General features: G+C 59.3%; 125 protein-coding genes, 1 tRNA gene and 1 pseudogene (2 of these 127 running past the window's edge). 54 read left to right on the top strand and 73 right to left on the bottom strand.

Annotated features, from left to right (window positions below):
* The 3 genes from ACQY8Q_RS26850 to ACQY8Q_RS26840 form a co-directional block, all read left to right on the top strand.
* Positions 1-144 carry the 3' end of a helix-turn-helix domain-containing protein gene (locus ACQY8Q_RS26850; protein ID WP_428429598.1) on the top strand. It extends 570 nt beyond the left edge of the window, so the window shows 144 of its 714 coding nt (coding positions 571-714); its start codon lies beyond the left edge, outside the window; the stop codon is at positions 142-144.
* Positions 145-210: 66 nt separating this feature from the next.
* Positions 211-972 (top strand): sulfite exporter TauE/SafE family protein, encoded by a 762-nt coding sequence (locus ACQY8Q_RS26845; protein ID WP_428429597.1) that lies wholly within the window; start codon positions 211-213, stop codon positions 970-972.
* A gap of 90 nt (positions 973-1,062) precedes the next feature.
* A complete protein-coding gene (locus ACQY8Q_RS26840) occupies positions 1,063-1,446 on the top strand; it encodes a VOC family protein (RefSeq protein ID WP_428429596.1) in 384 nt (127 codons plus the stop codon).
* A 62-nt stretch (positions 1,447-1,508) separates the two neighbouring features.
* On the opposite strand, the gene carA is transcribed toward ACQY8Q_RS26840, so the two are convergent.
* Complete coding sequence (gene carA, locus ACQY8Q_RS26835; protein WP_428429595.1) at positions 1,509-2,714, bottom strand: glutamine-hydrolyzing carbamoyl-phosphate synthase small subunit; 1,206 nt, start codon at positions 2,712-2,714, stop codon at positions 1,509-1,511.
* A 281-nt stretch (positions 2,715-2,995) separates the two neighbouring features.
* Here carA and ACQY8Q_RS26830 point away from each other — a divergent pair, with 281 nt between their 5' ends.
* Positions 2,996-3,454: a GatB/YqeY domain-containing protein gene (locus ACQY8Q_RS26830; protein WP_428429887.1), complete on the top strand. Its 459-nt coding sequence runs from the start codon at positions 2,996-2,998 to the stop codon at positions 3,452-3,454.
* Here ACQY8Q_RS26830 and ACQY8Q_RS26825 read toward each other — a convergent pair.
* A complete protein-coding gene (locus ACQY8Q_RS26825) occupies positions 3,429-4,316 on the bottom strand; it encodes a hypothetical protein (RefSeq protein WP_428429594.1) in 888 nt (295 codons plus the stop codon). The genes ACQY8Q_RS26830 and ACQY8Q_RS26825 overlap by 26 nt on opposite strands.
* A 223-nt stretch (positions 4,317-4,539) precedes the next feature.
* On the opposite strand from ACQY8Q_RS26825, the gene dnaG reads away from it, so the two are divergent.
* The 6 genes from dnaG to ACQY8Q_RS26795 all read left to right on the top strand — a co-directional run bounded on the left by dnaG (position 4,540) and on the right by ACQY8Q_RS26795 (position 13,419).
* Complete coding sequence (gene dnaG / locus ACQY8Q_RS26820; RefSeq protein ID WP_428429593.1) at positions 4,540-6,540, top strand: DNA primase; 2,001 nt, start codon at positions 4,540-4,542, stop codon at positions 6,538-6,540.
* Positions 6,541-6,696: 156 nt separating this feature from the next.
* Complete coding sequence (locus tag ACQY8Q_RS26815) at positions 6,697-7,332, top strand: LysE family translocator (RefSeq protein WP_428429592.1); 636 nt, start codon at positions 6,697-6,699, stop codon at positions 7,330-7,332.
* Between the two features lie 97 nt (positions 7,333-7,429).
* Positions 7,430-9,025, top strand: coding sequence for an EAL domain-containing protein (locus ACQY8Q_RS26810; RefSeq protein ID WP_428429591.1), 1,596 nt, complete (start codon positions 7,430-7,432; stop codon positions 9,023-9,025).
* Positions 9,026-9,217: 192 nt separating this feature from the next.
* Positions 9,218-10,615 (top strand): MATE family efflux transporter, encoded by a 1,398-nt coding sequence (locus ACQY8Q_RS26805; protein WP_428429589.1) that lies wholly within the window; start codon positions 9,218-9,220, stop codon positions 10,613-10,615.
* A gap of 188 nt (positions 10,616-10,803) precedes the next feature.
* Positions 10,804-12,660: a DNA helicase RecQ gene (gene recQ, locus ACQY8Q_RS26800; protein ID WP_428429588.1), complete on the top strand. Its 1,857-nt coding sequence runs from the start codon at positions 10,804-10,806 to the stop codon at positions 12,658-12,660.
* Between the two features lie 51 nt (positions 12,661-12,711).
* Positions 12,712-13,419 carry an alpha/beta fold hydrolase gene (locus ACQY8Q_RS26795; protein ID WP_428429587.1) on the top strand — a complete coding sequence of 236 codons (708 nt, stop codon included), beginning with the start codon at positions 12,712-12,714 and terminating at the stop codon, positions 13,417-13,419.
* Positions 13,420-13,454: 35 nt separating this feature from the next.
* Here ACQY8Q_RS26795 and ACQY8Q_RS26790 read toward each other — a convergent pair whose 3' ends face one another.
* The gene (locus ACQY8Q_RS26790; RefSeq protein ID WP_428429585.1) at positions 13,455-13,778 is read right to left on the bottom strand and encodes a barstar family protein; all 324 of its coding nucleotides are present in this window, start codon (positions 13,776-13,778) and stop codon (positions 13,455-13,457) included.
* 189 nt (positions 13,779-13,967) lie between these two features.
* On the opposite strand from ACQY8Q_RS26790, the gene ACQY8Q_RS26785 reads away from it, so the two are divergent.
* A complete protein-coding gene (locus tag ACQY8Q_RS26785; RefSeq protein ID WP_428429583.1) occupies positions 13,968-14,621 on the top strand; it encodes an outer membrane protein in 654 nt (217 codons plus the stop codon).
* Between the two features lie 79 nt (positions 14,622-14,700).
* Here ACQY8Q_RS26785 and ACQY8Q_RS26780 read toward each other — a convergent pair whose 3' ends face one another.
* Positions 14,701-15,471, bottom strand: coding sequence for an SDR family oxidoreductase (locus ACQY8Q_RS26780; protein ID WP_428429582.1), 771 nt, complete (start codon positions 15,469-15,471; stop codon positions 14,701-14,703).
* Between the two features lie 115 nt (positions 15,472-15,586).
* On the bottom strand, positions 15,587-15,994 hold the full coding sequence (locus ACQY8Q_RS26775) for a lysozyme inhibitor LprI family protein (protein ID WP_428429581.1): 408 nt from the start codon (positions 15,992-15,994) through the stop codon (positions 15,587-15,589).
* A gap of 284 nt (positions 15,995-16,278) precedes the next feature.
* On the opposite strand from ACQY8Q_RS26775, the gene ACQY8Q_RS26770 reads away from it, so the two are divergent.
* Both ACQY8Q_RS26770 and tdh read left to right on the top strand, forming a co-directional pair.
* Positions 16,279-17,466, top strand: a complete 1,188-nt coding sequence (locus ACQY8Q_RS26770; protein WP_428429579.1) for a glycine C-acetyltransferase — start codon at positions 16,279-16,281, stop codon at positions 17,464-17,466.
* Between the two features lie 252 nt (positions 17,467-17,718).
* Positions 17,719-18,753 carry an L-threonine 3-dehydrogenase gene (gene tdh, locus ACQY8Q_RS26765; protein ID WP_428429578.1) on the top strand — a complete coding sequence of 345 codons (1,035 nt, stop codon included), beginning with the start codon at positions 17,719-17,721 and terminating at the stop codon, positions 18,751-18,753.
* Positions 18,754-18,791: 38 nt separating this feature from the next.
* Here the strand turns inward: tdh and ACQY8Q_RS26760 are convergent, their stop codons facing one another.
* Positions 18,792-19,343, bottom strand: coding sequence for an SH3 domain-containing protein (locus ACQY8Q_RS26760; protein WP_428429577.1), 552 nt, complete (start codon positions 19,341-19,343; stop codon positions 18,792-18,794).
* A 46-nt stretch (positions 19,344-19,389) separates the two neighbouring features.
* Positions 19,390-19,884, bottom strand: a complete 495-nt coding sequence (locus tag ACQY8Q_RS26755; protein ID WP_428429576.1) for an invasion associated locus B family protein — start codon at positions 19,882-19,884, stop codon at positions 19,390-19,392.
* Between the two features lie 283 nt (positions 19,885-20,167).
* Here ACQY8Q_RS26755 and ACQY8Q_RS26750 point away from each other — a divergent pair, with 283 nt between their 5' ends.
* The 9 genes from ACQY8Q_RS26750 (at position 20,168) to ACQY8Q_RS26710 (ending at position 27,579) form a co-directional block, all read left to right on the top strand.
* Positions 20,168-20,872 (top strand): L,D-transpeptidase, encoded by a 705-nt coding sequence (locus tag ACQY8Q_RS26750; protein WP_428429575.1) that lies wholly within the window; start codon positions 20,168-20,170, stop codon positions 20,870-20,872.
* 102 nt (positions 20,873-20,974) lie between these two features.
* Positions 20,975-21,319, top strand: coding sequence for a GFA family protein (locus ACQY8Q_RS26745; RefSeq protein ID WP_428429574.1), 345 nt, complete (start codon positions 20,975-20,977; stop codon positions 21,317-21,319).
* A 450-nt stretch (positions 21,320-21,769) separates the two neighbouring features.
* Entirely contained in the window at positions 21,770-23,821 is a 2,052-nt protein-coding gene (gene rpoD, locus ACQY8Q_RS26740; protein WP_113245633.1) for an RNA polymerase sigma factor RpoD, read from the top strand.
* Between the two features lie 198 nt (positions 23,822-24,019).
* Positions 24,020-24,334 carry an ArsR/SmtB family transcription factor gene (locus ACQY8Q_RS26735; RefSeq protein ID WP_428429573.1) on the top strand — a complete coding sequence of 105 codons (315 nt, stop codon included), beginning with the start codon at positions 24,020-24,022 and terminating at the stop codon, positions 24,332-24,334.
* A complete protein-coding gene (locus ACQY8Q_RS26730) occupies positions 24,331-24,690 on the top strand; it encodes an SRPBCC family protein (protein WP_428429572.1) in 360 nt (119 codons plus the stop codon). Before ACQY8Q_RS26735 ends, ACQY8Q_RS26730 begins: the two co-directional genes overlap by 4 nt.
* A gap of 45 nt (positions 24,691-24,735) precedes the next feature.
* Positions 24,736-25,359: an ATP-dependent Clp protease proteolytic subunit gene (locus tag ACQY8Q_RS26725; RefSeq protein ID WP_428429571.1), complete on the top strand. Its 624-nt coding sequence runs from the start codon at positions 24,736-24,738 to the stop codon at positions 25,357-25,359.
* Positions 25,360-25,494: 135 nt separating this feature from the next.
* Positions 25,495-25,788 (top strand): GYD domain-containing protein, encoded by a 294-nt coding sequence (locus ACQY8Q_RS26720; protein WP_113245632.1) that lies wholly within the window; start codon positions 25,495-25,497, stop codon positions 25,786-25,788.
* A 45-nt stretch (positions 25,789-25,833) separates the two neighbouring features.
* Positions 25,834-26,205 (top strand): DUF427 domain-containing protein, encoded by a 372-nt coding sequence (locus ACQY8Q_RS26715; protein WP_428429570.1) that lies wholly within the window; start codon positions 25,834-25,836, stop codon positions 26,203-26,205.
* 135 nt (positions 26,206-26,340) lie between these two features.
* Positions 26,341-27,579 carry a DUF930 domain-containing protein gene (locus ACQY8Q_RS26710; RefSeq protein ID WP_428429569.1) on the top strand — a complete coding sequence of 413 codons (1,239 nt, stop codon included), beginning with the start codon at positions 26,341-26,343 and terminating at the stop codon, positions 27,577-27,579.
* Positions 27,580-27,606: 27 nt separating this feature from the next.
* Here ACQY8Q_RS26710 and ACQY8Q_RS26705 read toward each other — a convergent pair whose 3' ends face one another.
* Positions 27,607-28,068, bottom strand: coding sequence for an SRPBCC family protein (locus ACQY8Q_RS26705; protein WP_428429567.1), 462 nt, complete (start codon positions 28,066-28,068; stop codon positions 27,607-27,609).
* A gap of 55 nt (positions 28,069-28,123) precedes the next feature.
* Here ACQY8Q_RS26705 and ACQY8Q_RS26700 point away from each other — a divergent pair, with 55 nt between their 5' ends.
* Positions 28,124-28,447: an ArsR/SmtB family transcription factor gene (locus tag ACQY8Q_RS26700; protein ID WP_428429566.1), complete on the top strand. Its 324-nt coding sequence runs from the start codon at positions 28,124-28,126 to the stop codon at positions 28,445-28,447.
* Positions 28,448-28,452: 5 nt separating this feature from the next.
* Here ACQY8Q_RS26700 and ACQY8Q_RS26695 read toward each other — a convergent pair whose 3' ends face one another.
* Positions 28,453-28,905, bottom strand: a complete 453-nt coding sequence (locus ACQY8Q_RS26695) for a VOC family protein (protein ID WP_428429564.1) — start codon at positions 28,903-28,905, stop codon at positions 28,453-28,455.
* A 233-nt stretch (positions 28,906-29,138) separates the two neighbouring features.
* Here ACQY8Q_RS26695 and ACQY8Q_RS26690 point away from each other — a divergent pair, with 233 nt between their 5' ends.
* The 3 genes from ACQY8Q_RS26690 (at position 29,139) to metG (ending at position 32,495) form a co-directional block, all read left to right on the top strand.
* The gene (locus ACQY8Q_RS26690; protein ID WP_428429563.1) at positions 29,139-29,777 is read left to right on the top strand and encodes a PadR family transcriptional regulator; all 639 of its coding nucleotides are present in this window, start codon (positions 29,139-29,141) and stop codon (positions 29,775-29,777) included.
* A gap of 25 nt (positions 29,778-29,802) precedes the next feature.
* The gene (locus ACQY8Q_RS26685) at positions 29,803-30,615 is read left to right on the top strand and encodes a siderophore-interacting protein (protein WP_428429562.1); all 813 of its coding nucleotides are present in this window, start codon (positions 29,803-29,805) and stop codon (positions 30,613-30,615) included.
* A gap of 296 nt (positions 30,616-30,911) precedes the next feature.
* Entirely contained in the window at positions 30,912-32,495 is a 1,584-nt protein-coding gene (metG, locus tag ACQY8Q_RS26680) for a methionine--tRNA ligase (protein WP_428429561.1), read from the top strand.
* Positions 32,496-32,524: 29 nt separating this feature from the next.
* Here metG and ACQY8Q_RS26675 read toward each other — a convergent pair whose 3' ends face one another.
* Positions 32,525-33,421 carry a DMT family transporter gene (locus tag ACQY8Q_RS26675; protein WP_428429560.1) on the bottom strand — a complete coding sequence of 299 codons (897 nt, stop codon included), beginning with the start codon at positions 33,419-33,421 and terminating at the stop codon, positions 32,525-32,527.
* A gap of 175 nt (positions 33,422-33,596) precedes the next feature.
* On the opposite strand from ACQY8Q_RS26675, the gene ACQY8Q_RS26670 reads away from it, so the two are divergent.
* On the top strand, positions 33,597-34,487 hold the full coding sequence (locus tag ACQY8Q_RS26670) for a LysR family transcriptional regulator (RefSeq protein WP_428429559.1): 891 nt from the start codon (positions 33,597-33,599) through the stop codon (positions 34,485-34,487).
* Positions 34,488-34,961: 474 nt separating this feature from the next.
* A complete protein-coding gene (locus ACQY8Q_RS26665; protein ID WP_428429558.1) occupies positions 34,962-35,579 on the top strand; it encodes an HAD family hydrolase in 618 nt (205 codons plus the stop codon).
* 311 nt (positions 35,580-35,890) lie between these two features.
* Here the strand turns inward: ACQY8Q_RS26665 and ACQY8Q_RS26660 are convergent, their stop codons facing one another.
* Positions 35,891-36,505 carry a hypothetical protein gene (locus ACQY8Q_RS26660; protein WP_428429557.1) on the bottom strand — a complete coding sequence of 205 codons (615 nt, stop codon included), beginning with the start codon at positions 36,503-36,505 and terminating at the stop codon, positions 35,891-35,893.
* Positions 36,506-36,552: 47 nt separating this feature from the next.
* Positions 36,553-37,323 carry an Abi-alpha family protein gene (locus tag ACQY8Q_RS26655; RefSeq protein WP_428429556.1) on the bottom strand — a complete coding sequence of 257 codons (771 nt, stop codon included), beginning with the start codon at positions 37,321-37,323 and terminating at the stop codon, positions 36,553-36,555.
* Positions 37,324-37,529: 206 nt separating this feature from the next.
* Here ACQY8Q_RS26655 and ACQY8Q_RS26650 point away from each other — a divergent pair, with 206 nt between their 5' ends.
* Positions 37,530-38,579 carry a hypothetical protein gene (locus tag ACQY8Q_RS26650; RefSeq protein ID WP_428429555.1) on the top strand — a complete coding sequence of 350 codons (1,050 nt, stop codon included), beginning with the start codon at positions 37,530-37,532 and terminating at the stop codon, positions 38,577-38,579.
* Positions 38,580-38,712: 133 nt separating this feature from the next.
* Here the strand turns inward: ACQY8Q_RS26650 and ACQY8Q_RS26645 are convergent, their stop codons facing one another.
* The 36 genes from ACQY8Q_RS26645 to ACQY8Q_RS26470 all read right to left on the bottom strand — a co-directional run bounded on the left by ACQY8Q_RS26645 (position 38,713) and on the right by ACQY8Q_RS26470 (position 67,542).
* Positions 38,713-39,474, bottom strand: coding sequence for a hypothetical protein (locus ACQY8Q_RS26645; protein ID WP_428429554.1), 762 nt, complete (start codon positions 39,472-39,474; stop codon positions 38,713-38,715).
* Between the two features lie 14 nt (positions 39,475-39,488).
* Positions 39,489-41,219: an SGNH/GDSL hydrolase family protein gene (locus ACQY8Q_RS26640; protein ID WP_428429553.1), complete on the bottom strand. Its 1,731-nt coding sequence runs from the start codon at positions 41,217-41,219 to the stop codon at positions 39,489-39,491.
* 8 nt (positions 41,220-41,227) lie between these two features.
* Positions 41,228-44,566 carry a host specificity protein J gene (locus ACQY8Q_RS26635; RefSeq protein ID WP_428429552.1) on the bottom strand — a complete coding sequence of 1,113 codons (3,339 nt, stop codon included), beginning with the start codon at positions 44,564-44,566 and terminating at the stop codon, positions 41,228-41,230.
* Positions 44,563-44,994 (bottom strand): NlpC/P60 family protein, encoded by a 432-nt coding sequence (locus ACQY8Q_RS26630; RefSeq protein WP_428429550.1) that lies wholly within the window; start codon positions 44,992-44,994, stop codon positions 44,563-44,565. The genes ACQY8Q_RS26635 and ACQY8Q_RS26630 overlap by 4 nt, the downstream gene beginning before the upstream one ends.
* On the bottom strand, positions 44,991-45,515 hold the full coding sequence (locus ACQY8Q_RS26625) for a hypothetical protein (protein WP_428429549.1): 525 nt from the start codon (positions 45,513-45,515) through the stop codon (positions 44,991-44,993). Before ACQY8Q_RS26625 ends, ACQY8Q_RS26630 begins: the two co-directional genes overlap by 4 nt.
* Complete coding sequence (locus ACQY8Q_RS26620) at positions 45,512-45,931, bottom strand: hypothetical protein (protein WP_428429547.1); 420 nt, start codon at positions 45,929-45,931, stop codon at positions 45,512-45,514. Before ACQY8Q_RS26620 ends, ACQY8Q_RS26625 begins: the two co-directional genes overlap by 4 nt.
* Entirely contained in the window at positions 45,928-50,223 is a 4,296-nt protein-coding gene (locus ACQY8Q_RS26615; protein WP_428429546.1) for a phage tail length tape measure family protein, read from the bottom strand. The genes ACQY8Q_RS26620 and ACQY8Q_RS26615 overlap by 4 nt, the downstream gene beginning before the upstream one ends.
* The gene (locus ACQY8Q_RS26610) at positions 50,220-50,504 is read right to left on the bottom strand and encodes a DUF1799 domain-containing protein (protein ID WP_428429545.1); all 285 of its coding nucleotides are present in this window, start codon (positions 50,502-50,504) and stop codon (positions 50,220-50,222) included. Before ACQY8Q_RS26610 ends, ACQY8Q_RS26615 begins: the two co-directional genes overlap by 4 nt.
* 89 nt (positions 50,505-50,593) lie before the next feature.
* Entirely contained in the window at positions 50,594-50,968 is a 375-nt protein-coding gene (locus ACQY8Q_RS26605; RefSeq protein ID WP_428429543.1) for a hypothetical protein, read from the bottom strand.
* 173 nt (positions 50,969-51,141) lie between these two features.
* Positions 51,142-52,077, bottom strand: a complete 936-nt coding sequence (locus tag ACQY8Q_RS26600; protein ID WP_428429542.1) for a phage tail tube protein — start codon at positions 52,075-52,077, stop codon at positions 51,142-51,144.
* Positions 52,078-52,263 (bottom strand): hypothetical protein, encoded by a 186-nt coding sequence (locus ACQY8Q_RS26595; RefSeq protein WP_428429541.1) that lies wholly within the window; start codon positions 52,261-52,263, stop codon positions 52,078-52,080.
* Positions 52,264-52,267: 4 nt separating this feature from the next.
* Complete coding sequence (locus tag ACQY8Q_RS26590) at positions 52,268-52,684, bottom strand: phage tail terminator protein (RefSeq protein ID WP_428429539.1); 417 nt, start codon at positions 52,682-52,684, stop codon at positions 52,268-52,270.
* Positions 52,681-53,274 carry a phage virion morphogenesis protein gene (locus ACQY8Q_RS26585; protein ID WP_428429538.1) on the bottom strand — a complete coding sequence of 198 codons (594 nt, stop codon included), beginning with the start codon at positions 53,272-53,274 and terminating at the stop codon, positions 52,681-52,683. Before ACQY8Q_RS26585 ends, ACQY8Q_RS26590 begins: the two co-directional genes overlap by 4 nt.
* Positions 53,274-53,705, bottom strand: coding sequence for a gp436 family protein (locus ACQY8Q_RS26580; RefSeq protein ID WP_428429536.1), 432 nt, complete (start codon positions 53,703-53,705; stop codon positions 53,274-53,276). Before ACQY8Q_RS26580 ends, ACQY8Q_RS26585 begins: the two co-directional genes overlap by 1 nt.
* The gene (locus ACQY8Q_RS26575; protein WP_428429534.1) at positions 53,705-54,406 is read right to left on the bottom strand and encodes a hypothetical protein; all 702 of its coding nucleotides are present in this window, start codon (positions 54,404-54,406) and stop codon (positions 53,705-53,707) included. The genes ACQY8Q_RS26580 and ACQY8Q_RS26575 overlap by 1 nt, the downstream gene beginning before the upstream one ends.
* A 100-nt stretch (positions 54,407-54,506) precedes the next feature.
* Positions 54,507-55,400 (bottom strand): Mu-like prophage major head subunit gpT family protein, encoded by an 894-nt coding sequence (locus ACQY8Q_RS26570; protein ID WP_428429533.1) that lies wholly within the window; start codon positions 55,398-55,400, stop codon positions 54,507-54,509.
* 9 nt (positions 55,401-55,409) lie between these two features.
* Complete coding sequence (locus tag ACQY8Q_RS26565) at positions 55,410-55,823, bottom strand: hypothetical protein (protein ID WP_428429531.1); 414 nt, start codon at positions 55,821-55,823, stop codon at positions 55,410-55,412.
* The gene (locus ACQY8Q_RS26560) at positions 55,823-56,983 is read right to left on the bottom strand and encodes a phage protease (RefSeq protein WP_428429529.1); all 1,161 of its coding nucleotides are present in this window, start codon (positions 56,981-56,983) and stop codon (positions 55,823-55,825) included. The genes ACQY8Q_RS26565 and ACQY8Q_RS26560 overlap by 1 nt, the downstream gene beginning before the upstream one ends.
* A gap of 370 nt (positions 56,984-57,353) precedes the next feature.
* The gene (locus ACQY8Q_RS26555; protein ID WP_428429528.1) at positions 57,354-58,655 is read right to left on the bottom strand and encodes a phage minor head protein; all 1,302 of its coding nucleotides are present in this window, start codon (positions 58,653-58,655) and stop codon (positions 57,354-57,356) included.
* Positions 58,656-58,657: 2 nt separating this feature from the next.
* Positions 58,658-60,235 carry a DUF935 domain-containing protein gene (locus tag ACQY8Q_RS26550; protein ID WP_428429527.1) on the bottom strand — a complete coding sequence of 526 codons (1,578 nt, stop codon included), beginning with the start codon at positions 60,233-60,235 and terminating at the stop codon, positions 58,658-58,660.
* Complete coding sequence (locus ACQY8Q_RS26545; protein ID WP_428429526.1) at positions 60,232-61,902, bottom strand: terminase large subunit domain-containing protein; 1,671 nt, start codon at positions 61,900-61,902, stop codon at positions 60,232-60,234. The genes ACQY8Q_RS26550 and ACQY8Q_RS26545 overlap by 4 nt, the downstream gene beginning before the upstream one ends.
* Positions 61,899-62,222, bottom strand: a complete 324-nt coding sequence (locus ACQY8Q_RS26540; RefSeq protein WP_428429525.1) for a hypothetical protein — start codon at positions 62,220-62,222, stop codon at positions 61,899-61,901. Before ACQY8Q_RS26540 ends, ACQY8Q_RS26545 begins: the two co-directional genes overlap by 4 nt.
* Entirely contained in the window at positions 62,219-62,800 is a 582-nt protein-coding gene (locus tag ACQY8Q_RS26535; protein WP_428429523.1) for a DUF3486 family protein, read from the bottom strand. Before ACQY8Q_RS26535 ends, ACQY8Q_RS26540 begins: the two co-directional genes overlap by 4 nt.
* A 2-nt stretch (positions 62,801-62,802) precedes the next feature.
* On the bottom strand, positions 62,803-63,117 hold the full coding sequence (locus ACQY8Q_RS26530; protein ID WP_428429522.1) for a hypothetical protein: 315 nt from the start codon (positions 63,115-63,117) through the stop codon (positions 62,803-62,805).
* Positions 63,114-63,491, bottom strand: coding sequence for a DUF2730 family protein (locus ACQY8Q_RS26525; protein ID WP_428429521.1), 378 nt, complete (start codon positions 63,489-63,491; stop codon positions 63,114-63,116). Before ACQY8Q_RS26525 ends, ACQY8Q_RS26530 begins: the two co-directional genes overlap by 4 nt.
* Entirely contained in the window at positions 63,452-63,673 is a 222-nt protein-coding gene (locus ACQY8Q_RS26520; RefSeq protein WP_428429520.1) for a TraR/DksA C4-type zinc finger protein, read from the bottom strand. Before ACQY8Q_RS26520 ends, ACQY8Q_RS26525 begins: the two co-directional genes overlap by 40 nt.
* The gene (locus ACQY8Q_RS26515; protein ID WP_428429519.1) at positions 63,673-64,071 is read right to left on the bottom strand and encodes a hypothetical protein; all 399 of its coding nucleotides are present in this window, start codon (positions 64,069-64,071) and stop codon (positions 63,673-63,675) included. Before ACQY8Q_RS26515 ends, ACQY8Q_RS26520 begins: the two co-directional genes overlap by 1 nt.
* 7 nt (positions 64,072-64,078) lie before the next feature.
* A complete protein-coding gene (locus ACQY8Q_RS26510; RefSeq protein WP_428429518.1) occupies positions 64,079-64,801 on the bottom strand; it encodes a TIGR02594 family protein in 723 nt (240 codons plus the stop codon).
* Positions 64,802-64,900: 99 nt separating this feature from the next.
* The gene (locus tag ACQY8Q_RS26505) at positions 64,901-65,305 is read right to left on the bottom strand and encodes a helix-turn-helix domain-containing protein (protein WP_428429516.1); all 405 of its coding nucleotides are present in this window, start codon (positions 65,303-65,305) and stop codon (positions 64,901-64,903) included.
* Positions 65,298-65,567 (bottom strand): hypothetical protein, encoded by a 270-nt coding sequence (locus ACQY8Q_RS26500; protein WP_428429515.1) that lies wholly within the window; start codon positions 65,565-65,567, stop codon positions 65,298-65,300. The genes ACQY8Q_RS26505 and ACQY8Q_RS26500 overlap by 8 nt, the downstream gene beginning before the upstream one ends.
* Positions 65,568-66,215 carry a phage protein GemA/Gp16 family protein gene (locus tag ACQY8Q_RS26495; protein WP_428429514.1) on the bottom strand — a complete coding sequence of 216 codons (648 nt, stop codon included), beginning with the start codon at positions 66,213-66,215 and terminating at the stop codon, positions 65,568-65,570.
* Positions 66,212-66,406, bottom strand: coding sequence for a hypothetical protein (locus ACQY8Q_RS26490; protein WP_428429512.1), 195 nt, complete (start codon positions 66,404-66,406; stop codon positions 66,212-66,214). Before ACQY8Q_RS26490 ends, ACQY8Q_RS26495 begins: the two co-directional genes overlap by 4 nt.
* Positions 66,403-66,657, bottom strand: coding sequence for a hypothetical protein (locus ACQY8Q_RS26485; RefSeq protein WP_428429511.1), 255 nt, complete (start codon positions 66,655-66,657; stop codon positions 66,403-66,405). Before ACQY8Q_RS26485 ends, ACQY8Q_RS26490 begins: the two co-directional genes overlap by 4 nt.
* Positions 66,657-66,989 (bottom strand): hypothetical protein, encoded by a 333-nt coding sequence (locus ACQY8Q_RS26480; protein WP_428429510.1) that lies wholly within the window; start codon positions 66,987-66,989, stop codon positions 66,657-66,659. The genes ACQY8Q_RS26485 and ACQY8Q_RS26480 overlap by 1 nt, the downstream gene beginning before the upstream one ends.
* Positions 66,989-67,249, bottom strand: coding sequence for a hypothetical protein (locus tag ACQY8Q_RS26475; protein ID WP_428429508.1), 261 nt, complete (start codon positions 67,247-67,249; stop codon positions 66,989-66,991). The genes ACQY8Q_RS26480 and ACQY8Q_RS26475 overlap by 1 nt, the downstream gene beginning before the upstream one ends.
* A complete protein-coding gene (locus ACQY8Q_RS26470; RefSeq protein ID WP_428429507.1) occupies positions 67,249-67,542 on the bottom strand; it encodes a hypothetical protein in 294 nt (97 codons plus the stop codon). Before ACQY8Q_RS26470 ends, ACQY8Q_RS26475 begins: the two co-directional genes overlap by 1 nt.
* A gap of 77 nt (positions 67,543-67,619) precedes the next feature.
* Here ACQY8Q_RS26470 and ACQY8Q_RS26465 point away from each other — a divergent pair, with 77 nt between their 5' ends.
* The gene (locus tag ACQY8Q_RS26465; RefSeq protein WP_428429505.1) at positions 67,620-68,402 is read left to right on the top strand and encodes a hypothetical protein; all 783 of its coding nucleotides are present in this window, start codon (positions 67,620-67,622) and stop codon (positions 68,400-68,402) included.
* A gap of 13 nt (positions 68,403-68,415) precedes the next feature.
* Here ACQY8Q_RS26465 and ACQY8Q_RS26460 read toward each other — a convergent pair whose 3' ends face one another.
* The 11 genes from ACQY8Q_RS26460 to ACQY8Q_RS26410 all read right to left on the bottom strand — a co-directional run bounded on the left by ACQY8Q_RS26460 (position 68,416) and on the right by ACQY8Q_RS26410 (position 76,235).
* Entirely contained in the window at positions 68,416-69,027 is a 612-nt protein-coding gene (locus ACQY8Q_RS26460; RefSeq protein WP_428429886.1) for a DUF3164 family protein, read from the bottom strand.
* A 182-nt stretch (positions 69,028-69,209) separates the two neighbouring features.
* Positions 69,210-69,521 carry a hypothetical protein gene (locus tag ACQY8Q_RS26455; RefSeq protein WP_428429504.1) on the bottom strand — a complete coding sequence of 104 codons (312 nt, stop codon included), beginning with the start codon at positions 69,519-69,521 and terminating at the stop codon, positions 69,210-69,212.
* A complete protein-coding gene (locus tag ACQY8Q_RS26450; protein ID WP_428429503.1) occupies positions 69,518-69,931 on the bottom strand; it encodes a transcriptional regulator in 414 nt (137 codons plus the stop codon). The genes ACQY8Q_RS26455 and ACQY8Q_RS26450 overlap by 4 nt, the downstream gene beginning before the upstream one ends.
* On the bottom strand, positions 69,928-70,557 hold the full coding sequence (locus tag ACQY8Q_RS26445; protein WP_428429501.1) for a hypothetical protein: 630 nt from the start codon (positions 70,555-70,557) through the stop codon (positions 69,928-69,930). The genes ACQY8Q_RS26450 and ACQY8Q_RS26445 overlap by 4 nt, the downstream gene beginning before the upstream one ends.
* Positions 70,558-70,559: 2 nt before the next feature.
* Positions 70,560-71,309 carry an AAA family ATPase gene (locus ACQY8Q_RS26440; RefSeq protein ID WP_428429500.1) on the bottom strand — a complete coding sequence of 250 codons (750 nt, stop codon included), beginning with the start codon at positions 71,307-71,309 and terminating at the stop codon, positions 70,560-70,562.
* 60 nt (positions 71,310-71,369) lie between these two features.
* Positions 71,370-73,583, bottom strand: a complete 2,214-nt coding sequence (locus ACQY8Q_RS26435; RefSeq protein ID WP_428429499.1) for a DDE-type integrase/transposase/recombinase — start codon at positions 73,581-73,583, stop codon at positions 71,370-71,372.
* Between the two features lie 121 nt (positions 73,584-73,704).
* On the bottom strand, positions 73,705-73,899 hold the full coding sequence (locus tag ACQY8Q_RS26430) for a hypothetical protein (protein ID WP_428429498.1): 195 nt from the start codon (positions 73,897-73,899) through the stop codon (positions 73,705-73,707).
* Positions 73,892-74,527, bottom strand: a complete 636-nt coding sequence (locus tag ACQY8Q_RS26425; RefSeq protein WP_428429496.1) for a hypothetical protein — start codon at positions 74,525-74,527, stop codon at positions 73,892-73,894. The genes ACQY8Q_RS26430 and ACQY8Q_RS26425 overlap by 8 nt, the downstream gene beginning before the upstream one ends.
* Before the next feature lies 1 nt (position 74,528).
* Positions 74,529-74,993, bottom strand: a complete 465-nt coding sequence (locus ACQY8Q_RS26420) for a hypothetical protein (protein ID WP_428429494.1) — start codon at positions 74,991-74,993, stop codon at positions 74,529-74,531.
* Positions 74,990-75,865 carry a ParB/RepB/Spo0J family partition protein gene (locus ACQY8Q_RS26415; RefSeq protein ID WP_428429493.1) on the bottom strand — a complete coding sequence of 292 codons (876 nt, stop codon included), beginning with the start codon at positions 75,863-75,865 and terminating at the stop codon, positions 74,990-74,992. Before ACQY8Q_RS26415 ends, ACQY8Q_RS26420 begins: the two co-directional genes overlap by 4 nt.
* A gap of 64 nt (positions 75,866-75,929) precedes the next feature.
* Positions 75,930-76,235, bottom strand: a complete 306-nt coding sequence (locus ACQY8Q_RS26410; RefSeq protein WP_428429491.1) for a helix-turn-helix domain-containing protein — start codon at positions 76,233-76,235, stop codon at positions 75,930-75,932.
* 249 nt (positions 76,236-76,484) lie between these two features.
* On the opposite strand from ACQY8Q_RS26410, the gene ACQY8Q_RS26405 reads away from it, so the two are divergent.
* The 7 genes from ACQY8Q_RS26405 to ACQY8Q_RS26375 all read left to right on the top strand — a co-directional run bounded on the left by ACQY8Q_RS26405 (position 76,485) and on the right by ACQY8Q_RS26375 (position 80,811).
* A complete protein-coding gene (locus ACQY8Q_RS26405) occupies positions 76,485-77,183 on the top strand; it encodes a LexA family transcriptional regulator (RefSeq protein ID WP_428429490.1) in 699 nt (232 codons plus the stop codon).
* A gap of 7 nt (positions 77,184-77,190) precedes the next feature.
* Positions 77,191-77,715 carry a hypothetical protein gene (locus tag ACQY8Q_RS26400; protein ID WP_428429489.1) on the top strand — a complete coding sequence of 175 codons (525 nt, stop codon included), beginning with the start codon at positions 77,191-77,193 and terminating at the stop codon, positions 77,713-77,715.
* A gap of 496 nt (positions 77,716-78,211) precedes the next feature.
* Positions 78,212-78,616 (top strand): hypothetical protein, encoded by a 405-nt coding sequence (locus tag ACQY8Q_RS26395; RefSeq protein WP_428429488.1) that lies wholly within the window; start codon positions 78,212-78,214, stop codon positions 78,614-78,616.
* Positions 78,617-78,706: 90 nt separating this feature from the next.
* Positions 78,707-79,060 (top strand): DUF1428 domain-containing protein, encoded by a 354-nt coding sequence (locus ACQY8Q_RS26390; protein WP_428429486.1) that lies wholly within the window; start codon positions 78,707-78,709, stop codon positions 79,058-79,060.
* Between the two features lie 39 nt (positions 79,061-79,099).
* A complete protein-coding gene (locus ACQY8Q_RS26385) occupies positions 79,100-79,522 on the top strand; it encodes a secondary thiamine-phosphate synthase enzyme YjbQ (RefSeq protein ID WP_428429485.1) in 423 nt (140 codons plus the stop codon).
* A gap of 318 nt (positions 79,523-79,840) precedes the next feature.
* Positions 79,841-80,245: a nuclear transport factor 2 family protein gene (locus ACQY8Q_RS26380; RefSeq protein WP_428429484.1), complete on the top strand. Its 405-nt coding sequence runs from the start codon at positions 79,841-79,843 to the stop codon at positions 80,243-80,245.
* 173 nt (positions 80,246-80,418) lie between these two features.
* Positions 80,419-80,811 (top strand): hypothetical protein, encoded by a 393-nt coding sequence (locus ACQY8Q_RS26375; protein ID WP_428429483.1) that lies wholly within the window; start codon positions 80,419-80,421, stop codon positions 80,809-80,811.
* 213 nt (positions 80,812-81,024) lie between these two features.
* Here the strand turns inward: ACQY8Q_RS26375 and ACQY8Q_RS26370 are convergent, their stop codons facing one another.
* Positions 81,025-81,768: an SIMPL domain-containing protein gene (locus tag ACQY8Q_RS26370; RefSeq protein ID WP_428429481.1), complete on the bottom strand. Its 744-nt coding sequence runs from the start codon at positions 81,766-81,768 to the stop codon at positions 81,025-81,027.
* A 158-nt stretch (positions 81,769-81,926) separates the two neighbouring features.
* On the opposite strand from ACQY8Q_RS26370, the gene ACQY8Q_RS26365 reads away from it, so the two are divergent.
* Positions 81,927-82,002: transfer RNA gene (locus ACQY8Q_RS26365), tRNA-Ile, on the top strand.
* A 200-nt stretch (positions 82,003-82,202) separates the two neighbouring features.
* On the opposite strand, the pseudogene ACQY8Q_RS26360 reads toward ACQY8Q_RS26365, so the two are convergent.
* The 3 genes and pseudogenes from ACQY8Q_RS26360 to ACQY8Q_RS26350 form a co-directional block, all read right to left on the bottom strand.
* Positions 82,203-82,418 (bottom strand): annotated as a pseudogene (locus tag ACQY8Q_RS26360) (integrase); the annotation flags it as partial.
* Positions 82,408-83,181 (bottom strand): site-specific integrase, encoded by a 774-nt coding sequence (locus ACQY8Q_RS26355; RefSeq protein WP_428429480.1) that lies wholly within the window; start codon positions 83,179-83,181, stop codon positions 82,408-82,410. The pseudogene ACQY8Q_RS26360 and the gene ACQY8Q_RS26355, both read right to left, overlap by 11 nt.
* A 493-nt stretch (positions 83,182-83,674) precedes the next feature.
* The gene (locus ACQY8Q_RS26350) at positions 83,675-83,941 is read right to left on the bottom strand and encodes a helix-turn-helix domain-containing protein (protein WP_428429478.1); all 267 of its coding nucleotides are present in this window, start codon (positions 83,939-83,941) and stop codon (positions 83,675-83,677) included.
* A gap of 116 nt (positions 83,942-84,057) precedes the next feature.
* On the opposite strand from ACQY8Q_RS26350, the gene ACQY8Q_RS26345 reads away from it, so the two are divergent.
* Positions 84,058-84,978, top strand: coding sequence for a LysR family transcriptional regulator (locus tag ACQY8Q_RS26345; protein ID WP_428429476.1), 921 nt, complete (start codon positions 84,058-84,060; stop codon positions 84,976-84,978).
* A 514-nt stretch (positions 84,979-85,492) separates the two neighbouring features.
* Positions 85,493-85,798 (top strand): hypothetical protein, encoded by a 306-nt coding sequence (locus ACQY8Q_RS26340; RefSeq protein WP_428429474.1) that lies wholly within the window; start codon positions 85,493-85,495, stop codon positions 85,796-85,798.
* Here ACQY8Q_RS26340 and ACQY8Q_RS26335 read toward each other — a convergent pair.
* The 3 genes from ACQY8Q_RS26335 to ACQY8Q_RS26325 are packed head-to-tail and all read right to left on the bottom strand — an operon-like array spanning position 85,769 to position 87,983.
* Positions 85,769-86,116, bottom strand: coding sequence for a hypothetical protein (locus tag ACQY8Q_RS26335; RefSeq protein ID WP_428429473.1), 348 nt, complete (start codon positions 86,114-86,116; stop codon positions 85,769-85,771). The two genes, ACQY8Q_RS26340 and ACQY8Q_RS26335, sit on opposite strands and share 30 nt — an antisense overlap.
* Entirely contained in the window at positions 86,113-87,687 is a 1,575-nt protein-coding gene (locus tag ACQY8Q_RS26330; RefSeq protein ID WP_428429472.1) for a type IV secretory system conjugative DNA transfer family protein, read from the bottom strand. The genes ACQY8Q_RS26335 and ACQY8Q_RS26330 overlap by 4 nt, the downstream gene beginning before the upstream one ends.
* Entirely contained in the window at positions 87,684-87,983 is a 300-nt protein-coding gene (locus ACQY8Q_RS26325) for a mobilization protein (protein ID WP_428429470.1), read from the bottom strand. The genes ACQY8Q_RS26330 and ACQY8Q_RS26325 overlap by 4 nt, the downstream gene beginning before the upstream one ends.
* 293 nt (positions 87,984-88,276) lie before the next feature.
* Between ACQY8Q_RS26325 and traA the strand changes: the two genes are divergently transcribed.
* The 4 genes from traA to istB all read left to right on the top strand — a co-directional run bounded on the left by traA (position 88,277) and on the right by istB (position 95,105).
* Positions 88,277-91,591 (top strand): Ti-type conjugative transfer relaxase TraA, encoded by a 3,315-nt coding sequence (gene traA / locus ACQY8Q_RS26320; protein WP_428429469.1) that lies wholly within the window; start codon positions 88,277-88,279, stop codon positions 91,589-91,591.
* Between the two features lie 121 nt (positions 91,592-91,712).
* Complete coding sequence (locus ACQY8Q_RS26315) at positions 91,713-92,528, top strand: DUF3800 domain-containing protein (protein WP_428429467.1); 816 nt, start codon at positions 91,713-91,715, stop codon at positions 92,526-92,528.
* 272 nt (positions 92,529-92,800) lie between these two features.
* Positions 92,801-94,321, top strand: a complete 1,521-nt coding sequence (istA, locus tag ACQY8Q_RS26310) for an IS21 family transposase (RefSeq protein ID WP_428423463.1) — start codon at positions 92,801-92,803, stop codon at positions 94,319-94,321.
* Positions 94,311-95,105, top strand: coding sequence for an IS21-like element helper ATPase IstB (gene istB / locus ACQY8Q_RS26305; protein ID WP_428423465.1), 795 nt, complete (start codon positions 94,311-94,313; stop codon positions 95,103-95,105). The genes istA and istB overlap by 11 nt, the downstream gene beginning before the upstream one ends.
* A gap of 14 nt (positions 95,106-95,119) precedes the next feature.
* Here istB and ACQY8Q_RS26300 read toward each other — a convergent pair whose 3' ends face one another.
* The 5 genes from ACQY8Q_RS26300 to ACQY8Q_RS26280 are packed head-to-tail and all read right to left on the bottom strand — an operon-like array spanning position 95,120 to position 97,251.
* Complete coding sequence (locus ACQY8Q_RS26300; protein WP_428429466.1) at positions 95,120-95,401, bottom strand: hypothetical protein; 282 nt, start codon at positions 95,399-95,401, stop codon at positions 95,120-95,122.
* Positions 95,398-96,294, bottom strand: coding sequence for a ParB N-terminal domain-containing protein (locus tag ACQY8Q_RS26295; protein ID WP_428429465.1), 897 nt, complete (start codon positions 96,292-96,294; stop codon positions 95,398-95,400). The genes ACQY8Q_RS26300 and ACQY8Q_RS26295 overlap by 4 nt, the downstream gene beginning before the upstream one ends.
* Positions 96,294-96,644 (bottom strand): hypothetical protein, encoded by a 351-nt coding sequence (locus tag ACQY8Q_RS26290; RefSeq protein ID WP_428429464.1) that lies wholly within the window; start codon positions 96,642-96,644, stop codon positions 96,294-96,296. The genes ACQY8Q_RS26295 and ACQY8Q_RS26290 overlap by 1 nt, the downstream gene beginning before the upstream one ends.
* A complete protein-coding gene (locus ACQY8Q_RS26285) occupies positions 96,641-96,973 on the bottom strand; it encodes a hypothetical protein (RefSeq protein WP_428429463.1) in 333 nt (110 codons plus the stop codon). The genes ACQY8Q_RS26290 and ACQY8Q_RS26285 overlap by 4 nt, the downstream gene beginning before the upstream one ends.
* Positions 96,973-97,251, bottom strand: coding sequence for a helix-turn-helix domain-containing protein (locus ACQY8Q_RS26280; RefSeq protein WP_428429461.1), 279 nt, complete (start codon positions 97,249-97,251; stop codon positions 96,973-96,975). The genes ACQY8Q_RS26285 and ACQY8Q_RS26280 overlap by 1 nt, the downstream gene beginning before the upstream one ends.
* Before the next feature lie 153 nt (positions 97,252-97,404).
* On the opposite strand from ACQY8Q_RS26280, the gene ACQY8Q_RS26275 reads away from it, so the two are divergent.
* The 6 genes from ACQY8Q_RS26275 to ACQY8Q_RS26250 all read left to right on the top strand — a co-directional run bounded on the left by ACQY8Q_RS26275 (position 97,405) and on the right by ACQY8Q_RS26250 (position 102,779).
* The gene (locus ACQY8Q_RS26275) at positions 97,405-97,935 is read left to right on the top strand and encodes a helix-turn-helix domain-containing protein (RefSeq protein ID WP_428429460.1); all 531 of its coding nucleotides are present in this window, start codon (positions 97,405-97,407) and stop codon (positions 97,933-97,935) included.
* 166 nt (positions 97,936-98,101) lie between these two features.
* Positions 98,102-99,223: a TIR domain-containing protein gene (locus ACQY8Q_RS26270; RefSeq protein WP_428429459.1), complete on the top strand. Its 1,122-nt coding sequence runs from the start codon at positions 98,102-98,104 to the stop codon at positions 99,221-99,223.
* A gap of 50 nt (positions 99,224-99,273) precedes the next feature.
* Positions 99,274-100,038 (top strand): MltR family transcriptional regulator, encoded by a 765-nt coding sequence (locus tag ACQY8Q_RS26265; protein WP_428429458.1) that lies wholly within the window; start codon positions 99,274-99,276, stop codon positions 100,036-100,038.
* Positions 100,039-101,228: 1,190 nt separating this feature from the next.
* Positions 101,229-101,438, top strand: coding sequence for a cold-shock protein (locus ACQY8Q_RS26260; protein ID WP_428429457.1), 210 nt, complete (start codon positions 101,229-101,231; stop codon positions 101,436-101,438).
* A 115-nt stretch (positions 101,439-101,553) separates the two neighbouring features.
* On the top strand, positions 101,554-101,772 hold the full coding sequence (locus ACQY8Q_RS26255) for a hypothetical protein (RefSeq protein WP_428429456.1): 219 nt from the start codon (positions 101,554-101,556) through the stop codon (positions 101,770-101,772).
* A gap of 2 nt (positions 101,773-101,774) precedes the next feature.
* Positions 101,775-102,779, top strand: coding sequence for a sensor histidine kinase (locus ACQY8Q_RS26250; protein WP_428429455.1), 1,005 nt, complete (start codon positions 101,775-101,777; stop codon positions 102,777-102,779).
* A gap of 132 nt (positions 102,780-102,911) precedes the next feature.
* Here the strand turns inward: ACQY8Q_RS26250 and uxuA are convergent, their stop codons facing one another.
* The gene (gene uxuA, locus ACQY8Q_RS26245) at positions 102,912-104,099 is read right to left on the bottom strand and encodes a mannonate dehydratase (protein ID WP_428429453.1); all 1,188 of its coding nucleotides are present in this window, start codon (positions 104,097-104,099) and stop codon (positions 102,912-102,914) included.
* 49 nt (positions 104,100-104,148) lie between these two features.
* The gene (locus tag ACQY8Q_RS26240) at positions 104,149-104,871 is read right to left on the bottom strand and encodes a GntR family transcriptional regulator (protein WP_428429451.1); all 723 of its coding nucleotides are present in this window, start codon (positions 104,869-104,871) and stop codon (positions 104,149-104,151) included.
* Between the two features lie 90 nt (positions 104,872-104,961).
* On the opposite strand from ACQY8Q_RS26240, the gene uxaC reads away from it, so the two are divergent.
* The 4 genes from uxaC to ACQY8Q_RS26220 all read left to right on the top strand — a co-directional run.
* Positions 104,962-106,362: a glucuronate isomerase gene (gene uxaC, locus ACQY8Q_RS26235; protein ID WP_428429450.1), complete on the top strand. Its 1,401-nt coding sequence runs from the start codon at positions 104,962-104,964 to the stop codon at positions 106,360-106,362.
* 58 nt (positions 106,363-106,420) lie between these two features.
* Positions 106,421-107,596 carry an ABC transporter substrate-binding protein gene (locus ACQY8Q_RS26230; protein ID WP_428429449.1) on the top strand — a complete coding sequence of 392 codons (1,176 nt, stop codon included), beginning with the start codon at positions 106,421-106,423 and terminating at the stop codon, positions 107,594-107,596.
* A gap of 72 nt (positions 107,597-107,668) precedes the next feature.
* Complete coding sequence (locus ACQY8Q_RS26225) at positions 107,669-108,769, top strand: ABC transporter ATP-binding protein (RefSeq protein WP_428429447.1); 1,101 nt, start codon at positions 107,669-107,671, stop codon at positions 108,767-108,769.
* Positions 108,766-108,985, top strand: partial view of an ABC transporter permease gene (locus ACQY8Q_RS26220; protein ID WP_428429446.1) — the beginning only. The gene runs 659 nt beyond the window's last position; 220 of the gene's 879 nt are visible here — the first part of the coding sequence; the start codon lies at positions 108,766-108,768; the stop codon falls past the right edge of the window. Before ACQY8Q_RS26225 ends, ACQY8Q_RS26220 begins: the two co-directional genes overlap by 4 nt.

Here is a 108,985-nt window from a genome sequence, read left to right as displayed (position 1 = left end):
GAAGCCCGCCGGCGCCTGCGCGGCGATGTCTCGATCGCAGAGCTGGCGGCAGAGCTCGGCTTTGCCGATCAAAGCCATTTCGGCCGCCATTTCCGCCGCGTCTTCGGCATCAGCCCGGATGCCTATCGCCGGGGAATGCGATAACGCCTTGTCGTCGGAACGATCACAAACGTTCCAGACAGCTTTGCCCCCAGGCGCTATCTGTGCCGGATGGATATCAGCATCATCTGTCTTCTCGTCACGACTGGCCTGGTGGGCGGCATCATCAACGCCATTGCCGGCGGCGCCACGTTAATCACCTTCCCGGTGATGCTGATGGCCGGCCTGCCGCCGGTCGCAGCCAATGCCTCGAACGCGGTTGCCATCCTGCCCGGCCACCTGCTCGCTGCGATCGCCGACCGCGAAAAGATGCCGCCGCTGGATCGCGGATTTTGTCTGTCTCTCCTCGTGTCTGTCTCTGGCGGAATCATTGGTGCGCTGCTGCTCCTGGCGCTGCCGGACCGCGTTTTCATCCTGCCGGTTCCTGCCTTGATCGGATTTGCCACCCTGTTGTTTGCCTTTGCGCCGCAATTACAGAGATGGACGGCCCAGCGGCGCGCGGGCAGGCCGCCATCGCCGGTTGGCGGCGCCAGCGTTCTTGCCATTGCCTCGATCTATGGCGGCTTCTTTGGCGCGGGGCTGGGGATTATCCTTTCGGCAATCCTGTCCGTTGCTGATCCCGGCGATATCCGGCGGGTCAAGGTCTTGAAGAACCTGCTCGCAACCAGTGTCAGCTTGGCTGCCGTGACGATCTTCATTGTTCAGGGCAGGGTGCATTGGCCACAAACGACCGTGATGCTGCTTGGCGCTCTCGCAGGAGGGTATATCGGCGGAATGCTCGTACGCATCCTCCCCGCCCAAACTGTCCGCATCGTCGTCATCGCTGCAGGCACTCTGATGACGATCGTCTATGCGCAGCGCTACTGGTTCTAACCAGGCAAAAGGCAATTCTAAATCGATATTTTGTTCTTTATTTGTTCTGTTTTTCAGCTTAGTTTAGTGGGCGATCAAATGGAGGATGAAATGACCGCTTATGCGACTGTTGGAACATTGGATCATGCCGTATCGGTGCGCTTCTATGATGCCGTGCTTGCGACCATCGGCTGGAGCGCGCATGCCAAATATCCGGGCTGGTACGGTTATACTCTGGGCGGGACGGGCGAAGGTTTCCTGCTCTGGGTCTGCGAACCGTTCAACAAGGAACCGGCGACACCCGGAAATGGCACTATGGTCGGCTTTATCGTGACGTCGCATGGCGATGTCGAGGTTTTCCACCGCGCGGCGCTGGCCAATGGCGGCACCGACGAAGGTGCTCCGGGCGCCCGTCCGCAATATGGGCCGGACTGGTATTCGGCCTATATGCGCGACCCAGCCGGCAACAAGCTTTCCGTGGTGTTCAACGGCTGAATGCAAAAGCCCCGGTACTCGTTTGAGAACCGGGGCTTTTGAGCATTCTATGACGTTAGATATCAGCGTTCGGCCAGCGCCGGTTCGCCCTTCTTCTCGCGCACCAGATTGATGAAGCGGCGGAAGAGGTAGTGGCTGTCCTGCGGGCCGGGCGACGCTTCCGGGTGATGCTGGACCGAGAACACCGGCTTGCCGGTGAGGCGCAGGCCGCAATTGGTGCCGTCGAACAGCGAAATGTGAGTCTCTTCAACGCCTTCGGGCAAGGACTTCGAATCCACCGCGAAGCCGTGGTTCATCGAGACGATCTCGACCTTGCCCGTCGTGTGATCCTTGACCGGATGGTTGGCGCCGTGATGACCCTGGTGCATCTTCTCGGTCGTGGCGCCGAGCGCCAGGCCGAGCATCTGATGGCCAAGGCAGATGCCGAACAGCGGGATATCGCTCTTGATCAACTCCTGGATCACCGGAACGGCATATTCGCCGGTTGCCGCCGGGTCGCCCGGGCCGTTCGACAGGAAGATCCCGTCCGGCTTCTGTGCCAGCACGTCTTCGGCCGATGTCGTTGCCGGCATCACGGTGACCTTGCAGCCGAGCCCGGTGAACAGGCGCAGGATGTTGCGCTTGACGCCGTAATCGAGTGCCACGACATGATACGTCGTGTCGGCGTCCGCCAGTTCGTCATAACCTTCGTTCCACACCCAGGGCTTTTCGCTCCAGCGCGAGGTCTGGCCGGAGGAGGCGACCTTGGCGAGGTCGAGGCCTTCAAGCCCGCTCCAGGCCTTCGCTTCCGCCTTCAGGGTATTGATATCGAAAACGCCGTTCGGATCATGGGCGATCACCGCGTTCGGCGCGCCGTTTTCGCGGATCCAGGCGGTCAGCGCGCGGGTGTCGATGCCGCACATGCCGATGATGCCGCGTGCCTTCAGCCAGGCGTCGAGATGTTTTACGGCGCGGTAGCTGGATGGGTCGGTAATGTCGGCCTTGAAGATGACGCCGACCGCGCCGTGGCGTGCTGCCGGCGTCAAGTCTTCGATGTCTTCGTCATTGGCACCGATATTGCCGATATGCGGGAAGGTGAAGGTGACGATCTGGCCGAGATAGGACGGATCGGTCATGATCTCCTGGTAACCGGTGAGGGCCGTGTTGAAGACCACTTCGGCCTGCACCTTGCCGGTGGCGCCGATGCCCTTGCCTTCGATGACGGTGCCGTCGGCCAGAACGAGCAGGGCGGTTGGTTTTGCGGTGGTCCAGGGGGCTGTCGCGGTCATTGTCTTCATCCCGTTCAGGCGGCGCGTCGCGGACGTTCCAAGGGAACGCCGGCCGGCCGTTATGGTTTGCAGGCGGGCAGATGCGGGCGATGGGCGCGCGCTGTCAGGCCTGGTCACGATGTTGGTGCAGGTGACGGTCAATAACTGCAGCGCCCGGCAAGGTCAATCTTGAAGACGCTGGGATCGGTCTTTTCCTGCGGCTTTTACCGCTGATTCACGCATTTCGTTTGCTCCGGTCTGTCCGGCTGGTTTATGAAACGCCATCAAACAGGAGTAAGACAATCATGCGCGATGAACTCGCTGCCGCCCTCAAGGATGCGATGAAAGCCAAGGATGCGCCGCGGCTTTCCACCGTCCGTCTCGTTCAGGCCGAGATCAAGACCCGCGATATCGCCAATCGCGGCACCGGCAAGGGTGACGCCACCGACGACGAAATCCTGCAGATCATGGCCAAGATGGTCAAGCAGCGCGAGGAATCGGCAAAGATCTACGAAGACAATGCCCGCCCGGAACTTGCCGCCAAGGAACGCGCCGAGATCGTCGTCATTCAGGATTTCATGCCCAAGCAGCTGAGCGAAGCCGACGTGCGCGCCAACGTCGCTGCGGCAATCGCGGAAGCCGGCGCCAGCGGCGTAAAGGACATGGGCAAGGTCATGGCGGTGCTGAAGGAGCGTTATGCCGGCCAGATGGATTTCGCCAAGGCGTCGTCCGTTCTCAAGGAACTGCTGACAGCTGGCTGACCCCGGCAACCGGCGCGGCGACCGCATGGAACGCCGCGTCGATGATGGCGAATTTTTCCGCCTGGTATGCCCAGTATTCCCGCACGAACTGTTGCGAAAGCCAGAGCATGTTTGCACCGGCAATCGTCTCGTGGCCAAGACTGCCCATCTCGGCCGCCTTGGCCATCAGGCGCTTCAGGTGAGTCTTGGAAATCAGGTAGCGCTGGCAGATATCAGCGGATGAGACGGCGCCGACAATGGCTTTCGGTGCGCCCGGGTCAAACGTATCGATCAAACCGATGAAACAATCCATCACCAGTCCGCCGGAATTGGCCCAGGTAAACAGGTTGAACGTCTCGCCTGGATTGCGCACCGCGTGGTTTTCCAGAATTCCCTGCGCGATGGCCGGCTGCAGCCTTGCAAACAGGGCCGGATTTTCCGCCAGCGTCACAGCCCTGTTGCCGCCATCCAGCATGTCGAGAATGGTCAGATGCGCATAGAGCCATTTGACGACCGACTGCACCGCCACATCGGTCGGTTCCAGCGGCCGCCGGCGCCGGTCGGGCGGATTGTCGGCAGGCCGTGCAAAACGATAGGCCAGCATTTCCTGGACGAAGGCGCTGGCAGTGTTGCGGCTGGCAATGCCATAGTCCACCGCCGTTGCGACGAAACGCCCGACATAGAGGCCCTTGGAGGGATCGTTTGGATCACGCCTATAGTGCAGCGACAGGCCGAGCTGGGCCATCAGCCAGCGCTGCTGCGAGGCAAAGATCGAATTCAGCCTCGGGTTTTCCGCAAACAGCGCCGTCATCTGCCGCGCATACGTCTGCATCGCCGCAAAAAACACTGGGTTGCATACAAGATCATTTGCGGCGAGCGGCATTTTGCGGTTCCGGAAGATGGGCAACAAATCATTGCCCGTCTTCCGTTTGGTATCAACTGTTTATTCCCGGCATATGACATATTGATTCACAGGAAATACCGGTGCGGCGTCGTGCTTTTCCCGCCGCTTCGCCTCTCCACCCTGTGAATTGCGGGTATGATGCATCCCCTCTGTAGCGCGGGCGCGGTTTGCCGCCTATATGAAAGCCAGCCCAGAGGTATTCATGCGATTTTCCAACTCCTTCCTTGACGAGATCCGCGACCGCGTTCCCATTTCGGACGTGATCGGCAAACGCGTCACCTGGGATCGCAAGAAGACCAATGCCTCGCGCGGCGATTACTGGGCCTGCTGCCCGTTCCATGGTGAGAAGTCGCCGAGCTTTCACTGCGAAGACCGCAAGGGCCGTTATCACTGCTTCGGTTGCGGTGTCTCCGGCGATCATTTCCGTTTCCTCACCGATCTCGACGGCATGGCTTTTCCCGAGGCCGTGCAGCAGATCGCCGATCTCGCCGGTGTCGCCATGCCGCAGCCGGATGTCGAGGCGGAAAAGCGGGACCGCCAGCGCATCGGCCTGCAGGACGTCATGGAAGTGGCGACGCAGTTTTTCCAGGACCAGTTGCAGACGGCCAATGGTGCCAAGGCGCGCGCCTATCTGCGCGACCGGGGCCTCACCGGCCGCACCATCGAGACATTCCGCCTTGGCTACGCGCCGGAAAGCCGCAATGCGCTGAAGGAATTTTTGGCCGGCAAGGGCATTCCGAAGGACCAGATCGAGGCCTGCGGCCTCGTCGTTCATGGCCCTGATATTCCCGTCTCCTACGATCGGTTCCGCGATCGCATCATGTTCCCGATCCTGTCGTCGCGCGAAAAGGTCATCGCTTTTGGCGGCCGCGCCATGTCGCCGGATGCGCCGGCCAAGTATCTCAATTCCAACGAGACCGAGCTGTTCCACAAGGGCAACGTCCTCTACAATTTTTCGCGCGCCCGCAAGGCGATGGGTGGAGCTGACGGCGCAGGGACGATCATTGCCGTTGAAGGCTATATGGACGTCATCGCGCTGCATCAGGCCGGCATCGAGAATGCAGTGGCGCCGCTTGGTACCGCGCTCACCGAAAACCAGATGGCATTGCTGTGGAAGCTGACGCAGCAGCCGGTGCTCTGCTTTGATGGCGATGGCGCCGGCATTCGCGCCGCCAACCGCGCCGTTGATCTGGCGCTGCCGCATCTGAAGCCCGGTTTTTCCGTCCGTTTCGCCATGCTGCCGGATGGCAAGGACCCGGACGACCTCGTCCGTAACGAGGGCCGGGCACCGTTCGACAAGGTCATGGCGTCGGCCCGTTCGCTGTCGGAAATGGTCTGGCTGCGGGAAGCCCAGGCCGGTGGCTTCGATACGCCGGAAAGCCGCGCCCAGCTGGAAGCGACCTTGAAACAGGTGGTTTCGGTGATATCAGACGAAAATGTCCGCCGCCACTATGGCCAGGATGTGCGCGACCGGCTGAACCAGTTTTTTCAGGGCGCTTCGCGTCAGCAGAACGGCCAGCGCGGTTTCGACCGCAACCCGCGCCAGGGCACCAACCGCAGTGGCGGCCAAGGGCAGGGCCGTGGGGGCCAGCCCGGTGGACGCATGTCGGAGCGCTCGGGCATTTCCGATAGGCTTGCCCGCTCGTCGCTGGTCAGCGGCCATCAGGCGCTGCCGCCGTTGCGCGAAAGCGTGCTGGCGCTGACCATCGTCAACCACCCACAGCTGCTGTTTGAGGAATATGACGAGATTTCCGCGATCGAGTACGACAATCGCGACCTGCAGCGCTTCTGGTCGTCGGTTCTCAACGCCGCCGCCGCCAAGGGCCCGCGCCTGTCGCGCGAAATTCTCGTCGAGTTGCTGGAAGCCGAAGGGTTCGACGTCCTGTTGAAATCGCTCGACCAGCAGATCCGCTTTGCCCGCCTGTGGACCGCAACAACGGCCGCTGCACCTGAAGATGCCCGCGAAGGCTACCTGCAGGCACTCGCCCTGCATCAGCGCACCAAGGCCCTGCTGTGGCAGCGCCGCGAACTGGAAAGCGAACTCGCCTACGCAACGGAAGAAGGCGACGACGACACCGTCAGCCAGATCCTGCGCAATCTGCAAGAAGTCCAGTTGGAGGTGACGCGGCTGGAAAACCAGGAAGCGATCATCGACGGTTTTGGCGTGTTGTCGGGGCGCGTGAAGGGACCGGCGGGCAAGTAGGGGAGCTGGAGCCGGTATCCAGAGTTTTCGTCCTGAGCAGCCATGCGGCGTCGGTTGCCGGGGGAGTGCGCGAGCCCCTTGCCATCGCGCCCTGCACTTGCAAAAGTCTGGTCTTGTCGATGGGCCTGTAGCCCGCCCATCCGCAGGAGGGGAACCATGACTGAAATCACCTTGCTGGCTTTTGCACTCGTCTCGTTCATCGGTATCGCCACGCCCGGTCCGACCGTACTTTTGGCGTTGACCAACGGTTCCCGCTTTGGCATGCGCCGGGCGCTGATCGGCATGACCGGCGCGGTCCTGTCCGATTTCGTCCTGATCGGCGCCGTGGCGCTCGGTCTTGGTGCGCTGCTGGGGGCGTCCGAATTCTGGTTCTCGGTCGTCAAGTGGATCGGTGCCGGCTATCTCGCCTTTCTCGGGATCATGCTGTTGCGTTCGAAGGGCACGCTCAACGAAACGCTGCACGCAACAGCGGAGAACGGCTCGGGTTCGGCGCGGGCGATCTTCCTGAAGAGCTTTCTCGTCGCGGTCACCAATCCCAAGGGATACCTGTTCTTCTCGGCCTTCCTGCCGCAGTTCATCGTGTCATCAGAGCCGCAGATCCCGCAATATGCGCTTCTGGCGTTGGTCTTCGCCTCGATCGATTTCCTGGTCATGGCCGGTTATGCGGCGCTTGGTTCACAGGCCGTCAAGGTGTTGAAACAATCCGGCGCGCTCTGGCTCGACCGGATCTGCGGCGGCGCTTTGCTGGCGCTCGCCGGATCGCTGGCGTTTTACCGGCGCGCGAGCGCCTGATCACCCGGCAGTTGCTACAATGCTGCAGAAAGCTGACAGAGAATCTTAATGCAACCTTGGCATGACTGGCCTGCTATGCATCGCGGGGGTTGTGGAAATGAATGGGCGTCGTTCCCGCGTTATCGCGGTTGCGGTCATTTTGGGTCTTCTCGGCGCGGTGATCCCGATCGTCGCGATGGCCTATATGTCATGGGTCATCGCGGTTGAGAGGAAACAGGATCGTCTGGCGCTGTTCTCCCGCGTGACACTTTTGCGGGCGACGAACACGTTTGCCGATGCAAAAGGCGCGCTTGATGCGATTTCCACGACGTCCGATATACCCTGTTCGGAAGCCCATATTGCGCGCATGCGTGCGTTAACCGTCAACACCCGCTCCATCGAAGACATTGGCTATTTTGAAGACGGCCTGCTCAAATGCACCGCCTGGGGCAGGACCGCCGGCGAAATCGCCCAGTCGGGTGTCGATTATGTCACGCCGGATGGCATCGGTGTGACGATAAAGATGCAGCCTCTCATCAGCGGCGGCAAGCCGATGATGGCCCTGCATTCAGGTCGCTACAATGTTCTCGTGGCGCCGTCGCGCCTTGTCGATGTTCTGATCGATGACGGCATGTCCATTGCCTTGGCGACCGGGCAGGGTGCGATCATCAATACGCTGAACGCGCCGGACATCGGCCTTGTCCGCTCGCTTGTCCCTGCGCCCCGCACGGGAATGACGGACAGCGACCTGTTTGCTGCCGCGCATGGTGGTGGCCTTCTTGTGGTCGCCACCGAGCCGAAATCGACGATCGGGGCAAGCCTCAGAACCGAGCAGATGCTCCTCCTGCCCTTAGGCGTGTTCATCGCGGCCTTTATCGTCGGCATCGTCATATGGTTTTCGCGCAAGCGCCTCTCGCCGCTGGCTGAACTGGAGATCGCGGTGCGCAACCGCGAATTCATCGTGCACTACCAGCCGCTCGTCGAGCTGAAAACCGGCATCTGTATCGGTGCCGAAGCGCTGGTGCGCTGGCGCAGGCCGGACGGTTCCCTCGTCAGGCCCGATCTGTTCATCCCGCTTGCCGAGGAGAGCGGCCTGATCATGCCGATCACCGATCAGGTCATCGAGGCGGTGATCGGCGATCTGAACGGCATCCTTGTCGAGGACCGCACCCTGCATATCGCCGTCAATCTGTGTGCCGCCGATATCAAGTCCGGCCGCATTCTCGACGTTCTGGAGGCGAGGCTTGGCCACACCGGCATTCGTCCCGAACAAATTTGGCTGGAGGCGACCGAGCGCGGCTTCATGGATATAGACGCGGCGCGGGTGACGCTGACAAAAGCCCGTGAACGCGGCCATTCCGTCGCCATCGACGATTTCGGCACCGGCTATTCCAGCCTGCAATATCTGCAGGGTCTGCCGATGGACGCGCTGAAGATCGATAAATCCTTCATCGATACGATCGGCAAGGACACCGCCACCAGTTCCGTCACGTCGCACATCATCGACATGGCACAGTCGCTCGGGCTTTACATTGTCGCCGAAGGCATCGAGGTGGAGGAACAGGCCGATTACCTGAAAGCCCATGGAGTCGATTTTGGGCAAGGGTGGCTTTATTCCAAGGCACTACCGGCCGCCGCGTTCATTGCCTATCACCGGCGGACGAAGGAAAAGTATGGCGCGGCACCGGAGGTTATTCAGGTGGGGACGGAGTGAGGGGCTTAAGGCTTACCTTGACCGTGCCCGCGTTTGACGCTATTGCCGGAGACAGGTTCAGGCTACCTGCCGCTCGCAGACTTCCGGTGAAATCCTGACATTGACAATCTTCTCGCCCTCGAAGCATTTCGTGTGGTGGGCAATGCGAGCTCCCCTCCTTCTGTTCGAAATGCAACAATTGAGGAGAGTGAGATGTCTGTAGACACCTCCGGTAACAATGCGTTTCTGACTGCCCCTCTTGGTGCTGTTTTTGCCAGGACGGCGCTTCCCATCATCTTCGTCATGAGCATGAACGGGCTCCTGACCATCGTCGACGCGATGATGCTCGGTCTTTATGTCGGCCCCGAGGCCGTCGGTGCCGTCGCCTCTGTGTTTCCGGTCTTCATGCTGCTTGTGGCGCTCTCGACACTGGTCGGCAGTGGCATGGCAAGTCTTCTGGCCCGCTTAATCGGAGCCGGGGATGTCGCCAATGCGCGCGCTGTGTTTGGCAGCGCCCATGCTCTGGCGCTGACGATCGGTGCTGCGTTCGTGGCGCTGTTTCTGCTGGTCGGCAAGGTTTTGGTTCTGGCCGTGGCAAACGGTTCGGCACCGCTGGCTGATATGGCCTATACCTACATTGCCATCATCGCCTTGTTCTGCCCGCTGCAATTGCTGCTGTCGGTCAATGCGGATGCCTTGCGCTGTGAAGGGCGGGTGGGATTGATGGCGCTGCTCAGCCTTTTCATCTCGCTGGCAAATCTCGGCCTGAACTATGTCCTCATCGCATCGCTGGGGCTTGGCGTCGCCGGATCGGCCTATGCGACGGTGCTGGCGCAAGGACTGGCGCTTGGGCTTCTCGTCCTCTTCCGTCTCTCCGGGAAAACCACGTTGCCGCTTGCGGCAGTGCTGCGAAGCAATCCGTTTTCCGCATGGGGAAGGATCGTTGCCCTTGGCGCGCCGCAAAGTCTCGGCTTTATCGGCATGGCTCTGGTCTCGGCCACCATCATCGTCACCTTGCAGAGCGTCGCAGCCCAGACCTATGACACGGTGATCTCGGCGTATGCCATCGTCACCCGCATCATGACCTTCGCATTCCTGCCGCTGTTGGGCATGGGGCAGGCCATGCAGGCGATCGTCGGCAACAACAGGGGAGCGGGTCTCTGGCAACGCTCGGACAAGACGCTGCGTCTCGCCGTCATCGTTTCGTTCCTCTATTGCCTCATCGTCGAAATACTGCTGACTTTTTTCGCCCGTCCGATCGGCTCGTTCTTCGTCAGCGACGGAACCATTATTGGGGATGTTGCCCGCATCATGCCACTGATGGTCATGGCCTATTTTCTCTCCGGACCACTGATGATGGCCGGGAGTTATTTTCAGGCCATTGGCGATGCCAGGCGCGCTGCGATCCTGGGGTTGGCGAAGCCCTATCTGTTCACCATGCCACTGGTCATTGTGCTTGCAACCGCCTTCGGTGAAAGGGGTATCTGGTTTGCAGCACCTGCCGCAGAGGTCCTTCTGCTTGCCGTGACAGCCGTTATTCTCTGGCAGGTAGCAAGGCGGAAAAGTTTTCGGTCGGGGCGGCTTTCGGGACAAGCAGGGAGCGAGCTGTAAGCGCCGTTCCCTCGGCCAAGCGGACTATGGGTCGCTCAACCCATTATCGTCTGTTTCCAGTTTGCTGCGGCAAATCAATGTGTACGATGTAGTAAAGCCAAACCGCCTTTGACGAGGGCTGAGCACTCAGCCCTCGCACCCGCCACCGTTCCTGTGCCATAGTCCGCTTTCCCCACGAAGGCGATTCCATGCTGCAGACCAAAGACCGTATCGATCCCCTGTTTGACACTGATGGTGCCAAAAATCCGCTGTCCGTGCTGAAAAGGGTCTACGGCTATCCCGCCTTTCGCGGCAAGCAGGCTCCTGTGATCGAGCGAGTGGTATCGGGCGGCGATGCTGTGGTGCTGTTTCCGACCGGTGCCGGCAAGTCGCTCTGCTTCCAGATACCAGCCCTTTGCCGCGATGGTGTCGGCATCGTCGTGTCGCCGCTGATCGCCTTGATGCGCGATCAGGTGGAGGCGCTGAAGCAGCTTGGGGTCAGGGCCGCAGCGCTGAATTCCTCGCTGTCGCGCGAAGAATTCGTCGATGTCCGCCGGGCAATCGCCAATGGCGAACTTGAACTTCTCTATGTCACGCCGGAACGTATCGTCACGCCGGGCTTCAAGGAGATGATCGGCAACGCGAAGATTTCGCTGTTTGCCATTGATGAAGCCCATTGCGTCTCACAATGGGGCCATGATTTTCGCCCGGAATACCGGGAGTTGGGCCAGCTCGCCGCACAGTATCCCGGCGTGCCGCGCATGGCGCTGACGGCAACGGCCGATCCACACACCCGCGAAGACATTATCGACAAACTGGGCTTACGCTCCGCCGAAGTCTTTACCACCTCGTTCGACCGGCCCAACATCGCCTATGAAATCGTCGAGCGCGACCAGCCGCGCCAGCAACTGTTGCGTTTCCTGTCGCGCCACAAGGGGTCCAGCGGCATCGTTTATTGCCTGTCGCGTGCCAAGGTCGAGGACACCGCCGAATGGCTGAACGGGCAAGGTATCCGGTCGCTTGCCTATCATGCAGGTATGGACCGGGCCGTGCGCGATGCCAATCAGGATGCCTTCCTCAAGGAAGAAGACCTTTGTCTGGTGGCGACCGTCGCCTTCGGCATGGGCATCGACAAGCCGAACGTCCGCTATGTAGCCCATCTCGATCTGCCGGGTTCGGTCGAGGCCTATTACCAGGAAACCGGCCGTGCCGGGCGCGACGGCCTGCCGTCGGACGTCTGGATGGCCTATGGCATGGCCGATGTCATCCAGCGCGGCCGGATGATCGACGGCGGCACCTCGGGCGATGATATCAAGCGGGTCGAGCGCGCCAAGCTGAATGCGCTTTTGGCCATCTGCGAAACCCCCGGCTGCCGGCGGCAATCGATTCTTGCCCATTTCGGCGAGGCGCATGGTGGTCAGTGCGGCAATTGCGATACCTGCATCAATCCGGTCGAAACCTGGGATGGAACAGATGCTGCGATCAAGGCGCTGGCGGCGATCTACCGCACCGGCGAACGCTTTGGCACCGGTCACCTCATCGATGTGCTCTTGGGCACTGAAAACGAAAAGACCGAGCGTTTTGGCCATAGCAAAATGCCGGTCTTTGGAGCCGGCAAGGACATCCCGTCGAAAACCTGGCAATCGGTCTATCGCCAGTTGCTCGCCGCCGGCCTGATCAGCGTCGATCATGAGGCATTCGGAGCCCTGAAGCTGGAGGAGGGCGCCCGCACTGTCTTCAAGCGCGAGCGCGAGGTCCGGTTCCGCAAGGACCGGCCGGTCACCGGCAAGGGCAAGAACGCCCGGCAATCGGCCGCATCCGGCGCCAAGTCGGCTTTGTCCGGCTCGGATGCGGAGCTGTTTGAGGCCTTGCGCCGGGCCCGTTCCGGCATTGCCAAGGAACTCGGCGTTCCCCCTTACGTCGTCTTCCCGGATACGACCCTGATCGCCTTTGCCACCGCCCGCCCGCATGATCACGATGCGCTGCTTGGCATTTCCGGCGTCGGCCAGTCGAAGCTGGAACGCTATGGCGATGCGTTTCTCGATGTTATTCGCGGATTTGACTGACGGGCTCGCTGTTCGCACCAGACCAAAATCGGAAATTTGCACAATCGAGAGATGACACGAAAACCGAAACTGGGATTGCTATTTTTACATGCACTTCCACTCGATGGTTCGATGTGGGCCGGGCAAAGTAACCTGCTGCCAAATTCGACCTACATGCCCACACTCTATCGCCTTGGCAATTCCATTGAAGCATGGGCGGCGGCAGCTTTGACCTATGCAAGGGAGGAGCGCCTTGTCGTCGTGGGCTGTTCGGTCGGAGGTTCCTGCGCGCTGGAAATAGCGGCGGCTCATCCAGAAAGGGTAGCAGCCTTGGTGTTGATCGGAACGAAGGCCAATCGCCGGCCCGATCCGCAACTGCATGCATCTGTGCTCGAAACGATTGAGAAGCAGGGATTGGAGGCGGCCTGGAAAACCTTTTGGGAACCATTGTTTGCAAAGAGCGCCAGGACGTCAGTGACGAATGCTGCGAGGGATATATTTCTTCGTCAATCTGCGCATGACGTAGCCAACGGAATTACGGTCTTTCACACACGGCCAAGCTACGGCCAAACGCTTTCTACCTTTTCAGGGCCTGTTACCATTGTGTCCGGTGGAGAGGATATCGCACCGGGTCTTAAAGTGAGTGCGGAGCAAGCAAACTGCGCCCGCGAAGGAACGTTGATAACCGTTCCGGATTGCGGCCATTACGTGCCGCTGGAAAAGCCTGAGCGTTTGAACGAAATCCTGCGGGATGTCATATCCGCTCAGTATGGTTTTTAACTCCACATTATTCGCGGATTGGACTGACGGGCTGGCTAAGTCAGTTCGATGTCGATCCGGGTGGCCTCGTCTGCGATCTGCTGCAGCTTTTCCAGAAACGAGCCGCCGTTCAATATCCGCAGCGAATTCATCTGGCCTGTATTGGTGAAGACCAGCCTGACAGGACCGGGCCAGCCTGGCCCGCCGCCTTCGACGGTATCCCAGAAGGCGTCGAGATTGCGGCCGAACAGGCCGGCATCCGCCGGCTGAGCCGCATCGAGATAGCGTTGCCAGAATTCGCCGGCCTCTTTCACTCCGGCACAGTCGATGACAATGGTTTTGACGCTGCCGCCCAAGATATCGTCCTGACCTGTGGTCATCCTGCGGTCTCCTCATCTTCCAGATGCCAGATCCGGAGCGTTATATCACCATCCGGCGGCAGCGCATGCGCATTGAAAGGCGATGCCACATTTCGCGACATTGCTTTCCTTTGCCTTTCGTCTATCAATCTCGGGTGGTGGTTCGGCAGGGGAGAATCGCCATTGGTTGAATTTTATGGGGGAATTTTCATGCGCAGGTTTGCGATCGCCTTGGGTTTTGTGCTTGCCAGCGGAGCTGCGCCCGCTTTGGCCGATGATGCCGCTTTCGATTGGTCGGGCGGATTTATCGGTGCGCAGGCCGGCTATGCCGGGGGCAAGGGACATTTCTCCAGCAGCACCGGCGATACCGCCCATCCCGAGCCGGATGGCTTCATCGGCGGTTTGTACACCGGCGCGAACTACCAGTTCAGCAACGATATCGTCGTTGGCGTCGATGCAGACATCGACTGGAGCCGCGCCAGGGACAGTGTGCTTGTGTATGATGCAGCTGGCTTCCCCTGGCCTGCGGACTATCCCGTCGTCCAGGAAATCAACTGGACGGGCGCCGTGCGGGCACGTTTGGGCTATGCCGTTGGCCGGTGGCTGCCGTATGTCGCCGGTGGTGTCGCATTTGCGGACGTTTCGCAAAGGCTCGTCGGAGCGATCGGAAATTTCGACGAGAATTATACCGGGTGGACGGTCGGCGCCGGGGCGGAATATGCTGTCACCGACAGGGTCATTTTCCGGGCCGATTACCGGTACTCCGATTTTGGCTCAAAGTCATTTGAGATCCCGGGTGCTCCGCCCCTGAATATCTCGCTGAAAACCCACAGCGCCCGCCTCGGCATTGCCTTCAAGTTCTGACCCGTAGCGCTTTGCCTGCCGCCTCTTCACGACGCTTGTGAATAAGCCCCTTTAGCGGCGATGGCGCCCGTCGTGGCGCTCACATCCTCACCGTCATGCCGCCATCCACTGTCAGCACGTGACCGTTGACGAACGACGCCGCGTCGCTGGCGAGGAACAGCGCCGCACCGGCGATCTCGTCCGGGCGTCCCCAGCGTTGCGCCGGGATGCGCTGACGCACAAACGGCATCAGGTCCTCATCGGCGGCCATGGCGGCGTTGGTTTCGGTGGCAAACCAGCCGGGCGCAATCGCATTGCTGGTGATGCCATGCGGGCCGAATTCGACTGCCATCGAGCGCATCAGCCCGGTCAGCCCCTGCTTGGCGACCGGATAGATGCCGTCGCCCGGCATCGCCACCTGGCCGTTGATCGAGGTGATCGAGATCAGCCGCCCGTGGGCGTTCCGCTTCATGATCGCGGCTGCATCGCGTGACAGGGTGAGGGCAGCGATCAGGTCGGTCTGGATCAGGTCGATCATGGCATCGTCGTCGAATGCGGCCAGCGGCCGCCGGTCACGGGCACCGACATTGTTGACGAGAATATCCAGCCGTCCATGGCGCTTTTCGATGCCCGCAAGCGTGTCGCGCTGGGCCTGCCGGTCGGCAATGTCGAAGGCCGCCGCCTCGGCGCTGCCGCCAGCCTTGCTGATCGCAGTCACGGCATCATCAAGCGTCGCCACCGTGCGGCCATTGATGACGACATGCGCTCCGGCCTCGGCCAGCGCCCGGGCGATCTCAAGCCCAAGCCCACGGCCGCCACCGGTGACGAGCGCCACCCGACCTTTCAGGGAAAATCTGTCGAATATGGTCATGGTTTCCTCGCCGCACAGAAGACACGGCCTATCGACACCAAAATGATTGACTCAGTCAACTATTTTTTCCGCCTATGTATATTTTGCGCCAAGACCGATGGCCCGTTACAGGCGATCAATTCGCCGCCGGGACAGGGCAGCTCATGTCGCCTTCCTCACAGGCGAGATAGGTCTGCAGGTCCTTCACCCGCGTCTGCGTCAGTCCGTCAAGGCAGAGCGAATAGATCATCGGATAGACGCTCCCTCCCGATACCCCGGATGCTGAGAAGCTGCATTCGGCATCGCGAAAGGCGACCCAGGCGCGTTGTGCCGCGACCAGAAGCTTGGTCTTGTCGGTATCGTCTTTCAATCGGGTGCCGATCTCTTTGTAGAGTCCGTTCAATTGCTTGTCGGACTTTTTGAATGCGTCGCTGGCGCAAACGTCCATTGTCGTCTGATCCTGCGCATTGGCGCAATCGTCGGCGGCGCGCGCGGTGCCTGTTGCAAGCATGGCCAGAGCAGCGAGCAAAAGTGTGCGTGTCATCGGTAGCCTCCGTTCACGGGTGCGGTCCTGCCGCTCACGGCAATCTAGGCCTGCGCGGCAGGACGCCGCAATAGAAAATACCCGGCGGCCTCCTGAGCTGTCTCTCGCGCTGGCAAAGTTTTTAAAACAATGCATGTCGCGAATGGATCGGGTCGCCAAGCCGTCCTGTCCTGCGAACGCCGCACGCTGGCGCTGTCTTTCGCTGTCATGCTTATCGGAATATGATAGGTTTTGATCGCAAGCCAAACCCGATACTGGCCAAGGCTAATTTGGAAGGCGCCTCCATGACGTCAGCTTTCATAGCCCACCTTTCCACCGAGCTTTCGGGTCTGAAGTCTGCCGGGCTTTACAAGTCGGAGCGGGTGATTGTGTCGAAGCAGGCTGGCGAGATCGAGGTTGCGTCGGGTGCGAAGGTGTTGAACTTCTGCGCCAACAATTATCTCGGCCTTGCCGACAATGCCGAATTGATCGAGGCCGGCAAACGGGCGCTCGATCGTTATGGTTATGGCATGGCCTCGGTGCGTTTCATCTGCGGCACGCAAGAGGAGCACAAGCAGCTCGAGGCGCGGATTTCGTCGTTTCTCGGGCTGGAAGACACGATCCTCTATTCTTCCTGCTTCGATGCCAATGGCGGCCTGTTCGAGACGCTGTTGAACGAGGAAGACGCGATCATCTCCGATGCGCTCAACCACGCCTCGATCATCGACGGCGTACGCCTCTCCAAGGCCAAGCGCTTCCGTTATGCCAACAACGACATGGCGGCGCTGGAGGAGGAACTGAAGAAGGCTGAGGGTTCGCGCTTCAAGCTGATCGCCACCGACGGCGTCTTCTCGATGGACGGTATCATCGCCAATCTGCAAGGGGTCTGCGATCTCGCCGATAAATACGGTGCCATGGTGATGGTCGATGACAGCCATGCCGTCGGGTTCGTCGGTAAACATGGCCGCGGCTCGGCCGAGTATTGCGGCGTCGAGGGCCGGGTGGATATCATCACCGGCACGCTCGGCAAGGCGCTGGGCGGCGCGTCCGGCGGTTATACGTCGGCGAAAAAGGAAGTGGTTGAGTGGCTGCGCCAGCGCTCGCGCCCCTATCTGTTCTCCAACACGCTGGCCCCGGTGATCGCGGCTGCGTCGCTAAAGGTGTTCGATTTGGTCGACAATGGCGACGCCCTGCGCACACGCCTTGAGGCCAACGCGACGCTGTTCCGTACCGAAATGAGCAAGCTCGGCTTTACGCTGGCGGGCGAGGGCCATCCGATCATCCCGGTGATGCTCGGCGATGCCTCGCTGGCGCAGGCGTTTGCGGCAAGGATGCTGGAAAAAGGCGTCTATGTGGTCGGCTTTTCCTTCCCCGTGGTGCCCAAGGGCCAGGCCCGCATCCGCACCCAGATGTCGGCCGCCCACAGCGAGGCGGATGTCCGCCGGGCGATTGCGGTGTTTGAAGAGGTCGGCAAAGAGCTGGGTGTGATTTGAACGGCCGATAAGGACCCCTCACCAAGCGCGTCCAGCGATCGGCCTTGCCTCTCGCGGACTTGCTATCCTCTCCCGCAAGGGGAGAGGGAGGGTGCCACGATTACCGTCCCTTCCATGAGGCAAGGCGGTGCTGCAGGTTTACCTCTCCCCTTGCGGGAGAGGATACGAAGGCCGCGAGAGGCAAAGCCGATCGCTTGGCCGAAGTTGGTGAGGGGGAACCGCAGCTGCGGCAAACCAATGAGGACATAAGACATGACAAACATGATGAAGGCGCTCGTCAAATCCAAAGCTGAAATCGGCCTGTGGATGGAGCATGTGCCGGTGCCGGAGCCCGGCCCCAATGACGTGCTGATCAAGGTGAAGAAATCCGCCATCTGCGGCACCGACGTGCACATCTGGAACTGGGACCAGTGGGCGCAAAAGACCATTCCGGTGCCGATGGTGGTCGGCCACGAGTTTGTTGGCGTCATTGCGCAGGTCGGCTCGGCCGTCACCCGGTATCATGTCGGCGAACGGGTGTCGGGCGAGGGCCATATCGTTTGCGGAAAATGCCGCAACTGCCGGGCGGGCCGGGGGCATCTGTGCCGCAACACGCTCGGCGTCGGCGTGCATCGTCCGGGCTCGTTTGCCGAATATGTCTGCATTCCGGAATACAATGTTGTCTCTATCCCCGACGAGGTTCCGGACGAGGTCGCCGCCATCTTCGATCCGTTCGGCAATGCCGTGCACACAGCCCTCTCCTTCGATGTCGTCGGCGAGGATGTGCTGGTCACCGGCGCCGGCCCGATCGGCATCATGGGGGCGATGGTTGCCAAACGCTCCGGTGCCAGAAAAGTTGTCATCACCGATATCAATCCGGTGCGGTTGGCCTTGGCCGAGAAGATGGGCATCGATTATGTCGTCGATGCGTCGAAGGAAAACCTCGCCGATGTGATGAAGCGCATCGGCATGACCGAGGGGTTTGATGTCGGGCTGGAAATGTCGGGTGCTGCTCCTGCCTTCCGCGACATGATCGACAAGATGAACAATGGCGGCAAGATCGCCATTCTCGGCATTGCGCCGACCGGCTTTGAGATCGACTGGAACAAGGTGGTCTTCAAGATGCTCAACCTCAAGGGCATCTATGGCCGGGAGATGTTCGAGACCTGGTACAAGATGATCGCCTTCGTGCAGGGCGGCCTCGACCTCTCCCCGATCATCACCCACCGCATCGGCATCGACGACTTCCGCGACGGCTTCGAGGCCATGCGCTCCGGAAACTCCGGAAAGGTCGTCATGGACTGGTAGGGCTTTGCCCGCACCGTGGTGACGCGGTGCGGGGCACTCTATTCGATCACTTCCCTGGGATAGACGCCCCAGAGCTTTGCTTGGGTGACGTAGCCGCTGAGCCGTGGCCGCGGGATGGCAACGTGACACCACGAGCCGCTACAGTCGCTGATCTTCACAATGACGCCCGGCTGCAGGAGGGCCGTGATCCCCGCGTTCTGGGCCGGGCTGCGCTGCAGGCTGGCGCCCTGTTTCAGCCATGGCGCGATCATCGCGGTGCGCTGGCCCGACAAAAGCGCCGCGTGCATCCAGCCGGACGATCCGTCGTGATCACGCACCAGCCGCCAGTTGCCCCATTCGTCGATCAGTTCCATCGGCAGGCCTGCGGCCATGTAGACGAACCGTACCGCATAATCAGTCGACGGACCGACGCGCATGCGGGCCGTCTCGCTCTTCAGCGAAACAAAACGCGGCAGTTTCAGCCCCGTCACCCGTCCGGTCGTGCGGTTGGAGATCGCGATGGTGTCACCCGCCGTCATCTGCGCGGGTGCAGCCATCGCCGGATGCGCCATCGTCGCGCAGGCGGCGAGAAAGACGATGGCTGTCTTCATCCGTTCTGTCTCCGGCCACAGGCCGTGCCTGCCATCAGCGGCCCGCTCATTGGCACGCGCTTGCCCTTTGCAGCGCCGCCGTGATGCCATTCAGCGAGAAAGCATACTGCGTGTTCGTGCCGCGGCTGGAGATCGCTTCAAGCGTCAGCGTACTGCCGGACTTCATCGCCGCGACCAGCGCATTGTCGCGATTTTCGCGGCTCGACCATGCGACGTTTCCGCGCGGGGTCATGGCAAAAGCCTCGCCGCCGACCTTCGCCGTGACCTCGGATCCAGCCTTCAGGCCGTAGCCCATCTGCGCTTGCGGCATGTAGCCACCGGTGCCCTTCGGCGCGACCAGCAGGAAGTTGTTGCCATGGTTGACTTCGGCTGGCTGTGCCTCGCGCGGCATGGTCAAAGCGTAACAGACGGTCGTGCCGTTGTTGTCGTAGGAATAGACACCCCAATGACCGAAAGTCTTGATCATCACCGGCTGCGCCTGGGCTGGCAGGATGGTGCTGGCAAGAGCCAGGGCGGCGAGGATATGTCGGTTGAGGGACATCTGATCTCCGTCGTTAAGGGGGAATGAGCCTGCCGGGCAGGCGGGAAAGCGTCCTTAGTGAACCGTCGGAAGGTTATCAGAAGGTAAAGATTGCCCCTGCGAGAATTTGGGTGCGGCAGGTGAGCGCAGGCCCGTGCACTGCCGTTCAGCACCGCCCAAGGCGCCTCTGGCGGGCGCCCGGCCACCTGCTCACATGCCGTTCACGTTTGCGTTAGGTGGCTTCCCATGTCGGCCCGCGCATGCGAAGCGGAAGATCTTCGACAAGCAGATGAGGTTTCCCCGATTGATTGATTTGAATGTGTCCCGCCGAGCCCTCCTTCAGGCGGGCGGCGCCTTTGCAGCGCTCGGTCTTGCCGGCTGCGCCACCACTGCTCAGCCCGTCGTCGCCCCGGTTAAAGCCGAACCCATCGTGCTGCCCAGCGCTGAAAGCGAGATGTATGGCGCACGGCCAGAAGAGCAGTTCCCGCTGCCAGCCGTCCCTTACCAGAAGGTTCCAGCACGATTCCGCCGCCAATGGGTCGATAACACCACCGGCGAGCGCCCCGGCACGCTGGTCGTCGATACCGCCAATCATTTCCTCTACCTGACCTATGAGAATGGCAAGGCGATGCGCTACGGCGTCGGGCTTGGCCGTGCGGGCTTTGAGTGGTCGGGCCGCGGCGTCATCCAGTACAAGCGCAAATGGCCGCGCTGGACGCCGCCCGACGAGATGGTGGCGCGCCGCCCTGATCTTAAACCTTACAGCATTGCCAATGGCGGCATGGATCCGGGCCTGAAAAACCCGCTCGGTGCCCGCGCGCTCTATATCTTCAAGGACGGCGTCGATACGATCTACCGCATCCATGGTTCGCCGGAATGGTGGACGATCGGCAAATCGGTGTCGTCCGGCTGTGTGCGCATGCTCAATCAGGATGTGATCGATCTCCACGACCGGGTGCCGAACCGCACCGAAATCCTGGTGATCGGTGCGACAATGGCCGAGCCGTAGGCGGCTTTGGAATTTGTGCCTTTTTGGGTGGCGATGCCGTCAAGACCTTGACATCGCCACCCGACGCATCATCTCTCAAGCCACCGGACTTGGGAGGGTTTGATGATCTATTCGGGAAGCTGTCATTGCGGGGCCATCGCCTTTGAGGTCGAGGCCGATATTACGCAGGCGATGGATTGCAATTGTTCGATGTGCCGCCGGCGTGGTGGTCTTCCGGCCTTCGTGCCGCGAGAAAATCTGATGCTCAAGACCCCCGCTGCAGCCGTATCGACCTATCAGTTCAACAAGCACGTCATCCAGCATCATTTCTGTGCCAACTGTGGAATTGCGCCCTATGCTGACGGCGAGGGCAAGACCGGGCCGATGGCGGCGGTCAATGTTCGCTGCCTGCCGGATGTCGATCTGGATAGCTTGACGATCACCAAGGTCGATGGACGAAGTTTTTGATGTGGGAGGAATGTGTTGACGGTTGAAGCCGGGCCGCATCTGCAAGCAGAGATTCCGCTGGCCCTTGTCTTTCCATCAACAGTTCCTACATTTCGGCCATGGACCTGAATCTTTGAAGCCCCTAGCTAGATTCAGTCTTTTTTGCCGATTTGAACGGTTTTTCACCGGAAATGCTTGACGGGACCGAAAATTGTGGGAATCACCATTTCTGATACAGTGAGTGAAATGGGTACGGCGGACAGATCCATTATGCGAGTGATGTCAAAACGGCGCTGCTGTCGCAGTCTGCCGGTTTAACTGCGGTGACTGTCGTGGTTAATCAGGAATTAAAGATCATCCCGTTACGTCAGGGGTAATGATTCGCGGTGGGAGCGCTTGACGCGCCCGAGCCTCGAAAGAGTTTTGCACCGCGCACGCGTTGAGTGCTGTCCAAGGAAAGCGACGATATAAATGGCAACCAAAGTCAAAGAGAACGAAGAAGCAGAAGCCGAACGCGAAGGCGCACCCGACGGCCCGCTTCTCGATCTCTCGGATGACGCGGTCAAAAAGATGATCAAGGCCGCCAAGAAGCGCGGCTATGTGACCATGGACGAGCTGAACGAGGTTCTGCCGTCCGATCAGGTTGACCCTGACCGTATCGAAGACATCATGGCGATGCTCAGCGAAATGGGTATCAATGTCGTCGAGGACGAGGAAGCCGACGAAGGCCCAGCCGCGTCCGAGGAAGAGGACAACGATGCCGATGGCGAGAGCGAAGGCGGCGAACTCGCCCCTTCGAGCGGCACGGCACTGGCGACCGCCAAGAAGAAAGAGCCGACCGACCGCACCGATGACCCGGTGCGCATGTACCTGCGCGAAATGGGCTCGGTGGAGCTTCTGTCGCGCGAGGGCGAAATCGCCATTGCCAAGCGCATCGAGGCTGGCCGCGAAACGATGATCGCCGGTCTCTGTGAGAGCCCGTTGACGTTCCAGGCCATCATCATCTGGCGTGACGAACTCAACGAAGGCAACACACTGCTGCGCGAGATCATCGATCTCGAAACCACCTATTCCGGTCCGGAAGCCAAGGCTGCGCCGCAGTTCCAAAGTCCCGAGAAGATCGAGGCCGACCGCAAGGCAGCCGAGGAAAAGGAAAAGAACCGCAAGCCGCGTGTTGGCGACGACGACGTGACCAATGTCGGCGGCGAAGGTCAGCCGCACGAGGAAGAGGAAGAGGACGACGACGAATCGAACCTCTCGCTCGCCGCGATGGAAGCGGAACTGCGTCCGCAGGTCATGGAAACGCTCGACATCATCGCCGAGACCTACAAGAAGCTGCGCAAGCTGCAGGACCAGCAGGTCGAGGCCCGTCTGGCTGCGACCGGCACGCTGTCGCCCGCTCAGGAGCGCCGCTACAAGGAACTGAAGGACGAGCTGATCACGGCTGTGAAGTCGCTGTCGCTCAACCAGAACCGCGTCGATAGCCTTGTCGAGCAGCTCTACGATATTTCCAAGCGTCTGATGCAGAATGAAGGCCGCCTGCTGCGCCTGGCCGAATCCTATGGCGTCAAGCGCGATAGCTTCCTGGAACAGTATGCCGGTGCCGAACTTGATCCGAACTGGATGAAGTCGATCGCCAATCTGGCCGCCAAGGGCTGGAAGGAATTCGCCAAGAACGAAGGCACGATGATCCGCAACATTCGCGGCGAGATTCAGAATCTGGCCACGGAAACCGGTATTTCGATCTTCGAATTCCGCCGCATCGTCTCGATGGTGCAGAAGGGCGAACGCGAAGCCCGCATCGCCAAGAAGGAAATGGTCGAGGCAAACCTTCGCCTCGTCATCTCGATCGCCAAGAAGTACACCAACCGTGGCCTGCAGTTCCTCGATCTCATCCAGGAAGGCAACATTGGTCTCATGAAGGCGGTCGACAAGTTCGAATACCGCCGTGGTTACAAGTTCTCGACCTATGCGACCTGGTGGATCAGGCAGGCGATCACCCGCTCGATCGCCGACCAGGCCCGTACGATCCGTATTCCGGTGCACATGATCGAGACGATCAACAAGATCGTGCGCACATCGCGCCAGATGCTGCACGAGATCGGCCGCGAGCCGACCCCGGAAGAACTGGCCGAAAAGCTGGCCATGCCGCTCGAAAAGGTCCGCAAGGTCCTGAAGATCGCCAAGGAGCCGATTTCGCTCGAAACCCCGGTGGGCGACGAAGAGGATTCGCATCTCGGCGATTTCATCGAGGACAAGAATGCGCTTCTGCCGATCGATGCCGCCATCCAGGCGAACCTGCGCGAGACGACGACCCGTGTTCTCGCATCGCTCACCCCGCGCGAAGAGCGCGTGCTGCGTATGCGCTTCGGCATCGGCATGAACACCGACCATACGCTGGAAGAAGTCGGCCAGCAGTTCTCGGTTACCCGCGAACGTATCCGTCAGATCGAAGCCAAGGCACTGCGCAAGCTCAAGCACCCGAGCCGCTCGCGCAAGCTGCGCTCGTTCCTCGACAGCTGATCCGGCAAAAGCAGATTTGAATACCACGAGCGGCCCCGCGCGGCCGCTCGTTGCATTTTAGAATACTTTCCATTTCTTTCGGCCGCTTTGATTTGTCGCGAAACCTGAGTTTTGCGACGGCGAACCCGCATGATCCTTCCCGACCGATTATAAAATATTGCGCTTGCGAATCGCATAAGTGCGTGCTTATGTGTCGGTATGATTGAGAACGATATTTTCAAGGCTCTGGCCGATCCGACCCGCTGTGCGATCTTCGAGAAGCTGGCATCCGGCAGCATGAATGCCAGTGCCTTGCGACAGGGCATGGAGATCAGCCAGCCGGCCATGTCCCAGCATCTTTCGGTTCTGCGCAATGCAAAACTGGTGCGGGAAGAGCGGCAGGGCCGTTTCGTAAACTACGAGGTCGATCCAGATGGCCTGGCGCTGATGGCCGGATGGCTGGCGAAGTATCGCGCCTACTGGCCCGCCCGTATCGACGATCTGAAAGTCTTGCTGAGGGATATGGACCAATGAACGGTATCGAGGTTGAAGAACCGCCGAAGGACATGGTGCTCGAATACGAACTCGAGGCATCACTCGAAAAAGTCTGGCGAGCGATCAGCATCCCGGCGTTTCGCGAGAAATGGCTGCCGAAACGGCAACTGGCCGAAGCCGAGCCGGTCTCTTCGGCACCAGGCGAGGAAATTCGCTACAGAATGCGGGACGACGAGCCACCCTTCCTCGAAAGCATCGTGACGTTTCAGCTCAGGCCCAATGCCGTTGGTGGCACCAGTCTTAAAATCATACATGAGCTGGCGGATGCGCGACTGGAGCGGCCTCCGCGAAGGGCTGCGAACACCAACCGGTTCTGCCTGATGCGCGCCGCCTGACGGCTCGGTTCTCCCAAAAAAAATCTGGAAAGAAGGAATTCGCCGATGCGCGAAGCGATGCAACTCGTCCCTATGGTGATAGAGCAATCAAGCAGGGGGGAGCGGTCTTTCGACATCTACTCCCGCCTTTTGCGAGAGAGGATCATCTTCCTCAACGGCGAGGTGAACGACGCCGTCGCGTCGCTCGTCTGCGCGCAACTTCTGTTTCTGGAAGCGGAAAATCCCAAAAAGCCGATCAGCCTTTATATCAACTCTCCCGGCGGTGTCGTGACAAGCGGACTGGCGATGTATGACACGATGCGCTTCATCCGTGCGCCGGTGCATACGCTGTGCATGGGAACGGCCCGTTCGATGGGATCGTTCCTATTGATGGCAGGCCATTCAGGCGAGCGGACTGCCTTGCCCAATGCCAGCATCCATATCCACCAGCCCTTGGGCGGCTTTCAGGGGCAGGCATCGGACATGCTCATCCATGCCGAGGAAATGAAGCGGACCAAGCACCGTATGACGCGGCTCTATGCTGCGCATTGCGGTCGCAGCTATGACGAGTTCGAGCGCGCCATGGATCGCGACCGTTTCATGACGGCAGAGGAAGCCGTGGAATGGGGGCTCATCGACCGCATTCTGCAGGTTCGTGAAGAAGACCGACTTGAAGCCGCAGAGATATAGCGATTGTTGGCATCTGGGTGCGGTCGGGCCGCCTCCGTTTTGACTGTTTGCAGGTCGTGTGCATCAGGCGTAAAATCTCCCCAAATGCGGAGATGAGGCGATGCTTTGCGAGATGGCGTCGCATGGGAGGTTGCAATGACCACGTATGTGATGCTGATCGACTGGACGGAGCAGGGGGCAAAGAGCGTCCGCGATTCCGCCAAGCGCCTCGATGCGTCCAAGAAATTGCTCAAGGATATGGGCGGATCGTTCAAGGATTTTTACCTGACCATGGGCGAACACGACATGGTGGCGATCTGCGAGGCGCCGGATGATGCGGTGATGGCGCGGTTTGCCCTATCGCTCGGCATGGGCGGCAACGTGCGCACCCGCACCCTGAAAGCCTTTCCGGAGGCTGCCTACCGCGAGCTTGTCAGTTCGCTCGGATAGGCGATACTGCAGCCGCGATAACAAGCCCCGTGCGAGGAACGTTGCATGTCTGAAAAGCCGGTGAAAATTCCAGGGCCCGACCATCCGATCACCATCACACCCAATCCCGGCCGCGTCGTCGTTCGGTATGGTGGAAAGATTATCGCCGACAGCCGCCGTGCCCTGACATTGCGCGAGGCCGCCTATCCGGCGGTGCAATACATCCCCCGTGCCGATATCGATATGGCGCAGCTTCAGCGGAGCGATCACGCCACCTATTGTCCCTACAAGGGGGATGCGTCCTATTTCAGAGTGCCCGCCGGTGGTGCCGGGCTTGAGAATGCCATCTGGTCCTACGAGGCGCCGTACGATGCGGTTGCCGTGATCAAGGACCATCTGGCTTTTTATCCCGATCGTTTCGAGATCACAGAGGCTTGAGTTGGTGTCTGCCGTGCTAGGAACGGCGTTGCCCGCGTGTTAGGAAGAGCCGTCAACCGTTCAGGCTGGCGATCTCCACTGTCTCATTGTCCGCCGGTCACGATCCGGTCAGTATCCGGCTCTATCGACCATCCTATGCAGCAGAATTCGGAAAAACGGCGGGGTACATTCGGAGCGGGGCTGTTTGCGTCCGTGGCCGTGCATGTGGCCGTTGCAGCATTTCTGCTTTTCCAGCTGCCGGTAGCGCCACCAAAACCTGCAGAGGAAGAGGTGGTCAAGGTCGAGATGGTTCCGGAGCCGGAAAAGAAACCGGAGCCCGAGAAGGCGCCGGAACCCGAAAAAAAGCCAGAGCCAGAGAAGAAGCCCGAGCCGGAGAAGAAGCCCGAACCCGAAAAAAAACCGGAAACCAAGCCTGAACCGGAAACAAAGCCGCAGGAAGACGCCAGGCCGATCGAGACGCCGATCAAGGAACCGGCGGAGAAGGCGGAAGAACAGCCTGAGCAGAAGCCTGCGGATAAACCGGAGGCTGGGCAGGCCGACGACCAGAAAGCCGCAGCCGAGAAGGCTGAAACTGAAAAAAGCGAAACCGCAAATATCCCGCCGCTTCAGCCGCAGGCGCTTGAATCTGCAGCCGAGGAGGGCGGCAAGGACGCGGGCGGAGACCGTCCTTCTGAGCCGGAAAAGCAGGCCGAACCGGAGCCGCGCGCTGAACGCGCCGCTCCATTGGCGAGCGAGCAGGCACCGGAAGAGGTCGATCCGCGATTGCCCAACCCGCTGGATAAACCGGCCGAGACCCCGGCTGCTGCCAAGCTGCCCGAGCTTAATCTTCCCCAGTCGACCAATGCCAATCCCGTGCTCAACGAAGGTGAGGCACTGATCGAAACGGTGCCGATCCCGCGAGCCAAGCCATTGGACCGGCCGGTGGATGTTGCGGTGTCCGATCCGCAAAAGGTTGCGTCTGCGGATGGCTCCGACACCAGACCCAGCCGTCCGCCATCTGAGTTGAAGAAGGCAAGCGAGCTCTATTCCGCCGATACGCTGTCCGATCCACGCGTCCGCCAGGCGCTCGGCAAGCTGCCGAAGGACCGGCGGATCGTGCAGATGTGCATGATCGAAACACTGGAGCAGGTGCGCCGTGCCCGTCCGGATACGGTACCGCAAGGGCTGTTTTTCGATCCACGCAACGGTTCACCGATCTCCGGGCAGGTAATGACGGCCACGGGTGCCGCCTACAAGACCGCACAGGGGTGGATCGATGTCGACTTCAAATGCTCCGTCAACACCGATGTTAACGGGATCGCCGCCTTCAGTTTCGCGGTCGGCAGCGCGGTGCCGAAAAGCCAGTGGCAGGCGCGGCGGTTTCCGAAGAACTGACATGCCGCGCCGGCTGTTCTCAATCGGTTATTTGTAAAACCCTTCGCGCAGATTGATGCCGTGCTCCAGCCAGGCCTTCATGGCGCACAGTGCACCCGTCCAGCCCTCGCAATTGCCGTAGGAGCTTTTGAGCCCGGTTTGCGTCTGGCGCCAGCCTTCTTCGGATATCGTCACCAGCGTGCGCCCGGTATCGACGGGTTCGAATGCCATGGTCACCATGGTGTCGTATTTCGGCGCATTCGAGCCTTTGCCTTCATCCGCCGCCCACTGGAAGACGATTTTTTCGTCCTTGATCACCTCGATCACCTTGACCGGGAAGGCGCCGGGAAAATCGTGGAAATCCCAGGTGACGGTGGCGCCGGTCTCAAGTCTGCCCTTGGCGCCGCCGGTGGTGAAATAACGCGACAGCTGCTCCGGGTTGACCACCGCTTCGAAAACCTCCGAGACCGGCTTGGCGATGTGGCCGGCGACCCTGAATTTCAGTTCCATGTTCTTTCCTCCTTTTTTGCTTGTCCTGGCTCCCATTATGTTATAAAAATATAACATGTCAACTGATGATGAAAATGACCGAATCTTCAAGGCCTTGGCCGCATCCAGCCGACGCGCCATGCTCGACGTGCTGAAGGATCGGCCGCAGACGACGGGGGATTTGTGCGCGCGGTTTCCCGCGCTTGATCGCTGCACGGTGATGCAGCATCTGAAGGTTCTGGCGGCGGCGGATCTGATCATCGTCAAGCGCGAGGGCCGCGAGCGCTGGAACTACCTGAACCCGCTGCCGATCAAGCATATCCACGACCGCTGGATTGGCCCCTATGCCGCCCAGGCCGTCAATCTCATCAGCCGGCTGAAGGATGATCTCGAAGGGTAGGGCGCTTACGCGGCTGCCGCCTTCTCGAGTCCGGCGACGTCGATCTTGACCATCTGCATCATCGCGTCGCGCACCCTGCCAGTCTTGGCCGGGTCGGGCTCGCTCATCAATCGCATCAGTGCATCCGGAATGATCTGCCAGGTGACGCCGAAGCGGTCGGTTAGCCAGCCGCATTGCTGCGCCTGTCCGCCATCCAGCAGTCTATCCCAATAATGATCGACCTCCGCCTGATCGGCGCAGGCGACGAAGAAGGAGACGGCCGGTGTCAGCTTGTAATGCGGCCCGCCGTTCAGCCCCATGAACCCCTGTCCCTCCAGCTCAAAAGCGGCGGTGAAGGTTTTGCCGTCCGGACCCTTCTGCTGATAGGTCACTTTCGCCTGCCGGAAAATCGACAGATAGAAGGCAAGGGCCTCATCGAGATTATTGTCGAACCAGAGAAAAGGCGTGATCTTCTGCATGAACGTTCCTCCTGTTTGCGTGAACATTGCCTCCTAATGACGAACGGCCCGGGGCCAATTCGACATAGCCTGCAAATTTCTTTCCCACCCGAAGCCTTTGGGTCTGCAACGCTTTTTTCCAGTCTGTGGTCGTCATCGTAGCAAAGTCCTCCGAAATGCGAACAGAGCCGCTTGCTTATCGAAAAATATATCTTAAGATACATCTAGTGTTATATCTTACGAAGGGAAATCCCATGTTTGGACGTCATCGCGGACACGAGCACCGCACTCACGATGAATCCTGCCGCGAGCGGCATGCCCATGGTGGCCATGGCCGCCACGGTCCCGGCCGTTTCGAAGGCGGCTTTGCCTCGCGCGACGGTTTTCGCGCCGGGCGCAAGCTGTCGTCGATCGATCTGCAATTGCTGATCCTGGCACTCTTGGCCCGTCAGCCCGCCCATGGCTACGAACTCATCCGCACCATCGAGGAAATTTCTGGCGGCTTTTATGTGCCGAGCCCCGGCATGATCTATCCGGCTTTGACCTATCTCGATGAAATCGGCCATGCGGTGGCCGAAGCCGATGGCAACAAGAAGCTGTTCACCATCACTGACGCGGGTCGTGCCGCCCTTGAAACCGAACGGGCAGGGGCCGACCGTATCATCGAAGGTCTTGGCCGCATCGGCTCGAAGATGGATGCCGTGCGCGATGTCATGGAGGGCCGGGGGCAGGTGCCTGGCGAAGATCCGGAAGCCCATGGCCACCACGCGCTGGAGATCGCACGACAGGCGATCAAGGCCTCGCTGTTCCACAAACGCGGCTGTTCCTCCGAGGAGGCGACACGGCTCGCGGATATTCTCCGCCGCGCCGTCGACGAGATCAATCGCGGCTAGCCCCGCCCATGTTGAAGGATTTTTCATGACCGAAAGACACGCCACCGCGCGCGTCCGCCACGAGTTGCGCCGCCGTCTTCTGACTGTGAAGACGGCCGAGCGGCTCACCCCGCAAATGGTCCGCGTCACGCTCACCGGCGACGACCTCCAGGGCTTTGTCAGCGCCGGCTATGACGATCATGTCAAGCTGTGCCTGCCGCTCGCCGGTCAGGTTTCTCCAGTCTGGCCTGTCGGACCCGATGCACCCGCCCTGCCGGAAGGCGTCGTCGCTTCACCGATGCGGGATTTCACACCACGCCGTCATGATCCGGCAAAGGGCGAACTGGTGGTCGATTTCGCCATTCACGCGGCCGGTCCCGCCACCGAATGGGCGTCGACCGCCAGGCCCGGCACCAAGCTCGGCGTCGGCGGCCCGCGCGGCTCCTTCGTCGTCACCGATGATTTCGATTGGTACCTGCTGATCGGCGACGAAACGGCGCTCCCTGCCATCGGCCGCAGGCTGGAAGAGCTGCGCGCAGATGTACCGGCGATCGTCATTGCCACGGTAGCCGGGTCTGAGGAGGAGCAGACCTTCGAAACCGCCACCCGCCTTGAAACCCGCTGGGTCCACCGCCCGCTCGACACTGCCAGTGATCCGGCGTTCCTGCTCGATGCCGTCAAGTCGCTGCAGCTTCCCGAAGGTGACGGCTATATCTGGATCGCCGGCGAAAACGACACGGTGAAAATCCTGCGCAAGCATCTGGTCGAGGAACGCGGCCACAACCGCTCATGGATCAAGGCCGCCGGTTATTGGCGCAAGGGCAGCGCCGGGTTCCACGAAAACCACAACGAGGGGTAAGCGGATTTCCGCCATGGCTGCCGTGGGACACAATGCTCGCGGTGGCCAGCAACTTCGCCCGCGCGCTCGCCAAGCCGCTTTCCGCCTCGTTGACAGGCCACCCCCACCTGTTTTATCAGACCGCATGACCAGTCTGCCGATCAACACTCTTTCGCGCATGATGATGCCGCTCTCCATCCGAGAAGCGGACCCTTTTGCGTGATCTGAGATAATTTCGCCAGACGCCCAAGCCGCTTCATCCGAGGCGGCTTTTTTTGTGGAACCGCCTCCCCAAACCATTTCGAGGAGTTCCGCCATTGACCCAAACACCCAATCGTTCACCGGTCCGTTACATCACCACTGCCATCCCGTTCGTCAACGCAGCCCCGCATCTGGGTTTTGCGCTCGAAGTCATTCAGGCCGATACGCTCGCCCGCTTCCACCGGCAGCAGGGGGAGGATGTGCGCTTTTTGGCCGGAACCGACGAGAACAGCATCAAGAATGTCCGGGCAGCGGAGGCTGCTGGAGACAGCGTCGCCGATTTCGTCGCGCGCAACGCTGCACGTTTCCAGGCTTTGCCCAGAACCCTTAACCTCTCCTATGACGATTTCATCCGCACCAGCGTCGATCCCCGCCATACCCCGGGCGTGACAAAGCTCTGGCAGACCTGCTGCGAGAACGGCGATATCTATAAGCGGTCCTACAAGGGCCTCTACTGTGTCGGCTGCGAGCAGTTTTACAGACCCGATGAACTGATCGACGGCCGCTGCCCTGAACATGATGCGCCGCTGGAGGAGATCGAGGAAGAAAACTGGTTCTTCCGCCTGTCGAACTATACCGGCCGTCTGCGCGATCTCTACCGGAAGGGCACGATCCGCGTCGTGCCGCATGCGCGCCAGAACGAGATTTCCGCCCTGATCGAGCGCGGCTTGGAAGATTTTAGCATTTCGCGCAGTGCCGAGCGGGCGCGGGGCTGGGGCATCCCGGTTCCCGGTGATCCCGGCCAGGTGATCTATGTCTGGTTCGATGCGCTCGCCAATTACATCACGGCACTCGGTTACGGCACCGACGAGGCGGAGCTCGCACGCTATTGGACAGGAACAAGTGCCCGTGACCATGTCATCGGCAAGGGCATCACCCGGTTTCACGCGGTCTACTGGCCAGCCATTCTGTTGTCGGCCGGCCTGCCTCTGCCAACCCGCATCCTTGTCCATGGCTATCTGACGACGGAAGGCCGCAAGATCAGCAAATCGCTCGGAAACGCCATCGACCCCACCGTCTATGCCGAACGCTTTGGCACGGACGCCCTGCGCTACTTTCTCCTGCGCCATATCCGCACGACGGAGGACGGCGATATCTCGCTCGAACGTTTTGAAAAGGCCTACAAATCCGAACTGGCCGGACAGCTCGGAAACCTCGTCCACCGCACGTTGAGCATGATCGAACGCTATCGCGGCGGCACCCTGTGCGAACCATCGCCGGAATTTTCAGACCACGATCCGTTGATCCCACAGGCGCTCGGCCTGCAGGAAACCGTCACCGCCCATCTGAATGCCTATGCCTTCGACCGGGCGCTGGATGCGATCTGGAAACTGGTGGCCGAGGCCAACAAATATGTCGCCGACCAGCAGCCCTGGGCACATGCAAAAGCGGTGGCGGCAGCGCAGTCAGCGGATGAAAGACAGGAAGCCGCTACTCGCCTGAACGACAGCCTCTACAGCATCGCCTTAACGCTGCAGATCATCGCCGAAGCGCTCACGCCATTTATGCCAACAGTTTGCGCGCAGTTGCTGCAAAAGCTCGGATTGGAAGAGGGGGATGACGGCCAGCGCCCGGGTTTGGCCGGAGCGCCAATCGCCGCCGGAGCGCCGCTGTTTCCGATGGATCCGGTGGCGCCGTGATGGGGAAGGCGGCTGACGACGGAAGGCCGTCAGCCGCGCGACGTGATCCAGACGCCCACCAGCGTTACCGCCAGCCCGATGAACATCGCTGGTGTCAGAGGTTCGGAAAACAACGCCCATGCCCAGAGCATGGTGACCGGCGGGCTGAGATAGATCGCCGCGCTGACCTTTGCCACCGGGAACATGCGCAGGCTGGTGTAATAGATGGAATAGGCTGCGAAGGTGGCAAAGACCACGAGCCAGACCATTCCTATGGCAAAATTGACGGTCAGGGGTGGCGCGATATCACCTTGGATCCGTGCACAGAGGCCGAACAGCACTGCCCCCGTCAGCGTATGGATGCAAAGGCTCTGGTGCACCGGCATATGCGCAGCCCGCCGCCAGCGGAACAGCACCGAGGCAAGCGCGAAAATCAGCATCGAGCCAATGGTCACGCCGTAGGCCCAGGCGGGAGCCGTGCCGAAGCTGAGGCTATCGACCGAGACGACGAGCACGCCCACGACCGCGACAGCCGTTCCCAGCCATTGCCGGGGGCTCAGCCGCTCCCCCAGAACCGGTTGAGACAAGGCGGCGATAGCCAGCGGCACCAGATCGGAAATCAGCGCGACAAGCCCCGTCGGCACCCGCTGTTCGATCGCCAGTGCAAACCCGCCGAGATACAGGAACACCGACATCACGCCGAACAGCATCTGCTCTCCTATCCCGCGCAACCGCATGCGCGGCCCGATGGCCAGCGCGAAGGGCAGCAGGATCAGGCCGGACAGAAGCGTGCGCCAGAACAAAACCAGCGTGACGCTCGCCTGTTCGCTGGCATAGCGAATGCCGACGAAGCCGGAGCTCCAGCTGATGACCAGCAATGTCGCCATCAGTGGCCACAGGAAACGGCGCTGGTTTTGGGCGGGCTGGGATAGGGCTTGATCGGTCATGGTATCTCACAGGCATGGTGTTTGCCGTTCAGCCAATAGGGCCGCGGAGATCACGTTGCACATGACAAATCTGAATTGCCGCATGACATTCTATGCGCCAACGTCATTGAACGTTGCCCAACAGGCCCGGGCGCGGCATAATTTCCGAAGAGACAATCAAACTTGAGCAGGGTCCATGACTGACTTCACCACCCGGCGTCTGGAAATCGATGCACTGCGCGCGCTCTGGGCGATCCGCCACCATGGCGGCATCACCCGCGCGTCCGAAGCACTCGGCCTGTCGCAATCCGCTGTCAGCCACAAGATCAAGAGGCTCGAAACCAGCCTTGATTGTCATCTTCTCAGCCGCAAGCCGGGAGCGCCGACGTTTACCGCAGCCGGAGAGGATTTGCTCGACTATGCGGTTCGCATTATCGGCCTGCATGACGAGGCGCTTTTGAGCCTGTCGAAAACGTCCATCGCTGGCCGTATTGCGCTTGGCTTGACCGAGGACACGACCTGCACCGACCTTGCCCGCATCCTCGGGCGATTTCGGCGCCTGCATCCGCATGTGTCCGTCCGCACCAAGGTCCGGATGAGCCTGGTCCTGCGGGCCATGCTGGAGCGCGGCGAACTGGACGCCGCGATCGTGCAGGTGTTTTCCCATGACGTCCGCCCCACCGATCTGGTGCTCTTCCGCGAAGATCTGCATTGGGTCAGGCACGCCGATTTTCCGCTTCCGCAGGAGGGGCCCATTGCCTTTTTGTCCTTCGACGACGAGTGCTTCTATCGCAAATGGGCGCTCGATATCGGACAGGACGGGGGCGTGGCGCTTGAAACTGTCTTTGAATGTTCGAGCGCTGCAGGAATTGTTGCAGCGGTCACTGCCGCCATGGGGATTGCGCTTCTCAGCACGCGTCACCTGCGCCCCGATATGCAGATCATCACCGCCCGCCTTCCGTCGCCACCGTCCGTGGCCTACGTGGTCCGTCGCGCTCGAAAGGCAAGAAACGCCGCCCTCGATACGCTGGTTGCCGAAATCGACAGCGAAATCAGACGCTACGGCGGACTGACGATCGCCAGCTGAGGTGAACAGGATCGTTGCAGAAAAGCCGATCAGCTAGGTTAGGACCGTCGCAGGCGGGGTAGGGCCGGTGGCCGGACGGTTTGGCAAAACGCGCGAATGCCTGAGTTACACACAGGTTTTTACGGCATGGGCCTTCAAGCTTCATTGAAACCTGAGCGAGAATTACAGTTGCCGCCCCCGATCCAACGCCCTCGATACGGTTCCTTTTTATTTTCCGTTAATACTCTACTCTTAATGGTTGTGGTGCGCGCGCGAGTCGCGGCCGGGATGATCGTCGGATCGCATAACCTGATCTCCCGAAACCATGACGGTCTCTCCGGGACGTTTGACTGGGCCTTGTGATGACGACAATTGCCAATAGCAATGCCGCTTTGACCATTCTTACACAGACATCACTTAATAGCCTCGACGCCTACACTAAGACAGATGTAGTTCAAAAGTGAGTGCATCGCATGTTCAGTTGCGGGGGCGAAGATGAGCAGGATCAGATTAGCGGCGTTCGACGTTGACGGAACACTGTTCAGAGGCGAAAACATCTGTGGCTGCATTGGCAGAAATATCGGGCGCTCGACAGAGATGGAAGCCTTCGAACGCTTGCGTTCGCGCGAGGATATGACCAAGGGACGGGAAGCCATGCTGGAATGGTACCTTCCTTTCGGCAAGGCCGGATTGATCAAGTACCTGGCCGACCTCCATCTTGCTCCGGGCGTCACACAAGGTTTCACCCGGCTTAAGGCCGCAGGGGTGAAGATCGCTCTCGTTTCGATTACCTGGCAATTCGCAGTCGAATGGCTCGCCGGAGAATTGGGTGCTGATTACGCGGTCGGTACGGGCTGGCGAGAGGACGACACTCTCAGCCATTTTTGGCCGGAAGATAAGGCCATCTATCTGAATTCTCTACTCGCGGAGCTCAAACTAACACGGGAGTCGTTGGCAGCGGTGGGTGACTCGTATGGCGATATTCCGATGCTCAACGGCGCCTCTCGAAGCTATTTCGTGGGCGAAGTCCGACCTCAGGAACTGCTTCATGCAGCGCATTGGCCTGACGCGAATATTGCCGACATTGTCGAAGACATGCTCGCGCCTTTCTAAGGCGGTGTGATCGCAATGAGCCCGTTGCAGATTTTATTGCCTTCAAAAAAATATCCCCGCAAATCCCCGCCCTCAAAACCTGTGCGATACTCTTTGCGTCCCATCACGGATACACCGGAAAGCGTTGCCGGCGAGGTGGGGTCGGTGCCCGGATGGTTTGGCGAAACGCGCGCGAAATCCCCGGGGCTGCGTGAAAGGCGGTTCTCCTCCGGTTCGTGAAAGCGGACCGGGCGTGCCGGGTGGTCACACCGTCCTTGGACGGTCCAGGGCCGAACTGTAGCGCGCAAAATCGAATGGCAGTGCGCGCAACATCAGATGGCAACAGTTTTTGGTTTCGCAGCCGGGATATGCTCGATGAGTTCGAAGGAGCTGCTTCCCTGTGTGAGGGTCTCATATACATTGAGATTCGCCGCGCCCAATAGCCCCAGCCAAATGGCGTTCACATCTCCGTACGCCTGGTCCAAAAAATCCGTAGTCAGGAACTTATCCCAATCCGCAGTGAGGGGGTCATAACGGTCTAACTTGTCGCGCTCAATCACCTCCTCGTCATCCGTAGACCTCTCTATCGGTTTTCCGTGCGCAATCTCATCTCGAAAGGTCTTAAGGGATGTAACCGTTAAATATGGCCGCTTGCCGAAGTCGATTTTAACCCCGAGCTGTTTGGCCACCAACTTTAGCTTCTCTTTCGTCGGCTTCCCCTCATCCCACTTTTTGGGGCTGAGCTTCCAACCAAGGAAGTTAGCCTTTGCCTCGATTGAAAACGCAATCATCATCAGACATGCCATCATCTCAAGGCCGACGCCTTCACGATCGTCGTTCTTGATGCGCTCGCCAATCCGCTTGTAGAAATAGTAACCCGCGTTCGACAGGTCGTTGTGAACGAGAATCTGCTTCTGCCGTTTAACCCGAACTCTTATTTGAGGCATCTATTCTGACTTAGCTCCCGTTTCGGAAATATCATCCGTTTCAGGCTTCAGGAAGCATTGAGCCCATCAACTGCCTTCATGAATGCCCATCCAAAATCGGTAAGGCGGAGCTCCTTAAATGTCCGCAAACCTATTTGCACAAGTCTGCCTGACTCATCGGCAGGTGACCACAATGCGGATGACATCTTCCAGTCATAGAAGGCCGTCAAGCCAAGAGAGTGTAGATGATGACCATAGAATGTCACATTCTTGGGAAAGGCTAATCGGGAGGTCGGGACTTCATCTATCTCATACGTCACGCCATAAAAGTGATTCATCGTGGCATCGTAGTTCTGATGGATCTGCTGCCGAAAGTAGCCGCCTTCTTGTTGCCGACGCCAAACAGAAAACAACAGGCTCGCTTCGTCCGACGATAATTGCTTTATGAGTAGAGGAAAGGACGGGTGTGCCTCGTTCACCCGATCTTTGTCGAAAGCCCGGGTCAGCAGCTGAGAGAACATTTCATTGATTGGGGTGCCGTCCGGCTCGTATCGAATCGCCTCGATAATGGGGCCAAGGATTTGCGGGGGCGGCGCAATGCGATCTTGCTCCCGAACCCGCCGAATTGAGGTGTTCAAGAAATCCACGAACCGATCCTGAAGTGCGGCGGCCACTTGCAACGGCGCGAGAGCCAAATGGAGTGTCTTCAGAATATCCGTCATTACATCGCCCGCAACTCGCAATGGCCGAGCTATTCCATCATCATAAACTGCCTTGACGGGGAGCTGTTTGGCGATCTCCGTTGCTATTACGACTGCCATATCAGGCGCTTCGGCCATGTATTTGTTCCCCCGTTTGACGATTTCTTGATATTGTCTAACATCCCTCTCGAATGTATTCGAATCCTATTCATACCGCTATCGAACTGGGCTCCATCGCTCACCGGGGCGGAATTCCACTTAGTCCTGAACGGAACATCTGGCTGACGGGTGCGCGCAATCCAGCGAAAAGAGCCTGATAACCAAGGCAAGGGGGCACAGCTGAAATGAGCGCAGAAGAGACGTCGAGCAACGGCAAGGCGAACTGGTCATCGTCGTTTGCAAGGGCACGCACGGAGATGATTGTCACGACCGTCATCATCTTGGCGGTCACTCATTTGGATATGAACCTATCGAAAATTCCGGGCTTTGGAATCGAACTGGCACACGGCGCGCCCAAAGCCACTATCCTCGCTTTTCTCCTCCTCTTCTTTGCCTATTTCCTCGTCGTCTTTGTGGTGAAGTGCCTGGCGGAATACCGTGACGTTCAATTGCCTGCAGGCATTCTCAGTAGTCTGGAAGAGAGTCTAAAAGATCATGTGAACAGGCTTCACACCTTGCCGGAACCAGCCCACGCTGAAGCTTTGGATGTTCATGTTGCGCAACTGCATCGGGCTGTTGACGAATACAAGCAGGCGACATTTAAGCGGTATGAGCAGTTTTTAGCGTATCTTCCCGAAAGGTGGGCAGTAACGGATGGCAACCGGATTGATGCTGTCGACTTTCAACATGTGCTAGCCTCAATCGGGAAGCCTATGGATGAAGTCGCTAGGGCTGGCGTCGTGAACGCGGTTCAAGCTGAAGTGGATCGTTCTAAAAAACTCAATGATTTGAACTGGGAACAGGAGGTCATCAAACTCAACGCGAACGCTGAAGCTCATCTGACGTCGGTTCGAGAGGTTATTGATAGGTTCCAGTTGAACTTAAATAGCGAGATTGCGCAGACCCAGAAAGATATTGCTGCGCGAGCACATGACGTGAAACCCATCTTGAGCGCCATTCAAGTAGACATAGACAAGATACGAAGCGAAACCAGGAACCTAGCCAGAGCGCTAACTTGGGACAAAATCGTGTTTGGCTTTTGGGTCCCGCTCATCTTCGCGCTGCTCGCTGTTGGGTTTTCTGTCCCCCAAGCGATTGCCGATATGAAACCGCTAGGGTCTAGCATTGCAAAATGCTCGTCCCCACTAAAGGAGAACTGCTGGTATCGCGATCCTCAAACACCATTCGAGAGCATGAAAAACTTTGTTAGAAAAAGCGTCGACGTTCTAAAGTAAGGGTTAACGATTCAACTCCGTGATATGCAGGTTGGGCCTTTGGCATAGACGAAGCCCAACCCACCTAATGGTTACGCATTTGCGTAGTCTTTAGACGGCCACTTCTCTTTAAGACGCCGCGCGGTTGGAATGTTCAGATCGAAATCCCACGCGGGTCGAAGTAAGCCTGCAGCGCAGCTCGGTTCGCCTGCATCTGCGCTTCCGTGTGTGCGACAGATGCGATGGCAACGAAGGCAATGTCGATCTGGCCTATAAATGCAGGTGCCGCATAGCTGCTTCCAATCCGGTAGAAGCCGCTCGACGGGAATCGAGGTGTATTTGCAGCCAGCGAGACGGCGTGGCCGTTATTTGTGAGGTCAAATAACTCATTCTTCGTAACGGCATCCTTGACCAGAAGAGCGTTCATTCTCCAGTTGGATGGCGTCGGGATTGGCAAGCTGACAGTACCATTGATGTGGTTAGCAACAGAGGTTCCCCTCGACCCAATTCCTTGCACTGTCGGTCCAGAGCCGGGATTTTGGAAGAACAGAGCTGCCCCGAACGTTGACCCACCGCCAGCCGCCGCCGGCCGTGTGAATGTCGAAACCGCCATCGACTGTGTCGCTGAACTCAGGAGGTCACCGATCGGACGGCAGATGCAGTAGATCGTCTGAGCCGAGCTTTCCTTGGTACGCGTCTCCAGATAGTTCACGTCGCCCTGAAACGTGACGTAGTTCGCATTGGCGACAGGTACCCCTTTGATGCTGGCGTCCGGCTTCCCGCGTGCATAGTTGCGTGCCGCCTTTTGGACGCTGGTATTACAGAAGTGGATTGCCTCCATGCCGTCCATGACGGGGAGGATGAATTCTCTCGCCCCTGCCTCGCCATCGGTATTTCGAGCTGTGTAAACGACCATTGGTCTTCTCCGTGTCAGATGAGGTTGCGGGCGGCGGCGGCAATGGCAGCCGCCAGAATGCGAAAACACATGAGGCGTGAGCCCCCGATCTGGTGAAGGGGATCGTTGACGGAGGTCATCTTGACACCGGTCGTGAGATCAACCGAGCCAGCTGCCAGGGCAAAACCGGCATCGGGCGGAGCCGCTACCCAGGTTGGCACGAGAAAGACCTTCGGGCTTGCATGGTCCCTGATAGCGTCCATCGCGCCTCGCCAATACGCTTTGTAAGATGGCATGAGCGCGTCTCGGTCAGGCGTCACCGGAATGACTGGAAACCAGCGCAGGATCTTGAGGTTTGGCCACGCCGCATGCAGACGCCTGTAGACCAGTCTGTCGTTGGTGTAGGTCGTTGAATAGATTTCATCGAGTGTCCGGTCGCGGACATCGTTGGTGATGTAGCCGTATGGGGCAATGTCAGGGATCCCCAGACCGGTGCCGATCCGAAACCGTTCGAAGTCGAGCACGCGGCCATTCACGATGTCGCCCGCTGCGTCACCGCCGGTCGCAAGACGAAGATACGGATTACGGTCGAGCTTTGCGGCATCCGTCATCGCGTTGTAGGCGGCAAAACCGCCATCCTCGACTGGTGTTACCTTATCTGTCACCGCGAAGGTAACGTCGCCGCTCTCCCATCCTGATCGCCCTTCGACCTGCACGCCCCCGAAAGTGCGCGTACCGATGAAGACCGGGCTGTATCCCCGCGTCTCCAATTCCGGCTTTAGAAACTGGCCAGCAGCCTGCGAGTTGCTGTCGCCAAAGCACAGGATGACAGGCGCTGTGGCCGCCGGTGGCGGGTTGGGCGCGACGATGACGGAAAGGGAAAGCTCAGCGCGCGTGCTGCCATCCCAACTGCGGGGCCAAGCCGTCAGCGACGCGGATGCACCGAGATCGGCCGGTCTGAAAGTCAGGCAAACATCGCTACTGTCGCTGTGACCGGTTTCCCCGAGGATAGTAACCCTGCAACTGTTGGCATCGTCTCGATTGCCGAACAGGCGCGCCAGATAGATTTTCTGCACTTCGCCCGACCAGCCGAAGAGGTTGGGTCCAAAATACGGGGTGATATCCGACGATGCGGGAGTGTCGCCACCATCAAGACTGATGATGTGGGAACCTTCAGCGCCGAAGCGAGCAAGCACAAACCCTAATTTGTCGGTGAAGACGACGCCATTGTAGCCATCTTCCCTCACCGCAAAAAGGTTGGTCTCAAGGGCACCATCAAGGGTAAAGGCGGCGGATGAAAACCCAAACTTGTCGGTAAATGCCGCGACGACTTCGGAGGATGAAGAACCCTTGATCAGGGCGTTTGTGTCCTCGATTCTGTCGCTAAGCGATGACGCGTCGATGAGATCGCCGGTACGCTTCCAGCCAGCCGGCGAGACCGACCAGCTGTAAGATCCCTTGTTTGGGACCGTGCCTCCGACCACCGGATCGGTGTGAGTGCCGGCATCGGTGATGACCTCTCCCTTTTGCAGGGTAGCGCTGCCGACCACCGCCAGAAGTTCAGGCCACGTCTTTGCGGACTTCAGGCCGGTTGCGGCCGCAGCCATCTTGTCTTCGATCTCAGTACCGATCGGGCCAGCCAGTAGCTGTACTGCGAGAGCGTCAACCTGCTGGACTGCGGTGGAGCCGTCGCGATTGACGACAACCTCGTCGGCGACCGAGACACGATTGCTAATGTTTGTAGTTGATACGCCTGGAAGTCCCATGGTTGCCCTCAGCTGATAGTCACGGTGAAAGGACCGGCGATCGGACCCGGAACGCCATCGGCGTTCTGCGGTTCGAGCCAGATGTAATGAAGCCCTTGTGCAAGGCAGGTCGCGGTTTCGACGTAGGCACCGAAGTCATCGATCGAGCCCGCGAAGTCGGCCGATGCCAGCATGCCGATGACGTTGTTGCCGGTAACGGTCTGGACGCGGTCACTGTAGGAGCCGACCGCGGTTCGGATGACACCATCGCGATTGCTCCCGCCCGAGATCCTCGGCCGAACGGTGCCGGCTGTGCTTGCCGTTACCTTGAAGTAAATCCGGACGAACTTGCCGGTGGCGACACCCATCAGCGCTTGGCTGATGGCGTCGGCCACGCCGGCCGGGTGCGATGCGACACCCGAGCCGATCGTCCATGTCCCTAGCGTCCAGGTACCAGCTGCAAAGGCTCCGTTGATAATCAGGTTGGAGCGGGTTGCATCGCCAAGCGGCAGGCTGAAAGACCGTGACGGTGTGACAGCGTAAGGCTCTCCAACGCGATCTGTTGCGGTGTTGAGCGTTGGTGAGGTCGAGCGGTAGACTTGCACCTGGGCGGTGTTTGGATCATCCGTCGTGGATCCTGTGATGACCGCGCCGCCGAGCAACGCCGCCACAGCGATATCCGGGGAGTTCAAGGCAGTTGGAATGGCTGCGTCGCCTGCGCCGACTGTGATCGATACGGTTGCGGACGTTGGGCTGGGCCTGCCACTGGCGGACAGGGCAAATGCACGCAACTGGACGACATTGCCCTTAGCATAGCTGCTGATGACAAGTCCGCCATTGCCAGCCGGAATGGTGACCGATGTCCAGGCGCCGGAAATCCTGTGTTCAATGGTGAACTTCGAGGATGGAACGCTTCCGGTCCCCGGCTCGATCAGGATTGAAATGGCGTTGGCCGCGTCTGCGCCAGACAGGCCCGAGCTAATCGACGTGAAGCGTGGCGTGAGTGGAACAAGCAGGCTCTGGTCAATTTCTGTTCCGATGCGACCGGACCATGCCGGTGGAACCTCGGCGTCCGTCAGATCATCGATAATCGGTGCAGCATCGACCATGCGATAGACGCCGGCAAAGTCCTCGCCCGCCTCGATGCCGGTAACAATCAGGGGAAGGCTCTCCTGGAGCGCAATGCCGAAATGCACCAGCTCTCCAGCGATCGGTGCGGCAAGACCGGAGCCGGTCAATCGGACAGCGGCAAACTCCCCCGCGACGGTCGCAACGGGGCGCACAACACTGCTGCCGACCTGATCGCTGTTGCTGGCATAGTGGCGGAACCGGATCGCGTAGTTTGTCCCGGCAACCATCGTCACCAGTTCGTCCAGCTCGAGCAGATTGCCGTTGACTGACTTTACGCGGGCCGCGACCTGCGTCCGCTCCAAAGTGTCGAAGCTCCCCATCACCAGATCGCCGCGCGTAGCGACACGTGCAGCACCATCCTGGATGACAGTGTAGCTGTCGGGGCGGTGCAGCAATTCGTACATGCGCCGGCGCGCTTCTTTCCAGACCTCGCTCGGGTCGGTTTTGCCCGGCAGGTCGAGCTGCTCTGTCAGCGTGACAGGACCCGCATAGCCCGGCCACGGAACCAGACGCTCGGCCGGCAGGTAGTCGTTGGTTGCGTCGAGGAACGGAACGCGGAAACCATGCGGTGGATCGATGTAGCTTCGGCTCGAAGCGAACTGATAGGAGTTGCGCGGATTGACATGATCGGTAACCGCCAGATCTTTCGGCCGGTCCACGACGACACCCCACTTGATGCCGTCATGACGCGGGCTGGCACGGCCAGCGGAAGCAACCTCGGCAAGGACTTCACGGAGCTTGGCGCTGTAGTCGATCACCTTGTCGAACTTCAGACCCTTCAGGGTGCAATAGCGATGCCAGCTGATCAGCTGGTCGAGATCGATGCCGCTATCGAGCGCAGGGCGGGCGTTGGCCTTGCTCTGCAGGACGTGGCGAAACAGGGATGCCGGGTTGCGGGTCTCGCGCGTGATCCACGTGCCTGTGGCCTGATCCCAATCCGGGCAGATCCGCGAGGCGATGGCGTTGAAGGTGTCGAGCGCGCCCTGCAGCTGATAGGTCGCCTTGATACGAAGGCCGACCAGTGCCATCGGTTTGGAGAACGCAAACGGGTATTCCGGCCGCAAGGTCTGCAGGGCCACCCATGAGGTGCGGCTTTGCACCTGGGCGTCTGTGTCCTCCGGACGCATGCGTGTGAGCTGGATCTCGTAGCGGCCGCGCACCGGGAAATCCCAAGTGTATTGCCTGAAGAAACCTTCGAGCTTTCGAGCAGAGACGCTGAGTGTGTCAACCAGCTGCCATTCCGTCGCACCGGCCAGACGCTGCTGGATGCGAATGCCGATGGATATGGACTTTTTCTTGCCTTTCTTGTCGAGCTTGCATGCACCGGCCGGGAAACCAACAATGATGGAAGCGCCCTTGGCATCGGCTCCGGTGGTGCGGACTACCGGCTTTTCCAGCGGGTCGCTATCGTTGATGATCTCGCCGAGGTCATCACGCGGATATGGCCGGGACAGTTCCGCACCGATGGTTTCTTCGACTATCTGGCGTGGGTAGAGCGCGATCGGCAGATCACCGGGCAGGCCCTGGCGAACTTCAATCTCGACCTCGTCATATTCAGCCAGGCTGGTGTCACCGAGGCGGAAATCGTCCAGAGCCAGCGGGCCATAGCCGAAGTTGAAAACCGCGCGGACATACTGCTGGTCGCCGACGATCTCGGTGTAGCTCATTGCGCCGAAAGGCGGAGCGTAGCGCAGACGGCCAAGGATATCGGGAACAACGCCGTTCGGCGTCAGCGGGTTCTTCCACCCGGAAATTGAGAAGATTGCTTTCTGCTCTTGGCTCTCCACCTTTGGCGGCGGGATCAGAGCGTTGATCAACAGGTTGCCGAGCACCGTGACGCCGAGACCAATCAGGCCGCTGGCAAGCTGCGAGGAGATGCCCAGTGTGCTCACCAAGGCAGGAGCCCAGAATTGACCAAGTGCAATGGCGGCGACCGAGACGACGATCTGCAGGATCGACTTGAGGGCATCCTTGCCGGGAATAATGCGAACGACGACGCGAACGCCGGCGCGCGGCTTGACGCGGTGCCAGCTCTGCCGGGTTACAATGATGCTGCCGAGGTCGGAGACCAAGGCAACACGGCAGTAATCGAGGTCGCGGGCCGTGGCACCCGGCAGTGCTGCTTCGACGATCGCGGCGACCGTGCTGCCAACCGGCATGTGCATGTCGATGCGACCGGTACCGGGATCGGCGAACGGAGCGGCCAGAATAGAGATGGTGCCGGAATGAGCGTTCATCGCGCCGCCCTCGATGTCATTTCACGGTGCCTGTAAACGCCGTTCAAACGATGATGCCAGCGGCCGGCGTGGTAGTGCTCGAGCTTGGCCTGGTCGTCGGCGGCGATGTGGAGCATTAGGCCCGGATTGACCACGACGCCAACATGGGTGTCGTATCGGCCGCGCCGGAAGACAGCGAGATCGAACGGCCGAGCGAGGCCGTCCACTAGGCGCCAGACGCCATTGCCGGTGACGTCGCCGATATGGGCGGACAGTTCCGCCAGTTCTTCAACCGACGCATATGCCCCGATATAGCTTGGCAACACGATGCCGAGCTGCTCGGCGTAGGCGATGCAGGCGAGACCCCAGCAATCGCAGCCGGCGCGATCGCGGCCGAACTCACGGTATGGGATGCCGACATATTCATTGGTCCAATGGGTCGCTGTCATCGGTGCAACCCCGGAAACTTGTCCTTCGTCATGCGATCGACGGGATAGTCTTCCTCCTCGACATCCTGCCGGGAGACCTGCAGCGTCACTTCACCGGGATTAAGATCGTGGGAGACGATCTTCAGGTCGCGGTATTCGACCTCGATCATGTTCGGCGAGGACGCCAAAACGACCGCGATATGCATGGTGGCGAGATCCGTGAACGAGCGCAAAAGCTTGGCAATCTCGTTATCGACGTTCTCGATGATAATCGTGGCGGCCGCCGGCGCGTCGTCCATGTCTGATGGCAGCAATGTCGAAGCGACAATCCAGAGGAACGGATCTGCAATTGGATTGCCGGTCATCCATGTAGAGCGGGTGCCGTAGTACAAAGGATCGGACGAGAGACGCTCGGTGTTATCCGTCGAGAGGCGGATGGGTTTCGCCAGTGACGAGTGATCGATGAAGAACAGTGCGGCGTAAATCTCCTCCGTGGAGGCACTATCGTTAGCAATCCGCTGATTGAGTGAGACCCTCCTCATGGCATCACCGCCACGGAAAACGAGATCCGGAATTCAACGCCGACAATGGCCTCGCTGGGCTGTTGGTCGCCGAACAAGCAGAGCCATCGCGCGGCAAGCAGGATCGGAACGCCTCCGCTGGTCAGAAGCGGTTCCCCAGCGCTCGTCAGAAGCGCCCAGCCGTCCGTGGTCGGGTCCGGCATCATAAACGGCTTGGAACCGCGCTTCACGCTGTATCGGTGAAAGTTGTCAAAGATCGCCTTGCCATTGCGATCAACCAGGATGGACAGGTTGACCAACTCGGCCACCGATGAAAAGCGGCCGCGATAGCCGTTTGGCCCCGCGTCGGTTCGCCGCTTCAGACGTGATTCTTGCGGTGACTTCTGCCACGTGTTGCGCTCGGGTCTAGGGAGTTCTGTGGGCCAAGTCGGGATCATCGCGCAATCCTCTTGCGCTTGACACCGAACACCCTGCCCATTGTCCGCTCAGCGCCGCCGCCACGCTTGGCCAGGCCGGAACCAATCGCGTCGGCAATAGTGAACTCCGAATGGCGGCCACCGCGTTCGTCGGTGGTTTCCTCGTGCTCGATGCTGGCCGAGCTATAATTGTGAATTGTTGTCGTCGATGGCGCGGAAGCAGAGTTCGCGCCAGAGGTAGCCTGCGGATAGGCCGGTGACTGGCCGACACTGACGTATCCGCCGTCGTAGTACCCCGGCTTGTTGTCGTTCAAACCCTCTAGGAAAGCCCGGACACCCGGCTTGGCGACGGTGCGAGCATTCACAACAAACTCTTGGCCGTGGACGACACCGGCAACCTTTTTCGTGTCCATGTTTCCGGTCCAGCCGCCGACATCGAAGCCGTTGGTCAGGAAGCTGCCAAAGGTCGTATTCGGTGCCCACATCGAGCTGGTCGGCGAAATCCCGCCGATCATCTTTCCAAAGATACCGAGGAGACCTCCGCCAGCCGCGCTGCCGCCGCTGCTGGCGGCATTGACCAGCTGCTGACTAAATTGCCCGAGGCCGCCGCCGAACTGGCCGAGGCCTTGGGTCGCTGCACCGGAGGCACTCGCCATTTTTTCAAGCGCGAGCGAGGCCGTGTTGGCGGTCTTGTCCACCTGAAAGTGCATCGTGTCGGGCTTGTTCCAAGTGCCGCCCCACGTCAGTCCGTTCTTTTTCGCAAGGTCGTTGACGTTGGCTGGCAGATCGCTCTGGAAATTGTTGCTCCAGGGGTTCTGTCTCGGGTTGATATCGAGCGCCTCGCCGAAAGCATGTTTCGACAAGTTGTCGGTGCCCTTGACCTTTCGATAGCTGTAACCACCTTCGCCAAGGCTGCTGACATTGTAGCCAGCGGCCTCCAGATCGTTCAGGAGTCCCTGAAAACGCGGAGCGTATTCCGAGCTGACCTTGGCCTTCAAACCACCAGCGGCGGCGATCTCCGAAAGCGGAATGCCGGTTTGGGTCTGGCCGGCTGCGGCAAGTGAAGCATTGCCACCGGTTTTGAAGAGACCTGGAAGGCCACCGGCGCCACCGGCGACACCGCCGTTGATCATCACCGTGCCGGCGGAAACCGTCATAGCTCCGACGGCTTGCGCCGTCCCTGCCATTGCCGGGTTCTTGCCGCCGGCCAGGATGCCGAAAAATCCGCCCAGGCCACCGACGCTCGCCATTGTCGGATTGGCATCACCATAGATCGCGTTTTTGATAGGGTTCTTGATCGCGAGGGTGTTCAACTCGCCGAGAATGTCCTTCCCGATGTCTTTGAAAGTGCTCTCAATGTCTTTGAAACCGCCGAGTGCGGAATCAGAGAGGCTGTCGATCGCGTCGCGGCCGATATCGCGAACATCTTCCCACGCTGCCCTTTGTTCCTTCAGGGCTTCGGTCAGGCGGATTGCAGATGCCTCGGCCGATGAGAAGTCGATCGGCTGACCGGCGCTGCGCAGCTGCTCGGCAATATTCTGTTCACTACCCGAGCGAAGCAGCTGGTCCTGTTCAAACTGTAGATCGTCGAAGAACCGCGCGCGCGCGACCTGGTCGGCAAGCTTGCCGTACTCTGCTGACTTCTTCTGGATCGCTGCCAGTTCGGTTTCGTCGATTTTGCGGCCGGTACGGAATGCCTCCTCGCGCAGCTGTGCGGTTAGGTTGAATTGCATCCGGAGGCGTTCGGTCTCGCCAGCTGTTTTGCCGATCAGCTCCAGTTCCAGACGCTGGCCTGCAATCGTCTGGTCGAGCGATCTGGCCCGTTCTTTCTGGGCATCGGAAAGTGACTTTTCGGCGCGCTCCAAAGCATCTTTGCCAGCGGTCTCGATGCGAAGATTGCGGGTTTGTCCGTTTTCTTTGGGATCAACTACAAGTTCCGCCTCGCGACGGGCAACAGCCGCCAGCTCTGCTGGAGAGCGTGCGTGGAGACCGGCGCGACGGATCGCGGCTTCCTCACGGATGCGCCCCTGTTCGGCGGATTGATTGAGGTAGGCAACGCGTTCGTCGTCGGCTGGACTGTTGATGACCGCACCGCGCTGTCTGCCGAGCGTTGCGGCTTCGATCGCCGCCTTCAACCGACCGTACTCGGCGACCTTGTCGCGAATGTTCTTCAGTTCTTCTGTGTCGGCCGACTTGCCCCGCGCGAACGCGTCTTCCTTCACCTGGGCTGTCAGATCGTACTCTGTGCGCAGGCGTTCCTGCTCCAGTGCCGTCTTTCCCAACAGCGAGACTTCGAACCGCTGGCGTTCCACCATGGCATCGAGCGAACGAACGCGGGTCTCCCGAGAGCGGGTTTCGTCGGCCGCCGCTTGGTCGAGAACCTGCCTGCGGGCGTTGGCGGCACGCGCCTCCACATCGACTTCCTGACCAGCTAATTCGATCCGGACGCGGGAAGCCGCGATTTCGGCCCGAACGGTAGCGTTCCGCTCGGACTGCATGCGAATATCGATCGCCCCTAACCGGGCGGCTTTCTCTTCCTCGGTGATGAGGCTTTTCAAGGCGCGTGTCTGTGCGTCGATCGCGCGGGCCGTCATCTCGCGCTGGGTGGCGCTTTCACCGCCAACAGCCGGGCCGCTTTGTATAGCCTTCAGGCGATCTTCCAAAGCCTCCCGCTGGCGCTGGAAGGCATTGATCGGGGATTGCTCGGCAATGCCGATGGCTACTGTACTGGCCGCGCGGCGCTGGTTGAGAGCGCGGACCCGCTCGGCATCCTCTTCCTGCTGCCGACGTTGCGCCTGCAGGATCTGCAATTCCGCCTGGGCCCGTTCGAACTTATCGGAACCGCCATTGAGAGTGCCGAGGATAAAGGAAGATGTGGTCGGTGCGAACCGCGCACGCGCCGCCTGGAGTTCCTTGATCCGCTCGTCCCGCGTCGGTCCCTCGATGGCCGTATTGACGCCACGGCCGATTGCCTCCCAGGCGTTCGAAGCCCCGTTCGCAACCGACGCCCAGGCACGGCCGAGAGCGGTCGTGGCTTCGCTTGCATCGGCAAGGCGAGACGGCAAGGCATCGAGCAGGACGCGCTGCGCGCCGGAAAGATCGTTTTGCGCGGCCAGCCGGCGGGCATATTCTGCGGTTGATCCGTTGATCAGACCATACTGGCGATAGAGGGTGTCGGCAGCCTTGGCGGGATCCGCAAACATTTCGGAGAGTTTTGCGCCGGCGTCTTCAGCGCCGATGCCGAGTGTTACGCCGAAGTCCTTCGATATCCCGATCAGTTGCTCGAAGTTCTGGGAACCGATCTTGCCGGTGCGCAGGAACTGGACTTCCATCGATCGGGCAGCCGACACCGAAATATTAGCCGCATCCGCTCCCGCGTGCGCTGCAGCCTCCATCGAAGAGCCTGACCCGGCTGTTGCGCGGCCGAGGCCGGAAGCAGCCGTCTCGACTTCTTTCATCGCGCCGAGATAGTCGTTCCAGGCGAGCGCACCGGCGATGGCAAGTGCTGACACGCCGCCCATTGCGAGACGTGCAGGTGTCAGCGCGGCCGTCAGCGCCTTCATCGTGTTTCCGACGCCGCCGTAAATCTGGATGATCTGCGGACCCTGCTGCAGGAACACCTGCGAAATCGGCATGCCAAGAGCCAACGACTGCACCGTGTCGTTGATCTGGTAGGTCAGGTTCTTGGCCTCATGCGAGGCTAGCTTCATATTCTCGCCATGCGCCCGCAATGCCGGATCGGCCCGCTTGATGGCTTCGACCTGGCGCTCGTAGGACGTTGTCAGCTTCCCGGAGGCAGCGGAGCTTTCGGAGGCCGACAGGACGCCTCGCTGCTCGTCCTTCTGGATCTCGGCAAGCTGGCGCTGGTAGTCACGCTGGGCGGCATAGAGCGGGATATAGCGGGCCCGGCGATCATCGATCTCCTGCGGAGAGAGCCCGCCAGGTGCCGGTGTGCCAGGCTGGGGGGTTGTCGGTGTCGGATTGCTTGTCGTCGGATAGGTTGGCGTCGGACGGTTTGGGATTTGCTGGGGCTGGATCGGACCGCCAGCGGTCGAAGGCCGCACGCCGGTCGCCCGTTCAACCTGTTCGCGGGCCGCCTTCTCGGCCGCCGCAAGATCGCGCTGCGCATCCGCAGCCTTGCGGGCAGCAGTGGCATCACGCTCCAGGGCGGCGGTATGCTTCTCAAGACTGGTCGATGCCTGGGCGGCTTCGGTGGAAACCGCGCCCAGGTCTTTTTTCACTTCGGCAGTCGCGGCCTCGAGCGGCTTTGCGTCGGCGGTGAATACCATCGCGAATTTAGGCAGATTGGTCATTCGGGCCGCTCCGCAAACGCACCGAGGGCAGCGCCTTCCATGATCATGACATCAGGAAAAACGGCATCGTTGAACTTGAGCCGGCGCAAAACGACATCGACACCGGCGTAGTTCAGGCCGACCCAGACCAGCCCGGCAAGTCCAGCGCCGGTGGCGTTCCACTGCGTATCGCAGGCCATCCATGCCCGCCAGCTTTCCGCCGATCTGTTCCAGATCTTGAAATTCACGCTTGCGCGCCCCTCGATGTCTTCGGCGTCAACCTCCGTTCCGAGGTCTGCCATCTGCTCTGCGATAGTTTCGTCGATGGTGACCGGTGTGCTGGGATCTGCGCGGCCGGAGCGGGCGAAGGCCCAGGCCCGCGCCGCCGCCTTCAGTTTCCCAGGCGGGCTTCGTCGCCGCTCATGCTTTCGCCGTAGGCGCGATAGATGGCCGTGCGGAACCAATTGAACTTGATCGCCTTCTCGAAATTCTCCGGCGAATAGGGAACGGGCGTCTTTTGGTCCGCTTCCATCACGTCGTCCCAGTTCTTCACGATCGCCTTCAGGGCGTCATATTCATGATCCGCCTGTTCCTTCGGCGGCATGGCGGCAATGGCGTCCATGCGCGCGATCGCTTCGTCGCGATCCTCGGCTTCGAACTCGACCTTCAGCCTCTGTTTGACAAACTTGCCCGGTTCTTTCGGGTCGGGAATGGAAACAGTGACAGGCCACCAGTAGCGATAGGTTTCGACAAGGCAGAAATTCATGAGCGTTTTCCTGTTTCAGAGAGGGTTTGAAGAGGCCTTGAAAGCCGCTTTTGAGGTCAGCGCCGGACGCGGCCGACGATGCCAGCCATGGCAACGACGAGAAGAAGGGTGCCCAGCCAGTGCCAGAAATCCTGGAAGATGAATTCAAGGACGATGATCATCGGGTGGACCTCCTATCGAACGACGATTTTCAGTTCGTCGAGACCGTTGATCGGCGTCACGTCCATCGGGATCGTGTAGTTGATGATGCCGTCCGTCTGGCCCTGCGTCGGCTCGCTGATCTCGACGGCTGCCATGATGTGCTCGACGATGTTGCCGGCGACCGTGCCGTGCTGGATCGTCACTTCGTCGGCCTCTTTCGAGATGGCCTTCTCGAACCAGTTCACCTCCGCCAGATCGCGGGCTTCGACGACTGCCGACGCCGTGGTCGATCGATTGCTGATTGCAACAACCTCGTCACCGATCAGAAAGCGTGGCGTCAGCGTATTGCCGAGGTCGACAGAAATGCTCTCAGCTACCGCGTCCCAGGCATGGATTGTCACAAGCGTGTTGGCCTTGGAAACGACCAGCGGCTTCGTCCAGCCGGCTTTGGTGACGGTCGGCATGACCGCGACATCGGTAATCGCGCCCAGGAGACCGACGATCGTAACGCGCCAGCGCGGAATGCCCTTGGCAGTCCAGTTCGGCGCGATGTTCACCCGGCAACCGACAAGGATGTGTTTGACCTTGTCCGAGATGATGTAGAGCGACCCGGCGTCCTGATTGTCGTCGATCAGCGTGTATTCGACCTTGGTACCGGCCGTCACCACCTCGGCAAAACCAGCGGCGCGCAGCAACGCGCCATAGCGGGGAATGGTGCCGGCGGCACCTGCACCGGCGATCTCGATGTCTCCCTCAAACCGGGCGTAGATGCCGGCGAGAACGACGCCCTGGTTGCCGAGGTAGGGCAGGATCAGATCGCGTGACACGCGATCGCCCGTCATCGGCGTGAAGGTTACATTCGAGAACAGCAGCGCATCGGCAGGCAGCGGCGTGCTGTCCTGGCCATAGGTTGCCTCGCGCTTGAACAGCGCGGCGAGTTTGTTCCAACGGCGAAATCCAAGCGACATTTACTTGCCTTTCTTTCCCGGCTCTTCGCCAGGTGTCTCGATGATGGCGGATGCCGGTTCGGCCTCGGTGACGGGCGCGTCCTTCTTGGGCGCTGCCAGCGTCGGCTCTTCGATCTGGCTAAGTGCGCCTGTCCTCGGATCGCGCTGGTACCGTCCGCCGGAGGTCGGCGTCGTGGGCTTGCTCATGCCTTCATTCCTCTTGTTCGAAGTAGGCGACGGAAAATGTGTGCTGGAACCAGACGGTGCCGTTGCGGGCCTTGATGATCTCGCCCGCGACGTGCTCGATCGGATCGGCATCGCCGATTTCCAAACCGACCAGCTGCCGGCGCGTCCAGTTCTTGACGGTTTCGAGTTCGTCGGTGACGGCGTCGCCATCGGCCGAGCCGACGTTTTCGAGAATAATGACGACGCCGATATCGGCTTCGGTGCGCTGGAGGATCGGACCCGTCGCACGACTATTCGGCGACGACACTTCCTCAAGCGGGATGACATAAGCCGCCGGTAACGCGGTCGGGCGGTCTTTGACCTGGGCAAGCTCGGTCGCGCCTTCCACCAGGGCGAACTTGGTTCCCGATTCGAGAAGGCGCTGTTTGATCTCGGCAATCATTGCAGGCCACCTTCCTGCTTGAAGTGGTCTTCGATGATCGTGAGGATCTCGGTGCGGTCTTCGGTATCCAGACCGAGGTATGGACGCGCCGGTATCTTGATCGAGTGTTCACCGACCGTCACATCGCGGGCGAAATTCGACCGGCCGCGCTTGCGAAAGCGGGGATCGAGCACGTCGGCCTTGGCGTCATAGTTTTGGTAAATCGTCTGTTGACCCTCCGGCATCTTGATCTCGCCGCCCAGGTGATGGATGGCCGCATACTCGACACTGCTCCCGACGCGGATCTCGTGGTTCTCGACATCGCCAACAATGCTCTGCTCCAGCCGCCGCGTGACGCGCAGGATGCTGTCATAGCCACGCGGGCGGCCATTGATCCGGCGCGCGGCGGTGCGCGGCTTCAGGCGCTGCCAGGGCTTGCCATCAGGATCGATCCCGCGCTCAAAACGGCGCTGGGTCGATGTCACGAGGTAGGCGGCGATCGCGGCTTCAGCTGCCTGCCGATTGCCCGTCGCCGCATCGAGCCTATTCAGCCCGACGAAAACCTGTTCGTCATCGACCAGGAGACGGATGCCCTTCGGATCGGCGGCCATCAGAGTTCCCTCAGACTGTCACGGGTGAAGATCCGACCAGGCGCGCTGGCTTTGACCGAGCCGCCGCCAGCCTGGACAGGTGCCACGCCTTCAACATCGAGCGTCACCACGCCTTTCGCGACATCCTTCAGCCAACTTTCAGCCTGCTTGAATGCGGTCGTGACCGGGCTGTCCTTGTCGGCTGCCTTGCCGTGCAGGTAGTAGCGGGCGATATCGCAGGCGGTCTTGGTGAGCACCTTCGGAACGACGGACAGCGGCAGGCGGTAGAGCTTGGCGAGATAACCGTCGATCAGCGCGTCGGCATCGCCAAGCGCCCGGTTGACGGGCGTGTCGTCAATCGTGGTGGCCGGCCGGTTCACCGTGTCCGTGAGCTGGATCAGCTCCTTTTCGGTAAACCGGTCGATCAGATCCTGTTTGGTCGCATAGCCCATCAGACAAGCTCGACCGACATTGCCGGGTCAGCGAGCATCTCTTCCAGCTGCTCGGGCGTCAGATCCGAAAATGCGTGGTCGATCGGGTCTGCCGAGTGGCAAACGCCGCCACGCCAATAGCCTTCGGTCTTGGCCGAGATCCGGAACAGAGACGGACGGTCACCAGATAGGCCACCTTCAAACGAGGCGAACAATGCCTCTGTGAGAGGAGTAGCAATGGCTACCTTCGACGACACGATCTCCGCATCCGACCCGGTATCGGCAAACTGCTTTTCACGGTTGGCGACTTGCTCTTGCAGCAGCTCGATTTCCGCGACCAGGTCGCCGACAACTTCGGCCGGATTTTCGGCCGGCGACCAGTCCTTCAGAGGGCCTTCAAGGACAGTGTGAGTAGCGATGGCGTTCATCAGCGCAATGCCGACTTTGGCCATATCGACAAGGTTTTCGAAGTCGGTGCATCCGGTCGCGAGGAGAGCGGCCGCGAGATCGAAGGTCACGCCGTCCTGCGAGAGGCTGGCCGGATCGCCAGCCTCTCCGGACGTCGCGCTCTCCGGGGGTATGGTTGAATTGGTCCCGACAGGACCGCTCGAACCTGTCGGGATTGATCCCTCGCCATTTGCGATCGAGGCATCTTCCTGCGGCGTTCCATCGATGATGATCACCGGAGTTGCCGCGCTGGAATTGGTTTTCTTCGGGGGCATTGAGCGTTCCTTTCGAAGGGTCTTGCGAAGAGGGCCGATCACCGGCCCGCCTCGAAAGACCCTCCCGGCGAACCGGGAGAGCTTCAGTCTTGGGAGAGGATCAAGCGAGCCAGGCGGTTTCGAAGATTTCGGCGGTGCCTCTCCACTCGTTGGTCTCGCCGTTGGCAGCGTTCTCGCTGTTGATGAGCTTGCGAGCAGCGCCGCCCAGCGTCGGGCTGACAACGAGCAGATCCGGCGTCAGGCCCAGCGGCCGGCCGTAGTCACCCTTCATCGACATGATGGCGGTGCGCGCCGTGTCATAGTTGGCGGCAGTGAGTGGCTGTTTGGAGCCGTAGCAAAACTGCCAGAAGCCAAAACCGACGTTGTGGCGGGCGTCGGCGCCATAGACGAACTGCTTTTTCGTGAAGACGTTTTCGTCGCGGATATCGTCCTTCGAGACGAATTCCCAAGGCTCGCGCTCCTGGAAGATAACCGGCTTCAAGACGCGCTTTGAGCACATCAGGAACCAAGGCGCGCCAGCACCGCCGTTGGTATTGGCGACCATCGACACGTTGCCGGCTTCATCGAGCACCGGGTGGTTGGTGTCGAAGTAGTACTGGCCGTCATAGCATTTGTTCGCCCAGCCCAGTTTCAGGATTGCGAAGCTGAGCCGATCGGCGTGCGAGCCGGTTGACTGGCCCATTTCTTCGAACAGTGGACCATAGGTTTTCAGTTTGTCGTCTTTGATGTCGTTGCGATCGACACCAATGGTCAGTTCCCAATCCTTGTTCTTGATGGCGTAGTCATGCTCCATCAGGTTCTGGATGAGGCGATCGCCGATCCATTCACGGACGTTCGGGATCTTGCCGAGCCAGCCGTATTTTTCTTCGCCGGAATCAGACGGAATAACGGTGGCGATGCGCTTATAGTCGGAGGTGGTGACCGAAAGCCCGCGCTGGAAATTGGTTTTGAAACCGACGCGCAGACCTTCGAGATTGGCTGAATTGATCTTCATGGGTGCCCCTTAGGAGTAACGGACCGACACGCCCTCGGCGGTCACGTCGAAGATTTTGCCCGCGATCGAGCGGGTGTTCGAGGCGGAGGTCTTTGCAACCGTCTGGTCATCGACGCCGTAGCAATCGTTACCAACATCCGCCTTGGTGATTTCGTCAGCCCCGGCCGAATTGGCAAAGACGAAGGTGCCGGCCTCGACCTCGGCCGTCAGGGCACCATCAGCGCCCAGGCGGTTGTCGTAGAGGGCAGGAGAGCGGCCGATGCCGCGCAGCGCGAGCGCCGTCGTCATCGGAACGGCGCGTCCGCTGCTATCGACGGCGACCTGCGCGCCGGGGAACAGCTGGACGCCGGCCTTCACCGGGAAAGCCCGGCGGCTGTGCGACGCCCGTTCGGGCGTGTTGCGGCCTTTGGTGAGCGCTGCCATCAGTCGTTCTCCTCTGCGGCCGCTTCAGCGGCGAGCGTCTTGGCGTACTCCTTGGGATCGATGCCCATGGCCGACGCCAGTCTGCGGTGATGTTCAGACAGATCGCCCTCTTCCTTTTTCGGCGGGTTGGCCGTTGCCGTCCGCTGGGCCGAGGTCAGGACCGGCGCATTCTCGACGAAGGCTTTGAATGCGGCGGGATCGGCCTTGTGCATCGAAATGCCCCAATCCTTCAGCGCCGGTGCAAGCTTGCCATCCTTGATCGCCTGGCCGACCTCGGCATCGGCATCACCGGCGGCCATGCGGTCTTTGAGTGCTTTCAGGTCGGTCTGCATGGCCGAGACCTGTTCGATCGGCACGAACTTTGTCGGATCCGGAGCTCCCATGGTCATAGCCGAGCGAACGGCAGTAACCAGTTCATCGCCGGCGGCGCTTTCTGCTTTGCCCGTCGCCGTGGCGATCGCTTTACGGTCGGCGAAGGCGGAATTGACGGCGGTCAGGACGACAGCCGGAGCGGCGTCCTTGGTCAGGCCGGCGGCGACGGCAATTGCCGTCGAGCTTGTCAGAAGCGAGTTGATGGCGGTCAGCACATCAGCCTCGCTCGCGCCGTCGGCAAGACCGAGGGCGGCAAGTATGTTTTTCATGGGAACCTCGTTGGTGGATCGAAAGACGGAGTGGGCGGAAACTTCCGCCATATGCAGGTTCGGATTGTTGGTGAGACCCGCATTCTGGAGCGCCAGGATGTCGCCGGCTTCCGTGTGGAAGTAGACCGGCGAGAGATAGCGATATTCTTTGGCGACGATTGCGGCCGACGCATTGGCCGTCCATTCCACGCGGCCATACAGGCCATCGTCGCGCGCCTGGACTTCCTTGATCCACCCGGCAGCAGGCGCAGGCTTTCCGTTCTCCAGGGCGTTGATGCTCTGGTGCTCGTAGTCGATGACGAGATCGAGAGGCCCTGCGAAGCTTCGGGTCTGTGCGGCGATCGTTTCAAGCCGGGTGCGATCGCCAGCGTGATATGGGCCACGGCCATCGCGGCCGGAAAACGTTCCGGCGGGGATCAGTAGGATCCACGCACCATCGGTCGCTGCAGCTTCGGTCAAAGCCGAGGCGTGAGCGGACAGAAGAGATCCTGCAAGGAGGGCGGCGAGAGCGTTTTTCATTCCCGCATCTAAGGGCGACGCGGCCAGCAAGTCCCCGTACGCAAAACGGTACGACCGAACTCAAAACAAGTGTTGGGGGAGAACCAACACATAGACCGGTCGATCCCGACCGGCAATCCAATATATGCTTCGCCGTTAAAGTAGTTTTGAAGGCCGTGGGCGCGCTTTTGGGGTCTGTCAGCGGTCACCGGCCATCTACCGTGCCTCACTGTCCTCCTGTGCCCCTCCTGACCGACGTTTGAAACTTGGCTGCTGAAATGCTATCTTGCCGTTGTGGCCGTCATGGCAACCGGGAAATCGCAGGTCCGGTTGGGTGCTTCGTCGAAAGGCGATCCACTCTTACGGGGAAAGTGGCGTACCCCCTTGACGGTCACAGGACACCCCAGATCACCCGGTAGAAATTCACATCGAGAAGCATGTGCCGCTCGACGGTTCCCGCCGTCCGGATCGAGTTGGCGATGATCGTCTCGGCCTTGCCGCTGGGTGGGCGCACCTTCTCGGCAAAGTCGAGCCGCACGACGATCTTGCCGCGATCGCCGCCGGGTGTCCCGAACACATACAGCATGCCGTTGTCGCGCAGATCGAGCAGCACGGCCTGCGGATCGGCGATCAGCTCCGGCAGCTGGCGTAGCAGCGCCATCGGTACCGACCGGCCTTTCGCACCCTTGAAGTCGCGGAGCATATGTCGAGTGGTCTTTGCCGAAAGCGTGATGGCAGCACTTTGCGGCTCGATGCCAGCAAGGCGCAATCCAGTCAGCACCTCGCGATCGAGGACGCCGGCCACTACCGTCGATGGTTCGATTGCGCCGCCGCCCGCCGCTTCGTCGAACCATTTTGGAAACTCGGAAGCTGACGGCCGCTGCAGCCAATCGGGCACGCGGGCAGCTTGCGCCGCCATATCGACAGGCGCATTGATCAGCTTCTCCGCCGCCTTCAAGGCGCTGTAGCCTTCCTTGCCGGGATTGTATGCCCAGCCCGGATCGATGCCATCGGGAACGCGGACGATCTCGCCAGTGCGCCGATTGACGAAATTGCGGAACGTGTTTTCCGGCGGGTCGAAATTGAGCTTTTCGCCCTGGCGCTGGAGCCGGTCGATATCGCGCTGCGAGAGGCTCTGCAGCGTACAGCGGCATCCCCAACCGCAAGGCGGTGCCCATAGGTTCCAATAGGGATGATCGACGGGCAAAACCAGATTATGCCGCAGTTTATGCAACGGCCGGACATGGTCGTCGGCCATGGTGACGTAGCGCAGAAACGGCCGCGCCACCTTATTGCGCTCGAAGCTTGCCCAGTGGCCAGCAGCATAGGAAACGCGCATGTTGACGTTGAAGATGGTTTCGAGGCGGCGGGTGCTGCCGAGCTGCGCCGCGACCAAGTCGCCGCTCAGCGGGTCCGTCACCAGCTTTTTGCCCCACCATCCCTTGGCTTCAAGGACCGGTTGAAGCTCCTTTGAAAACTGCCGGAGCGTTCGCCCCTCGGCGATCGCGCGCACCATGGCGGCGTCGATATCGCCCAGGACGTCAAACCCGGCCGACTTGGCGACCGTAAACTGTGTTGCGTGTTCGGCCTCGAACAGATCCTGCCAGGAGAAACTTTCCGTCAGCCGGCCGCGACGGGCCTCATAGGCTGCGATGGCATCCTTTGGTGCGAGGGGCTTGATTTCGATTCCCACGCTCAAGCCCCGCTGATGTCTTCGTCATACTCGCCGGCTAGGCGGCTGGCGAAGGCGGCGCGCGCGAGCGTGTCGGCAAGCACGGTGACATCCATGGACGCGAAATGGTCCGCCAGCAGGCCTCGGGCTTCTTCCAACGTGGCAGCGCCCGCGATCTTCTCTTCCAGGCCGTTAATCATCGGAGCAACCATCGGCTCCCAGTCCTCCGACACGATCGCGTCGACAGAGCGGTCGATCGCGTCCTTTGCGCCGGCGGTTGAAGCGACGCGGTGAGCGGCGCGGATCTTCGGCGGCGTTGGCTTCGTCTTGTCAGCTGACGGATCGTCTTCCATCAGCTCGGGCTTCGCGCCGCCCTGGAGCAGCTCCTCGCCTTCCTTCGGCGTAGGCACACCGATCTTGCCGCCGATGAAGGCCATGCCAACCTTGCCGCCCAGGCCAACATAGATCTCGACGTTCTTCATGAATTTTTCGGTGTCCATCTCCTCCGGCCGGCCGATCTTGATTTTCGGATAAGCTTTCTGTGGTCCCTTGTTCAGATCTATGTACGGCTTGACCAGGTCGCGATTTAACGATGCCGCCGTTTGCTTTGCGTCCGATCTCTCTATGTCGCTCTTCGTGCCGTTGTGAACCTTGCCGACAGCATAGCCGCCCGCGATCGCATCCGTGGTCCCGGTTTGCCCGAGGACCACCTTTGACACCTGCCGATCGAGCCAATCAGAACGGCGTTCATAGAGTTCGAGGCTTCCGGAAACATCGGCCTTGATGAACTCGACCGTCATCGACTGCGGAACGATCGCCGCATAATCCGTGCCGATATTAATCACGGCTTCAAGCAAGACATCCTTGTCTTTCTCTGATGCCCCTTCGCCCCATTTCCCTAGCCTGAGCGGCTGGCCGTATGCCTCACAGAAAATCGCCCAGTCCTTGCCGGTGAACGACTTGAACAGATAGGTCCAGCAAACAGCACGCGCGATGCCGCCTCGGATCGGCAGACCGGATTTGGCCTTCGCCGTATGGAAGATCCACTTATACGGCGCGAGCGGCAGGTCAGCGCCGTTGTCGCGCAGCAAAGGTGTTTCGCCGTCCTCGGGGGAAAACCGGAACCAACGTGGATCCCGCCACTTCAGCTCACGGGGCTGCCACTGGCTTTCCGAGGTCTCCCATAAGATTTCGGTTCCGGAGAATCCCTTGCCCACAGCATCGAGGACATCGATCAGCTCGGTTTCGAATGCGTCGCGAGCGACGAACTTACGGATCATGTCGGCATTGTCGACATCGACGGCCTTTTCGCTGGCCGGTTCGACGGTGATTTCAAGTCCTGCCACCTGTTGCTTGCGGGCACTGAGTACGCCCGCATAATGGAGATCGCGCTCCTCCATATCTTCAGCGAGCGTAAGGTATGCCTCCGGATCTCCATTCACGCTGGACTTCAGCAAGCGTGCGAGCCGAACCGGAGTGAGGTTCGACGCCTCGTCATGAGTGCGCGGACGGCGAATACTGCCGGTGGTGACAGTTGCCTGTTCCTGTTTCAGCGCCGCTGTGCTGATAGGGTTTCCCCACTGGTCGATGAGTTTCGTCAATGGAATGTTCCTCCGGCTCCACGCATGGAGCGCATCCGAAAATTGCTACCTCCCTCGCTTTTCCGCCTTGCGAATTCGCGATCGGCAACGCTCTGCTCGCCACTCGTCCCAGCAGCCGATGCTGACCGATAGCCATACTCATGCCACTGCATGCGGCTGGCAAAGTGGGCCAACGCCAGCGCGATCGCATAGTCGCCGTGCCGTTTTTTGTTGGTCTCGCCCGTCCGCGAATCGGGAATGCTCGGAATGCCTCGGATCACCTTCACCAGGCGGAGATCGGACAGATGGTCATCATTTTTGGAAATGGCGATCGCATCGTCTTCAAACGCCGTTTTAAGGGGCGGCATGTTCACACGATACCAGTCCTGGGAGAACTTGATGGCATGCACCAAACCTGCGGGATGATCCTTGTCGCGCAGGCTGAAATGACGGCCCATGTCTTCTGCGACGGTCCAACCCATGCCCGTAGCATCAAAGGCAGCCCCGACCAGACGCGGCGCGGCCGTCAGCACCGTCTTGGTAATCATCTTCTGTTCGTCACCAGGCACGGCGCGAAGTTCGAAGGTCAGGGCGCTGGTGCGCTTCAGGGTTTTGTCGATCGAGAGCAAGGTACCGACTGACAAGTCGGCTACGCGCGCAAAGTCGAAACCGAAGGCGTGCATCTGGTTCGGGTCCAGCTTTTCCAGCGCTGCTTCCAGGTCGGCCATGAAAGTTGCCAGCAGGCCTTGGCGCGTCAACGCAGGCAGGTGCAGGAAATCGACGGGCAGGTCGAGCGGTAGCACCGGCGCGTCCGATGTCATGCGGGCTTCGATCAGCGGACCGGTCAACCATGCTCCGGTACCCATGGTCGGAATGCAAAACAGTTCCTCGTCCGCGCCGTCGCCGTAAAACTTGATGATGTTCTCGCGCCAGTCGGCCTCCGCCTCGGGCGTCCACGGCTTGTTGGTGACAAGGCAGATGCGCTGGTAAAGGCCTTGCTGCAGCGCTTCGTCGAAATCGATGTGCATATGGTCATAGGACGAGCGGCCGGACAGTATGTCCTGGATCTGGATGTTGAACTCGTTTTCCGTGCCGTTATGGGTCGAGCAGACCACGACCTGGCCGCCCCACATCAGGAACGCCAGTGCCGCCTTCAGCAGCTCCTTCAGGTTATCGACGAAGGCGGCTTCGTCGATCATGACGACGCCCTGCTTGCCGCGCAGCGATCGAGGAGCCGACGACAAACCGATGATTTCGAAGCCGGAAGCAAAGCGAATGCGGAATGCCTGGATCGAGCGGATGCCTTCATCGTCGCTATCGTCGAACAGGAATTCATCCATCTGAAGGGCGGCGGTTGAAAATGCCCGAGCCCACATCGCGCAGGCGTCGATAAACTCGCGGGTCATCTCCTGGCTATAGGAGATGTACATCACATCCATGCCGCCGGCATCCTTGGCGCGGCCGGCGCGCAAAACCGCGTAGGATGCAAATCCCCAGGTGAGACCGATACGGCGGCTCTTCTCGATGAAAAGAACGTGGCAGGTCGAGCTTTCCAGCTTCGCGATCGCGCTGCCTTGGTAGCTCAAAAGCGCCTTCGGCAATCCGACCTGGTCGATGATCTCCGGGAGGACTTCCGTGGATTGGCGACGGATTTCCGCCCACTCTTCCTTTGAAAACGGCGCGCTCATTTATGGGGCCTCGTTTTGTCCAGAGCGAGCCCCTTCTTCTTCCATCTCCGGATGCCATCACGGCAAAGCCAGCATTCACGCGCATCGAGGCGAACCGTGTGGATGCTCAACGTCAACTTTCCGTCAAACCCTTTTGACGGGCTCATCGTGGAACTGGATTGCTCCTCCGCCACTTCGACAACATGACAGTCGTTTTCATCGACGTAACTTTGCCATTCGGCACGCTCTTTCTCTTCGGCGCGCACGGTCATGACGACACCGAAGGCTACCAGCAAAACGACGGCCGGAAGCGCAAAACCGATCACGAGCGAGGGCGTCATTTCTGTACCCCGAGGATCTGCCCGAGGATTGCGTCAGACGTCTCGGCCGACATGCCCTTCGCTTTGGCGACGGCCTGGACGGCTTCGGTGACCTTCTCGCCGAACTCTTTCTCGACCTTTTGCCGGCGGGCGGTGGACGCACCTTGCGCTTGCGTTGCCGACCGTAGAGCGTTCGCCAGCGACATCGCACCCTTGGCATCGATCCCCGCTTCGCCCGCGTTCGTGAGCAGTTCGAAGATGAGGGTTTTGATTGCCTCGGCCGCGATAAGTGTCAGGTCATCGGATGCCTTTGCATCGAACTTGTCGGCGAGTGTGGCGGCAATTTCGCGGGTGTCATTAAGCCGCTGCGTCAATGTCGCCAATTTGATCGAATAGCGATTGAACGCGGTAAAGGAGGGAATGGTGAATTCCAGTTCGCCCCGATACTCCTGCGCGAGGCCTTCGAGCTTAGACACGAAATCTTTGTAGATCTCGGTCTGCGAGCGCTCGCGGTTCTGCAACTCGCCAGCCGCCCAGGCGACGATGGGCGCGCAGGCCTCCGGTAACATTTCAATGCCGGTCAGCCGGCCGCGAGCCATGGTCACTCACCCGGCTCAGAAGGACGCAACACACCGTCGATGGCGATATCGCGCTGAAGGTGCCGACGGCCGCGTTTGGTCAATGTGGCAACCTTGACGGTGCCAGCGCTGACGAGAGTAACGGCTTCCCGCTTTTCAAGATAATCCATCTGCTCGTGTATCCAGATGCGATCTTCGCGAATGGCGAACATCGGCAGGATTTCTTCGAGCATGCTGCTCTCAAGGGTGCCGTTCAACTGTTCCGCAAGTGCCTTCAGAATGACGAGGCGCGCGCGTTCTTTCCTGATCCTGACCCAGTCGATCCCAAGGTTACTCATGTCTTCGCTTGTTCCTTAGCCTGTTCGATCAACAATTGGTTCAACATCTCGCCATTGGCTTTGATGGGCTTCAGGGTCTCATTGAGGGTATCGAGGCGACCGTTGATCTTTTCCATGTTGAGCTCGATGCGATGCTGGGAATCCCGATCGGGCAAGTGTTTCATTTCGTTCTCGATAGTTTGAATGCGCCGATCGTGAGCCTTCAGGTCTTCTCCGTGCCGATCGAGGCGGGCATCGACCTCCTTCTCACTGGAGGAGAAATAACCTTTGGCATGTCCGAGCAGCGCCAACGCAGCCAGGGCAATCGCGAAGTATTGTGAGATCTCGGCAGGCGTCATCGCTGGTATTTTTCCTGTTCCTGGATTGTCTGGCATTCAACGCACCGAACAGCGAAAGATGCGGCTTTCCGGCGCTTTTCCGGAATCGGATCTCCGCACGCAATGCAGATGTCCGATCCCGGCTTTTTGAGATTGGCACGGGCAAGCTCGATGGCCGCCGCGCGCTCCTGTTCCTCTCGCAAGGAAGCGAGATCAAAGGCAGAGTTCGACAGGTCCATCAGCGCATCACAGGTTTCGCACCGCCGCCGCCGCCAGCACCTGGCGAAGAAATGATTTGGACTGCAGGTCTGGCGGCGAGCTTCTGACTGAGGACGTGTGGCTGAAGCAACGTGCCAATCCGGTCGCGATCAGTCTGATCGACCTTCAGTGCCTTCAGTGCGTCAGGTACCGAGGCTATGACGTAGTCAATCGCATGGTCTCTGTCGAAAGCCGTGGCGATCAGCAGGCGGGCACCATTCTGGAGCGCCGACTGCAAAGCTTCACGGTGCTTGGCCTCGATTGATATCCCGGTGTAGCGGCGGACGAGCTCAGTGATGGCGCCGACGAGGGCGACGATCAAAACGATGGCGATTTCCTGCACCGCCGGTGCAAGGGCGTCGAGCAACAACTGTTTCATGGCAACCTCACTTCTCGTTTGCGGAGACCAGCACACCGCCGGCCGTCAGGGTGATGCGGCCGCCGATCGGCGGCTCGGCCGTGGCCGGCCAACGGGTGGCGACCAGCCGCTTCTTTTCGACGCGTGTGATGCTGACGCTGTTCGCTTGGTTGCCGCCGATGATGTGAAAATGGGTGGCATCCTCGCCCAGGTACTCGCCGACATGACCGCCGCCAGGGCGAGTGAAGGTCATCAGCGCACCTAGCGATGGCGTGGTGAGCGCAATACCGAACTTGCTCCAGGCGAGCGCTGAAAGCGGATTTGACGGCAGGATCTCGGAGGGCAGTGTCGCGCCGAACAGATGCGCCTGAAACAGGCCGCACCACGGAATATCATCGTTGGTGTAAAATTTGGCGACCCAGCCGCCGAGCTTCTTTGCCCAGCCCATTATGACAGGGTTCGATTTCGGACCCGGAATTTCCATCAGGCCTTTAAGCCGCTTTGCCTCACGCAACCAGACTGGCGCGATAGAGCCTTTCGGGACCGGCTGATAGATGATGATTTCCGCCTTTGGGTCTTTACGCAGCGCATAGACCGTCTCGCTGTTCGCGGTTCCGGTCACCTTTAGCTCGTTGGCTTTTTGAAACTGCTTCAAACCATCGATAACGGCACGGCCGTGAGCACCGTCACTGGCAGCGGAATAGAAGCCGAACGCCTTCAATCGCGCGATCAACCATTGATCAAATTCCATAAACCGACCCCCGACGAACACCGAAGCGGCGTTCCTGCAGGTCAAGTTTTGGGTGAGTGCGTGCGGAAAGTCCCCGTATCGAAAACGCTACGGCAAGGATTAAAACAGCTTGCCTTGGGGATCGTCTTGTTTGGCGCGATGGCGCTGGACGTGCTGTGCAACGGTCGAGCGAGACAGACCGGTCAACTGCACGATCTTCCCGATTGAATAACCCTTGTCGACCAATTCGGCAATGGTGTTAGCGCGTCGGCGCTTTTCACCTGATAAAGCCTGCGGTATCAGGACCAGCTTGTCCCCGAATACCTCCGCCATGGCGCTGGCGGCTTCCTCGCCAACCAGCTCGACAAGCCAGTGGCCGGGTTTCACCGTGCCTGGAACGTAAATTTGCTGACCAGCCTTTTCCCGACCAAGCAGCAACGCCGCGCGCTCCCCAGCCACATCAGCGATGCGGTTGAGGAGTGGCGTGAACCATGCGCGATCGGGAATAGGCTCGTGGTCAGCCATCAGAGGCAGCGCTCCCTGTGCGTGGATCGGGAACGTTGCGGAGTGTTTCGACGATCGAGTTTCCCAACTTGGTGCGAAAGGCAAAGCGGCAGGTCAGTGTGCCGTTGGCCTTTCGCCAGATCCCGGATGTCTTGCAGAGCCGATGTTCCGACGTGACCAATGCGGTCATCACCGGAGACATCAGCTGCGCTGCCAGCTTTTCGAGCACCTGACTATCGAGCGCCAGTTTCCACGTTTTGTGTGTTCTCTTCCGGCGTGCCATCTAAAGCGCCTTCCGTTTGGCCGCAGCGCGAACCTTGAAGCCGAGCGATTTCGAGACGCTCTGCCAGTCCTTCGGCTTGCAGTCCTGGACGGAGACGCCGGCGATGCCGACCACGGCCGTGTGGAACTCGTGGACGCTGTTGGCATGTGCATTGCCGCCGAGTTTCAGCCATTGCGCCCAGGCGATCTTGAAGCCATCAGCGCGGGCGTAGTCGGGCATGATTGAAGCATCGCTCCAATCAACGCCGCCCTCGCGGCCGAGCCATGCCTTCAGGCCTTCGATAGCTGCACGGGCATCTTTGATCTTGAACAAGAAGCGCGTGTCATCGACCTTGGCCTGACGCTTGACGAAGGCCAGCATGGCGCTGTCATTCCGATCGACGAACACACCGAGGTTATACCCGGCAATCCACATGGCGCGGAGTTTTCCGAGGAACGGGCCCGCCAGCTCCCGCCGACCGTCCGTCGCCTTGGGCCGATGCTGAAATCCTTCCTTGCGGAAAACCTCAACAACCGACTGAAGCTGCGGCTCGGTCATTTTCCGGAGGGACGATTCACCAGTGATGTTGATCAGCTTGGCCCGATAGGTGTCATCATCCATGCCGAGCTGGTTCTTGGCTATATTGATGGCTGCGATTGCGTTGCTCATGACAGCTTCTTCTCCAGTTCACGCGCGATCTGCGAAAGGTTGATGCGGTCGGGGACTTTTCGGCCGTCATCCGTGATGTTGATGACGCGGACGACCAGGTCTCCGCCGACCTCCTGGGTGAGATATCCTTGGGCACTCATCTGCTCGATGAGGAATTCCTCGATCGCGCGGGCATCACGAAAATGTCTCATGCTGTTTCGGTCTCCGGTTCAGAGCGGAAAAACTTGGGGATCCAGACTTGGGAAAAGACGTATCGAAGGGTCCAGCCGTGGGCCTGGGCGACATGCCACCACTCTTCGCGGGTTGCAGGATCATCGAACATGGCGGCGATCGCGTCGGCCGGCTTGTCGCGGAACGTCTTTCCGAGCAACCTGCCGCAAGGCATGCAGAGCGCATACCCCTCGCTGTACGACGGCTTCACGTGGGAAACGGCGGCGTCCATTATTCACCTCCGTCGTCGAGAACGGCATCTACGAGGTTGCCCTCTGCGATCGCCGCGATCAGATCGCCAATCAGCCGATCGACAGTCGTCGCTCTTTTCATCGCGTGCGGCCGGAGCCGCTGCCGAACGTCGAGCGGAAAAACAGAGTGGGTGATGATGCCATGCTTTTCCGCACGCTCAGACCGCAACGCCGACCCTTCGAGTGCGGTCACGTTCTTGGGCTCGATGCCGAGCTTGATGGCTATCTGTCGCGTCGTCAGTTTCTGACGCCGCAAGGCGATGACGGCTTCGGTTTTCGATCGATAGCCGAGGACTGGCTGTGAAGCGCCCATCAAACGGCCACTCCTGTCTTCAGCTTCGCCAGTTCGGCGGAAACCTCGTCATTCAGCGCCTTGGCAGCTACAGCGGTCGGGTTCGGGCAGGCGATCTCGGCCACGATCTCTTGGCAATCCGGTGTGGCAAACACACTGCCGCAGTCGAAATAGGCGCGGGCATAACGACCGGGAGCAATCACCCGCAGGACATCCTTTCCGCAGACTGGGCAATTCGACAGACTGACGACCTTTTTCAGGCGGAGTTTGAACACTTCCATCAAAGGCCCATCTCCTCTGGCGTCTGCTCTGACTGACTGATCTGGCGACGGGCCGAAGCCTTCCAGTTCCCGAGGAGGCCGAAATGGCCGTGCGTGCAGGTGCTGCGGACACCGGCCAGGCGCAGCGAATAGTCACTGCCGCTATCTTGAAAGCTGGCACCCTCGCTGGCGGCTAGTTCCCGCAAGATTGCGTGACCCGCATGACGGGTCTGTGCCGAGGTCATGGTCTGCCTGTCACCGGCGTTGGCGATCTTTTCGTCGATAAGGTTGATGAGACGAGTTAGGTTATTCATCATGCCGCTCCTTTCGCGCTTGCCGCCAATTGAAACCCTGTGCCACCATCAAACTCGGCAGCGAGGGGAATCAGGTAATGTCGAAAATCAACACGGGAGCGTTTGGCGTTGCAGCGGTTGTCGCCTTGTCGGCCGCGATAATTTTTCCCGTTGTTTTTGGGGAGCCGGCGGCCTTTAAGGATCGCGTTGGCGGAGATCCGTGGTGGAACTTCGCCTATAACTTTCAGACGCTCATCACCGGTGTCATTGCTGTTGCAGCTGCTTTTCTGACCGTACGACAGATGCGAATAACGGACGACAAAGCAGATATCCGCCACGAAGATAGTCGCCGGCTCATTCAGTGGGCTACCACCTTGAAGGTCGAGCGGTTGCTTTACCCGCAACTCGATGAGCTTGCTACTACGCTCCTTAAGTTGCAATGGTTGCAATCGAGGGGCCTGCCACCTCTGCCGCTGGACCACGAGTCGAGCGCTGAGTTTATGGAGAAAATTTACGAAACCAGCACTCCGCTCGGCCGTCAATGCCAAGTAATTGATCACATTTTGCGACGACCACCTTTTGCCGAAGCAGCCGAACTCTTCGACGGCCGTCTGCGACTTGCGATTGACATGCTCACAGCTAGCAATTCGGATGTTATTTTTCGAACTGGGCAGGTATTTGAGTACTTCAACGATCTGAGAAACGACGCAAAGCGAAGGAAGTCGGGCGGCATCGTTAGAAAGCGGCCGCAGAGCCATGCCACGTCTGCCGAGCTCAACGCAAAACTCACTCCCGCGGTGACCGCCGCACTGATCAGTTGCCTTAGCGAAGTTGTTGAGGGCCTTCGCAGGTTGGCAAAAATTTACCAGATATCTCTTTAGCATCGCTTCGCCCTCACGCCTTCGCCAGATCGATTGTGATGGCTACCCAACGGGCCTTCACATCCTGGCGGTGATAGAAGCGGACGTATTCCTTCGAGCCGATGACGCGCATCGCGCCCCGGATCGCCTCCATGGCACGCTGCCACCTCTCATCCTCGATCTCGTAACGAAGCAGGGTGAAAATCTCACCGCGATTGATCTGGCCTTCCTTATCTGTGTTGAACGCGCGCTGGACGATCGTCTGGATTTCCGGCCGGCTGTCGGCAGACCATTCCACCAGGCATTCGTCGATCAGGCTCTTGGCGATCTGCAGTTCCGGCCCGAAGTCGATCAAATCGGAAACCTGCACCTGGACTTTCATGAGGCCGTCAAAGGTCTGATAGGTGCGATTGCCTTTCGCGCCGCCCTTGGTCACCTTGTATTCCTGCGCTAGCAGCGCATCGAAGCTGCCAAGGTCGAACATTGTGTAAGCGAGAAACCGGCTGATCTGCGCATTGAGATCGAGCGCATAGGCGATGCACTTGCGAACGGTTTCGTCTTCGAGTTTGTGAGCTGCCTTGATCAGGCTGAGCGGCGTGAAGCCGCCGCGTGCATCGAGCATGCCTTCCCGGCCATTGAAGAACATTGTGCCGGCGGAAGTGGGCGTTACGCCTTGGGCGTTATAAAGCGCTTCCGGTAGGAACCGGCCACGCACGTCCTCGATGTAACGAGCGCCGTCGATCGTGGCGACACGCGGGCTGGATGGCTGCTCTGCGAAAATAGCTACTGTCATGTGCATAAGTCCTTTGAAGAGGCTTTGAAGGGTGTTCAGGCAGCGCCGCCAATGATCGGCCGCGTCGGGAAAGCGACGATGTTGCTGTCGGGAGCGCCAACCGCCTGGGCGACGACGATATTGTGAAGGTCAGCGACGGCACGCCGATCGGCGGCAGCACGCTGGTTCCACCATGTCTTGGAAACCTCGTTTTCGAGGGTAATCGACAGAGAAATGAAGCGGTCGAACTCGCCAATGAATTCTTCCAGTTCGTCACCGGTCAGGACGATGCCGCCATGGCGGGCGTCGGAGAGTTTCCGGCGCGTGACTTTCAGATGGTCGGACAGATAGTCGAGCTTGCTGGTCATGCGTCTTCTCCTTGGGTTTGGGTGCCGGAAATCCGGCTGTGCGGGCAGTTCGAACGGCATGCGCGGTACATCTGGACCCGGTGCGACGACGTTGCCGCGTAGGGCTTTCCCTGCCAGTCCAGGCAGCTATTGCGGGCGAGCTCGCCAAGCGCCGGGCAGATGATCGTTTCCGCCAGGAGCGCGCCGCGCACCATTTCTTCGATGCGGCCGAGGTCGCCGCGATAGTTGTTTGAGAGCACCTGACTGATGGTGGCCGGCGAATAGTCGAGCTGCTTGGCAACGGCCGACTGACTGGAGCGGCCGCAGGCTTCCGCCAGCGCGACGATCCATTCCGGCGGATTGCCCCAGGCGATGCTTGCCTTTGTCAGGTGATCGCCGGCCGAGCGGCCGATCTGAGGGCCACGGTTCATTGGTTGCGCTCCTCAACCAAGAGGTCGCCAACGATCTTCTCGCTGTTCGGATCGTAGATCAGATCGGCACGGTAGCGTTTCGGCGCGCGTGGTCCGGTATTGGCAGAGCCGCGAAGGACAAACACATTCGCGCCGGTACCGTTCTTTCCAGCCTGAAGGATTGCCAGTAGACCGGCGTTCGCGAGGCGACGGCAATATTCCTTGGCACCGCTCGGGCTGACCACGACTTCGTCGGTGCTGGCGTCGATCGCGAGACTGGCGACGGTGAAGCCGGTCGGCTGACGCCGCATGACGTTCCACATCTGCTGTTGCGCCAGTCCCTGCTTGCCTTGCCCACCCTTGCCGGCAAGCGTCGGGGTGTCGCGCTGACGCTTTTCGACCCGGTACGACCGGCCCTTCAGCCAATCGCGTTCGTTGGCGACCGACACGTAACCGGCCGTTACGAGGCGACGAAGAAACTCTTTCAGATTGCGCTCGTGTCCAGGCGAGCAGGCTCCGTCCACGTCGCTGTAGCTGAAGAGCGGCTGTTCGGGCGTGGTCTTTGCAATGATCGTGGCCCAGAAGAAGTCAGCGCCACCACGCAAGGGTTTGTTGCCTTCGACGGAAAGTCTCTGAATCATACCCATGATCAGCGCCCCCGGCGCGGCGCTTGGCCGGTGAAGTAGGTACCCTCGTACTGGCTAAGGCTGATCGCGCTGATCTGGCGTGTCTTGGCAAACTCGGCGATGGCTGCAAGCGTCGTCACGATGCGGGAGGCCACACCCTTGGTCTTGTCGATGACATGCAAGAGCAAGTCGTCTTCAATCTTCAGATTGCGGTGATAGATGCGGGCAAGCGCTTGGGCGTCGGAGAGATCGGAAGAGTTTGCCATTCCGTAGGCGGTGACCCGGTTTTCACACCGCTCGTAGGCCGCAAGCTTTTCCGGCAGTCTTTCTTCGCCGACCAGCAGGATCGGCACACGTGCGCCTTTGTAGATATCGCGCACCAGTTCGATCATGTTTTTATCGATGAGTTTGTCTGCCTCGTCGATAATGATCAGCCGGTTAGGATCATCCTGGAGAAGGCGCAGGGCCATCTTCATCATGCTGGCGATCGTGCCTTTCGGCTTATCGACGTTCAGTTCTTCGAGCAGGCTTTCGATGAATGTTTTGCGGGTCCAGTAGTCGAAGACCTCAAGATAGACCGCATTCAATTTGTTCTGGACGTACGTGCTGGCCTTGCTCTTGCCGTAGCCGGAGCGGCCATAGAAGAGACCGAGGCCATCGACGCCCGCCGGGCGGTGGATGATCTGCTGGGCGACGGAGAGGCATTCGGCCACATTCTTCAGGGGGGCGACCGAACCAAAGCCGGGATTGACATTCTGCACTTGTAGATTCATTTTTAGTCCTCGTTATTGAAAGTTCCTGCCCGTCGGCTGCAACCGGCGGGTATTTCATTTTCAGGTACGCAGTCCCGGCGCCTGATCGCCGAAGTCTTCCCACATGGTCTTCTGGGTTTTGTACTCAGCGCTTGCCCGGTACGATCCGAGCCAGAGCGCTTCTTCGGTTGCGGGCGTATGCCCGGCCGCGATCCGCTCTTCGATCTCGCGGGCTGTCTGGAACCGCTGTGCGGCGGTCGGAGCGCTACGGATCGGCGTCATGTTTCCGGAAGCTGCAGGCGGCGCGAGATCGCGCTCAATCGCCGCCTGCAGTTCCACGATTGCCGCCGACTGTTTGGCGGCTGCATGCACTACCGGAGCGGTCGCTGCGTCCAGTGCGGCGGCAATCTGTGGGGTGGAATGGTTCTCTTCGCGGCGCGGCAACTGGATGACATTGGCGGCAGCGGCTTCGCGCTCGGCCGACTTGCGTTTCGCCAGACGGATGGTCCGCTCGATGCCGGAAGGCCCCTTCAGGAGCTTGCGCACGTCCGCATTGATTTCGCGGGCCCGCTCGCCAACCATGCGGTTGTATTCTTCCTTCTTCGCCTTGACGAAGGCCGGACGGTTGATCTCGGAAAGCTCTGCGCAGATCGCCACGTCCAAATACCGCCCATCATCGACGGCAAAGAGATGGATCTTGCCCATATCGAGCGGGTCGAGCCGAACAAAGACATCAGTACCCGCAAGGATCGAACCGGTGAGGTATTTGAAGTTGTTGAGTTTGATGCCCTGCTTGGTCATCCGGCATATGCCATTCCTTCTGGCTACCGGCATGAGCAGGACGTCCAATGCGCGCTCGTCGATACGGCGGATGACTTCGTTAGACGCATCTGCGGCTTGCTGTGGCGTCAGACCGTTCTTGAGACCGCCGTGCTTGCGGTGGTGGTAGACGTGTTCCAGCCAGTCATCGATATGGCGCTGCAGCTGCTCTGCCGTCAGCGAGACCGAGAACGTTTCATTTTCCGTTTGACCTAACCGGGCGGCAAACGACTTACGGTCTTCGATCGCCTTGCGATCGGCGACATTGTGTCCGACATAACCGGGCAATTGCGGGCAAACTTCATGCTGGAAGGTCTTGATGACGCGCTCAACATGCCCTTTTTGTTCGGGGCTGTAGGCGTCAGAAATATCGACTTCGATATCGACTGCACTGAAAAGGCGCTTCGTTTCGACGGCAACGAAATCGGAGCCGTTGTCGGTCTTGACGATACGGGCAACGCCCCATTTCAGCATCGCCTTGCGCATCATGAGGCCAACGGCCGAGGCGCGCGGTGTCTTGGAGAGCGTAATCACCAGACGACGGGTGGCAATATCAATGCAGGCGTAGAGTGAATGCCGGCCGTCGATGCAAAGCGCGTCCACCGGCGATGCGTCGATCATCCACAAACCGTTGGCCTCTGTGACGTGGCGATAGGCACCGGTCCCGGAGAGTTTCATGGTCGAGCGGTATTTGTCGGGGTTTGTGATCTTTGTCAGAACCACTTTTTCGGTCTGTTTAAGCGTCTTCAAAAACAGTTGGAAAGTGCGGTCAGACGGCAACGGTTTAAGCACGCCCTGGCGGTCAACAAGTTCGGCCCCGAACTCATCTTCGACATAGCCCTTGATCGTCTCTGCAGAAAGAGCCGGGTTTGCGGCCACCCATGCCAGAATGAAGGATTTGACCCGGCCGTCTGCGGCAGTCTCCAGGAGGCCAGAGCCCTTGCGGCATGTGCTGCGATCAACAGCAAGTGCATCATTTGCACCATTGCTCTTGGCCGTGCGCCAACGGAAAACCGAACGCTGCGAAATCTTCGGCAAGAGCTTTTTGACCCATTCTTCCACCTGAAAAAATCCGCCAAGATTGTAGCGGTCGCAAAAGATGAACATCGCGGCCTGGACAGCCATGCGCTGGCCCTGTGCGAACTTTTCGAAGGCTGCGACGATGGCAAGGCGGGCATCCCGCTCGCTGCGGGCGCGGTCGCTGAGGTCGCTGGATATGGCAACGGCTGGCACAGCTTCCGCTTCAGGCAAGCGGCCGGTGACCATATGACGCTGCACATAATCGACCTGTGCGAGGGTCGGCAAAAGGTTGAAATGATATTCAAAGCCGCCGCCGATCGCGTCACGTCGGCGCGCATAGGCCGGGTTTTCGGACCAGTTTTCGCGCTTTGCCCAACGGACGACCGCGCTTTCGGTCGTTGGCAAGCCGGGAAGCGCCTGAGTGGCGATCTCGCGGGCTGTCATCCATTCCTTCATGCGGCAACTCCAAAGAAATTGTGCGCGCCTGCCCCTTGGGAGGACCGGCAGACGCGCTTTCCCTGCCAACCCAGCGCTGGCAGACGCGGGCGAGGAAAAAGGGAATGGTTGAAACCGAGGTTCATTGAGCGCCAGCAAGTTGGGCGATCAGGACAAGGACAGTCACGAAGGCAAAGCCAGTCGGCGCGGAAATCACGGCGAGCGTAACCTTGTTTGCGGCCGGACGTTCCGTCAGCATAAGGTAAAGCGCGAGCACGATCCCAGCGATCCATAGTCCGTAAAGAGCCGCTCCGAGGGCGAACGAATTATCAAGCATCGTACGCTTCCAGTTGTTCGAGGACGGCCCGCAAACGGCTGGTGACATTGCGTCTCGCTTGTTCGCGAACATTCTGTTGAAGCGCCTGTTCCTCCTCATGGATCAAACGATCGGCAATCTCGCGAAGCGTATCTTCGGGCCTCAGGAAAAGCTTTTTGACGGGAGCCGTGAACGCCGAGTGGTCGGCCGTCGTCAGCGGGAGATAAGCTGGATCTGCGATCTCGCGCTTGCGCGCTGCGCGTTCTTCTTTCCCCTTCACTGAGGGCAAATAAGGGTTCAGAAGCTCTTCCGGTGCGTCGCTTCCAATCACGTCCGCCTGTCCGCAGACCACCGTCGAGACGGAAGCGGTTGGCTCTTCCTTGGCGGGGAGCATGGGAGCCTGATCCCCCGCTTTCGGCCGGGTGATGAGGTTCGCCTGGATGGCTCCAACCCAGTGATTGAGAGCGCTCCGGGAGGGAGCTTTAAGGTGAACTTTCCTGAGTTCGGCCGTCAGCTTCTTTTCGATCCAGCTAAGACCGAAGCGAGCATCGGCGGCGTGATCCCAAGCCTCCTGGACAGCGGGAAGCGCTTGGGCTGGCGGATCGATCAGAAACGCGACGAGCGTCTTGTCTACGGCAACGACTTTCATTTCAGCGTTTTCCCTTTCGTTTGGCCGCGAGCAGCTGCCTGCGGGCCTGCATTTCTTCGATGTGATCTTCGATCAGCCGCTCTTCGATTAGCTCGGCGTATTCGTCCTCGATGACCGTCAAGCCGAAGAGACCCGGCACGAAGCCAAGCAGCTCTTTCGCGTTGGTCGCGTGGACCAGACCGATGAAGGCATCGAGCGGAATGCGGTGTTCGTCGCTGGCCTCAGAGGCCCACTTGTCGACCATGCCAGCCGAGACGTTCCGGCCGATATGGCGGCTGATCCGGTCGGCAATATCGGCCCGGCCGACACCGTCATCCTTGGCATCACGAAGTGCTCTTCCAACCAGCCGTGCGATACGGCTGTCGAGGTTGCCGCGACCCGTGACGTCGTCGCCATAGCCAATCGCCACCGGAGGCGGCTGCCAAGCGAACAGGTCTTTCGTGAGTGGGTCGCGGCGCTTGGTCATTTGCGCTTCCGCTCAGCCGTCCAGCGAAGGACTGCGGCCTCATGCAGCTGAAAAAAGCTGTCCTGCTCGGTAGGCTTCAGGCGGGTGAAGCGGTCGGACACCTTCTCCCATGGGGCGCGGACAACAGCGATCGGACGCTCCGCCAGCGCATCAAGCGCCTGCGCAACCGACCCTACTTCTCCAGCAAGAATGAGATCGACGATCTTCGCTTGGCGATCAAACGGCTCACCCGCGAGGCTCAGCAGTTCCTGCTGATTGTCGGCGATGGCATGCAGTGCGATGCGATCGCGAAGTTCTGCCGCAAGGCTTGCAATTTTCAGGGCACGGAAAACGCTGCGCCTTGAAAGGCCAAGTGCATTCTGCGCCGCCTCGGAAAAACTGACAGCGAAAGCCTCGCCGGTGTCAGCCAGTTCGGTGTCAGCAGAATTGAGTGCCAAGTTGGCACTTAATTCGGCAGTGCCAAGTCTCGCTGGCTTGGGGCCCGGTTTTACCTGCGGCTGAGTGGCCTTCTTGATGGCACACCAGTCGGCGATATCGACGCTGCGATCGAGTGCGGTGAGCGATCGGTGGTAAAAATTCTCGGCAATCGTGACAAGCCGGATACCGGCTTCGTTCTTGAAGTCCTCCGGCTGTTTGACGATAGCCGGGAGGGCCGTCCAATTGTTGATTCCTGCAGCCGCGAGGCGGGTCGCTCCGAAGACGAGGCGATAGCGACCGGCCGTCTCGATGACCTCGATCGGCTGACGCTGCCCATGAAGGGCTGTGTTCTCTGCAAGAGCTTGCGCCGCGTCTGGGTGGACCTTTCTGTGGTCGGCCGGCACATCGACGAGCGCGATGGGGATGTTGATAGCGGGGATAAGTTCAGGCTGCATTCGGCTCTCGGAAGTTGGGGAATTGAAGGGCTGTCAGGAAAGCTCGGCCGTTCAGACGGAACCGTCAGGCGGCACTGCGCGAACCGTCAGAAATGGCGGGCGCTTTTGCACTGGTGTTGCAACTCTTGTTGCTGCTAGTCTTTCCCTCGTCGTGACGGCCTTGTGAGTAGCTGTCCGGGAAGAGTTCGCGGAAAGGGACGCCGATCGCTTTAGCAATTGCTTCAGCGCCTCGGCGGCTTGCACCGATGATGCCTTGGCGGCATGCGCTGCTATAAAGGTCGTTGTCGCGTGCAATGCCAGTCAGGGTTTTTCCCTGCCGGCGCACTTCCGCGAGGATCCCGGCCCGGTCCCACTTGTTGGCCTCTTTCATGACTGCTCCTGCATTTGAGGCCTGTGCAAAGGCCTCTTTTTTCGGGGGTAAGTGTTCAAACTCTTGTTGCAACTAATGTCGCACAAAACCGCGAGGATATCAACGCTCGTTCGTGGTTTTGCACGGTCAGACTTAGCACTGCCTCGCACAATTGGACGTTTTCTATTTATTTGTGCGATATCATAGGCTTACTGATCGGCATGGGCGCCATTTCTGACTCTGACCGCAGGTCAGACTTAGGGAAAAGAAATGCCAAACGGTGGAGATCGGTTCTCTGAACGTCTAAAAATCGCAATAGGAGACGAATCAGTAAATGCGTTCGCGAAAAGGTGCGAAATCCCAGAAGCGACGATGAGAAACTATTTCAAAGGCCGCTTTCCCACTGCTGATGTGGCTCTGCTTCTCTCCGATGCTGCAGGCGTAAATTTCGAGTGGCTTGTCGGGGATAGGGGACCGATGCGCCTTGATAGGGGAACCGGCTTGAGCCCGCTCGAGCACCGCCCGCTCCATCAAATCGGGAAGGACGATCCTGATGGCTACACCCTCATCCCTAGGCTCGACGTAAGCGCCTCCGCGGGCAATGGCGTGATCGTTTACGAGGAAAATGCGTTAGATTTCCTAGCCTTCCAGACGGATTGGCTGCGAGCGCGCAACATCCGTGCCGAGTTCGCCAGGATACTAACGGCCAAGGGCGATAGTATGATGGAGACGATCCACGATGGCGACGCGCTCTTAATCGATACTTCAATTAACCACTTCAAAGATAACGCTATTTACGTCTTGATCTACGGTAGCATGGTGCTGGTGAAGCGCATTCACGCGCGGATGAACGGCACCGTTCAACTTATCAGCGATAACCCGCGCTACGCGCCTGAAGAGGTAACAGCCGGTGAGGTTGATCAAATTACTGTTGCCGGCCGCGTTATGTGGTTCGGTCGAACAATGTGAGGAACATATGCAGAAGATGAAGGTGTGCGCTGTTTCTCTCGCGCTCTCTGCCGCAACAGCGCTTCCGGCGGCGGCCGATTGGCAATACACCCGCTGGGGAGCGCCCCAAAAAGAAGTTATGTTGACGCCAGGACAAAATATTCTTGCCACCTCACCGAAGGAACAGGAAGACCTTTCATACGGATATGGTCAGGCGTTGGCCAAGACGACCTACAGTGCTGTTAATACGAAGTTTTCCGTTAGTTTTCTTTTCAGAGAAGATCAGCTTTCGGGGGTCGTGATGTATATGGACGACCGGGCGACTGCCGCTCATGTGGGTGCCCTGTTAGGGGATCAATACGGCAAGGCCGATGAAGACACATCGGAATATGACAATCTCACAAACTGCACGACAGAATCCCGCTCCTGGAGAGATGTGAAGGCCGGAAACGTCATCGCTTTCCGCAGCTGGTTTTGTCCGCAAGCTGGCGGGCCGCAGAACCACTACATAATGTATAGGCCGATCGTTGGAGCTACTGAAACAGGCCTGTAGTCAGCGTGCCCATGGTCAGGGGGTTAGTCTCCGACAATTGTTCTCCTGCCATTTGAACTTGCGCGCCGAATTTTTCTCGCCGCGTAATTTCCTCGGTCAAACCCTTTTGGAATAGGGCTTCTCCCACCAAATACCGCTAAATCCCGGATAATCCCGTCACTGCCATATGAACTTGCGGGTTACACGAACCCCGCCACATTGGAAGGCCTGGCGGATAAGCGGCCGGGCTGGGGCATTGGAGGCTTCTCCTCACAAGGGAGAGGCGCAGAAGAACCTGAGAAGCGCGGCAAAAGACACTGAAGCGGGGCACATCGTGTGTCACCTACTACTATCTACTGCGGCACCCGATGTGCCTCGGCCAATTCCGCCAGGCAAGAGCCCGGCGAACCTGCAGATGTTTCAAGCCACGGGCGAAAAAGCCGCCGCGTGACGGAAATCCGTGTCCATCGTCTGCCCCCGTTATCCCTGCACCTCTATCCTGGAAAAGGAGAAACATATGACGCCGATCTGCGGACCTGAAGACTTGCCGCTCCGTCCCGAACTGTTCGAGGCGCTGTACCGTGCTGCTGCAAAGAGGATGGATATTCCCTCCTTCTGCCGGGTTCGCCACTGCGGCCGCCAGGAGGAATGCGCCGGCAAACTGAAGCTGCGCGAAATTCCAAGCGTCTTTCGTGGCCTTGTCGATGTCGATGCGCTGCTGCCGATGTGCATCGCCGGTGCCGACGATGTCTGGTTCTGCGAATTTGACCTGCACTGGATCCTGTGCCGGGAAGTTATTTCGGCCGCGTTCGGCCACCCCAAGCGGTTCGCAGCCTGCTTGCCCTTGACGAGCAATGGCCAGTTTCCATCTATATCGAGGAGCAAGACGAAACGCCCGCTGCCACACGTTCCAGCACGGTGACGCGGGAGTTGCTCGAGACGCTGCAGGCCTCCCTGGAGGGGAATCTTGCCCGGATCGATGAAAGAGGCGCATCTCAAGGAGGAGACTGACATGCCCTATGTCGATGGATTTATCGTAGCTGTCCCGAAGGACAGCCTTGAAGCCTACAAGGATCTGGCGCGCACCGCCGGCAAGGTCTGGAAGGAATATGGCGCGCTGTCCTATGTCGAGTGCATCGGCGATGATGTGCCCTATGGCGAGCTCACATCCTTTCCCCGTGCAGTCCAGGCCACCGATGACGAGGTGGTGATCTTTTCCTGGATCACTTATCCCTCGCGCGAGGAGCGGGATGAGATCAACAAGAAGGTCATGGCCGATCCGCGCCTTAGCATGGACAATTTGACCATGCCGTTCGATGGCAAGCGGATGATCTATGGCGGCTTCAAGAGTTTTCTGGAATTGTAGCGCGGCGAGCGATCAGGCCGGCCGCCTGAAAGGATTTTGGTGCCCCAGACGATCATCAGCCTGCCGACGCGCGGCGCCGGTCTCTACGAGTTTACAAACGAGGCGCAGGCCTTCGTCCGCACTGCCGGTGTGGAGGAGGGGCTCTTGACCGTGTTCGTGCGCCACACGTCCTGCTCGCTGCTGATCCAGGAAAACGCCGATCCGGATGTCCGGCGCGATCTCGACCAGTTCTTCAAACGGCTTGTGCCACCGTCCAGCGATCCGTCGATGGGCTGGGTCATCCACACCGCCGAAGGCCCGGACGACATGCCTGCCCATATCAAGGCGGCGCTGACGCAGGTCTCGATCGGTATTCCTGTTGGAGAGGGGCACCTGCTGCTCGGCACCTGGCAGGGCCTCTACCTGTTCGAACACCGCGACCGCCCGCATCGCCGCGAGGTGGTGCTGCATCTGGGTGGATGAGGTGCGATGATGGTGTTTGAATTACGGGAACAAAAACAGTTGTTTGGACGTTCTCGAATTTCGATTGGGTTGGTTGGGATCGAACGGTTTCTATTTCCCCCGTCATCCTCGCCCTTGTGGCGGGGATCCAGCCCGCTCACGTCTGTGAGCGAAAGACTCTTCCACACGGCAGACGCGGCGTGGCTGATTCCCGTGACATCTCTCGCGGCGGGTCCGAGGATAGGAATGACAGAGGAATGCTGACCCGCTTCAATCAAACGCAGGAACCATATTACGCCGCGACCAACCGCACCGGCCAGCAAGGCAAAGGACAAAACAGTGACCGACGCGCAGACCATTGCCAGCCGCTTCATGCAGGCGCTGAACGAACGGGATTTCGACACGATCGGCACGTTCCTCGACGAGGATGTGGCGCTGGATACCCTGACCGGCCAGCGCACCATTGGTGCTGGGCCGTTGCGCATGGGGGTGATGAGCTATTTCCGCCATTTCGACGAGAGCTTTACCGACATGGTGCTGATGCACGATGCCTTCGGCCAGCGTGTCGCCGTCGATGTCACCGCGCGCGGTCATTACCGCGAAACCATGCCGGGTTTTGCCGAGGCCAGCGGCCAGTCCTATTCGATCCCGAGCGTCTTTGTCTTCGAGTTCGAAAACGGCGCTGTCACCCGGCTCAGCCATTATCGCAATATCCGCGTTTTTGAGCAGATGCTCGCGCGCTGAGCACACCCGCCGCCTTGTTCCTGCCATCCCGGCACGTTCTTGCTTCGGCTGAACCTTGGATGAACGGCAGATTCGGGTTCCGTTCAGCCACGCCGCATTAGGGTCTCGTCAATGCCCCAGAACAACAGGCGGGCGGACGTCTCAATGTTTTGGACCCATAAGGAGAAACAGTCATGAAACAGATTTTTGCAAAGCTGGCCCTTGCCGGCATGATCGGTCTGACCGGCCTTGGTGCCACGCTCGCACCGGCCGCCGCCGATACGCTGACCTTCGGCATTCATTCCGGCGGCGTCGTCGATGTCCAGTATCGCGATCGCGACCGTGACCGGTATGGCGACGAGCGTGACTGGGATCGCGACCGCCGTCATCGCCCAAGCTGGGGCGGTGAGCGCCGTGGCCGCTGCGATCCAAGGCTTGCCCAGGAAAAGGCCCGCGATTTTGGTATGCGCCGCGCCCGCGTCGTTGATGTCTCGCCCCGCCGCGTCGTTGTCGAAGGCATGCGCCGTGGCAACTATCGCAGCATGGTGTTCGCCAATGCCCGTGGTTGCCCGGTCCTCGGCCGCTAAGGCAGAGCCCGTCATTCCCATTCTTTCCGCCTTGTCTCCCCCGGCCGGCGGAAGGTTTCACCCCTCGCGGTTCTCCGCGAGGGGTGTTTTCGTTTGAGCGATTGGTCGGCTTTCGAGGTTGTTAAACCCGTGTCCAAAATCGTCCAAATCGCCCCATAAAAAAACCCCGCCGGAGCGGGGTTTCGATTATCCACGGTGCTTGGCGATGCGTTATTATTGCTTGATCGCGAAGGTGACGTTGACGGTAACGTTATAGCTGTTCTCGCCCGTCGCGATCGGCACGGCATCGCCGGCATATTCTTTTGACATGGCGCGCATCATCGGCATCGGCTCAGGACGCGATGAGTTTTCTGAAATCTCGACGATCCGGCCAATCGAAACGCCGGCAGCTTCCGACAGTACCTTGGCCTTGGCAATAGCATCCGTGACTGCCGACTTGCGGGCTTCGGTGATGGTTGCTTCCGGCTTGTCGTTGGAAAACTGGATCGAGCCGCCCTGGTTGACGCCGAGCGTCACCGACTGGTCGATGACCGCGCCGAGCTTGGCAAGGTCGCGCACCTTGATGGTCAGCGAGTTGGCGACCTGATAACCGGTCAGCACCGGCTGGCGATTGCCGCCGTCGCTGTTGTCGGGATACTGGTACTGCGGATTGACGGCGAAACCGGAGGTCTGCAGGTCGCGGTCGGCAATGCCGCCGGTCTTCAGCGCGTTCAGCACATCGGCCATCGCCTTGTTGTTGGCGTCGAGCGCTTCCTTGGCGGTCTTGGCATCCTTGACGACGCTGAACGACAGGATGGCGAGATCCGGTGCAATGCTGGAACGGCCTTCGCCGGAAACGGTGATCACGGCCTCACGCGGCGTGTTGTCCTGCGCAAAGGCAGATGCGCTGGCAATACCCGCGAAAGCGGCGGCCAGAACGACGGTCTTAAGGCGGCGGGGAAAATAGGTGGATGTCATGGATGGGTTCTCTCCGGTTGTGTTTCGTCCCTGTCACCTTATTGATCATTGATTGTGTAGGGATTGCGGCAACGTCTTGTGGGAAAAACAGTTTTCCGCTAGAGCCAGTCCCACCCGCGGTCTGCCATTGACCCGCGGTGCACCGGATACCTCCGGCAGGGCCTGTAGCTCAATGGTTAGAGCCGGCGGCTCATAACCGCTTGGTTGGGGGTTCGAGTCCCTCCGGGCCCACCATTTTTGTTTTCGGATGTTGTTTTTCCATCATTTTTTCCTCTATTTGTCTCACCAGAATTCCGGTTCGATGAAAGTGGGACGTTTTTGCGGGCCACATAGCTTTTGCGACGCTCGAAACCCGCATCGATAATCCGCTTCGACTGCGCAGCTTTGGTGTAGTGCTGCGCCATCTTGGAATCAGACCAACCGAAGATTGCCATCAACTGATGCTCAGTTGCGCCGGCCTCCGCGAGGATCGTTGCTGACGCTTTTCTGAGGCCATGAGAGCTGCAATCGGGAAGACTGATATCGTTGCACCATTGGCGCATCTTGTTGCCGAAACCATTCGATGAGAACGGCTTTCCGTATTCGGTAATCAGGAAAGTTGGCTGATCGTGCAGGATCGCGTCCAGGGCTTGCTGAAGTTCATCGGTCACCCGGTAGGCTCAAAAATTGCGCAAAACGTCCTGCGCCTTTCTCTGGTGCAAACTCGATCCGACCTTCAACAACATTCTTCCAACCAAGCTTGACCAGATCGGAACGTCTGACGCCAAGATTGACCATCAATTCCATGGCTAAGCGCGCAATACTACCAGTTGGATATGCTGATCGAAACCGCTCTAACTCGGCTTCACTCCAAGCGTGAAACCCCGTTGAACTATGGATTTTTGATACGCCACTAGCGGGATTAAAGGTGGCGAGATTAGAGCTGATCGCCCAATTGAACAACGCCTTTAAGTATTTTATCAGTTTGTCGGCCGCTCCGGGTGTCGCCGAGCGCTTCATTTGGCTCGCCTCGATATCGGACTTCCTGATCTTCTTGAACGGCAGCTCGCCGACATTTTCACAATAGCGGCTGAGAACGCTCTTTTTGTCCTTTTGCGTGGCCGGTGCTTGGCTCTGGAAGGCTTTGGAACGGTAGTATGTTTCAATGAGCCACTGCACCGACCCTGGTTCCAGCTGAATGACGGCCACGACTTTCTCGCCACGATCACCGGCAAGAACTCGGTGATACTCGTCTGTGAACGCCTGCGTGATGCTGCCGCTCAAGTCCAGGTACGCTGACGTCATCCGGTACTTCGGCATGCCGGGCAGCCGGATATAGAACCGCTCGTTGCCATGTCGGTCCACGTCTCGGGTGCAGTATTTGAACGGAACGCGGCGGCTAGCCAACCGCGTAGTCGAACGGATTTTCTCCATCGTCCTCTTTTAGATCCATGTTCTGTTCCATGAGATTCAGCCATGACGCTCGAACTTCGGCGGTGTCCCAGCGGCGTAAGCCTCCTATCTTGACGCCTCGAGGCATCCACCCACGACGCACCCACTCATCAAATGTCGCGGGCGATATGTCGAGCAACGACGCCGCCTCTTTCCTGCATACGGCGAACTTATGCAGGGGAGTCCCACCATTAAATCGCGGTAGTGTATTCACCGAATTCACCCTGACGCTTTTACGAACTACATCACCCAGCTCGCTTTTCATCCGTTGATGCCTTCTTCTCGGGGACTGCCCCACAAAAGCCCGTGCTTTTCCAGATGCCTCTAACTGGTAATGGATACCCAGCCGGTTCTCGTTGTGAAGTCCCATATTTGTGAGTCGAAAAAGGATCCTGCGTCGAAGAGAGATGCCCTGTTGCTTATGGTCGACTTAGGCAAAAGGCGAAAGCTCAATTCCGATAACTCGTCCTTCTACCTACGTGCCAGTGGTTTTGCGGCCACTTCTTAAAGGTTCGATCGCGGTTGTCCCTAATGGCAAGGGAGCGAACAGCTCTGAGATCTCGCAGGAAAGCGCGACAGCAATTTTTTCAAGTGTCTTCACGGTAGGATTTTTGGTGCCGCGCTCGAGATGTCCGGCATAAGAGCGCTCGATACCCGCGATAAGCGCTAAATCATCTTGGGATATTGCCTTCGCTACCCGCAGGCGTCGGATATTTAAGGCGATGAGTTGCTGTGCGTTCATTCACACAGCACACCACTTGAAAATTTTGGAAACCACGTAATATAGAGCTATGAAAGGCTTCGACGGTCAGCTATGTTTGGCGGGCAGGCTGATGCCATGTAAGGAGACGAGTTTGCATGGAACTGCGCCAACTCACCTACTTCGTTTCTGTTGCCGAGGAATTGCATTTCGGCAGGGCCGCAGCACGGGTGCGTATCGCTCAGCCTGCGTTGTCGACGCAGATCCAGGCGCTGGAGCGGGAGTTGGGCGTGCAGCTGTTTGTCCGTTCCACCCGACGGGTCGAGCTGACGGTTGCCGGACAGACCTTCTATGATCGATGCGTGCGGATCTTGAGCGATATCGATATGAGTGCGCAGGCGACACGCTCGGCCGCCGGCAAGACCGTGCGCAAAATCCGGATCGGCACCATCTACCCGGCCACCATCGGTGTTTTACCGGCGTTCCTGTCGAAGATCGCCCGCAAGTATCCCGACATCCAGCTGCAGATCCAGAGCGGCTCGACCAGCGACATCATCCGCGGCCTTGAAAACGGCCAGATTAATCTCGGCTTCATCCGGCCTGTGGAGAATATCGGTAGCCTACGGTTCTTTTCGATGGCCAATGACGAATATCTGCTCGCCGTGTCCAAGGACAGCCGGTTGGCCGGTTTGGCCGAGATCGGCATTGAGGATTTGCGCGATCAGAAGATCATCTCGTTTTCGCGCCAGAACCTTTCCTACACTGAGCGGTATTTTGCCGAGATGTTTGCCGAACATGATCTGGCCCGCAACATTGCCTACAGCTGCGATGATACCTTTGCGCTGATCTCGCTGGTATCGGCCGGCCTTGGCATCGGCTTTGCGCCACAATGGACGAGGGATTTCCCCAATCGTAATTTCGAGCTTCGAAAGGTGAGGGGGGTGGATTTCAAGATCGGCATGGGGGTAGCCTGGAACATGGAGGATCCGACAACCTCGCGGGACGATATAATCGACATCGCACGTTCGCTGGTCAGGCCGTCTAAGCAGGCACTAGGTGAACTCATGCGTGCACGTTAGCCGGGATATGGAATGTAACTTCGGGGACAGTCGGTCCCGATTTCCGCCGTGCCGGCGGCACTTTGCTAAATCTCCTACGGCTGCCCCGGGAACCGAAGTTGCATGCGCGAATTCCCGAACCGTGGTCTTGCCACCGCTATGCTCGCTTCTCCGATATGCTCATATTTCTCGGAGCTCACGCTCCGGCGCGATACCCATCTGGTCCCGGCCGAACCGGGATTGAGAGGGACGGGAGCCCCCCGCTCAACACGGTGCTCCGACTTCACAGCGAAGCGGCAAATGCCGTACGCTCTCATTGGTCCGCTTCGCACTTATCGGTGCTCCCGATAGCCCCTGCCCAGGTTATGCGCCGCGAACCGTAGCGCAAATGCCAAGCGCTCTTCAAAGGACGACTGATGGACGGGTGGGTTGGGCTGCGACGGCATATGGGTGGTTCCAATAGCCGATGCTACACCTCAACGAACAGGCAACATTGTCTTGGCCGGCACGCGAATCACTATCACTGGACCACATCATGATCGAAAGTGAGACACGGCAGGCGGATTGGCGTCGGGCAAACCCAACCAAGTATGACGCCCATCTAGCGGTACAAAGAGCACTGAAAGCTGGGTATTTGAAAAGTCAGGCCTGCGAAGTCTGTGGCATTGAGGCAGTTGACGCACATCACGACCACTATGACAGGCCACTGCAGGTCCGTTGGCTATGCCGGCGACATCACACGCGCCTTCACCATTATGGCGAAGACCTGTTCCCGCTAACGTCTCTTGTTCTGGATCGCGAAATCGGCGTCTCAGTGCAGGGTAGGGACGGCCAGGGGTAAAAGCTTGGTTGCCTGGTTGATCACCTCTCGCCACTTTCTCCATCCCGGCAGATTTTGTTCATCGACGCGTTCCTGAATGGCTTTCAGTATCCATCCGGCGCAGGCGACGTCGCCTGCGGCTTTGTAACGATTGAAGTGTTTGACACAGACCTCAATGCGAAGGCGGGCGCCACCATTGTCCAGCGAGATCTTCTCCACGAGCAGCTTTGCCTCCTGAAACGCCACGGCTATGCGCTGTCTGTTCTCCTCATCGCTGTTGATGATGACACCGAGGGTGAAGACTAGCGTTTTGGAAAGATGTTCGGTCTCGTCACTCATGCTGGATCGAAGGCTCCTTTGAATTCCGGATCGGCATAATATTTGAGTTTCTGGACCCACGCTGGCCGCTGCCCCTGTCTGAGCAGGATCATCCTGTCTTCCGGTAGCCGCATGATTTCGTCGGCATTGATGAGATCACGGGCCGAGATATGTTCGGACGAAGAACTTTTACCCTCGCTCCATGATCTCGTCACGTACTGCGCATCCGTCTTGCCGATCGAGCGGGTAATCAGTTCGGCGGTTTCGACGTCGTTGACTCCAAAGACCTGAAGCACGGCGGCATTCGACAGAAACGTGCCGGCACGCTTGCCATAAGTGGCGCGCAATTGATTGATGTCCTGGAGGATAGGCCAGAGCTGGACGCCATAGCCGGCCATGAGGCCCATCGCCCGTTCGATCGGCGCCAGGTGGCCGAGAGCAGCGAACTCGTCGAGCAGGTAGAGGATTGGCCGGGCCGGGGACGTGGGATCGCGCGCCATGTCCGTCAGGCTTTGGGTGATCAGCAGCCGCAGCCATCTTGAATAGGTGGACAGGCGATCGGGCGGCAGGACCATAAGCACGGTAATATTGTTGTGCTTGAGATCGGAAAAGCGAAAATCCGAGCGGCCAAGAACGGCAGTCATGCGCGGACTATCCAGAAAATGCGTGTGGCGTTGCGCGGCCGACAGGACACCGGCGGCTTCCCGGTCAGACTTGCCCAGCTGGCGATTGGCAGCGCGCGCGATCAGCCCGTTGGCCTCATCCATGTCCTGCATTTTGGCGAGAAGCACAGAGAACCGCTCAGGCGCCAGCGTCAGATATTCGCGCAACGTTCCGAGGTGCCGGCGCTCCGGAGATTCCGCCACCGCGATCTTGAGAATGAGCCCGGCAATGAGCGCCTTGGCTTCCTCATTCCAATGCGCATCACCGGCCGTGCCCGGTTCGTCGAATACGAGAGCGTCGGCGAGCGTGTTGGCATCTTCCGCGACATCGAGACCGTCCGGATCTAGCATGTCGAGAGGATTGAAGGCAGCGGAACGCTGATCCGTCACCCCGAATGGATCGAGAATATGAACCGGCCCGAATTGCTCACGGGCACGGCCGGTGATCCTGGCATTTTCTCCCTTGGGATCGATGCAGATCACCGAGCGTTCGGCGGTCAGCAGATTGGGAATAATGGTGCCGACACCTTTGCCGGTTCGCGTCGGCGCCATAGTCAGCAGATGCGCCGGCCCGTCATAACGCAGCAGCGTGTTTGTCGTCGGATCGCGACCGATCAGCAGGCCGTCATCTGTTGTCGAGAGCTTCTGCAGTTCGTTACCTGTTGCCCAGCGGGCAGAGCCGAACACGGCAGACATCGGAACATCCGTGATGAAGACCGAGCAAAAGCCAACCACACCGAACACCAGCGGCAAATACTTAGCGACTGCCTGGACGAGTTGGCTGATCTGCCCGGGTTCAAGCCCGCCGGTCAGATGGACGAAAAAGTTGGCCAGCAGCAGCAGCGCCGAACACAATATGCCGACAACAGCGCAAACGACCGAGAGGATGGGAGCCGTGACGATCGACTTCAGGAAACGCGAAAAAGTCATTCCGGGTTGCCGTGCCTGGATCCGTCGGACGATGATACCGGCTGGAGAATATCGCCGAACAGGTCCTTGTCGCCGTCACGGGTGAGGAACCCGGGCAGTTCCTTGCGCAGCCAGTCGCCCAGGCGCCGGGTGAAGTCGGCATCGTTGGAATTCTCCAGTCGATGCAGCACCAGCGCGCCGAGAAGAATTTTACGCCTGGTGTCACGGGCGCGTTCCTGTTTGCCGAGACGAGCGACAAGTGCCTTCTTTCGTTCTTCCAGTTCAGTGATGCGTTGTCCGATCGTCTTGCGGGCCATCGATATCATCCCGATGAAGTGTATGTGGAACCTGTGACGGTTGCTCAGCTGCCCATGGGCGCAAAAGCAGCACGTCAGAATTGCGTATGCCTGAGCCCTACTTTGCTGTTTTCCGAGTGCGTTGAAGCGATCGGACCAGATCGCAAACGCGATTTCTACTCGCAAATTTGGGAGTACGCGCAGCGTCAACACCGTCGTATGAGTGAGCGAAGCGAAGGAATGACAAGGGCGCACTTACGAGTTGCTGCGCAACTCAAGTTCGAAAAGCGCCAAAACGGCCGGAGACCCCGCGGTTGGCAATTTATCATTGCAGCATGAAGCCGATAGCTCGTAGCGGAGGCCGCAGCGCCGTGGCGGCTGCTGCCTATCGGACTGCAACGATGATGGTGAATGAGCGGGACGGCCTGGTGCACGACTTCACCCGCAAGAGGGGCGTCGAGCATGCTGAAATCATTCTTCCGGAGGGGGTGCAGGCGGATTGGGCGCTTGATCGGTCTCGACTTTGGAATGCTGTCGAGCATGCAGAGAAACGTCGGGATGCGCGGGTAGCGCGGGAGTTCGAAATCGCACTTCCACATGAGCTGACTTCAGAGCAGCGTCTTTCGCTGACACGGGACTTTGCCCGCGATCTGGCCAATCGCTACGACGCTGCGGTGGACTTCGCTATTCACCAGCCGCACACGGAAGGCGATGTCCGCAACTTTCATGCCCATGTGCTGATGACGACACGGACAGTTGGTCCCGAGGGTCTTGGCGAAAAGACGCTGATCGAGCGGGAGAACAAGTGGCTGCTGAACCACAATCGGCCCACTTCGCATATGCAGCTTCGGGATATCCGCCAGGTTTGGGAAAACCACGCCAACCGCCATCTGGCGCGGGCCGGACTTGATATCCGGGTCGATCATCGCTCGCACCTGGAGCGCGGGCTTGAGATCGAGCCAACCGAGCATATGGGTGTCTTTGCCTCGCAGATGGATCGGCGAGGGCTGGACGTGTCGCGCACGCGGATCGATGAGAAGGCGGCACGGCGCAATGCGGTGCTCATCCGGGATAAGCCGGAGCAGGTGCTGTCGATCCTGACGGACGAAAAGAGCGTCTTCGACCGGCATGATGTGGCGCGGGCGCTGCATCGCTATATCGACGATAGCCAGGGTTTCCAGATTGCCTTTGCGGCCGTCATGGCATCATCGGCATTGGTGGAATTGCGGCCGGAGCAGAACGGCGAACTGGCGCGATACTCGACACCGGAAATGCTGGAGATCGAGCACGCCATGGCCGCGAGTGCTGAGCGACTGGCACAGTCCTCCAGCCATGGCGTTAACCGACATCATGTCGATCGGGCATTGAGCCTACAGGACGATGCGATCCGGGCAAGAACCACAGGATCGCTTTCTGGAAAAATCAAGTGTGGCGACATGCCACTCGTGGGTGGAGAGCGCAAGATCGAGCGTTCCGGCTTGAGTGAGGAACAGCGGGTTGCCGTTCATCATCTCACCGGGCAGTCACGGATTGCTGCGGTGATCGGCTTTGCCGGCGCTGGCAAGTCGATTATGCTTGCCGCTGCGCGTGATGCTTGGGAGCGGCAGGGTTTTCGGGTTCATGGTGCGGCTTTGGCTGGCAAGGCGGCGGAGGGACTTGAAGAGTCTTCTGGCATTGCCTCGCGCACATTGGCGTCTTGGGAATATGGCTGGCGATCCGGAAGGGGACAACTCGGCAAGGGCGACGTTCTCGTCATCGATGAGGCCGGCATGGTCGGAAGCCGGCAGCTTGCGCGGTTCGTGATGGAGGCCGAGGCGCGAGGCGCCAAGCTGGTACTGGTTGGCGATCATGAGCAGCTTCAGGCGATCGGGGCGGGATCTCCGTTCCGGGCGATTGCCGAGAGCGTCGGAGCGGTCCAGCTTTCCGAAATCCGCCGGCAGAATGAAGGTTGGCAGCGGGAGGCGTCGATTGCCTTTGCCACGCATCGGACGGGCGATGGGCTTGCCGTCTATTCCGATCGAGGTGCTGTAAAATTCGCCGAGACCAGGGACCAGGCACGGTCGGCGCTGGTCCGCGATTATCTCACCGATCTGGAGGAGCGGCCGTCGGGATCGCGGATTGCGTTGGCACATCGTCGCGTCGATGTCCGGGCGATCAATGCCGATATTCGTGCATCGCTTCAGGACAGTCATCGGTTGGCCCATGGGGAGCAGGAGCAAGGGGAGCTTGGTCGTGAAGTCATCTATCAGACCAATGACGGCAAGCGGTCGTTTGCGCCGGGCGACCGGATCGTACTCTTGGAGAACAACCGCGACCTTGGCGTCAAGAATGGCATGCTGGGAACGGTGGAAGCCGTTGAAACGAACGCACTACAAATACGTCTCGACGGCGCGGGGCAGAACAATGCCCGATCCATCTCCATTCCCCTCAAGAGTTACCAAGCCTTTGACCACGGCTATGCAACGACAATCCATAAATCCCAAGGTGCGACGGTCGATCGGACCTTCGTCATGGCATCCGGCACTATGGACCGGCATTTGACGTATGTGGCGATGACACGTCATCGCCACAGCGTGCAGCTTTATGCCGGCCGCGACGAGCTGAAGGACATAAAGGGGCTGAACACCAGCATGGGCCGATCGGGCGCTAAGGAAACCACGCTCGATTATACCCTTGCCTTTGCCGAGCGGCGGGGCATTGCGAAGGAGTTCGTCGTGCGCAGCGAGATCTCGTTGAACACTGGTCGGACTAACAAACAGCATACTGCCCACGACAGGATTGAGGGGGGGCGTGTTGGCACTGCATCCGATCGGCAACCCTCCGTCAGCATCGAGGCACAGCGGAGCGGTGAGTGCGTCGAGGGCGGGGCGGAAAAGGTCGAGCCGCTTGTACCGGCGCTGACGAACCATTCCCGTAGCGTTGAGGATGTGGCCCGCGACAAGGCCAGACCCGATTTTGAACGAGCTATGGACGCGGTCCTTTCCGTTGGCCGTAATGTTTATGCCGATCCCGACGATGTTGCCGCCAAGATCAGCGTTGCCATTTTGGATAGGGCTATCGGAGGAGAGGCGCTGGCGAAATCGGTTGCCGAGCGGCCGGAGCAGTTCGGAGAGTTGCGCGGCAAGTCTGGGCTCCTGGGTGAAAACAAGGAGCGCAAGGCGGCTCGTCAATACGCCAAGGCGCTCAGCAATCATGTCGCATCGGCCGGACGGACCTGGGAGCGACGGCTTCACGCGGAGCGGCAGTCGGAAACCTGGAAGCGCGAGAGGCGCGATGCGGTCGAGGTGCCGGGGCTGACCCAGCGCAGCGAGGCCATCCTAAAGCAGCTCGATGGGCTGCCCCAGGCGGACAAGCCGAAATTTCTGGAGCAGATATCCGGCACACCGGAAGGGCAACGGGCGCTTGAGGAGGCGAGACAAGTCGCGAAGGCGCTTGAACAGCGGTTTGGCAGTGCGGATCCGCGGAACTTGAAGCCGGAAAAGTTGCGGCTTGGACCCGAGGAGGTTTCAGTCAAACTTGATCGGATCAAGGATGTCGCCCGCCTCGCTGATCGGGCGCAGCGGACCGAGTTGTCGCGGCAATATGAGTTGAAGCGGACCCTCAACAAGGGGCTAGGCGTCGGGATGTGACAGAGAGCGCGAGATTCCTCTTGGAATGAGCCCGGTTCGGGCAGATCGGTGTAAATCCGTGATTTTCCCTTGAGCGCATGTTGAAAGCTTACGATATTCAGGTGCTTTTGTAGCATTTGTCTTGAAAAAGTTGCAGGTCACAACTTTTGCTGTTTCAATTCGGAAGCAATGCCTGAAAGGAACTCAAATGCCGTTTGATCTCAAGGATGCACTGCTTGCCCCAGATCGAGTTTTGGTGTTCTGCGACGACACAGAGATTGCCGGGCAACCCGTTGAAACTCTGAATCCAGATTTGCGAATTCTAGTGGCGGTGCAGCTTGAATCGGATCACTACGCCTCAGTCTCCGCTGAGATGAGCGCTTGGCTATTTGAGGCGGGCGTAACCGAATTCCATGCGACGGACATTGTCAGTGGCAAAGGTCAATGGAAAAACAAGACGATCACGCAGCGACAGGCAGCGCTAAGGTTTGTTGCGGATACTCTTACCGGGTCAATGGTTCGCGTTGACGGGATATGGATGCCGAAGGGCTCGTATCCGGCGTACAAAAAGGAGGCTGAAAAGCTGGGTTCTGTGGGCGTTGGCTTCAAAGGGGGCTTGAGACGCGTATTCCTTCGTTGCCTGATGGAGCGCCTGTCCCACGAGACGCGGCCTGTAGCGCTCGTGCTCGATCAGGACAAGAGTCAATCTGGTATCGTAATCGAGACGAATTGGCCAGAGGGTGGCTATCTCGTCGGAGGAGGTCCGATCACTGCTCCCTCGCATCTCATTATTGGTCTCCAGATGGCTGATGCGATGGCATGGGCTATAAATCGCTTTCAAATCAAGCGGACGCTTTACGATGGCGACGAACATTCGGAGTTTGATCAGATCGCTATGGCGCTCGTTGCGATGATCCCTGGTAAATTGACCAACGTACTCATCGAGATGGCAGCCTGAAAATTTAATCTGTCGGACGTCAGTGCTATTCGTCATCGCGCTGCTGCTTTGCGCTGGGATCGATCGGTCTAGGAAGTCGTTATCGCCAGCCACGACGATCTTAATCTCCATGGCAGGAAGCCGCTGACTGGGTACTTATGCTGGACGAAAAAAAGAGGTCTGTTGGTTTCCACTCAGAACTGAGCCGGTTAGACGCATAATTTCCATTGAGAATTGAGCCATGTGACCTTCCCCCCAACGCGGTGAGCGACGGGGGCAACGGAGTGATCCACATGGGACTTTTAAACATCATCCGTCGGATGAAGCTGCGCGAGAAGCAGTCGATCCGCGAGATCAGTCGGCATACCGGTTTGTCGCGCAATACGATTGCGAAGTATTTGAACGCTGGCACGATCGAGCCGACGTTCACGGTACCGGAGCGACCGAGCAAGCTTGATCCTTTTGCCGACAAACTGGCGGCCTGGCTGAAGACCGAGGCCGGGAGGTCGCGCAAGCAGCGCCGAACGCTGAAGCAGCTTCATGCCGATCTGGTGGTTCTCGGCTTTACCGGCTCCTATGGTCGGGTCGCCGCCTTTGCCCGTGAGTGGCGGGTTGAGCAGCAGACGACTGGCCGCGGCATATTCGTTCCGCTGTCTTTCCGTGCAGGCGAAGCATTCCAATTCGATTGGAGTGAAGATTATGCCGTGATCGGCGGCGAGCGCACCAAGCTTCAGGTCGCACACATCAAGCTATCGCACAGTCGGGCGTTTCTGGTCAGAGCCTACCTGCTGCAGACGCACGAGATGCTGTTCGATGCTCACTGGCACGGGTTCCGTGTGTTTGGCGGCGTACCTGGTCGCGGCATCTACGACAACATGAAGACCGCGGTCGATCGTGTTGGCCGCGGCAAGGAGCGACAGGTCAACGTCCGCTTCCAGGCGATGACGAACCACTACGTTTTTGCGCCCGAGTTCTGCAATCCTGCCGCAGGCTGGGAGAAGGGGCAGGTCGAGAAGAACGTTCAGGATGCCCGACCACGTTTGTGGCAACAGATGCCGGACTTTCCAGATCTGGCGGCGTTGAATATCTGGCTGGAACAGCATTGCCAGGACCTGTGGCGAGAGACGGCGCATGGCACCTTGTCCGGTACGATTGCAGATGTCTGGGCTGATGAGCGGGCAGCATTGATGGCATTGCCTAACGCATTTGACGGCTTCGTCGAGCAGAGCAAGCGCGTCTCGCCGACATGCCTGATCACCTTCGAGCGCAATCGTTACAGCGTGCCTGCGTCTTTTGCGAACCGGCCCGTCAGCCTGAGGATTTATCCCGAGCGACTGGTCGTTGCGGCCGAGGGCAATATCCTCTGCGAACATCCGCGGATCATAGAACGCAGCCACGACAAACCACCACGGACGATTTATGACTGGCGGCATTACCTTGCCGTCATCCAGCGCAAGCCCGGTGCTTTGCGCAATGGCGCACCCTTCCTGGAATTGCCGCCGGGCTTTCGACAACTGCAGGATCAGATGCTTCGCCGCCCCGGTGGTGATCGGGAGATGGCCGACATCCTCGCTCTGGTTCTTCATCACGACGAACAGGTTGTCGTCAGGGCTGTGGAACTGGCTCTGGATCAAGGCGTGGCGACCAAGACGCATGTGCTGAACCTGCTGCATCGGTTGATCGACGGCAAGACGACAGACGGTCCCGATATCGACACGCCACAGGCGCTAACCTTGCTGCGTGAACCCAAGGCCAATGTAGAACGCTATGACGGTCTGCGGGTCCGGATCGTAGGAGGTCGTCATGCGTCATGATCCTGCCAGCGCCGCCGTCGTCATCATGCTGCGTAGCCTGAAGATGTATGGCATGTCTCAAGCCGTCACGGACCTGATCGAGCAAGGCGCTCCAGCGTTTGATGCCGCCGTGCCGATCCTGTCCCAATTGCTGAAAGCCGAAATGGCCGAACGCGAGGTCCGCTCCATCGCCTATCATATGAAGGCTGCTCGCTTCCCGGCCTACAAGGACATCTCCGGATACGACTTCGCCGCCAGCGAGATCAACGAAGCGACGGTGCGCCAACTAAACCGATGCGAGTTCATCGACGGAGCGCAGAATATCGTGCTTGTCGGCGGACCGGGTACAGGCAAAACGCATGTCGCGACCGCCCTCGGTGTCCAGGCAATCGAGCATCATCGCCGAAAGGTCCGCTTCTTCTCAACAATTGAATTGGTCAATGCGCTCGAGCAGGAGAAGGCCAAAGGCAGAGCAGGCCAGATCGCTGAGACGCTGGTTCGCCTCGATCTGCTGATCCTCGACGAACTCGGATATCTTCCGTTCAGTGCCTCAGGCGGAGCACTGCTCTTCCACCTGCTGAGCAAGCTATATGAACGCACCAGCGTCATCATCACCACCAACCTCAGCTTCAGCGAATGGGCCACCGTCTTTGGCGATGCCAAGATGACCACAGCTCTGCTCGACCGTTTGACCCATCGTTGCCATATCCTTGAAACCGGGAACGACAGCTTCCGCTTCAAAGCCAGCTCGGCCGCAGCAGCGCAAAAGAGAGGAGAAAAAGCCAGTCACTTGACCAGAGCCTGATCAAAAAACCATACTTAGAGGTGGCTCACTTCTCGGTGGAAAAACCGGCTCAGTTCCGCGTGAAAACCAACAGTGTAGGCGTCCAGCGTGGATTTGCTGATGTTGGGCAGGCCGAGATACTGTGCCATACGGGCAGCGATCGTCTGGCGATCGTACTCGCACTCTCGGATGGCGCGCGCCATCGCCCGCTTGATCTTGGTGCGATAGCGGTCGATGTCGATGTTTTGGGAAGATACGCGAACTGGGAAAACCGGTTCGCGGAAGAAATCCAGTTGCGAGGTGTCGGTTTTGCTCACTTGGCTGCCCTCAACGCTGCGAACAGGGGCTCCATGGCCTCGCTCGGCATGCCGGACGCGGCGATAACATCGACTAGGAAGAATTGGCGCGTAGGGCCGTCAGCCTTCTTCCAGATAGTGTCGAGCTGTGTGCGAACGACGCGCTGCTTGTCGGCGTCGGACATTTCTGGGGCCGGTTCCTTGGCCCAAGCGAGAACCTTCTTTATGTCGGGTTCTTTTTCGAGCGCCGCCGCGATGCCAGCCTGCTTCGTCGGGCCTTCCTTGGCGAGTTTCAGCAGCATCGACTGATTGTCGGCTGCGGCGGTACCTCTGAGCGCTGCCCTGAGTTTCGGCGAGAGGTTCTGCGCGATCTGATTAAGCCGCTTCACTGTGGGGACTGACAGTCCCATGCGATCGGCGATGTGTTTGGAGAAGCTGCTCTCCGCTTCATTGCCCAGCACATTGACCAGATTGATCCTGGTGCCCACCGAAGGATCAACTTGATCCCTCGATTGTTTCAAGTTCTTGGATTTATCGATTTTTCCATATTTCTGTTCCCAGACGTCCCGATATGTCTGGACGAAGATCGCGCGGTCGATCACCGAAAGTTCGTTACGAAACAGGTTCTCCGTGATCTCGACGAGTTGCGCCTCCGCCTGATCGGCCTCGACCACCATCGCGTCAATTTCAACTTCGTCATTAAGCACTTCGGCGCGGATGCGGTGCGCTCCGGCTACCAATGTGTAAGGGGTTGCGCCCTTGTTCATATTGGGCGTCGAGCGAACAGTGATTGGGTTCAGTAGGCCATGCTCGACGATGCTCTGGGCGATCGCCAGGGCGTGGTCTTCCTCGACCGCGCGCAGACGCTCGGGGACGTGGATTTGATCGATGCGAATACGTCTGAACTCGGCCATTAGGCGGCGTCCTCCATGCGGGCAGTTAGGGAGGCGCGGGCAGCTGCCGCCATACTGCAATAGTGGGTTTCAAATCGTGGGGTTTCGAGGCGACGATCAATGGTCCGTAAAGCCCGGTTCACGGCCTCTCGGGAGCGCTCCTGATGTTCGACGACGCGGCGCTTGGGGATGAGGAACACCCGCACCATCATGTGAATAACGACTTGCCGGGCGAGAGCCGCATCGAACCACTCGTGTGGCGGGTCGATAATCGATTGCGCCGATAGGTGCGGAAAACCGTCACGGGCAGCCAGTATGCAGGCGTGGAAAACACCGTCGTGAAGCGATGCCTGGGAATGCAGGTTTATCATGCGGCCACTCCTGTAAACCGAGCAATGATCGCCGCTGCCGCAGCAACCAAGCCGGCCACTGCGACGGCAAAGATCAGCACCGTGTCGGCCCACTGGCAGACGGGCGAAAACGACGGGATGAACGGATTAGACGTGTCTATTTTCCCATGCCGTTTCGTCATTGTGGCGCGCTCGGGATTGCCCGATGGTCGCTGTGTGGCGCTGACGGTCTCGGACTGGACAGCCGGGGCGAACAGCCCGCTTGTGCGGGATGGTGTGTTGGCTCTGCCGGTCAGCTTTGGCTGGTACCGGATGGCAATGGCTAGAACAGCCTTCCGCCCGCGCCACATCACGCTGCATCCCGATGGGGTTTGCTGGACTCTGGTGTGTACTCGTGGGAAAGAATGCGTGCTGTCCGTTTCGGATAGCGGTCCGGAAACAGTGTCTCGACGGCGATGCCAAGGAAGTTGGCTACGATCGCTTCGGAGTTACTGTTTGGCCGGGTCCAGATGGTCCGAAAGCCACCGGGGCTGACGTCGTTCATCTCGGCAAGTTTCGTCAGCGTCATACCGCGCCGGCGAAGTTCACCGAGGATAGAGTGACGGTCCCACTTTATGGGCTTGGTCATCGGGGCACTCCTGCAGAAAGCGGATGTTGGCGCATCCGCTTTTTGTTGAACGTTAATGAGCAATCGCAGCCCGCCAAAGCAGGCTGCTACAGATAGGATTAATTCCAATTTCGATATTTGTAAATATTGATATTGGAAATAACTGGTGGGCGCGTGGCTGGAAGACCTGAGGTCGCAAAGACTGAGCTTGGCGAGAGGCTGCGCGCTATTCGCAAGACTATGGGTGATCTTGATCGGGAAGAATTTGCCTCCCGCCTCGGGATCTCCGCGCAAGTTTTAGGAAAGATCGAGCGTGGCGATTCCGAGCCTGATCTGGCGGTGCTTGCCGCTTATCGGTCGGAATTTGGCGTTGATCTAAACTGGCTAGCAACGGGTGAGGGGGAAATGTTCTCGGCGAACTCACCAACAGCCATAACCATCCCCGCAGCAAGAACGATCGGAACCACGATCGACTGGGTCGGTAAGCTCGTGTTTCAGGTCTATAGGGATGAAAAGGTTGCGGTGCCGCAAGGAGCGGCAATCGGCATTGTTTCAGCCAAAGTGGTGGAACTGATGCAGCATGCCGGCCCTTCAGTCGTCGATCTTAACAATGTGGCCGCGTTGTTACCTTGGTTGGAAATGAAGATACGCGCCGAATTGAAAGAAGCAGCTGATCAGCCGGGCACCGGCAAACACTCGGCCTAATGCTGGTGATCAGGAGTATGTTAACGGTTGCGACGATCGACACATTACGCGGGATCGATTTTGCCACAAGTTGAACCTTTAGGTATAGTAAATCTGCGATGGAGCATGGGGGTTGTGCCAAACCATTCCTATCCTAGATGGCGATTGGCACGAAAAGGAGCAGCCGGTGAAGGTATTTGTAGGATATGCCTCAGAAGACAGAAGCGCGGCGGAAGAAGTTGTGGGCTTCCTAAAAACACTAGGTTTGGATGTCTGGTTTGACCGTTCTTCACTAGTGGCCGGCGATGATTGGGATGCAGAGCGCCTCGCTGCACAGCGCGATGCGGATATCATTATCCATATGTGCTCAGATAAGATTTTAACACGCCCGGGCGTGGTAAACAGAGAGATCCGTGAGACGCTAAGGCTTGCAGAGGACAAACCCTTCGGCAGCAACTTCGCGATTTTTATTCGCCTAGGTGAAGTGCGATTGCCAGCCACGTTCTTGCGTTATCATTACATTGACTTTGAAGGCGACTGGCAACAGGCGCTGGCAACTGCTGTCGGCAAGAAGGCCGGTTCTCTCCAAATGGATTCTGCTCCGGCCACCCCGTACAAGCGGGATAGCGTGAATGTCCTTGAAAGGTTTTCAAAGAGACTGATCGAGGAGAAAGAGAAGACCTATGAACTGTCGGTCGAGTATTTAGTCTATGGCAGTGGTGATACCTACTGGAGAATGATTAATTCGCATATCGAATCTAAAGCGTTGGAAGAGTACTATAGTTTTAAATCGGCCATTCCATCTTTGAGTGGAAATTCCGACGAGGAATGGTTCAGGGCGGCCGAATTTCAGCTCAGGACCGAAGAGTTCTATTGCTCATCCGGTTTTGTTTCTTTGCGGTACTCCATGTATTGGGATATGGGTGGCGCACATGGCAACTTTCGGACCGCAACGTCTAATTTTTTTGGCCTCGATCATGGCAAATTCACAATTAAAGACGCCTTGCATAACGATGAAGAGAAAGCCAAAAAACTGCTTTCTTATTGCATGAAAGTTGTAGGCGCAGGACTAGGGGACGAGGACGTCGATTGGCTTGTCGACAAGGATAACTCTGAGGAAGCTTGGCGAGTGCTCGATAACTTCAATTTCGACAATCGTGGCGTTACGTTTAACTTCAGCCCTTACGATCTCTTGGCATACGCATACGGCGACCATGAAGTAAATATTCCCTGGCAAGTCGCGTTGAACTTCTTTTCCGAAGAATATGGAAAACCGTGGGGCCGCAGTGAGGTTGGCGAAAGCTCCTGACCGATTTCGTCTTGATGAGAGGATCAGATTGCGAGTTCTAGGGGAGCGAAATGGATCAAGACCTTGTCGCCGATAAAGCCGATGTGATTTTTGGAAACCTAAATCGCCTTCAGCAGATCATCCAAGATCTGGACGACCGGGGTCTTATCCTGGCCTTGGCCGCGTTTGCGGAGGAGGCGTTAGGCGATCTTATTGGCGCATATCTTGTTGAGGGGGAGCCCTCCAGACAGTTGACCAGCGGCTTCAACGCGCCATTAGGTACTTTTTCGGCACGTAGTAAAATGGCGTTTGCATTAGGCCTCGTCACAAAGGGTCAGTATCAGGACCTTGAGCGGCTGAGGCGGATTCGAAACGAATTCGCGCACAAATGGGAACCCCTCTCGTTTGCTGACCCAAAGATAGCAGCGCATATCTCAGCCCTGCATTTTAGTGGCTTGAACATGAAGTTTCCAGATTCCCCGGCGGAGAAGGTGCGAAGTGTGCTTTCGGTTCTTCTAATGGAACTCCGCGCGACAACTATACGATCGAGTGGCGCGGGCCGTTTAAAATTGCTTGGAACTCGGCTCGTTGCTGGGGTCGCTGGTGATTTCGATGAGCAAATTTCAGCTTGTAAGAAACATCTAACGGAGATTGCGGAGGAACTGGTATCAGCCTCGGATCAACGTCGCCGGTTCCTTCAGGCTGTTCGTCGGAACTGGGTGGGTTACCTTGAAATAGTCCGTCTGAATGCTCCGCCAGGCCGACGGCATGAGGTATTAAATCTACGCGCGGAACTGAACGCCTGGAATGATGCCCTTGACGAACGAGACGCATAGAACGCCATCCGAAGCGCCACGACATTGTGGGAATCTTTCTACTTGTGGAACCGCATTAAAGTGCTGTTTTCTTTTCTTGTTTTCTACGATTTACAGATTCCCATATCAATGTGGGAATCTCATTTGGATTTCCGCCCAATCGGGCTTATTTCCTCGCCTTACAGAGCAACCGGTCAATTTTCCTCAAGTCCTAGTTTTTAAGGCTTTGAAGGCGGCTCGAAAGCTTTTCAGGGGCTTTTGAGGCCCGACTTGAAGCCTCGGCCGGTTTTGGGCACTTGGGGCCGGTCGGGACGGTTTTCCGCCTCAAGGGCTGTCAAAAACATTCGCCCGATTTTTTCAGGCAGCCCTGCGCAAAGCCTTACGTTTCAAGGCGTTCCCGCCAGTTTCCACATAATCCCAGATATTCCCGCCTTTTCCGGATACCTATGGCAGACAACAGCGGCACCTGTCGTCCGGCAGGGTCTCGATCTAATCTTTCCAGAATGCCGAGGCTTGCGGCGCTTGTCGTCCCATTTCCGTGTCTCGAGGATGTTGTCGTCAAGTTTGCCTAGGCGCGTTCCACCGATCTTGACGGGGTTTTCAGCGCGTTTGTTTCCGGATGGGGCATTGTAAACTCCGGTTTGAGGTTTCGTTCCGGTCGCAACCGCCAGGTGGCCAGGACGTTCCGTATCCTTGTAACCCATGCGTCAAGCGCAATGCTGCGCTGCGATAAAATCGCTTCCACGAAATCCGGTAATCCTTTAAATATTACTCATCGAAGCCGTGCACCTCCTCCCGCGCTGCTTCGAATGGGACATCCCATCCTCCTCCCAGGGATGTCCTAAGGAACAGCGGCACTCCTCCTCCCAGTCGCTGTTCGCGTTTTTGAAGCCTGCCGCACCTCCTCCCGCGGCAGGCTTTTTCGTTTACGGGTACAGGGTGTCTCCCGACGGCGTTGCCGGTGGCCCGTATCGGCCGGCGAATGCCGTCATAAGCGGGCAATCAGCCGGTACTCGCGGCGCCGTAAAACTAAAAGTTGACCCTGACCGTTCTTTCCGCTATCACTGGTTCATCGATCTTTTGCTTGCTGAACTTTGGTTACCGCGCGATTGGCACCGCGCCTGAACGAACTTCCCTTCAAAACTATCGTTATCATCGTCGTATGGGAATTTCTCATGCGATCCACCACGTATGCTTTGAAAGGGTTCATTATGACCACAGGCACAGTAAAATGGTTTAATTCCACCAAGGGCTTCGGCTTCATTCAGCCTGACAACGGCGGCGAAGATGCCTTCGTTCACATTTCGGCCGTCGAACGCGCCGGAATGCGCGAAATCGTCGAAGGCCAGAAGATTTCTTACGAACTGGAGCGCGACAAGAAGTCGGGCAAGATGTCAGCCACCAACCTTCAGGCTGCATAATTTGAACTGCTTCCGCTTTGACCACGGATGTACTGGCATCGCTGGAAGCTAGTTTTTTGGAAGGCCGGACGTTTGTCCGGCCTTTTCCGTTTTAAGCATGACGACTGGAGGACCTATGTCCGTCAACAAATCCCGCGAGCATGCCCAAGCTGCATTCAGCCATCTTCAGTCCCAATTCTTCGCGCGCGGCAGCGCGGTCGAGGAAATGGATCATGTGATCAGGTCGCGTGACGAAAAGACATCCCGCCTACGGGAGGCGCGGCTCGCCAAGGAAGAGCAGGATCGCATCAGCGCTTCGACGGCACCCGCCGTCAAAACCCGCAAGAGGGCCTGAGCATGACGCAAGACCACAGCTTCAATCATTCCGACTGGTCGCCCGACGAACTCCGCCGGGCGCTCGAAGCGGCAAGTGTGGCGCTCTGGTCCTGGCACGTGGACAGCGACGATCTTCTCATGGACAGTCATGGCTACACGCTTTGGGGTGTTACCAAAGCGGAACCGCTGACGTTCGAGCGGCTTTCGGACAAGATACATCCGGCTGACCGGGACAGGGTTCGGGCGGCTTTCGCGGCCACCAGAGCCGTTGTCGGACCGTACGAGACTGACTTCCGGATAATCGTTGGTTCGGATGTGCGCTGGATATCCGCACGGGGACGCGGCAGCGATGCAGGCATCAAAGACCGGAAGATGACGGGTATCTTTCTGGATGTCACCGGCCGGAAAAACGCCGAGGAAAGCCATGAACTCCTGGCAGGTGAGATGAGCCATCGGGTGAAGAACCTGTTGGCGATCGCGGCAGGCCTGACGCAGATCACGTCGCGATCTTCGGATTCCGTCCAGACCATGACGCAACAGCTGACCAGCCGTCTGACTGCACTCGGGCGCGCGCATGACCTCGTCCGGCCTCTGCCAAACGGGCAGGGCAACGCGGCATTGCTCGGCGACATTTTTACCGTTCTTTTGGCCCCGTATGACGACGAGGGCGCGTTCGCAGGCAGGATCAGGGTCGCTGTTCCACGGTTGGGCGTAGGCGAGACGGCCGCTACCGGACTTGCATTGGTGATTCACGAGTTGGCCACCAACGCGATGAAATACGGCGCGTTGTCTGTCGCTGAAGGTACGCTCGATGTTTCCGGTACGATCTCCGGTGACGCCGTGGAAATTCAGTGGTCCGAGCGTGGCGGTCCCGACGTGGTTAAACCCGATGGCCCTGGCGGATATGGCAGCAAGCTTCTTCACCGGACCTTGGCGGGCCATCTTGGCGGAACCCTCGAGTACGACTGGTCGAAAGACGGCCTGCTTGTGAAACTGCACATCGACGGAGGCCGATTGTCGTCGTAGCCAGCGCCTAGCCCCACAAAAGGGCTTTGAAACGCTTGACGACAATCTCGAGGCCAAAGGGCTTCGGCAGGACATTCATAGACGCCCGCAATTCGATCTCGTTGGACCTGACGCGGCCTTGTCCCGCTATATTTATGTCGGCCGCGCATCCAGCGCATGCAGGATACCACGCAGCTCAGCCAAACCGCGCAGGCGGCCGATGGAGGGGTAGCCGGGGGTGACAGTCTTTTCGAGATCGTCGAGCATGCGGTGGCCGTGGTCGGAGCGGAAGACAATGGTGTTTTCGGCTGAGCGGCGGCGGTCCTCGGTGACCAGTTCCTTCAGCACCTCGACCATGTCGACGTCACCATCAAGATGGTTGCTTTCGTGGAAGCTGCGGCCGTCGGCTTCACGGGTGGTGGCGCGCAGATGGGCGAAATGGATGCGCGCGGCGAAACGGCGGGCAATCGCGGGCAGGTCGTTGTCGGCGCGGACGCCAAGACTGCCGGTGCAAAAGCACATGCCGTTGGCAAGCGAGGGCACCGCGTCGAACAGGGCGGCGTAGTCTGCGGCAGTCGAGGCGATGCGCGGCAGGCCGAACAGCGGGCGTGGCGGATCGTCCGGATGCAAGGTCAGCTTCACCCCGAGCGCCTCGGCTGCAGGGGTAACGGCTTCAAGGAATTCGATCAGGTTCTGGCGAAAGCGGCTGGCGTCGACGCTGCTATAGGCGGCGAGGCGTTCGCGAAAGCCGGGAACCGTCATCGGCTCGGTGGTGGAGCCGGGCAGGGCGGAGGTGATGATGCGGGTGATCTCCGCCATTTCGGCTTCCGGCATCGTCTCGAACACGGTTTTGGCCCGCAGGCGGTCTTCGTCCGAATAGTCGTTCTCGGCGCCGGGGCGCTTGAGGACGAACAGGTCGAAGGCGGCAAAACGTTCATGATCGAAGCGCATGGCGGTGGCACCGGTCGGGGTGACAAAATCCAGTTCCGTGCGCGTCCAGTCAACGACGGGCATGAAGTTGTAGCAGATGATGTTGATGCCGCAGGCGGCGACGGCCTCGAGGCTGGCAATCCAGGCTTCGATCTCGGCTTTGGCCTTGCCGCCGGTGCGCTTGACGGCATCGGGGATGGGGATGCTTTCGACGACGGACCAGGTGAGTGGCGAGCGCCCGGAGGGCGTGGTTTCGATCAGCACTTTTCGCTCGCGGACTTCACTCTCAGTCCACGCCCGGCCGATCGGCACCTGATGCAGCGCCGAAACGATATTGGTCGCCCCGGTCTGGCGCACATCGTCCAGCGTCACCGGCGCATCCGGCCCGAACCATCTCCATCCCTGACGCATGCCTGCTTCTTCCTCCGGTTTATTGAATGTCGTTGTTTGGTGTCGCTGTTCAGCAAAAATAACCGGGATGCATGACGCGCAATTCAGCAACGTCGGGAATGACGGCGCTTAGATGGTGCATCATGGCAGTGCGGGCGCCTTCGACGTCATGGGCGGCGATGGCATTGCGGATCGTCACGTGCTCCTCGATCACGCTCTCCATGCGGCCGAGCGCCGGCAGGGTCAGGCGCCGGGCGCGGTCGATCTGGATCTTGACGGTTTTCAGGATCGCCCAGATGCCGGGATAGCCGGCGATGCCGGCAATCGTCTCGTGGAAGGCCTCGTCCTGCTCGTGGAACAGCGACAATTCATTATGGGCGGCATGGAGGCGCTGGCGGGCGATGATGGCATCCAGCCGGGCGATGTCGGCGAGGGTCGCGATTGCTGTTGCCGATTCGACCGTTGTCCCCTCCAGCGACTTGCGGATCACCACTGCTTCGGGAATGGCCGCGACCGGAACCAGCGACACGAAGGTGCCGGATTGGGGGAAGATATCGACAAGCCCTGCCTCTGCCAACCGCAGCAGCGCCTCGCGCACCGGCGTCCGGCTGACGCCGAATTCCTCGGCGATTTTCTTTTCCTGCAACGGCATACCGGGCGGCATCTGCAGGGAGGAGATCGCCGAATGCAGCCTTTCATAGATCGCAGAACCCGCTGTGACGCGCCTAAGCTTTGCTGCCGCAGGCTCGGCAAGAAGGGGCGCGACGACGGGGCTCTGGGGCGATGACGGCATAAGGTCTCTCGAAGCGTTGACACTGTTGTGAATACTAGTATATCAATTTCACAACGTTGCCAAGACGTGAAGCGGGAGGAGCGACAAGGAATGGCATTGCACCCCGACAGGCTGTTTCCTGCCGACCCCGGAACTCGGGCGATTGCAAGGCAGCTTTACCAAACCGTTCACGGACTGCCGATCGTATCGCCGCACGGCCATACGGATCCGTCCTGGTATGCGGAAGACAAGCCATTTTCGGACCCTGCAGCGCTATTCATTACCCCGGACCATTATGCGACGCGCATGCTTTATTCGCAGGGCGTGCGGCTGGAAGACCTGGGTGTGGCCCGGCGTGATGGTGCGCCGGTCGAGGCGGACCCACGCACGATATGGCGACTGTTTGCCAAGCATTTTCATCTGTTTGCCGGAACGCCAACGCGCATCTGGTTCGAGCATTCGATGGAGACTGTGTTCGGGCTCACCGAGCGCCTGTCGCCCAAAACGGCGGACGCCCTGTTCGACCGGATCGAGGCTGCGATCCCGACGCCGGAAATGCGGCCGCGTGCCCTGTTCGATCGTTTTGGCATTGAGGTGATCGCCACCACGGACAGCGCACTTGACGATCTCCAGCATCATGACGCGGTGCGCAATTCGGGATGGCATGGGCGCGTGGTGCCCACATACCGGCCGGATGCGGTGGTCGATCCGCAGGTGCCTGGATTTGCCGCTAACCTTGAACGTTTCCTCAGCCTGACCGGGGAGGCGGCGACCTGGGCTGGTTATCTGAATGCACATCGGGCGCGGCGTGCCTTCTTCAAGCAGCGCGGTGCAACGGCGACGGATCATGGCCATGCGAGCGCCCGGACGGAAAACCTGTCTTCCGGTAATGCGGCGGCACTCTTCGACAAAGTGCTTTCAGGTCAAGCGGACGCGTCGGAAGCCGATGCCTTCCGCGGCCAGATGCTGACGGAAATGGCGCGGATGAGCGGAGATGACGGGCTGGTGATGCAGATCCATCCGGGATCCTATCGCAACCACAATCCGTCGCTGTTTGCGGATTTCGGCCCGGACAAAGGGGCGGATATTCCGCAAGCTACCGGCTATGTGCAGGCGTTGAAGCCGCTGCTCGATGCGGTCGGAAATGACCCGGCGCTGACGGTTATTCTCTTCACGCTCGATGAAACTGCCTATTCACGCGAACTGGCACCGCTGGCCGGGCACTATCCGGCCCTGAAGCTTGGGCCCGCGTGGTGGTTCTTCGACAGTCCGGAGGGCATGCGCCGCTACCGCGAGACGACGACGGAAACCGCCGGGTTCTACAACACGGTCGGCTTCAACGACGACACCCGCGCCTATCTGTCGATCCCGGCCCGCCATGACATGGCGCGGCGGGTGGACTGCGCCTATCTCGCCCGGCTCGTGGCAGATCATCGCCTTGAAGAGGAAGAGGCGTTCGGTCTGGCACATGAACTTGCCTACGGGTTGGCGAAGCGGGCCTACAGACTGTGACTATCCGGCAGACGGGTGCGCAGGAGGCGCCCGCTGCACAACACGGGAGGAGAATGACATGAACGTTACGCGCAGGACTTTTGTCGGCGGAGTTGCCGGCTTGACCGGTCTGGGGCTTTTGCCCGGCCGTCTTTTTGCACAGCTCAAGGCGCCGGCAAGCCCGGTCACCATCACGGTAGTGGATGTTGCCGGCAATCTAGCCCTGACGCAGGGCATGCTCGAAGCCTATGCGGCAGCAAAGCCGGAATGGGTATCGAGTTTCGCCTTCACCAAGGCTCCGGCACCGGAACTGCCGGCCAAGATCAAGGCACAGCAGGCTGCCGGCAAGGTCGATATCGATCTCGTTCTGACCGGAACCGATGTGCTCGCCGCCGGCCTCGATCAGGGGCTGTGGGTCGATCTTGCCGCACACAAGGGCGACCTGCCCAATCTGGAAAGCATCCTGTTGCCGCAGGCTTTCAAGATGCAGGCGCTCGCCAAGGAGCAGGGCGTCGTCGTCACCTATTATCCGTCCGGGCCGCTGATCGAATATATGCCGGACAGGGTTCCGACACCGCCGAAGACGGCGGCGGAGCTACTGGAATGGTCGAAGGCCAATCCGAAGAAATTCATGTATGCCCGTCCGGCCAATTCCGGCCCGGGCCGCACCTTCCTGATGGGGCTTCCCTATATTCTCGGCGACAGCGATCCGCGCGATCCGGTCAACGGCTGGGCAAAGACCTGGGAATATCTGAAGGCTCTGGGTGAAAACGTCGAATATTACGGCACTGGCACGACCCAGACGATGAAGGAACTCGGCGAAGGTACCCGTGACATCGTCGTTTCGACGACCGGCTGGGATATCAACCCGCGGGCGCTCGGCATTGTTCCGACTGAGGCCAAGGTCGGCAAGCTCGACGGCTTCCACTGGGTGACGGATGCGCATTATGCGGTCATTCCAAAGGGCGTTTCGGACGAGAAGGTCGCCGTTCTGCTCGACATCATCAACTTCATGCTGCAGCCGCAGCAGCAGGCGATCGCCTATGACCAGGGCTATTTCTACCCGGGCCCGGCGGTGAAGGACGTGACGATCGAGATGGCACCGCAGGAAAGCCAGGACGCCATCAAGGAGTTCGGCCGTCCGGAATATGACGACTGGATCGCCAACAATCCGCTGGAAGTGCCGCTCGAGCCCGCCCGGATCGTCGAAGCGTTCCGCATCTGGGACGAACAGATCGGCGCATCCAAGGGCTGAGCCTGACAGGACCTGAAACGGCGGCGGTTTCGCCGCCGTTTCAAACTGCCTATCGACGTGGAGGAGACGACCTTGAATTTGCCGGTTCAGACCGCAGCGGCGGTGCTTTCGCCCAAACAGACGGCCCGCCTTGAGCTGGATGGCCTGCGCCGCTCGTTCGGCGCCTATACCGCGCTCGATGGCATCGATCTTGCGATCGAGCCTGGCGAATTCATCGCCCTTCTCGGACCCTCCGGTTGCGGCAAGTCGACGGCGCTCAATTGCGTTGCGGGGCTTCTTGCCCTGTCGGGCGGCGAAATCCGGCTCGGCGGCGACCGCATCGATCAGCTGGAGCCGGAAAAGCGCGGGTTCGGCATGGTGTTTCAGAGCTACGCGCTGTTTCCGCATATGAGCGTGCGCCGCAATGTTGGCTTCGGGTTGACCATGCAGGGTGTTCGCGGCAGCGAGGCCGACCGGCGTATCGAACAGGCTTTGGCGCTGGTCCGGCTGGAAAGCCAGATCGACAAGCTGCCGGGGCAACTGTCCGGCGGACAACAGCAGCGCGTGGCGATTGCCCGCGCCATCGTCATCCGGCCGCCGGTCGTGCTGATGGACGAGCCGCTGTCCAATCTCGATGCCAAGCTGAGACTTGAGATGCGCGCCGAAATTCGCGGCATCCATGACCAGATCGGCTCGACAACCATTTACGTGACGCATGATCAGGACGAGGCGCTGTCGCTGGCCGACCGGATCGTCGTGATGAACCAGGGCCGGATCATGCAGATCGGCTCGCCACAGGATCTTTATCAGCGGCCCAATCATATCGACGTTGCCGATTTTATGGGTTTTCGCACGCGCATTGCTGGGCGAGTGACCGGCATATCCGGTGACGAAGCCCGCATCGAAGTGGCGGGGGCGCAGCTGACCGGCACGATGCGCGAGCCGCTTGCCGTCGGCGATGCGGCGGTGCTGTCGGTGCGGCCGGAGGATCTTGTCGCCGTCGAGGATGGCAACGGCATGCCCGCCACTGTGGTCAATATGGAATATCGCGGCCGTGCCTTTTTCGGGCTGGCCAAGTCGGCTGATGGTTCCGATCTCTATTTCCGCGCCGAACAGGCTCTGCCACGCGGCGCATCGGCGACGTTGCAACCTGCCACCGGCCGGGCGCTGCTGTTCAAGGGGGCGGGCGCATGAGCACGCCGTCGCTTCGCACCCGGCTTGCCGCGCGCGGTTTTGATGGCACGACGTTGCTGATCCTGCCCGGGCTCGCCGTCATGCTCGGGCTGTTCATCTATCCGTTTTTCTACGGGCTTGCCGATTCGGTGATGCCGAAGGAGGGGGCCTGGTATGCCAACTATGTGACGTTCTTCAGCGATCCCTTCCAATACCGTACGATCGCATCGACGCTCT

The organism is Pararhizobium sp. (assembly GCF_965279435.1).
In the GTDB taxonomy this organism is placed as follows: domain Bacteria; phylum Pseudomonadota; class Alphaproteobacteria; order Rhizobiales; family Rhizobiaceae; genus Pararhizobium.
Note: the sequence above shows the minus strand (reverse complement) of the source record. Positions and strands in the feature narration are given on the sequence as shown.

Bases quoted from the DNA above. Each gene is read 5' to 3' on its own strand.
- ACQY8Q_RS26375 (WP_428429483.1), top strand. From the start codon at position 80,419: ATGAAACAGATTTTTGCAAAGCTGGCCCTTGCCGGCATGATCGGTCTG.
- ACQY8Q_RS26240 (WP_428429451.1), bottom strand. From the start codon at position 104,871: ATGCCGTCATCGCCCCAGAGCCCCGTCGTCGCGCCCCTTCTTGCCGAG.
- ACQY8Q_RS26655 (WP_428429556.1), bottom strand. From the start codon at position 37,323: ATGGCCGAAGCGCCTGATATGGCAGTCGTAATAGCAACGGAGATCGCC.
- ACQY8Q_RS26585 (WP_428429538.1), bottom strand. From the start codon at position 53,274: ATGGCCGCCGATCCGAAGGGCATCCGTCTCCTGGTCGATGACGAACAG.
- ACQY8Q_RS26325 (WP_428429470.1), bottom strand. From the start codon at position 87,983: ATGGCCCGCAAGACGATCGGACAACGCATCACTGAACTGGAAGAACGA.
- ACQY8Q_RS26285 (WP_428429463.1), bottom strand. From the start codon at position 96,973: ATGTGGCGCGGGCGGAAGGCTGTTCTAGCCATTGCCATCCGGTACCAG.
- ACQY8Q_RS26250 (WP_428429455.1), top strand. From the start codon at position 101,775: ATGACGCAAGACCACAGCTTCAATCATTCCGACTGGTCGCCCGACGAA.
- ACQY8Q_RS26440 (WP_428429500.1), bottom strand. From the start codon at position 71,309: ATGAATCTACAAGTGCAGAATGTCAATCCCGGCTTTGGTTCGGTCGCC.
- ACQY8Q_RS26430 (WP_428429498.1), bottom strand. From the start codon at position 73,899: ATGCTTGATAATTCGTTCGCCCTCGGAGCGGCTCTTTACGGACTATGG.
- ACQY8Q_RS26760 (WP_428429577.1), bottom strand. From the start codon at position 19,343: ATGAAGACAGCCATCGTCTTTCTCGCCGCCTGCGCGACGATGGCGCAT.
- ACQY8Q_RS26620 (WP_428429547.1), bottom strand. From the start codon at position 45,931: ATGATCCCGACTTGGCCCACAGAACTCCCTAGACCCGAGCGCAACACG.
- dnaG (WP_428429593.1), top strand. From the start codon at position 4,540: ATGCGATTTTCCAACTCCTTCCTTGACGAGATCCGCGACCGCGTTCCC.
- ACQY8Q_RS26350 (WP_428429478.1), bottom strand. From the start codon at position 83,941: ATGAACGCACAGCAACTCATCGCCTTAAATATCCGACGCCTGCGGGTA.
- ACQY8Q_RS26420 (WP_428429494.1), bottom strand. From the start codon at position 74,993: ATGACCAAGCGCCGCGACCCACTCACGAAAGACCTGTTCGCTTGGCAG.
- ACQY8Q_RS26260 (WP_428429457.1), top strand. From the start codon at position 101,229: ATGACCACAGGCACAGTAAAATGGTTTAATTCCACCAAGGGCTTCGGC.
- ACQY8Q_RS26705 (WP_428429567.1), bottom strand. From the start codon at position 28,068: ATGGAACTGAAATTCAGGGTCGCCGGCCACATCGCCAAGCCGGTCTCG.
- ACQY8Q_RS26290 (WP_428429464.1), bottom strand. From the start codon at position 96,644: ATGATAAACCTGCATTCCCAGGCATCGCTTCACGACGGTGTTTTCCAC.
- carA (WP_428429595.1), bottom strand. From the start codon at position 2,714: ATGACCGCGACAGCCCCCTGGACCACCGCAAAACCAACCGCCCTGCTC.
- ACQY8Q_RS26535 (WP_428429523.1), bottom strand. From the start codon at position 62,800: ATGGCTCGCGGCCGGCTGACCGGCATTGAAATGTTACCGGAGGCCTGC.
- ACQY8Q_RS26795 (WP_428429587.1), top strand. From the start codon at position 12,712: ATGACACGAAAACCGAAACTGGGATTGCTATTTTTACATGCACTTCCA.
- ACQY8Q_RS26790 (WP_428429585.1), bottom strand. From the start codon at position 13,778: ATGACCACAGGTCAGGACGATATCTTGGGCGGCAGCGTCAAAACCATT.
- ACQY8Q_RS26780 (WP_428429582.1), bottom strand. From the start codon at position 15,471: ATGACCATATTCGACAGATTTTCCCTGAAAGGTCGGGTGGCGCTCGTC.
- ACQY8Q_RS26435 (WP_428429499.1), bottom strand. From the start codon at position 73,583: ATGAAGGAATGGATGACAGCCCGCGAGATCGCCACTCAGGCGCTTCCC.
- ACQY8Q_RS26565 (WP_428429531.1), bottom strand. From the start codon at position 55,823: ATGGCAGCGCTCACCAAAGGCCGCAACACGCCCGAACGGGCGTCGCAC.
- ACQY8Q_RS26845 (WP_428429597.1), top strand. From the start codon at position 211: ATGGATATCAGCATCATCTGTCTTCTCGTCACGACTGGCCTGGTGGGC.
- ACQY8Q_RS26335 (WP_428429473.1), bottom strand. From the start codon at position 86,116: ATGAGTGACGAGACCGAACATCTTTCCAAAACGCTAGTCTTCACCCTC.
- ACQY8Q_RS26480 (WP_428429510.1), bottom strand. From the start codon at position 66,989: ATGGGCGCTTCACAGCCAGTCCTCGGCTATCGATCGAAAACCGAAGCC.
- ACQY8Q_RS26695 (WP_428429564.1), bottom strand. From the start codon at position 28,905: ATGCAGAAGATCACGCCTTTTCTCTGGTTCGACAATAATCTCGATGAG.
- ACQY8Q_RS26720 (WP_113245632.1), top strand. From the start codon at position 25,495: ATGACCACGTATGTGATGCTGATCGACTGGACGGAGCAGGGGGCAAAG.
- ACQY8Q_RS26500 (WP_428429515.1), bottom strand. From the start codon at position 65,567: ATGGCACGCCGGAAGAGAACACACAAAACGTGGAAACTGGCGCTCGAT.
- ACQY8Q_RS26345 (WP_428429476.1), top strand. From the start codon at position 84,058: ATGGAACTGCGCCAACTCACCTACTTCGTTTCTGTTGCCGAGGAATTG.
- ACQY8Q_RS26575 (WP_428429534.1), bottom strand. From the start codon at position 54,406: ATGCCCCCGAAGAAAACCAATTCCAGCGCGGCAACTCCGGTGATCATC.
- ACQY8Q_RS26415 (WP_428429493.1), bottom strand. From the start codon at position 75,865: ATGCAGCCTGAACTTATCCCCGCTATCAACATCCCCATCGCGCTCGTC.
- ACQY8Q_RS26770 (WP_428429579.1), top strand. From the start codon at position 16,279: ATGACGTCAGCTTTCATAGCCCACCTTTCCACCGAGCTTTCGGGTCTG.
- ACQY8Q_RS26495 (WP_428429514.1), bottom strand. From the start codon at position 66,215: ATGAGCAACGCAATCGCAGCCATCAATATAGCCAAGAACCAGCTCGGC.
- ACQY8Q_RS26505 (WP_428429516.1), bottom strand. From the start codon at position 65,305: ATGGCTGACCACGAGCCTATTCCCGATCGCGCATGGTTCACGCCACTC.
- ACQY8Q_RS26560 (WP_428429529.1), bottom strand. From the start codon at position 56,983: ATGAAAAACGCTCTCGCCGCCCTCCTTGCAGGATCTCTTCTGTCCGCT.
- ACQY8Q_RS26745 (WP_428429574.1), top strand. From the start codon at position 20,975: ATGATCTATTCGGGAAGCTGTCATTGCGGGGCCATCGCCTTTGAGGTC.
- ACQY8Q_RS26825 (WP_428429594.1), bottom strand. From the start codon at position 4,316: ATGCCGCTCGCCGCAAATGATCTTGTATGCAACCCAGTGTTTTTTGCG.
- ACQY8Q_RS26465 (WP_428429505.1), top strand. From the start codon at position 67,620: ATGTCGAAAATCAACACGGGAGCGTTTGGCGTTGCAGCGGTTGTCGCC.
- ACQY8Q_RS26470 (WP_428429507.1), bottom strand. From the start codon at position 67,542: ATGAATAACCTAACTCGTCTCATCAACCTTATCGACGAAAAGATCGCC.
- ACQY8Q_RS26265 (WP_428429458.1), top strand. From the start codon at position 99,274: ATGGATCAAGACCTTGTCGCCGATAAAGCCGATGTGATTTTTGGAAAC.
- recQ (WP_428429588.1), top strand. From the start codon at position 10,804: ATGCTGCAGACCAAAGACCGTATCGATCCCCTGTTTGACACTGATGGT.
- ACQY8Q_RS26445 (WP_428429501.1), bottom strand. From the start codon at position 70,557: ATGGGTATGATTCAGAGACTTTCCGTCGAAGGCAACAAACCCTTGCGT.
- ACQY8Q_RS26610 (WP_428429545.1), bottom strand. From the start codon at position 50,504: ATGGCAGACCTCGGAACGGAGGTTGACGCCGAAGACATCGAGGGGCGC.
- ACQY8Q_RS26405 (WP_428429490.1), top strand. From the start codon at position 76,485: ATGCCAAACGGTGGAGATCGGTTCTCTGAACGTCTAAAAATCGCAATA.
- ACQY8Q_RS26510 (WP_428429518.1), bottom strand. From the start codon at position 64,801: ATGGAATTTGATCAATGGTTGATCGCGCGATTGAAGGCGTTCGGCTTC.
- ACQY8Q_RS26775 (WP_428429581.1), bottom strand. From the start codon at position 15,994: ATGACACGCACACTTTTGCTCGCTGCTCTGGCCATGCTTGCAACAGGC.
- ACQY8Q_RS26400 (WP_428429489.1), top strand. From the start codon at position 77,191: ATGCAGAAGATGAAGGTGTGCGCTGTTTCTCTCGCGCTCTCTGCCGCA.
- ACQY8Q_RS26450 (WP_428429503.1), bottom strand. From the start codon at position 69,931: ATGAACCGTGGCCCTCAGATCGGCCGCTCGGCCGGCGATCACCTGACA.
- ACQY8Q_RS26810 (WP_428429591.1), top strand. From the start codon at position 7,430: ATGAATGGGCGTCGTTCCCGCGTTATCGCGGTTGCGGTCATTTTGGGT.
- ACQY8Q_RS26425 (WP_428429496.1), bottom strand. From the start codon at position 74,527: ATGAAAGTCGTTGCCGTAGACAAGACGCTCGTCGCGTTTCTGATCGAT.
- ACQY8Q_RS26715 (WP_428429570.1), top strand. From the start codon at position 25,834: ATGTCTGAAAAGCCGGTGAAAATTCCAGGGCCCGACCATCCGATCACC.
- ACQY8Q_RS26815 (WP_428429592.1), top strand. From the start codon at position 6,697: ATGACTGAAATCACCTTGCTGGCTTTTGCACTCGTCTCGTTCATCGGT.
- ACQY8Q_RS26455 (WP_428429504.1), bottom strand. From the start codon at position 69,521: ATGACCAGCAAGCTCGACTATCTGTCCGACCATCTGAAAGTCACGCGC.
- ACQY8Q_RS26665 (WP_428429558.1), top strand. From the start codon at position 34,962: ATGAGCAGGATCAGATTAGCGGCGTTCGACGTTGACGGAACACTGTTC.
- ACQY8Q_RS26395 (WP_428429488.1), top strand. From the start codon at position 78,212: ATGACGCCGATCTGCGGACCTGAAGACTTGCCGCTCCGTCCCGAACTG.
- ACQY8Q_RS26755 (WP_428429576.1), bottom strand. From the start codon at position 19,884: ATGTCCCTCAACCGACATATCCTCGCCGCCCTGGCTCTTGCCAGCACC.
- ACQY8Q_RS26370 (WP_428429481.1), bottom strand. From the start codon at position 81,768: ATGACATCCACCTATTTTCCCCGCCGCCTTAAGACCGTCGTTCTGGCC.
- ACQY8Q_RS26710 (WP_428429569.1), top strand. From the start codon at position 26,341: ATGCAGCAGAATTCGGAAAAACGGCGGGGTACATTCGGAGCGGGGCTG.
- ACQY8Q_RS26570 (WP_428429533.1), bottom strand. From the start codon at position 55,400: ATGAAGATCAATTCAGCCAATCTCGAAGGTCTGCGCGTCGGTTTCAAA.
- ACQY8Q_RS26725 (WP_428429571.1), top strand. From the start codon at position 24,736: ATGCGCGAAGCGATGCAACTCGTCCCTATGGTGATAGAGCAATCAAGC.
- ACQY8Q_RS26670 (WP_428429559.1), top strand. From the start codon at position 33,597: ATGACTGACTTCACCACCCGGCGTCTGGAAATCGATGCACTGCGCGCG.
- ACQY8Q_RS26690 (WP_428429563.1), top strand. From the start codon at position 29,139: ATGTTTGGACGTCATCGCGGACACGAGCACCGCACTCACGATGAATCC.
- istA (WP_428423463.1), top strand. From the start codon at position 92,801: ATGGGACTTTTAAACATCATCCGTCGGATGAAGCTGCGCGAGAAGCAG.
- ACQY8Q_RS26635 (WP_428429552.1), bottom strand. From the start codon at position 44,566: ATGAACGCTCATTCCGGCACCATCTCTATTCTGGCCGCTCCGTTCGCC.
- ACQY8Q_RS26675 (WP_428429560.1), bottom strand. From the start codon at position 33,421: ATGACCGATCAAGCCCTATCCCAGCCCGCCCAAAACCAGCGCCGTTTC.
- ACQY8Q_RS26840 (WP_428429596.1), top strand. From the start codon at position 1,063: ATGACCGCTTATGCGACTGTTGGAACATTGGATCATGCCGTATCGGTG.
- ACQY8Q_RS26685 (WP_428429562.1), top strand. From the start codon at position 29,803: ATGACCGAAAGACACGCCACCGCGCGCGTCCGCCACGAGTTGCGCCGC.
- ACQY8Q_RS26580 (WP_428429536.1), bottom strand. From the start codon at position 53,705: ATGGGCTATGCGACCAAACAGGATCTGATCGACCGGTTTACCGAAAAG.
- ACQY8Q_RS26640 (WP_428429553.1), bottom strand. From the start codon at position 41,219: ATGGGACTTCCAGGCGTATCAACTACAAACATTAGCAATCGTGTCTCG.
- ACQY8Q_RS26525 (WP_428429521.1), bottom strand. From the start codon at position 63,491: ATGCCAGACAATCCAGGAACAGGAAAAATACCAGCGATGACGCCTGCC.
- ACQY8Q_RS26735 (WP_428429573.1), top strand. From the start codon at position 24,020: ATGATTGAGAACGATATTTTCAAGGCTCTGGCCGATCCGACCCGCTGT.
- istB (WP_428423465.1), top strand. From the start codon at position 94,311: ATGCGTCATGATCCTGCCAGCGCCGCCGTCGTCATCATGCTGCGTAGC.
- ACQY8Q_RS26410 (WP_428429491.1), bottom strand. From the start codon at position 76,235: ATGAAAGAGGCCAACAAGTGGGACCGGGCCGGGATCCTCGCGGAAGTG.
- ACQY8Q_RS26485 (WP_428429511.1), bottom strand. From the start codon at position 66,657: ATGGACGCCGCCGTTTCCCACGTGAAGCCGTCGTACAGCGAGGGGTAT.
- ACQY8Q_RS26490 (WP_428429512.1), bottom strand. From the start codon at position 66,406: ATGAGACATTTTCGTGATGCCCGCGCGATCGAGGAATTCCTCATCGAG.
- ACQY8Q_RS26520 (WP_428429520.1), bottom strand. From the start codon at position 63,673: ATGGACCTGTCGAACTCTGCCTTTGATCTCGCTTCCTTGCGAGAGGAA.
- ACQY8Q_RS26605 (WP_428429543.1), bottom strand. From the start codon at position 50,968: ATGAATTTCTGCCTTGTCGAAACCTATCGCTACTGGTGGCCTGTCACT.
- ACQY8Q_RS26330 (WP_428429472.1), bottom strand. From the start codon at position 87,687: ATGACTTTTTCGCGTTTCCTGAAGTCGATCGTCACGGCTCCCATCCTC.
- ACQY8Q_RS26700 (WP_428429566.1), top strand. From the start codon at position 28,124: ATGTCAACTGATGATGAAAATGACCGAATCTTCAAGGCCTTGGCCGCA.
- ACQY8Q_RS26600 (WP_428429542.1), bottom strand. From the start codon at position 52,077: ATGTCGCTTGGATTTCGCCGTTGGAACAAACTCGCCGCGCTGTTCAAG.
- ACQY8Q_RS26660 (WP_428429557.1), bottom strand. From the start codon at position 36,505: ATGCCTCAAATAAGAGTTCGGGTTAAACGGCAGAAGCAGATTCTCGTT.
- ACQY8Q_RS26255 (WP_428429456.1), top strand. From the start codon at position 101,554: ATGTCCGTCAACAAATCCCGCGAGCATGCCCAAGCTGCATTCAGCCAT.
- ACQY8Q_RS26230 (WP_428429449.1), top strand. From the start codon at position 106,421: ATGAACGTTACGCGCAGGACTTTTGTCGGCGGAGTTGCCGGCTTGACC.
- ACQY8Q_RS26390 (WP_428429486.1), top strand. From the start codon at position 78,707: ATGCCCTATGTCGATGGATTTATCGTAGCTGTCCCGAAGGACAGCCTT.
- uxuA (WP_428429453.1), bottom strand. From the start codon at position 104,099: ATGCGTCAGGGATGGAGATGGTTCGGGCCGGATGCGCCGGTGACGCTG.
- ACQY8Q_RS26730 (WP_428429572.1), top strand. From the start codon at position 24,331: ATGAACGGTATCGAGGTTGAAGAACCGCCGAAGGACATGGTGCTCGAA.
- ACQY8Q_RS26625 (WP_428429549.1), bottom strand. From the start codon at position 45,515: ATGAGGAGGGTCTCACTCAATCAGCGGATTGCTAACGATAGTGCCTCC.
- ACQY8Q_RS26295 (WP_428429465.1), bottom strand. From the start codon at position 96,294: ATGGCCGAGTTCAGACGTATTCGCATCGATCAAATCCACGTCCCCGAG.
- ACQY8Q_RS26615 (WP_428429546.1), bottom strand. From the start codon at position 50,223: ATGACCAATCTGCCTAAATTCGCGATGGTATTCACCGCCGACGCAAAG.
- ACQY8Q_RS26460 (WP_428429886.1), bottom strand. From the start codon at position 69,027: ATGTTCTTCAATGGCCGGGAAGGCATGCTCGATGCACGCGGCGGCTTC.
- ACQY8Q_RS26280 (WP_428429461.1), bottom strand. From the start codon at position 97,251: ATGACCAAGCCCATAAAGTGGGACCGTCACTCTATCCTCGGTGAACTT.
- uxaC (WP_428429450.1), top strand. From the start codon at position 104,962: ATGGCATTGCACCCCGACAGGCTGTTTCCTGCCGACCCCGGAACTCGG.
- ACQY8Q_RS26645 (WP_428429554.1), bottom strand. From the start codon at position 39,474: ATGGTCGTTTACACAGCTCGAAATACCGATGGCGAGGCAGGGGCGAGA.
- ACQY8Q_RS26630 (WP_428429550.1), bottom strand. From the start codon at position 44,994: ATGACAGCGACCCATTGGACCAATGAATATGTCGGCATCCCATACCGT.
- ACQY8Q_RS26355 (WP_428429480.1), bottom strand. From the start codon at position 83,181: ATGGAGAAAATCCGTTCGACTACGCGGTTGGCTAGCCGCCGCGTTCCG.
- ACQY8Q_RS26545 (WP_428429526.1), bottom strand. From the start codon at position 61,902: ATGAGCGCGCCGTTTTCAAAGGAAGAGTGGGCGGAAATCCGTCGCCAA.
- ACQY8Q_RS26590 (WP_428429539.1), bottom strand. From the start codon at position 52,684: ATGATTGCCGAGATCAAACAGCGCCTTCTCGAATCGGGAACCAAGTTC.
- ACQY8Q_RS26785 (WP_428429583.1), top strand. From the start codon at position 13,968: ATGCGCAGGTTTGCGATCGCCTTGGGTTTTGTGCTTGCCAGCGGAGCT.
- ACQY8Q_RS26530 (WP_428429522.1), bottom strand. From the start codon at position 63,117: ATGAGTAACCTTGGGATCGACTGGGTCAGGATCAGGAAAGAACGCGCG.
- ACQY8Q_RS26595 (WP_428429541.1), bottom strand. From the start codon at position 52,263: ATGAGCAAGCCCACGACGCCGACCTCCGGCGGACGGTACCAGCGCGAT.
- ACQY8Q_RS26515 (WP_428429519.1), bottom strand. From the start codon at position 64,071: ATGAAACAGTTGTTGCTCGACGCCCTTGCACCGGCGGTGCAGGAAATC.
- ACQY8Q_RS26475 (WP_428429508.1), bottom strand. From the start codon at position 67,249: ATGGAAGTGTTCAAACTCCGCCTGAAAAAGGTCGTCAGTCTGTCGAAT.
- ACQY8Q_RS26340 (WP_428429474.1), top strand. From the start codon at position 85,493: ATGATCGAAAGTGAGACACGGCAGGCGGATTGGCGTCGGGCAAACCCA.
- rpoD (WP_113245633.1), top strand. From the start codon at position 21,770: ATGGCAACCAAAGTCAAAGAGAACGAAGAAGCAGAAGCCGAACGCGAA.
- tdh (WP_428429578.1), top strand. From the start codon at position 17,719: ATGACAAACATGATGAAGGCGCTCGTCAAATCCAAAGCTGAAATCGGC.
- ACQY8Q_RS26805 (WP_428429589.1), top strand. From the start codon at position 9,218: ATGTCTGTAGACACCTCCGGTAACAATGCGTTTCTGACTGCCCCTCTT.
- ACQY8Q_RS26650 (WP_428429555.1), top strand. From the start codon at position 37,530: ATGAGCGCAGAAGAGACGTCGAGCAACGGCAAGGCGAACTGGTCATCG.
- ACQY8Q_RS26540 (WP_428429525.1), bottom strand. From the start codon at position 62,222: ATGACGCCCTCGCTCGTGATCGGTTTTGCGCTTCCGGCCGTCGTTTTG.